The 109,632-nt window shown below is 63.6% G+C and carries 116 protein-coding genes and 1 pseudogene (1 of these 117 only partly in view); 53 read left to right on the top strand and 64 right to left on the bottom strand.

Translation table 11 applies throughout. From position 1 onward, the window contains the following. The 3 genes from NKJ76_RS22635 to NKJ76_RS22645 form a co-directional block, all read right to left on the bottom strand. The coding region (locus NKJ76_RS22635) for a transposase (RefSeq protein WP_352538403.1) at positions 1-499 on the bottom strand (499 nt) is incomplete at its 3' end. A gap of 209 nt (positions 500-708) precedes the next feature. After that, positions 709-1,056, bottom strand: a complete 348-nt coding sequence (locus tag NKJ76_RS22640; RefSeq protein ID WP_502895697.1) for a hypothetical protein — start codon at positions 1,054-1,056, stop codon at positions 709-711. A gap of 100 nt (positions 1,057-1,156) precedes the next feature. Next, on the bottom strand, positions 1,157-2,305 hold the full coding sequence (locus NKJ76_RS22645; RefSeq protein ID WP_352538404.1) for an amidohydrolase: 1,149 nt from the start codon (positions 2,303-2,305) through the stop codon (positions 1,157-1,159). 289 nt (positions 2,306-2,594) lie between these two features. Here NKJ76_RS22645 and NKJ76_RS22650 point away from each other — a divergent pair, with 289 nt between their 5' ends. The 3 genes from NKJ76_RS22650 to NKJ76_RS22660 all read left to right on the top strand — a co-directional run bounded on the left by NKJ76_RS22650 (position 2,595) and on the right by NKJ76_RS22660 (position 4,251). After that, complete coding sequence (locus tag NKJ76_RS22650; protein ID WP_352538405.1) at positions 2,595-3,590, top strand: GlxA family transcriptional regulator; 996 nt, start codon at positions 2,595-2,597, stop codon at positions 3,588-3,590. A 68-nt stretch (positions 3,591-3,658) separates the two neighbouring features. Continuing rightward, positions 3,659-3,940 (top strand): type II toxin-antitoxin system ParD family antitoxin, encoded by a 282-nt coding sequence (locus tag NKJ76_RS22655; RefSeq protein WP_023669694.1) that lies wholly within the window; start codon positions 3,659-3,661, stop codon positions 3,938-3,940. After that, positions 3,937-4,251: a type II toxin-antitoxin system RelE/ParE family toxin gene (locus NKJ76_RS22660; protein ID WP_352538406.1), complete on the top strand. Its 315-nt coding sequence runs from the start codon at positions 3,937-3,939 to the stop codon at positions 4,249-4,251. Before NKJ76_RS22655 ends, NKJ76_RS22660 begins: the two co-directional genes overlap by 4 nt. On the opposite strand, the gene NKJ76_RS22665 is transcribed toward NKJ76_RS22660, so the two are convergent. Genes NKJ76_RS22665 through eglC form a run of 3 tightly spaced genes read right to left on the bottom strand, consistent with a single transcriptional unit; the run spans position 4,238 to position 8,746 of the window. Next, positions 4,238-5,557, bottom strand: a complete 1,320-nt coding sequence (locus tag NKJ76_RS22665) for an HlyD family type I secretion periplasmic adaptor subunit (RefSeq protein ID WP_352499036.1) — start codon at positions 5,555-5,557, stop codon at positions 4,238-4,240. The genes NKJ76_RS22660 and NKJ76_RS22665 overlap by 14 nt on opposite strands. Positions 5,558-5,560: 3 nt before the next feature. After that, positions 5,561-7,321 carry a type I secretion system permease/ATPase gene (locus NKJ76_RS22670; protein WP_352538407.1) on the bottom strand — a complete coding sequence of 587 codons (1,761 nt, stop codon included), beginning with the start codon at positions 7,319-7,321 and terminating at the stop codon, positions 5,561-5,563. Beyond that, a complete protein-coding gene (gene eglC, locus NKJ76_RS22675; protein WP_033001007.1) occupies positions 7,322-8,746 on the bottom strand; it encodes an endo-1,3-1,4-beta-glycanase EglC in 1,425 nt (474 codons plus the stop codon). A 416-nt stretch (positions 8,747-9,162) separates the two neighbouring features. Here eglC and NKJ76_RS22680 point away from each other — a divergent pair, with 416 nt between their 5' ends. Then, positions 9,163-9,606 (top strand): SRPBCC family protein, encoded by a 444-nt coding sequence (locus NKJ76_RS22680; protein WP_023683102.1) that lies wholly within the window; start codon positions 9,163-9,165, stop codon positions 9,604-9,606. A 70-nt stretch (positions 9,607-9,676) separates the two neighbouring features. Here the strand turns inward: NKJ76_RS22680 and NKJ76_RS22685 are convergent, their stop codons facing one another. The 3 genes from NKJ76_RS22685 to NKJ76_RS22695 form a co-directional block, all read right to left on the bottom strand. Beyond that, positions 9,677-10,642 (bottom strand): hypothetical protein, encoded by a 966-nt coding sequence (locus NKJ76_RS22685; RefSeq protein WP_023683101.1) that lies wholly within the window; start codon positions 10,640-10,642, stop codon positions 9,677-9,679. A 128-nt stretch (positions 10,643-10,770) separates the two neighbouring features. After that, the gene (locus tag NKJ76_RS22690) at positions 10,771-12,273 is read right to left on the bottom strand and encodes a helicase HerA domain-containing protein (protein ID WP_023683100.1); all 1,503 of its coding nucleotides are present in this window, start codon (positions 12,271-12,273) and stop codon (positions 10,771-10,773) included. A 137-nt stretch (positions 12,274-12,410) separates the two neighbouring features. Then, positions 12,411-13,052 carry a glutathione S-transferase family protein gene (locus NKJ76_RS22695; RefSeq protein WP_023714111.1) on the bottom strand — a complete coding sequence of 214 codons (642 nt, stop codon included), beginning with the start codon at positions 13,050-13,052 and terminating at the stop codon, positions 12,411-12,413. Positions 13,053-13,198: 146 nt separating this feature from the next. Here NKJ76_RS22695 and NKJ76_RS22700 point away from each other — a divergent pair, with 146 nt between their 5' ends. Next, positions 13,199-13,429: a hypothetical protein gene (locus tag NKJ76_RS22700; protein ID WP_023669703.1), complete on the top strand. Its 231-nt coding sequence runs from the start codon at positions 13,199-13,201 to the stop codon at positions 13,427-13,429. 132 nt (positions 13,430-13,561) lie between these two features. Here the strand turns inward: NKJ76_RS22700 and NKJ76_RS22705 are convergent, their stop codons facing one another. Next, entirely contained in the window at positions 13,562-14,047 is a 486-nt protein-coding gene (locus NKJ76_RS22705; RefSeq protein WP_023710833.1) for a hypothetical protein, read from the bottom strand. A gap of 175 nt (positions 14,048-14,222) precedes the next feature. Here NKJ76_RS22705 and NKJ76_RS22710 point away from each other — a divergent pair, with 175 nt between their 5' ends. Both NKJ76_RS22710 and NKJ76_RS22715 read left to right on the top strand, forming a co-directional pair. Continuing rightward, positions 14,223-14,588: a RidA family protein gene (locus NKJ76_RS22710; protein WP_023683098.1), complete on the top strand. Its 366-nt coding sequence runs from the start codon at positions 14,223-14,225 to the stop codon at positions 14,586-14,588. A 103-nt stretch (positions 14,589-14,691) separates the two neighbouring features. Then, positions 14,692-15,918: an amidohydrolase/deacetylase family metallohydrolase gene (locus tag NKJ76_RS22715; protein WP_352538408.1), complete on the top strand. Its 1,227-nt coding sequence runs from the start codon at positions 14,692-14,694 to the stop codon at positions 15,916-15,918. A 154-nt stretch (positions 15,919-16,072) separates the two neighbouring features. Here NKJ76_RS22715 and NKJ76_RS22720 read toward each other — a convergent pair whose 3' ends face one another. Beyond that, a complete protein-coding gene (locus NKJ76_RS22720) occupies positions 16,073-17,863 on the bottom strand; it encodes a flavin-containing monooxygenase (protein WP_023704186.1) in 1,791 nt (596 codons plus the stop codon). A gap of 402 nt (positions 17,864-18,265) precedes the next feature. On the opposite strand from NKJ76_RS22720, the gene NKJ76_RS22725 reads away from it, so the two are divergent. The 6 genes from NKJ76_RS22725 to NKJ76_RS22750 all read left to right on the top strand — a co-directional run bounded on the left by NKJ76_RS22725 (position 18,266) and on the right by NKJ76_RS22750 (position 26,471). Further along, the gene (locus NKJ76_RS22725) at positions 18,266-18,355 is read left to right on the top strand and encodes a K(+)-transporting ATPase subunit F (RefSeq protein ID WP_023669708.1); all 90 of its coding nucleotides are present in this window, start codon (positions 18,266-18,268) and stop codon (positions 18,353-18,355) included. Positions 18,356-18,373: 18 nt separating this feature from the next. Further along, positions 18,374-20,077, top strand: coding sequence for a potassium-transporting ATPase subunit KdpA (kdpA, locus tag NKJ76_RS22730; protein WP_023699137.1), 1,704 nt, complete (start codon positions 18,374-18,376; stop codon positions 20,075-20,077). A gap of 232 nt (positions 20,078-20,309) precedes the next feature. Next, positions 20,310-22,403 (top strand): potassium-transporting ATPase subunit KdpB, encoded by a 2,094-nt coding sequence (gene kdpB, locus NKJ76_RS22735; protein ID WP_023686546.1) that lies wholly within the window; start codon positions 20,310-20,312, stop codon positions 22,401-22,403. A gap of 12 nt (positions 22,404-22,415) precedes the next feature. Further along, positions 22,416-22,982, top strand: a complete 567-nt coding sequence (gene kdpC / locus NKJ76_RS22740) for a potassium-transporting ATPase subunit KdpC (RefSeq protein WP_023686547.1) — start codon at positions 22,416-22,418, stop codon at positions 22,980-22,982. Positions 22,983-23,049: 67 nt separating this feature from the next. Next, on the top strand, positions 23,050-25,782 hold the full coding sequence (locus NKJ76_RS22745; protein ID WP_352538409.1) for a DUF4118 domain-containing protein: 2,733 nt from the start codon (positions 23,050-23,052) through the stop codon (positions 25,780-25,782). Further along, complete coding sequence (locus tag NKJ76_RS22750; RefSeq protein WP_023700081.1) at positions 25,779-26,471, top strand: response regulator transcription factor; 693 nt, start codon at positions 25,779-25,781, stop codon at positions 26,469-26,471. Before NKJ76_RS22745 ends, NKJ76_RS22750 begins: the two co-directional genes overlap by 4 nt. A 15-nt stretch (positions 26,472-26,486) precedes the next feature. On the opposite strand, the gene NKJ76_RS22755 is transcribed toward NKJ76_RS22750, so the two are convergent. Next, positions 26,487-27,077, bottom strand: coding sequence for an invasion associated locus B family protein (locus NKJ76_RS22755; RefSeq protein WP_023669715.1), 591 nt, complete (start codon positions 27,075-27,077; stop codon positions 26,487-26,489). A gap of 248 nt (positions 27,078-27,325) precedes the next feature. Here NKJ76_RS22755 and NKJ76_RS22760 point away from each other — a divergent pair, with 248 nt between their 5' ends. Both NKJ76_RS22760 and NKJ76_RS22765 read left to right on the top strand, forming a co-directional pair. Beyond that, entirely contained in the window at positions 27,326-27,598 is a 273-nt protein-coding gene (locus tag NKJ76_RS22760; protein ID WP_023669716.1) for a hypothetical protein, read from the top strand. 122 nt (positions 27,599-27,720) lie between these two features. After that, a complete protein-coding gene (locus tag NKJ76_RS22765) occupies positions 27,721-28,197 on the top strand; it encodes an NUDIX hydrolase (RefSeq protein ID WP_023669717.1) in 477 nt (158 codons plus the stop codon). Between the two features lie 7 nt (positions 28,198-28,204). On the opposite strand, the gene NKJ76_RS22770 is transcribed toward NKJ76_RS22765, so the two are convergent. The 5 genes from NKJ76_RS22770 to NKJ76_RS22790 form a co-directional block, all read right to left on the bottom strand. Next, entirely contained in the window at positions 28,205-29,071 is an 867-nt protein-coding gene (locus NKJ76_RS22770) for a citryl-CoA lyase (RefSeq protein WP_352538410.1), read from the bottom strand. After that, on the bottom strand, positions 29,068-30,246 hold the full coding sequence (locus NKJ76_RS22775; protein WP_031195530.1) for a CaiB/BaiF CoA transferase family protein: 1,179 nt from the start codon (positions 30,244-30,246) through the stop codon (positions 29,068-29,070). The genes NKJ76_RS22770 and NKJ76_RS22775 overlap by 4 nt, the downstream gene beginning before the upstream one ends. Before the next feature lie 15 nt (positions 30,247-30,261). After that, positions 30,262-31,785, bottom strand: coding sequence for a tripartite tricarboxylate transporter permease (locus NKJ76_RS22780; RefSeq protein WP_352538411.1), 1,524 nt, complete (start codon positions 31,783-31,785; stop codon positions 30,262-30,264). 4 nt (positions 31,786-31,789) lie between these two features. After that, the gene (locus NKJ76_RS22785; protein ID WP_023700086.1) at positions 31,790-32,326 is read right to left on the bottom strand and encodes a tripartite tricarboxylate transporter TctB family protein; all 537 of its coding nucleotides are present in this window, start codon (positions 32,324-32,326) and stop codon (positions 31,790-31,792) included. Positions 32,327-32,451: 125 nt separating this feature from the next. Further along, positions 32,452-33,429, bottom strand: coding sequence for a Bug family tripartite tricarboxylate transporter substrate binding protein (locus NKJ76_RS22790; protein ID WP_023686552.1), 978 nt, complete (start codon positions 33,427-33,429; stop codon positions 32,452-32,454). Between the two features lie 206 nt (positions 33,430-33,635). Between NKJ76_RS22790 and NKJ76_RS22795 the strand changes: the two genes are divergently transcribed. Continuing rightward, the gene (locus NKJ76_RS22795) at positions 33,636-34,409 is read left to right on the top strand and encodes an IclR family transcriptional regulator (RefSeq protein ID WP_023686553.1); all 774 of its coding nucleotides are present in this window, start codon (positions 33,636-33,638) and stop codon (positions 34,407-34,409) included. Here NKJ76_RS22795 and NKJ76_RS22800 read toward each other — a convergent pair. From NKJ76_RS22800 to NKJ76_RS22810, 3 genes are all read right to left on the bottom strand, one after another. After that, complete coding sequence (locus NKJ76_RS22800; protein ID WP_023735111.1) at positions 34,396-35,496, bottom strand: OmpA family protein; 1,101 nt, start codon at positions 35,494-35,496, stop codon at positions 34,396-34,398. The genes NKJ76_RS22795 and NKJ76_RS22800 overlap by 14 nt on opposite strands. A gap of 120 nt (positions 35,497-35,616) precedes the next feature. Continuing rightward, positions 35,617-36,156, bottom strand: a complete 540-nt coding sequence (locus NKJ76_RS22805) for a GNAT family N-acetyltransferase (RefSeq protein ID WP_023686555.1) — start codon at positions 36,154-36,156, stop codon at positions 35,617-35,619. 142 nt (positions 36,157-36,298) lie between these two features. Then, positions 36,299-36,529 (bottom strand): YdeI/OmpD-associated family protein, encoded by a 231-nt coding sequence (locus tag NKJ76_RS22810; protein WP_023683083.1) that lies wholly within the window; start codon positions 36,527-36,529, stop codon positions 36,299-36,301. A gap of 141 nt (positions 36,530-36,670) precedes the next feature. On the opposite strand from NKJ76_RS22810, the gene NKJ76_RS22815 reads away from it, so the two are divergent. From NKJ76_RS22815 to NKJ76_RS22830, 4 genes are all read left to right on the top strand, one after another. Beyond that, positions 36,671-37,126: a DUF2214 family protein gene (locus NKJ76_RS22815; protein ID WP_023704193.1), complete on the top strand. Its 456-nt coding sequence runs from the start codon at positions 36,671-36,673 to the stop codon at positions 37,124-37,126. A gap of 178 nt (positions 37,127-37,304) precedes the next feature. Next, complete coding sequence (locus NKJ76_RS22820) at positions 37,305-38,282, top strand: tripartite tricarboxylate transporter substrate-binding protein (protein WP_023704194.1); 978 nt, start codon at positions 37,305-37,307, stop codon at positions 38,280-38,282. 94 nt (positions 38,283-38,376) lie between these two features. Then, entirely contained in the window at positions 38,377-38,850 is a 474-nt protein-coding gene (locus tag NKJ76_RS22825) for a tripartite tricarboxylate transporter TctB family protein (protein WP_023686558.1), read from the top strand. Positions 38,851-38,859: 9 nt separating this feature from the next. Continuing rightward, a complete protein-coding gene (locus NKJ76_RS22830; RefSeq protein ID WP_023683079.1) occupies positions 38,860-40,368 on the top strand; it encodes a tripartite tricarboxylate transporter permease in 1,509 nt (502 codons plus the stop codon). Here NKJ76_RS22830 and nth read toward each other — a convergent pair. Further along, a complete protein-coding gene (gene nth, locus NKJ76_RS22835; RefSeq protein WP_023707573.1) occupies positions 40,328-41,161 on the bottom strand; it encodes an endonuclease III in 834 nt (277 codons plus the stop codon). The genes NKJ76_RS22830 and nth overlap by 41 nt on opposite strands. A gap of 22 nt (positions 41,162-41,183) precedes the next feature. On the opposite strand from nth, the gene NKJ76_RS22840 reads away from it, so the two are divergent. Beyond that, entirely contained in the window at positions 41,184-41,678 is a 495-nt protein-coding gene (locus tag NKJ76_RS22840; protein ID WP_023669732.1) for a DUF2244 domain-containing protein, read from the top strand. Between the two features lie 10 nt (positions 41,679-41,688). Here NKJ76_RS22840 and NKJ76_RS22845 read toward each other — a convergent pair whose 3' ends face one another. Next, on the bottom strand, positions 41,689-42,504 hold the full coding sequence (locus tag NKJ76_RS22845) for a class I SAM-dependent methyltransferase (RefSeq protein WP_352499025.1): 816 nt from the start codon (positions 42,502-42,504) through the stop codon (positions 41,689-41,691). Between the two features lie 115 nt (positions 42,505-42,619). Here NKJ76_RS22845 and NKJ76_RS22850 point away from each other — a divergent pair, with 115 nt between their 5' ends. The 6 genes from NKJ76_RS22850 to NKJ76_RS22875 all read left to right on the top strand — a co-directional run bounded on the left by NKJ76_RS22850 (position 42,620) and on the right by NKJ76_RS22875 (position 47,532). After that, positions 42,620-43,525 carry a methylated-DNA--[protein]-cysteine S-methyltransferase gene (locus tag NKJ76_RS22850; protein WP_023669734.1) on the top strand — a complete coding sequence of 302 codons (906 nt, stop codon included), beginning with the start codon at positions 42,620-42,622 and terminating at the stop codon, positions 43,523-43,525. A gap of 141 nt (positions 43,526-43,666) precedes the next feature. Further along, on the top strand, positions 43,667-44,575 hold the full coding sequence (locus NKJ76_RS22855; RefSeq protein ID WP_023726465.1) for a ribokinase: 909 nt from the start codon (positions 43,667-43,669) through the stop codon (positions 44,573-44,575). Next, on the top strand, positions 44,572-46,032 hold the full coding sequence (locus tag NKJ76_RS22860) for an amidase (protein ID WP_031251330.1): 1,461 nt from the start codon (positions 44,572-44,574) through the stop codon (positions 46,030-46,032). The genes NKJ76_RS22855 and NKJ76_RS22860 overlap by 4 nt, the downstream gene beginning before the upstream one ends. A 96-nt stretch (positions 46,033-46,128) precedes the next feature. Next, positions 46,129-46,743, top strand: coding sequence for a LysE family translocator (locus NKJ76_RS22865; RefSeq protein WP_023683073.1), 615 nt, complete (start codon positions 46,129-46,131; stop codon positions 46,741-46,743). A 100-nt stretch (positions 46,744-46,843) separates the two neighbouring features. Continuing rightward, the gene (locus NKJ76_RS22870) at positions 46,844-47,158 is read left to right on the top strand and encodes a hypothetical protein (protein ID WP_023714116.1); all 315 of its coding nucleotides are present in this window, start codon (positions 46,844-46,846) and stop codon (positions 47,156-47,158) included. Beyond that, positions 47,155-47,532 carry a hypothetical protein gene (locus tag NKJ76_RS22875; protein WP_023691959.1) on the top strand — a complete coding sequence of 126 codons (378 nt, stop codon included), beginning with the start codon at positions 47,155-47,157 and terminating at the stop codon, positions 47,530-47,532. The genes NKJ76_RS22870 and NKJ76_RS22875 overlap by 4 nt, the downstream gene beginning before the upstream one ends. Before the next feature lie 59 nt (positions 47,533-47,591). Here NKJ76_RS22875 and NKJ76_RS22880 read toward each other — a convergent pair whose 3' ends face one another. Further along, complete coding sequence (locus NKJ76_RS22880; protein WP_023691960.1) at positions 47,592-48,533, bottom strand: nucleoside hydrolase; 942 nt, start codon at positions 48,531-48,533, stop codon at positions 47,592-47,594. A gap of 144 nt (positions 48,534-48,677) precedes the next feature. On the opposite strand from NKJ76_RS22880, the gene NKJ76_RS22885 reads away from it, so the two are divergent. Then, positions 48,678-49,103, top strand: a complete 426-nt coding sequence (locus NKJ76_RS22885) for an Hsp20 family protein (RefSeq protein WP_023669741.1) — start codon at positions 48,678-48,680, stop codon at positions 49,101-49,103. Positions 49,104-49,167: 64 nt separating this feature from the next. After that, positions 49,168-49,425, top strand: coding sequence for a BQ00720 family protein (locus NKJ76_RS22890; RefSeq protein ID WP_023683072.1), 258 nt, complete (start codon positions 49,168-49,170; stop codon positions 49,423-49,425). A 70-nt stretch (positions 49,426-49,495) separates the two neighbouring features. Here the strand turns inward: NKJ76_RS22890 and ptsN are convergent, their stop codons facing one another. The 6 genes from ptsN to lptC all read right to left on the bottom strand — a co-directional run bounded on the left by ptsN (position 49,496) and on the right by lptC (position 54,890). Then, entirely contained in the window at positions 49,496-49,960 is a 465-nt protein-coding gene (gene ptsN / locus NKJ76_RS22895; RefSeq protein WP_023669743.1) for a PTS IIA-like nitrogen regulatory protein PtsN, read from the bottom strand. Positions 49,961-50,068: 108 nt separating this feature from the next. Next, positions 50,069-50,653 carry a ribosome hibernation-promoting factor, HPF/YfiA family gene (gene hpf, locus NKJ76_RS22900; RefSeq protein WP_352538412.1) on the bottom strand — a complete coding sequence of 195 codons (585 nt, stop codon included), beginning with the start codon at positions 50,651-50,653 and terminating at the stop codon, positions 50,069-50,071. Positions 50,654-51,050: 397 nt separating this feature from the next. Further along, positions 51,051-52,577 carry an RNA polymerase factor sigma-54 gene (gene rpoN, locus NKJ76_RS22905; RefSeq protein ID WP_023683070.1) on the bottom strand — a complete coding sequence of 509 codons (1,527 nt, stop codon included), beginning with the start codon at positions 52,575-52,577 and terminating at the stop codon, positions 51,051-51,053. A gap of 213 nt (positions 52,578-52,790) precedes the next feature. Next, positions 52,791-53,609, bottom strand: coding sequence for an LPS export ABC transporter ATP-binding protein (lptB, locus tag NKJ76_RS22910; protein WP_023831686.1), 819 nt, complete (start codon positions 53,607-53,609; stop codon positions 52,791-52,793). Then, positions 53,606-54,190, bottom strand: coding sequence for an LptA/OstA family protein (locus tag NKJ76_RS22915; RefSeq protein WP_023683069.1), 585 nt, complete (start codon positions 54,188-54,190; stop codon positions 53,606-53,608). The genes lptB and NKJ76_RS22915 overlap by 4 nt, the downstream gene beginning before the upstream one ends. Further along, the gene (lptC, locus tag NKJ76_RS22920; protein WP_023669748.1) at positions 54,177-54,890 is read right to left on the bottom strand and encodes an LPS export ABC transporter periplasmic protein LptC; all 714 of its coding nucleotides are present in this window, start codon (positions 54,888-54,890) and stop codon (positions 54,177-54,179) included. Before lptC ends, NKJ76_RS22915 begins: the two co-directional genes overlap by 14 nt. 295 nt (positions 54,891-55,185) lie before the next feature. Here lptC and sppA point away from each other — a divergent pair, with 295 nt between their 5' ends. The 4 genes from sppA to lhpI all read left to right on the top strand — a co-directional run bounded on the left by sppA (position 55,186) and on the right by lhpI (position 57,901). Next, positions 55,186-56,142, top strand: coding sequence for a signal peptide peptidase SppA (gene sppA / locus NKJ76_RS22925; protein WP_023820573.1), 957 nt, complete (start codon positions 55,186-55,188; stop codon positions 56,140-56,142). An 80-nt stretch (positions 56,143-56,222) separates the two neighbouring features. Then, positions 56,223-56,507 carry an integration host factor subunit beta gene (locus NKJ76_RS22930; RefSeq protein ID WP_006200394.1) on the top strand — a complete coding sequence of 95 codons (285 nt, stop codon included), beginning with the start codon at positions 56,223-56,225 and terminating at the stop codon, positions 56,505-56,507. 52 nt (positions 56,508-56,559) lie between these two features. Then, positions 56,560-56,904: a lipopolysaccharide assembly protein LapA domain-containing protein gene (locus NKJ76_RS22935; protein WP_023698203.1), complete on the top strand. Its 345-nt coding sequence runs from the start codon at positions 56,560-56,562 to the stop codon at positions 56,902-56,904. Positions 56,905-56,935: 31 nt separating this feature from the next. Beyond that, positions 56,936-57,901, top strand: a complete 966-nt coding sequence (gene lhpI, locus NKJ76_RS22940; RefSeq protein ID WP_023704205.1) for a bifunctional Delta(1)-pyrroline-2-carboxylate/Delta(1)-piperideine-2-carboxylate reductase — start codon at positions 56,936-56,938, stop codon at positions 57,899-57,901. Here lhpI and NKJ76_RS22945 read toward each other — a convergent pair. The 4 genes from NKJ76_RS22945 to NKJ76_RS22960 all read right to left on the bottom strand — a co-directional run bounded on the left by NKJ76_RS22945 (position 57,891) and on the right by NKJ76_RS22960 (position 60,056). Further along, positions 57,891-58,307 carry a VOC family protein gene (locus NKJ76_RS22945; protein WP_352538413.1) on the bottom strand — a complete coding sequence of 139 codons (417 nt, stop codon included), beginning with the start codon at positions 58,305-58,307 and terminating at the stop codon, positions 57,891-57,893. The two genes, lhpI and NKJ76_RS22945, sit on opposite strands and share 11 nt — an antisense overlap. A 120-nt stretch (positions 58,308-58,427) precedes the next feature. Further along, positions 58,428-58,859: an EVE domain-containing protein gene (locus NKJ76_RS22950; protein ID WP_023714121.1), complete on the bottom strand. Its 432-nt coding sequence runs from the start codon at positions 58,857-58,859 to the stop codon at positions 58,428-58,430. Beyond that, entirely contained in the window at positions 58,856-59,266 is a 411-nt protein-coding gene (locus tag NKJ76_RS22955; RefSeq protein WP_023740837.1) for a VOC family protein, read from the bottom strand. Before NKJ76_RS22955 ends, NKJ76_RS22950 begins: the two co-directional genes overlap by 4 nt. A 91-nt stretch (positions 59,267-59,357) precedes the next feature. Beyond that, positions 59,358-60,056 carry a helix-turn-helix transcriptional regulator gene (locus NKJ76_RS22960; protein WP_352538414.1) on the bottom strand — a complete coding sequence of 233 codons (699 nt, stop codon included), beginning with the start codon at positions 60,054-60,056 and terminating at the stop codon, positions 59,358-59,360. A 127-nt stretch (positions 60,057-60,183) separates the two neighbouring features. Here NKJ76_RS22960 and NKJ76_RS22965 point away from each other — a divergent pair, with 127 nt between their 5' ends. From NKJ76_RS22965 to olsB, 6 genes are all read left to right on the top strand, one after another. Beyond that, positions 60,184-61,266 (top strand): RsmD family RNA methyltransferase, encoded by a 1,083-nt coding sequence (locus tag NKJ76_RS22965; RefSeq protein WP_352538415.1) that lies wholly within the window; start codon positions 60,184-60,186, stop codon positions 61,264-61,266. Positions 61,267-61,300: 34 nt separating this feature from the next. Continuing rightward, positions 61,301-62,158: a TrmH family RNA methyltransferase gene (locus tag NKJ76_RS22970; RefSeq protein WP_352538416.1), complete on the top strand. Its 858-nt coding sequence runs from the start codon at positions 61,301-61,303 to the stop codon at positions 62,156-62,158. Further along, positions 62,155-62,643 (top strand): signal peptidase II, encoded by a 489-nt coding sequence (gene lspA / locus NKJ76_RS22975; protein ID WP_023669760.1) that lies wholly within the window; start codon positions 62,155-62,157, stop codon positions 62,641-62,643. Before NKJ76_RS22970 ends, lspA begins: the two co-directional genes overlap by 4 nt. A 105-nt stretch (positions 62,644-62,748) precedes the next feature. Beyond that, positions 62,749-63,738: an acrylyl-CoA reductase (NADPH) gene (gene acuI / locus NKJ76_RS22980; RefSeq protein ID WP_352538417.1), complete on the top strand. Its 990-nt coding sequence runs from the start codon at positions 62,749-62,751 to the stop codon at positions 63,736-63,738. A 142-nt stretch (positions 63,739-63,880) separates the two neighbouring features. Next, positions 63,881-66,169 (top strand): response regulator, encoded by a 2,289-nt coding sequence (locus tag NKJ76_RS22985; RefSeq protein ID WP_352538418.1) that lies wholly within the window; start codon positions 63,881-63,883, stop codon positions 66,167-66,169. A 276-nt stretch (positions 66,170-66,445) separates the two neighbouring features. Then, positions 66,446-67,321 carry a l-ornithine N(alpha)-acyltransferase gene (olsB, locus tag NKJ76_RS22990; protein WP_023683057.1) on the top strand — a complete coding sequence of 292 codons (876 nt, stop codon included), beginning with the start codon at positions 66,446-66,448 and terminating at the stop codon, positions 67,319-67,321. Positions 67,322-67,405: 84 nt separating this feature from the next. On the opposite strand, the gene NKJ76_RS22995 is transcribed toward olsB, so the two are convergent. Together NKJ76_RS22995 and grpE are read right to left on the bottom strand one after the other, a co-directional pair. Further along, on the bottom strand, positions 67,406-68,038 hold the full coding sequence (locus NKJ76_RS22995; protein WP_352538460.1) for a trimeric intracellular cation channel family protein: 633 nt from the start codon (positions 68,036-68,038) through the stop codon (positions 67,406-67,408). Positions 68,039-68,135: 97 nt separating this feature from the next. Then, positions 68,136-68,765, bottom strand: coding sequence for a nucleotide exchange factor GrpE (gene grpE, locus NKJ76_RS23000; protein WP_023691975.1), 630 nt, complete (start codon positions 68,763-68,765; stop codon positions 68,136-68,138). A gap of 259 nt (positions 68,766-69,024) precedes the next feature. Here grpE and NKJ76_RS23005 point away from each other — a divergent pair, with 259 nt between their 5' ends. Beyond that, a complete protein-coding gene (locus NKJ76_RS23005) occupies positions 69,025-69,225 on the top strand; it encodes a hypothetical protein (protein WP_352538419.1) in 201 nt (66 codons plus the stop codon). A gap of 84 nt (positions 69,226-69,309) precedes the next feature. After that, positions 69,310-70,332, top strand: coding sequence for a fatty acid desaturase (locus tag NKJ76_RS23010; RefSeq protein WP_023691976.1), 1,023 nt, complete (start codon positions 69,310-69,312; stop codon positions 70,330-70,332). Positions 70,333-70,648: 316 nt separating this feature from the next. Here the strand turns inward: NKJ76_RS23010 and NKJ76_RS23015 are convergent, their stop codons facing one another. From NKJ76_RS23015 to cysG, 5 genes are all read right to left on the bottom strand, one after another. Next, positions 70,649-71,182 carry a DUF934 domain-containing protein gene (locus tag NKJ76_RS23015; protein ID WP_352538420.1) on the bottom strand — a complete coding sequence of 178 codons (534 nt, stop codon included), beginning with the start codon at positions 71,180-71,182 and terminating at the stop codon, positions 70,649-70,651. A 117-nt stretch (positions 71,183-71,299) separates the two neighbouring features. Next, entirely contained in the window at positions 71,300-72,064 is a 765-nt protein-coding gene (locus NKJ76_RS23020) for a phosphoadenylyl-sulfate reductase (RefSeq protein ID WP_352538421.1), read from the bottom strand. Beyond that, on the bottom strand, positions 72,039-73,709 hold the full coding sequence (locus tag NKJ76_RS23025; RefSeq protein WP_023683051.1) for a nitrite/sulfite reductase: 1,671 nt from the start codon (positions 73,707-73,709) through the stop codon (positions 72,039-72,041). The genes NKJ76_RS23020 and NKJ76_RS23025 overlap by 26 nt, the downstream gene beginning before the upstream one ends. Positions 73,710-73,744: 35 nt before the next feature. Then, entirely contained in the window at positions 73,745-74,038 is a 294-nt protein-coding gene (locus NKJ76_RS23030; RefSeq protein ID WP_023691980.1) for a DUF2849 domain-containing protein, read from the bottom strand. After that, positions 74,035-75,486: a siroheme synthase CysG gene (gene cysG, locus NKJ76_RS23035; RefSeq protein ID WP_352538422.1), complete on the bottom strand. Its 1,452-nt coding sequence runs from the start codon at positions 75,484-75,486 to the stop codon at positions 74,035-74,037. Before cysG ends, NKJ76_RS23030 begins: the two co-directional genes overlap by 4 nt. Between cysG and NKJ76_RS23040 the strand changes: the two genes are divergently transcribed. From NKJ76_RS23040 to NKJ76_RS23050, 3 genes are all read left to right on the top strand, one after another. After that, positions 75,478-75,738 carry a hypothetical protein gene (locus NKJ76_RS23040; RefSeq protein ID WP_352538423.1) on the top strand — a complete coding sequence of 87 codons (261 nt, stop codon included), beginning with the start codon at positions 75,478-75,480 and terminating at the stop codon, positions 75,736-75,738. The genes cysG and NKJ76_RS23040 overlap by 9 nt on opposite strands. Before the next feature lie 165 nt (positions 75,739-75,903). Next, positions 75,904-76,356, top strand: a complete 453-nt coding sequence (locus NKJ76_RS23045; RefSeq protein ID WP_352538424.1) for a baeRF12 domain-containing protein — start codon at positions 75,904-75,906, stop codon at positions 76,354-76,356. Positions 76,357-76,540: 184 nt separating this feature from the next. Beyond that, positions 76,541-78,331: a cation:proton antiporter domain-containing protein gene (locus NKJ76_RS23050; RefSeq protein ID WP_352538425.1), complete on the top strand. Its 1,791-nt coding sequence runs from the start codon at positions 76,541-76,543 to the stop codon at positions 78,329-78,331. Positions 78,332-78,351: 20 nt separating this feature from the next. On the opposite strand, the gene NKJ76_RS23055 is transcribed toward NKJ76_RS23050, so the two are convergent. The 6 genes and pseudogenes from NKJ76_RS23055 to NKJ76_RS23080 all read right to left on the bottom strand — a co-directional run bounded on the left by NKJ76_RS23055 (position 78,352) and on the right by NKJ76_RS23080 (position 83,253). Continuing rightward, positions 78,352-79,113, bottom strand: a complete 762-nt coding sequence (locus NKJ76_RS23055) for an AraC family transcriptional regulator (protein ID WP_352538426.1) — start codon at positions 79,111-79,113, stop codon at positions 78,352-78,354. A 22-nt stretch (positions 79,114-79,135) separates the two neighbouring features. Beyond that, positions 79,136-79,444 (bottom strand): annotated as a pseudogene (locus tag NKJ76_RS23060) (FAA hydrolase family protein); the annotation flags it as partial. Further along, positions 79,438-80,313: a fumarylacetoacetate hydrolase family protein gene (locus tag NKJ76_RS23065; RefSeq protein WP_023735687.1), complete on the bottom strand. Its 876-nt coding sequence runs from the start codon at positions 80,311-80,313 to the stop codon at positions 79,438-79,440. The gene NKJ76_RS23065 and the pseudogene NKJ76_RS23060, both read right to left, overlap by 7 nt. Before the next feature lie 29 nt (positions 80,314-80,342). Continuing rightward, positions 80,343-81,323 carry a 3,4-dihydroxyphenylacetate 2,3-dioxygenase gene (hpaD, locus tag NKJ76_RS23070; protein ID WP_352538427.1) on the bottom strand — a complete coding sequence of 327 codons (981 nt, stop codon included), beginning with the start codon at positions 81,321-81,323 and terminating at the stop codon, positions 80,343-80,345. Positions 81,324-81,337: 14 nt separating this feature from the next. Beyond that, positions 81,338-82,855, bottom strand: a complete 1,518-nt coding sequence (hpaE, locus tag NKJ76_RS23075) for a 5-carboxymethyl-2-hydroxymuconate semialdehyde dehydrogenase (protein WP_352538428.1) — start codon at positions 82,853-82,855, stop codon at positions 81,338-81,340. Between the two features lie 11 nt (positions 82,856-82,866). Then, positions 82,867-83,253 carry a 5-carboxymethyl-2-hydroxymuconate Delta-isomerase gene (locus NKJ76_RS23080; protein WP_023695203.1) on the bottom strand — a complete coding sequence of 129 codons (387 nt, stop codon included), beginning with the start codon at positions 83,251-83,253 and terminating at the stop codon, positions 82,867-82,869. Positions 83,254-83,454: 201 nt separating this feature from the next. Here NKJ76_RS23080 and hpaR point away from each other — a divergent pair, with 201 nt between their 5' ends. Next, complete coding sequence (hpaR, locus tag NKJ76_RS23085) at positions 83,455-83,850, top strand: homoprotocatechuate degradation operon regulator HpaR (protein WP_023695202.1); 396 nt, start codon at positions 83,455-83,457, stop codon at positions 83,848-83,850. 10 nt (positions 83,851-83,860) lie between these two features. Here hpaR and NKJ76_RS23090 read toward each other — a convergent pair whose 3' ends face one another. Further along, complete coding sequence (locus NKJ76_RS23090; RefSeq protein WP_023699848.1) at positions 83,861-84,370, bottom strand: flavin reductase; 510 nt, start codon at positions 84,368-84,370, stop codon at positions 83,861-83,863. A 6-nt stretch (positions 84,371-84,376) separates the two neighbouring features. Then, on the bottom strand, positions 84,377-85,921 hold the full coding sequence (locus NKJ76_RS23095; RefSeq protein WP_023699849.1) for a 4-hydroxyphenylacetate 3-hydroxylase N-terminal domain-containing protein: 1,545 nt from the start codon (positions 85,919-85,921) through the stop codon (positions 84,377-84,379). Positions 85,922-86,013: 92 nt separating this feature from the next. On the opposite strand from NKJ76_RS23095, the gene NKJ76_RS23100 reads away from it, so the two are divergent. The 3 genes from NKJ76_RS23100 to NKJ76_RS23110 all read left to right on the top strand — a co-directional run bounded on the left by NKJ76_RS23100 (position 86,014) and on the right by NKJ76_RS23110 (position 88,149). Next, positions 86,014-86,883 carry a helix-turn-helix domain-containing protein gene (locus NKJ76_RS23100; protein ID WP_023699850.1) on the top strand — a complete coding sequence of 290 codons (870 nt, stop codon included), beginning with the start codon at positions 86,014-86,016 and terminating at the stop codon, positions 86,881-86,883. A 266-nt stretch (positions 86,884-87,149) separates the two neighbouring features. Then, a complete protein-coding gene (locus tag NKJ76_RS23105) occupies positions 87,150-87,896 on the top strand; it encodes an IclR family transcriptional regulator (protein WP_023667822.1) in 747 nt (248 codons plus the stop codon). A gap of 22 nt (positions 87,897-87,918) precedes the next feature. Further along, positions 87,919-88,149 carry a helix-turn-helix domain-containing protein gene (locus tag NKJ76_RS23110; RefSeq protein ID WP_023708113.1) on the top strand — a complete coding sequence of 77 codons (231 nt, stop codon included), beginning with the start codon at positions 87,919-87,921 and terminating at the stop codon, positions 88,147-88,149. An 86-nt stretch (positions 88,150-88,235) separates the two neighbouring features. On the opposite strand, the gene NKJ76_RS23115 is transcribed toward NKJ76_RS23110, so the two are convergent. After that, positions 88,236-88,961 (bottom strand): SDR family oxidoreductase, encoded by a 726-nt coding sequence (locus tag NKJ76_RS23115; protein WP_023682721.1) that lies wholly within the window; start codon positions 88,959-88,961, stop codon positions 88,236-88,238. 147 nt (positions 88,962-89,108) lie between these two features. Here NKJ76_RS23115 and NKJ76_RS23120 point away from each other — a divergent pair, with 147 nt between their 5' ends. Then, positions 89,109-90,005, top strand: coding sequence for an AraC family transcriptional regulator (locus NKJ76_RS23120; protein WP_023667819.1), 897 nt, complete (start codon positions 89,109-89,111; stop codon positions 90,003-90,005). A gap of 70 nt (positions 90,006-90,075) precedes the next feature. Here the strand turns inward: NKJ76_RS23120 and NKJ76_RS23125 are convergent, their stop codons facing one another. After that, positions 90,076-91,095 (bottom strand): NAD-dependent epimerase, encoded by a 1,020-nt coding sequence (locus NKJ76_RS23125; RefSeq protein ID WP_023667818.1) that lies wholly within the window; start codon positions 91,093-91,095, stop codon positions 90,076-90,078. A gap of 31 nt (positions 91,096-91,126) precedes the next feature. Continuing rightward, positions 91,127-92,407: a nucleotide sugar dehydrogenase gene (locus tag NKJ76_RS23130; protein ID WP_023686926.1), complete on the bottom strand. Its 1,281-nt coding sequence runs from the start codon at positions 92,405-92,407 to the stop codon at positions 91,127-91,129. A gap of 102 nt (positions 92,408-92,509) precedes the next feature. Between NKJ76_RS23130 and NKJ76_RS23135 the strand changes: the two genes are divergently transcribed. From NKJ76_RS23135 to NKJ76_RS23145, 3 genes are all read left to right on the top strand, one after another. Further along, the gene (locus tag NKJ76_RS23135) at positions 92,510-92,692 is read left to right on the top strand and encodes a hypothetical protein (protein WP_023667816.1); all 183 of its coding nucleotides are present in this window, start codon (positions 92,510-92,512) and stop codon (positions 92,690-92,692) included. A 179-nt stretch (positions 92,693-92,871) separates the two neighbouring features. Then, on the top strand, positions 92,872-93,849 hold the full coding sequence (locus tag NKJ76_RS23140) for a UDP-glucuronic acid decarboxylase family protein (protein WP_023667815.1): 978 nt from the start codon (positions 92,872-92,874) through the stop codon (positions 93,847-93,849). Positions 93,850-94,073: 224 nt separating this feature from the next. Continuing rightward, the gene (locus NKJ76_RS23145; RefSeq protein ID WP_352538429.1) at positions 94,074-96,035 is read left to right on the top strand and encodes a 3-hydroxyacyl-CoA dehydrogenase NAD-binding domain-containing protein; all 1,962 of its coding nucleotides are present in this window, start codon (positions 94,074-94,076) and stop codon (positions 96,033-96,035) included. A gap of 8 nt (positions 96,036-96,043) precedes the next feature. Here the strand turns inward: NKJ76_RS23145 and NKJ76_RS23150 are convergent, their stop codons facing one another. From NKJ76_RS23150 to NKJ76_RS23170, 5 genes are all read right to left on the bottom strand, one after another. Then, entirely contained in the window at positions 96,044-97,315 is a 1,272-nt protein-coding gene (locus tag NKJ76_RS23150; protein ID WP_023704717.1) for a cysteine desulfurase-like protein, read from the bottom strand. A gap of 45 nt (positions 97,316-97,360) precedes the next feature. Next, on the bottom strand, positions 97,361-98,035 hold the full coding sequence (locus tag NKJ76_RS23155; protein ID WP_023667812.1) for an amino acid ABC transporter permease: 675 nt from the start codon (positions 98,033-98,035) through the stop codon (positions 97,361-97,363). A 150-nt stretch (positions 98,036-98,185) separates the two neighbouring features. Next, positions 98,186-98,983 (bottom strand): ABC transporter substrate-binding protein, encoded by a 798-nt coding sequence (locus tag NKJ76_RS23160; RefSeq protein ID WP_023682726.1) that lies wholly within the window; start codon positions 98,981-98,983, stop codon positions 98,186-98,188. Between the two features lie 76 nt (positions 98,984-99,059). Then, entirely contained in the window at positions 99,060-100,259 is a 1,200-nt protein-coding gene (locus NKJ76_RS23165; protein ID WP_352538430.1) for a pyridoxal phosphate-dependent aminotransferase, read from the bottom strand. Between the two features lie 156 nt (positions 100,260-100,415). Next, on the bottom strand, positions 100,416-101,177 hold the full coding sequence (locus tag NKJ76_RS23170; protein ID WP_023749762.1) for an HpcH/HpaI aldolase family protein: 762 nt from the start codon (positions 101,175-101,177) through the stop codon (positions 100,416-100,418). A 123-nt stretch (positions 101,178-101,300) separates the two neighbouring features. Here NKJ76_RS23170 and NKJ76_RS23175 point away from each other — a divergent pair, with 123 nt between their 5' ends. Beyond that, positions 101,301-102,392, top strand: coding sequence for an LLM class flavin-dependent oxidoreductase (locus tag NKJ76_RS23175; protein WP_286439858.1), 1,092 nt, complete (start codon positions 101,301-101,303; stop codon positions 102,390-102,392). A 23-nt stretch (positions 102,393-102,415) separates the two neighbouring features. Here NKJ76_RS23175 and NKJ76_RS23180 read toward each other — a convergent pair whose 3' ends face one another. The 8 genes from NKJ76_RS23180 to NKJ76_RS23215 all read right to left on the bottom strand — a co-directional run. After that, positions 102,416-102,811 (bottom strand): RidA family protein, encoded by a 396-nt coding sequence (locus tag NKJ76_RS23180; protein WP_023667806.1) that lies wholly within the window; start codon positions 102,809-102,811, stop codon positions 102,416-102,418. A 55-nt stretch (positions 102,812-102,866) separates the two neighbouring features. After that, positions 102,867-104,015: an acyl-CoA dehydrogenase family protein gene (locus tag NKJ76_RS23185; protein ID WP_352538431.1), complete on the bottom strand. Its 1,149-nt coding sequence runs from the start codon at positions 104,013-104,015 to the stop codon at positions 102,867-102,869. Then, positions 104,015-104,827 carry an enoyl-CoA hydratase family protein gene (locus tag NKJ76_RS23190; RefSeq protein WP_023692288.1) on the bottom strand — a complete coding sequence of 271 codons (813 nt, stop codon included), beginning with the start codon at positions 104,825-104,827 and terminating at the stop codon, positions 104,015-104,017. Before NKJ76_RS23190 ends, NKJ76_RS23185 begins: the two co-directional genes overlap by 1 nt. Further along, on the bottom strand, positions 104,824-105,294 hold the full coding sequence (locus tag NKJ76_RS23195; RefSeq protein ID WP_023667803.1) for a MarR family winged helix-turn-helix transcriptional regulator: 471 nt from the start codon (positions 105,292-105,294) through the stop codon (positions 104,824-104,826). The genes NKJ76_RS23190 and NKJ76_RS23195 overlap by 4 nt, the downstream gene beginning before the upstream one ends. Then, positions 105,288-106,061 carry an SDR family NAD(P)-dependent oxidoreductase gene (locus NKJ76_RS23200; protein WP_352538432.1) on the bottom strand — a complete coding sequence of 258 codons (774 nt, stop codon included), beginning with the start codon at positions 106,059-106,061 and terminating at the stop codon, positions 105,288-105,290. The genes NKJ76_RS23195 and NKJ76_RS23200 overlap by 7 nt, the downstream gene beginning before the upstream one ends. After that, the gene (locus NKJ76_RS23205) at positions 106,058-108,352 is read right to left on the bottom strand and encodes a bifunctional salicylyl-CoA 5-hydroxylase/oxidoreductase (protein ID WP_352538433.1); all 2,295 of its coding nucleotides are present in this window, start codon (positions 108,350-108,352) and stop codon (positions 106,058-106,060) included. Before NKJ76_RS23205 ends, NKJ76_RS23200 begins: the two co-directional genes overlap by 4 nt. 141 nt (positions 108,353-108,493) lie before the next feature. Beyond that, complete coding sequence (locus NKJ76_RS23210) at positions 108,494-109,093, bottom strand: VOC family protein (protein ID WP_023699864.1); 600 nt, start codon at positions 109,091-109,093, stop codon at positions 108,494-108,496. Between the two features lie 77 nt (positions 109,094-109,170). Continuing rightward, positions 109,171-109,632: the 3' portion of an ATP-binding cassette domain-containing protein gene (locus tag NKJ76_RS23215; RefSeq protein ID WP_023699865.1), read on the bottom strand. 369 nt of this gene lie beyond the right edge of the window; only the last 462 of its 831 coding nucleotides appear in the window; its start codon lies off the right edge, out of view; the stop codon is at positions 109,171-109,173.

Below are 109,632 nucleotides of genomic sequence, written 5' to 3' on the forward strand. Positions count from 1 at the left end.
AGCGGGCATCGAGAATGAGGTAGGGGAATGGCTCCTGAAGCGGTCGTTCGGCAAACGCCTTCAGGCTCTCGTCCAAGCGCTTGTTGATGGCCGAGATCGACGAAGCCGAGAACGCATGACCGCACAGCTCTTCCGTGATCGCCTTGACCTTGCGGGTCGACACGCCCTGGACATACATCTCGGCCAGCGTCGCCACCAAGGCCCGCTCGGAACGCTGGTAGCGCTCGAACAGCTCGGTGGAGAAGTGACCCGCCCGGTCCTGTGGAACCCGCAGCTCAAGCTTGCCCACCCGGGTGACCAGGGTGCGGCCGTAGTAACCCGAGCGATACCCAAGGCGCTCAGGCGTGCGTTCGCCCTTCGAAGCACCCAGCGCCTCCTCCATCTCGGCCTCGAGAACCTCCTGCATTACCGCACGGATCACTTCGTGCAGCCCCTCCGGGTTCGAAAGCAGAATGTCTTTGACGGCAGCGCTGGTCGATTTACCTTCTGTCTTGGTCATGGTGGCGTTCCTTCCAGGGAATCGGTGACGTTGAACATCACCAGCCTGCCATGACCGCCCTCTCTCAGCGAATTTGCAGAACTCTCAGCACACTACCCGGAAATCAGCGCCAACCTAGTCTCCCTCCCCCTTGTTGGGAGGGATTGAGGGCGGGGGTATTCGTAGGGCGCAAGCCTCCGCTATGGTCCCTGTGCAAACCAATCCCAGCCCTACGGATATTTCCCCGGCTTTGGTGCGTAGATTTGCGGATCGAAGTCCAAATCCTTCGGCAGCGGCAGGCTCGAGCACTGCAGATGCATCTGGCGCGCCAACAGCCTTCGCTGCTGCTGCTCATGCTCCTTGATCGCCGCCACGAGACCCATGCTGTAGGGCCCCAGCACGACGCCGGCGGCCCATCCCGGATGCTCCTTCTCGCGCCGGTCGTAGTTCAAGGCATCCGTGCGGGCCTGCTGGCATTCCGGCGTCGCCCATTTCGGGTCTTGGGTCGAGAGCGAGGCTCCATACTGGACCGGAGACGATACGCACCCTGCCACTGTCGCAGTCAACGCGACGACCATTGCAATTCTCATCCGCAAGCCCCTCCTAATGTAGGACGCGACTACAAAACGATTCCAGCGGGAAAAAGGCAGCTTCAGGATGCGTATCTTGCATGGGCGCTCAGCCCAGCAGGTTGCGCGCCGTGCGCATGAAGATCTTCGAGCCGAGCGGGATCAGATCGTCGGGAAAATCATAGTCGGGATTGTGCAATGACGGGGTGCGCTCGCCCGCGCCGAGGAAGAACATCGCCGACTTCGCCTTGTGGCCGAAGATGCCGAAGTCTTCCGAGGCGCGCATCGGCAGGGCCTCTTCGCTGCGCGCGACACCTTCCTCGTCGAGTGCGCGGTTGAGATGCTCCACCGCATCCGGCGCATTGACGCTGGCGACGAAGATCTCGTGATAGTCGCAGCGCACGGAAAGGTGGTGCTCGCCCGCGATCCTGGCAGCCAGGGCTTCCGCAGCTGCGACCAGCTCCGCCATGCGCTCGTCGCGCCTTGTGCGCAGCGTCGCCCACACCTCCGCATGTCCGGGCGCGATGCCGAACACGGCCTCGCCCATGGTCGCATGGGTGACGGTCACCATGCTGAAATCGTCATCGGCGAAAGTGCCGCGCCCCAGTGCCGGAAGCGCCGGCATCAGCTGGCTGATCGCCGGCATCGGCGACACGCCGGTTTCGGGCATGGAGGAATGCGCGGTCTTGCCCTCCAGCACGATGCGGATGCCGCGCGAGGCGCAGTTGACGACGCCGGGCTTGAGCCGCACCTCGCCGAACGGCACGCCCGGCAGATTGTGCAGCGAGAAGGCGAAGTCCGGCGCGATCTCGCCAAAGCGTGGATCGGCGACGACGCCGGCCGCACCATTGCCGGTCTCCTCCGCCGGCTGGAACATCAAGACGACGCGGCCGCGGGCCGGCCGCTCACGCCCGAGCTGGCGGCCAAGTGCGGCCAGGATCGCGGTGTGGCCGTCATGGCCGCACATATGCGATTTTCCCGGCACCTGCGAGGCATGCTCGACGCCCGAAAGCTCCTCGATCGGCAGCGCATCGATCTCCGAGCGGAACAGCACCGTGGGTCCCGCCTGGCCGCTGTCATAGACCGCCGCCACGCCATGACCGCCGAGGCCGGTCAGCACCTTGTCCGGCGCTGTATCGGCGAGGAAGCTGACGACTTCCTTGGCGGTCTGTTCTTCCTCGTTGGAGATTTCCGGGTTTTGGTGCAGCTTGCGGCGCCATGCCGTCAGCTCGATGATATCGCGATTGGTCAGGGTCATGGCTTGGGCTCCGCTTTGGTGCTGCAGGTTACACAAACACGATAGGGTTTTTCTCACGCCGTGCCATACTGATCAATTCCACTGGTCCATCTGCCTGTCTTGTGTGAGCGTAGATGACGACATCCCATGACCACCACACAACCCAGAGAATTTCCAGCTCCGCACTGAGGCCGTCGATCTCATCTCCGACATCCGGTGGCTTCTCCTGAAAAGCGCCGCGTGCTCGCCTGTGCGACATCTTTCGCGATAATTGCTTCCATCCACCCGAAGGAACGGTTTCGGAGCAACAATGGCTAGGCGGTTTGCGTTTCTCTTGGTTCGCGACTTCACGCTGTCGCCGCTGTCGCTGTTCATCGACACGCTGCGGCTCGCCGGCGATGAAGGCGACCGCAGCCGCCGGATCGAGTTCGACTGGGAGATCGTCGGCGAGCGTGGCCTGCCGATCCGGGCGAGTTGCGGTGTCGAGTTGCTGCCGACCAAGGCGATCGGCAATCCGCAGGAGTTCGACAATGTCGTCGTGGTCGGTGGCCTGCTCGACACCAACCGCAGCCTCAGCTCCGAAAAGGAGGCCTTTCTGTTGCGGGCGGCCGAAAAGGGCGTGCCGCTGACGGCACTTTGCACCGGCAGCTTCGTGCTCGCGCGCTACGGTCTGCTCGATGGCTACAGTGCCGCCGTCAGCTGGTTTCACATCAAGGATTTCCGCAGCCAATTCCCTGATGTGAACGCCCATGCCGACAGCCTGTTTTCCGTCGATAGGGGCCGCTCGACCTGCGCCGGCGGCACGGGTGCGGCCGACCTTGCCGGCCATTTCGTGTCGCAGTTCATCGGCCGCAAGGCTGCGGAAAAAGCCGCCAAGATCCTCGTGCTCGACCGCATCCGCTCGAGCCTGGATGTGCAGCCCGTCGGCGATCTCTTTCCGGCCGCGTCGAGCCGAGCGGTGAAACGGGCGCTGCTTCTGATGGAAAGCAATCTCCAGGAGACGCTGTCGGTCGCCGAGATCGCGGGCCGGTTGCATTTATCCCGGCGCCAGCTTGAGCGGCTGTTCGGCGCCGAGCTCGGCATCGGCCCGATGGCCGCCTATCTTGCGCTGCGCGTACATCAGGCCAAGTCGCTGCTGGAGGGGAGCGACTTGGCAATCGGCGACATCGCCTACCGCTGCGGTTTTCCCAATGCCGGCCATTTCAGCCGTGTCTTCCGCCATCAGACCGGTATCACGCCGACCCATCTCAGGCATCCGAACCGAATGTCCGGTGTCTTTGCCAACGGCAAGGGGAGCGGTCCCTAAGCCTATATTGGGGCGTGCGATCTCGCCGTTGGTATGATAATATCATACCAACCTGATAGGAGGGATCCATGTCCGCCACCGAAAAACGCACCTTCAGCCTGCCGGCCGAGCAGGCTGCTTTCATCGACCAGCTCGTTCGGTCCGGCACATACGCGACCAGCAGTGAAGTGATCCGCGCCGGTCTTCGCGCATTGCAGGAACGCGACGCCGCCGTGGAACGCTGGCTGCGTGAGGAGGTCGCGCCGACCTATGATAGGTGGAAGGCAGACCCCTCCCAGGCCATCCCGGCCGACAAGTCTTTTGACAGCATCCGCGCACATCACGCAGCTCGCCTCAAGGGGAACGTGTGAAGCGCCGGCATGTTGTCCTTTTGCCGGAAGCCCAGACGGACCTGTTATGGATATACGATACGGTCGCTCACGCATCCGGCAACCTCACCGCCCTTCGCTACATCGAGCGGATCGAGCGATTTTGCCTGGGTCTCGACTATGCCTCGGAACGCGGAACCCTAAGGGATGATGTGCGGCTGGGGCTTCGCATCGTTGGCTTCGAGCGCCGCCTGACTGTGGCCTTCACCGTAGAAGGCGACCAGGTGGTGATTCTCAGGGTGTTCTACGGCGGCGTCAACTGGGAGGACGAGTTGGCGCCTATCGCTCCGTGAACGCCCGCGCGAACGAGTCCAGCATCGGCCGCGCCAGATATTCGAGGAAGGTTCGGTCGCCGGTGCTGATAAACGCCTCGACCGGCGTTCCCGGGTAAAGCTGCTCGGCTTTCACGCCCTGCGGCAGCGTGTCGGTGATCTTCAGCCTGGCGCGGAAATACGCCTCATGCGTGGTTTCATCGATCAGCCGGTCGGCGGAAATTTGCGTCACCGTAGCCGGGACCTCAGGGGTGAGGCGCGCGTTCAGGGCGGACAGCCTGAGCTTCGCCGGCTGGCCGACGCGAACCAGGTCCACGTCTTTCGGCCGCAGCTTCGCGTCGACGATGAGGCCCGACGCGGTCGGCAGGATCTCCATGATCTTCTGCCCCGGCGCAATCACGCTGCCTTTGGAGTTGTAGATCGAGGATACCACGATGCCGGCTGCCGGCGCCTTGATCGTCGTGCGCCCCAGCACCGCCTCGGCTGCGGTGATCTGTTCGCCGATGTCGGCCAGGCTGGTGCGAACCTCGTCGAGCTTGGTCAGCGCGTCCTCGACGCGCTGCGTGGTCGCGCGCTCGACCTGCGCCTGGGCTTCGACGATCTGCGTCTTGGTCGCTGCGATATCCGCCTCCAGCGCGCCGGCCTGGCCGACCAGATCGGCCTCGCTGCGCAGAAGCTGCGAATATTCGCTGCGGTTGGTGAGACCCTTGTCGAGCAGGCCGGTCTTGATGCCGAGTTCCTTCTTTACGATCTCGGCCTGTTGCTGAATGGCCAGTTTCTGCGCGTCTAGTCCCAGCGCCGACTCACGATGCATGGCGACGCGCTGCGCCAGGATCGACTGCTCGGACCGGAACCGGGCGAGCCGGGCCTCGAACTCCTTCTGTTGTTCGTGCACCAGATTGTCGAAATCGCTCTGGAACGGCGCGGGCGCTGCCTCGGCGATCGGCGCCAGCCTGTCCGATCCGTCGCGCTCGGCCTCCAGCCGCGCGGCACTTGCCCTGAGCGCGATCGACTGTCTGGTCAGCCGGTTGAGGTCGGCCTCGGCCGCCGTGCGGTCGAGGAGGACCAGCGGCTCGCCTTGTTGCACGCGGTCGCCTTCATACACCAGCAACTGCTCGATGATGCCGCCCTCGGGGTGCTGGATGAGGATGTTGCCGCCCGTCGCCGAGATCGTGCCGGAGGTGATCACCGCGCCGGAGAGCGGCGCGTTCGCCGCCCAATAGCCGAAGCAGCCGACGAAGAGCGCTATGGCCACGTAGCCGACGACGGCCATGCGGCGGAAGTCGGTGCGCGGTCGACCTTCGAAGGCGAGGCTCTGCTGCATCATCGTCTATGACCCGAAGCGGACGCTGTGCGGGCGCACGGTCGGCACGAACGAGCCTGTCACCACCGCGCTCCCGGCCTTGCCGGCCGCCGGTTGCCTCAGCACCTCGCTCGCAGGGCCGAAAGCTTCGACCATGCCGTTGCGCAGGACCATGACGCGGTCGCAGGCCGCGGCGATCGAAGGGCGATGCGTGATGACGACTGTCGTGACGCTTACACTTCGCGCGGCCGAAAGCATCCCTTCGAGCGCCGCCTCCCCACTGCCGTCGAGATGGGCGTTGGGCTCGTCCAGCACCAGCATGCGTGGCTTGCCGTAGAAGGCGCGCGCCAGCCCTATCCGCTGGCGCTCGCCGCCCGACAGCACGGTATGCGACGGGCCTATCATGGTCTGATAGCCGTCGCGCAGCGTGAGAATCAGCTCATGCGCCTCGGCGCGCCTGGCCGCTTCGACGATCGCGGCGTCATCGGCGTCGGGTGCGAAGCGGGCGACATTTTGCGCGATCGATCCCGGGAAAAGCTCCACCTCCTGCGCGAGATAGCCGATATGCCTGCCAAGCTGGGTTTCGTCCCAGCTCCTCAGGTCGGCGCCGTCGACCCTGACCGCGCCGCCGGTCGGCTGCAGCGCGCCCACAAGCAATTTCGCCAGCGTCGATTTGCCGGCCCCGCTCGGGCCGACGATCGCCACCGCTTCGCCGGCGCCGATGGCAAAATTCAACCGCTTGAGGATGGGCTCCGTGCCGAAAGCCGCAGTCGGCGCGATGAAGAACAGATCCTGCACCGAAATCGCGCCCAATGGATCGGGCAGTGCGAGCTTGCGCCCCTGCGCTGGTTGCGCCGCAAGGGCGGTGTCCAGCCGCTTCCAGCATCGCTTGGCGTCGACGATCTGCCGCCAGGATCCGATCAGCTGGTCGAGCGGCTGCAGCGCGCGCGACGACACCAGCGACGAAGCGAAGATCATGCCGGCGGTCATCTGCCCTTGTAGCACCAGCCACGCGCCGGCGCCGAGGATCGCCAGTTGCAGCATCATGCGCAGCGCCCGCGACGTCGCGCTGAAGATCGCATTGGCGCTTCCGGAACGGTCATGCAGGGTCAGCGCCTCAGCAACCTGCTGTCCCCAGACCGCGGCGGCATTTTGCACCATGCCCATGGCGCGCAGCGTGTCGGTGTTGCGGGCGAAGGCCTGCTCCGCCTGGCTGGCCACCGCCGAGCGTTCCGCCGACATGGCATCGTTCCTGCCGATGGCAAGCTGGTTGGCCACGACCAAGAGAAACAGCAGCACGGCGCCGGCGAGCGTCAGCCAGAACAGGACGGGATGGATGAAATAGAGCAAGGCCAGGAAGACGGGCGCAAACGGCAGGTCGAACAACACCGCCACGCCGCGCGACCTGATGAAGGCGCAAGTCGTGGCAAGGTCGTTCAGCGGCGACAGCCCGCTGCCGGCATGTCTGGCGCCAAGCGAGGCGGCGAATGTCCGCGCGCCCAGTTTCTGGTCGACGGTGGCCGCAACACGTTGCGCGTAGATGGCGCGGACCGCGTCCAGCAGGCCGAGGAAGGCGAGCGCGAGGACCGCCATGGCCGAGAGATAAAGCAGCGTCTCGACGCTGGAGGACGGCAACACCCGGTCATAGACCTGCAGCAGATAGAGCGGGATCACCAGGAGCAGGATGTTGATCAGCAACGAAAAGATGCCGATGTCGGCGATGCCACGCAGGAAGACCGGGCGCAGGCCGATGGCCGCATCGCTGATTGGCGCGCGGTCTCGCGACATCTAGACCGCGTGCTCGGCTGTCGTGCTCAGATGGCTCTGCTGCAAATCGTTCAGCGTATAGGCGTGGATATAGTCGATCTTCATTTGCGCGGGCGTCGCCAGATGGTCGGGCGGCGCGCCGGCTTGACCGCCGACCGCAAGGTCGACCAGCATATACATGGGCTTGTTCATATCGGACGGCGTCGCCGCTTCCGCGACCTGGACGCCATCATAGGTCCAGACCAGCTTGTCCGGCGTCCACAACAGGCCATAGGTGTGATAGCCGTCGGTGTTCGAGACATTCACCGTCGACCCGACCGTGGTGTGGGTTCCCGTCTCATTTGTGTGCGCGGTCATGAGAAGCGCATTTGGGTTCTGCCCATACATTTCGATCACGTCGAGTTCCGGGGGCCATGAACCGTCTTCGGGCAGAAGCCAGAAGGCCGGCCACGCGCCGGCGTTTTCCGGGAGATCGGCCCGCATTTCGAAATAGCCATAGGTCTGCGAGAAGGTGTCGTGCGTCGTCAGTATGCCGGAAGTGTATTCGTAATTGTTGATCAGCGGCTTGATGTCGTCGGGCGCATGCGCCGCGGTTATGGTGAGCACGCCGCTTGCGACGCTGAACGGATGGACCGAGCTGGTCGGCGCATAATTGGCGTCGATATACCATTGCAGCTCGCCGTTCTGGGGCTGCGAGCTGCCGTTCTGCGCCCCCCACCAGAAATTGGAATCCCAGATGCCGCTCTGGCCGTTCCACAGGCTCAGCGTGTTGAAATCGTCGTTGAACGACAGCGTCATGCCGGTCTTGTCGATCGGCAGCTCGAACTGGCCGGGCTGAAACTTGTCGATCGTGGTGTTGTGGAACACCAGCACCTCGCTCGAGCCGAGGTTCAGCTGCACGTTCGATCCCACCTGGACCATATTGGCGTGGACGGCCTCGAACGAGGTGAAGGCATACCCGTTGAGGCGCACCGTGTCGGTCGCGCCGAAATCGGAGATAAGGTCGCTGCCATTGCCCTTGGTGATGATGAAGGTGTCGGCGCCGGCGCCGCCGATCAGCACGTCATTGCCCTTGCCGCCGTCCAGCGTCTGGCTGCCAGCGCCGCCCGTTATGATGTTGTCCTGACCATTGCCGAAGGCATAGTGGCCGTCGCCGGTGACGACGAGGTTCTCGAAATTGGCGGGCAGCTTGTAGCTCATCCAGGTATCGATCGTGTCGACGCCCGCGCCGTAGTTCTCGACCGCTTTGTTGATCGTCGAATAGAGATGGTAATAGTCGTCGCCCGCGCCGCCATACATGGTGACCTTGACGTTGGTGTCGCCCCAGAAGGAATCGTTGCCCGAGGTGCCGTAGCGGTAAGGCGCGCCTCCAGTCGCCGAGAACCAATGGGTGGAAGCGCCGGTATAGGGAAGTGGAATGCCTTTGGCGTTGAGGACTGTGGTCATTCCGACACTCCTTGCGCGTGCTGCCTTGGTCGTTCGACAACCTTCGAGCGACCATTTCGGATCAACTCTTAAATTGATCCGTCGTTCCAGGGAATCATTCTATAGTACACCAAGGAGATCGTCGCCCATCATTTAATAGATAATGCCGAAGGCGTTAAGCTGATCCTAATACAACTTTATAGGAGAGACTTACAATTTTAATAAATTGTGAGATCCGCGCCGAAAGGTTAGGCAACCTGTCAATGATTCATGCAATTTGACGCGACACGACCGCCTGCCTGAGGCGGCGACTCGAAGTCGCGGGCGGATGGCTGCCGGCAAAGGGCTCAAGAAAATTTGACAGGCTATGTCGGACCGGGTGAGGTTCACCCGTCCTTGGGGCATAGAACAACGAAACCACAAAGGATACCGAAGAGATGCCAAGCACCGTACGTTTGCACCGCGTTCTGACGACCAGCCCGGAGAAGGTCTACCGCGCATTCACAGAAGCCGACGCGCTGGCGAAATGGCTTCCGCCGAACGGCTTCACTTGCACCGTGCACAGCTTCGACGCGAAAGTCGGTGGCGCCTTCAAGATGTCGTTCCGAAACTTCACGACGGGCGGCAGCCATTCCTTCGGCGGCGAATATCTCGAACTCGTTCCCGGCGAGCGCCTGCGCTACACCGACAGGTTCGACGACCCCAATTTGCCCGGCCAGATCGAAGTGACCGTGCTCCTGAAGAAAGTGTCGGTCGGCACGGAACTCGACATCACGCAGGCCGGCATTCCGGACGTTATTCCGGCCGAAGCCTGCTACCTCGGCTGGCAGGAGTCGCTGCGCAATCTGGCAAAGCTCGTCGAACCCGAGATCAATCAGTAGAGCCCATCGGATCGGCGGCGCCGCCCAGCCAGTCCGCGCCGCCGACAATGCCGAGCCGAGGACTCATCCCTCACGGCCCGGTGCAGATCGGCAACGGTTGTGGCGGCGGTGGCGGGTTGTCCTTGGCGTATTGCGCGATGATCGGCTCAAGGCTCTTTCGCGGCCAGAATTTCGGCTTGCCGATCTCCTTCAGGCAGGACGCATTCCAATAGGCGCCCGATTTACCAACGGCGGTGATGTCGCGCGATTCCGGGTAGATATAGAGCGTCGTCGGATTGCCCTTCACCATCGAAATGATCTGGTCGGCGTCGGACGGCGACCAGCTGGTGCAGCCATTGCTGCGGCCGCCGGCATAATCCACCAGCTTGCCGTATGGCACGAAGCCGTCATGGTCGGCATAGGAGCTGTTCGGGTTCTTGCGCAGGCACATGCCGCGCAACAGCCGCGCCGCGTGGCCACCGATCACCCGCTGCCTGGCATTCGCCGTCTCCCCCTCACCGTCGAACTGGATGAAGGTGCGCAGCAGCGCCTGGTCTTTTTTTGCGCCGATGCGGTAAAAACCCTTGAATGAGATCTTTGCCTCGCCGGTCATATAGGCGCCACCGGTCGTCAAGGACGAGTCCAGGGCATTGCCGAAGTTTTTCGCGCAGCGTTTGCCGTTGGAGAAATCGACCACGCCTTTCAAATTGCGGCCGCCGCCATGGCCCGACGAGATCGCCCTGAACGACTGCTTGGCCTCGCAAATGACGTAGTAGCGCCGCCCTAGCACGCCATTGCCGAGATCGCCGGGGCGAGTCGCATCCATGGCGAAATAGCAGCCATTGTGGACCGCGCCTTGCGCGACCTTCTTCAGGTAAAGCGCGCGCGCCCGCTCCAGCACCACTTGCGAAATCTCGCCGTCGTCATTGCCGACATGGGCCTGCAGCCAGGCCGGTATATCGGAGGACGCGGCAAAAGACCGGGCAGACATCGTCAAGGCGATGCCGGCGACGGCGAGGAGGCCAAAGACAAAGACAGCCAGAGATTTCAACCGCACCGGACAACCCTCCCGCCCGAACCGTTCTGCGATTCTCGGAAACCCATCATAAATCGTCGCGCGCCGATCGGCGAAACACATCTTGTTCAGAACCGCGCAAGCAAGTCAGGTAGCTGCCTGTTCGCCTTTCACAGCGCCAGGCTGCCCTGTTCCGCCTCCGCGGCATTGGGGTCGCCCGGCGCCGTCGCCCAGGCGAGCTCGACCAGCGTCACCGTGCGGCGGCCGGTGCCGTCGAGCTGGCAGACGATGAGGCCCTGCTCCTCGATATAGGTGAGCAGCCGCCGGGCGCGCCGCAGCGAATGCGAGCCGTAGGCGCGCGCGATCGCCGCGTCGCTCGGGCACGGCCAGCCCTCCTTGGCGGCGCGGGCGATCATCATGAACACGCCCTGCATGTCCTCGGGCAGCAGCGAGGCGCGCACGGAAACGTCCTGCCAGGCGTCATCGCCTGCCATGTCGGCGCCGAGCCCGGCGCGGGCACGCGTCAGCATGCGACGGAATTCTGAGAGGTCCGGCACCACCGAAGCGAGGCCTTCGATGCGGCAGCGGACGACGAACTCCTGATAAAGCACGCCGATGACGCGGAAACCCGCATCGGGCTGCGCCAGGATGGCGCGCAGGACACGGTCCACCCGCTCTCGCCGGTCGGCGATATCCTCGGCGCTTACCGCCGGTTCCGCAGGTTCCGGGCGGATCTCCATCGCCGCAGACTTCGCCGCCATCAGCTGGTCGAGCAAATCGGGCGACGCCATCCGGCGCGGCGCGCGCATCGTCTCGGGCGGCGGCGCTGCCAGGATGATGGCCCGTGCGTCCTCGAGCGCTGTTTCCGGCATTGCCATCAGCCGCGGCGTACCGTTGCGCGGGCTGGTCTCGGTCTGGCCGATGCGCACGCCGAGCGGGCGGCGCGACAGCGCCGGTCCCAGCGCCATGAAGTGCCCGCGCTCCAGATCGCGAAACGCCTCCGCCTGGCGCCGTTCCATGCCCAGAAGGTCGGCGGCGCGCGCCATGTCGATATCGAGGAAGGTACGGCCCATGAGGAAATTGGACGCCTCCGCCGCGACATTCTTGGCGAGCTTTGCCAGCCGCTGCGTGGCGATGATGCCGGCAAGGCCGCGCTTGCGGCCGCGGCACATCAAATTGGTCATGGCGCCGAGCGAGAGCTTTCGCGCCTCGTCGGACACTTCGCCGGCCACGGCGGGCGCGAACAGCTGCGCTTCGTCGACCACCACCAGCATCGGATACCAATGCTCGCGGGCAACCTCGAACAACCCGCCGAGAAAGGCAGCGGCGCGCCGCATCTGGTTCTCGGCATCGAGCCCTTCGAGATTGAGCACCGTGGAGACGCGGTGGATGCGCGCCCGCTCGCCGGCTGCTTGCAGGCCACGCTCCGTATGCTCCTCGGCATCGATGACCAGATGGCCGTAATGGTCGCCCAGCGAGACGAAATCGCCTTCCGGGTCGATGATGGTCTGCTGCACCCAGGGCGCGCTCTGCTCCAGGAGCCGGCGCAAAAGGTGCGATTTGCCGGAGCCGGAATTGCCCTGCACCAGAAGCCGGGTGGCCAGCAGCTCCTCAAGGTCGAGCGCCGCCGACGCACCCGCCGTCGTCTGTCCCATCTCGATGGCTACGGTCATGTCACGACTCTCCTTGCGGACAGGGCTTATCAACCCGGCCGCGAGCCGTCGAGCGCGCCATGGCAACTCGCCCGCTGTTCCACACCTATGCTGCCAAAGCGCCACACATCAGCCCATCTGCCCAAAGGGAAGGCACATCAAGCGGAGTTGACCGGCGGCAGAAGCGGCGCTTCCAGCCCGTCGAAGGGATCGCGCCAGGCATCGATGGCTTCGAGCCGGCGATACCAACCCAGAACAGAGGGATAGTCCACCAGCGGCAGGCCGGCTGCATCGTTGAACGGCAAAAACGTCGCCATGCGGAAATCGGCATAGGAAAGCGACTTGCCCACAAGCCATGGCCGCTTGGCGAGCTCCGCCTCGAGAATCGCTGCCGCGATGCGGAACTCCGCCAGCCCCTCCTCGACCTTGCCCTGGTCGACAGGCCCAATCCCGTAGCGCTGCTTGGTTCCGCGCTCGAAATGCACGGTGTCGCAGGCCCGCACGAAATTTTCCTTGCCCCAGCTCAGCCAGCGGATCATGTCGGGTTGGTCGCCGCCGCCGCGCCAGAAATCCGAACCCGCTTCGCGCGACAGAAGGCAGGCTATGGCGTCGGCTTCCCACAGGCTGCCGCCCGTCCATGCCAATATCGGCAGGGTAAGATTGGGATTGAGCTGACGAAACCGCTCAGCCTGTCCGGGCGCCATGGGTGCCGCGAACTCACACTCGACCTTGGCCTGCAGATGACGTGCCGTTGCTACCGCAAGGCGCGGATTGGGATTGCGGCTGAAGTACAGTTTCATGTCGTGTCCTGGACGCTGTGGGCTCGATCCTATCAAACACGCAAACGTGCCATCTCGGCAATCTGGTCGGACCACGATTCCGCTGGCACACGCCGTCGTTCGGCGTATTATTTCCTTCGGGAGAGGGTTCTTGGCAGGAGGAAGCCATGAACGTAGTGCCGAGCGTACCTGTCATCGACGTGACAACCCAGAACCTTGTTTCCTCTGCGCTTTCCAGATTCCGCGCCGGCGATACCGTCTCGACCAGGGCGGCGCTCGACGCCATCCGCCGCATGGATCCAACCTGTGTCGACAGCGACGACGATCTCGTCGAACTCGTCGTCATGGCGGCAATTGGTAAGACCATGGCGGTTGTGTTCGACCACCGCTCCCGCTAGCCCTGTTGGACGAACCTGTCCCGTTCAACTCGCTTGAGCTCGAGTGGGTTCGGTTGGCGAGCTTTTACAGCTGCAGCCCGGAAGCGGACGTCTTCGTGCGCGAAGGCCGGCAATAGCATCAGCGGGTAAACCTCAGTTCCCCAAGGGATGCGGCATGTAGCCGACGAAGCCGCCGATCTTCCAGTGGCCCGCCACCTTCCTGCAGAAATACAGCGTCTGCCATTTCAGCTTGTCGACGCTGCCATCGGCCTTGGCCACCGAGCCGTTGAACTTCTTGTGCAGCACGGCGCGGTCGCCATCGACATCGATGTCGCGCATGTTGGTGACGCGAAACAGCGCCTCGCGCAGCGGCTCGGCGAATCTGGTCGTCGCCGTCTCCTTGGCCTGGCGCAGCCATTCGTCGCGATAGACGGCAAGGCTCGGGAATTGCAGACGCCAAGCGTCGGCATCGCTGAGGAAATGCGCATGCATGCCGAAGAAGCTGTCGGCGAGGAAATCATCCTCGACCATCGACCAGTCCTGACCGATAAAGGCGTCGATGTCGCGCCGCACCAACATTTCCCAGAGCGCGTGGCGATCGGCATCGCCCTCTGGAAACGGGTTCTTGTCGAAGGTCATTGAAATCTCCTGTCGGGAAAATGCGACGCGCAAGATGCTGGCGAGCCTGCGATAAAGCAACACGCGTTTGGAAAAATGCTGCTTTCCAAAAAGCCCCCTATGAGGATCACCGGGACAGGCGTAGAGCGGTCGTCGAAAACGGGGCGCGGCCCGCCATTCTGAACAGGAGTTTCCTTTGCCCAAAGAGTGTTTTGGAACATCCCACGTGCCGCTGTCGCCGGCCGTGCGCGCCGGGGATTTCGTCTACATCTCAGGTCAGGTGCCGGTCGACGGCGACCGCATTGTGGTCAAGGGCGGCATTACCGAGCAGACCGAGCAAGTGCTGCAGAATGTGAAGGCAGCACTCGCGCTGGCCGGCTGCACCATGGACGATGTCGTCAAGACCACGGTCTGGCTCGAGGACGCGCGCGACTTCGGCGCCTTCAATGCCGTCTACGCCAAGCACTTCCCGAAAAATCCGCCGGCCCGCACCACGGTCGAATCGCGGCTGATGATCGACATCAAGATCGAGGTCGAAGCCGTCGCTTACCGGCCGGTTTGACCAGTCGGGGCATGATCCCGAAAAGTGGAAACCGGTTTTCTCGGACAAACGGAAACCGTTTTGTCCAAAGATCATGCCCCGAAACAAAGAGAGGCAGGCGCCGATGCAGTTCGATCTCCTGATCAAGGGCGGCCGCCTGATCGATCCGGCCTCGGGCCTGGACGCGCCGCGCGATGTCGCCGTTGCGGGCGGACGCATCGTGGCCATCGAGGCGGCGATCGATGCCGAGCACGCCACCAAGATAGTCGACGCTCGTGATTGCATCGTCACGCCCGGCCTCATCGATTTGCATAGCCATGTCTATTGGGGCGGCACCTCGCTTGGCGTCGATGCCGACCGGCTGGCGGCCAAGAGCGGCACCACCACCTTCATCGACGCCGGCAGCGCCGGCGCCGGCAATATTCTGGGCTTTCGCCGCCATGTCATCGAGCGCTCGAAGGTGCGCATCCTGGCCTATGTCAACATCTCCTTTGCCGGCATATTCGGCTTCTCGCAAAGCGTCTCTGTCGGCGAATGCAGCGATCTCAGGCTCTGCGAGCCACGCGAGACGGTGGCTGCGGTGCGCGAGCACGCCGATGTCGTCGTCGGCGTAAAAGTGCGCTCCGGTAAGCATGCCGGCGGCGCCAGCGGCATCGCGCCGGTCGATCTCGCGCTGGAAGCCGCCGACCAGGCCGGCCTGCCGCTGATGGCGCATATAGACGAGCCGCCGCCCGGCCGCTCCGAAGTGCTGCCGCGGCTGCGCAAGGGTGACATCCTCACGCACTGTTTTCGCCCGTTCCCCAACGCGCCGGTCTTCGCCTCCGGCGCGGTGCGGCCGGACATGCGGCTGGCCCGCGAACGCGGCGTCATCTTCGACATCGGCCACGGCATGGGATCGTTCGACTTCGCCGTGGCGAAAGCGATGCTGGCCGAGGGCCTCGCGCCCGACGTCATCTCCAGCGACGTGCATCTCTATTGCGTCGACGGTCCGGCCTTCGACATACTGGTCTGCATGTCGAAGCTAATGGCGCTGGGCATGCCGCTGGTCGAGGTGCTGCGCGCCGCCACGCAAAGGCCAGCCGAGGCGATCGCCAGGCCGGAGCTTGGGACGCTGAAAGTTGGCGGTGTCGGCGATGTCGCGGTGCTGAGACTGCGCCCCGGGCGCTTTACCTTCGTCGATGCGGTCGGTGCGGCGCTGATCGCGGATCAGCGGCTCACATCGGACGGCATCGTCGTGGGTGGTGTCTGGTGGCCGAACGAAGCCGCCGACCACAACGAGACCGAGCGCTTCGAGGCCCACACGCACCATACGCATGTCGAGGTCGCGGCACGGCATTTCGGGCGTGGATAATCTCCCTCCTTGAGGGGGAGATGGCCGGCAGGCCAGAGGGGGTCGGTTCGACCGGACGCAAGCTCCTCGCGGCAGCTGGAGGTCAGCGCTCCACGCGCGGCGACCCCCTCTGTCGCCTTCGGCGACATCTCCCCCTCGAGGGGGGAGGAGATCGCTAGCGCCCTGCGTTACTCACCGCCCCAAACACCGGCGTCGCAATCCCTTCCATCCGCGCCTTGATCTGCAGCGCCACATATTTCGAGTAAAACCGCGACAGCGCCAGATTGCCGCCGTGGAACCACAGCGCGTCCTGGGCCGTCGGCTTCCACATGTTGCGCAGCTCGCCTTGCCAAGGACCGGGATCGCCCTTGACGCCGGAGCCGAGGCCCCAGCATGGCCCTACCTTGTCGGCGACCTCGCGCGAGACGATGGCCGCCACGGTCTCGTTCATCGACTGGTAGCCGGTACAGGCGACGATCGCATCGACGGCCAGCTCGCTGCGGTCGTCGAACAGGATGCCGGTCGGCGTCAATGAACTGATGCCGACGCCGCTCTTCACTTTGATCTCGCCATTGATGATCAGTTCGCAGGCGCCGACATCGATGTAGTAGCCGGAGCCGGTGCGGTAGGCCTTCATCAACAGCCCGGTCTCGTCCTCGCCGAAATCGATGGCGAAGCCGGCGGCGCGTAGCTGGTCGTAGAAGTCTGCGTCGCGTGCCTTGATCACCTCGTAAAGATCCCGCTGGCCCTTGGGTACAAGCGCGAACGGCGTGGACGCGACGATCAGGTCGGCCTTGTCGGTGCTGATGCCGCGCGCCAAAGCCTTTTCCGAGAAGATCTCGAAGCCGACTTCCATCAGAGTGTCGGATTTCACCACTGTCGTCGGCGACCGCTGGATCATGGTGACGTCTGCGCCGCTCTCCCAGAGGTCGACGCTGACATCGTGCCCCGAGCTTGCCGCGCCGATGACAGCGACACGTCTGCCGCGGAATTTCTCGCCGCTTGCATACTGGCTGGAATGCAGGAGTTCGCCCTTGAAGGTCTCGGCGCCGGGCAGCGCGATCTGGCGTGGCGGGCCATAGGCGCCGGTGGCAAAGACAATGTGCTTCGGCTTCAGCGTGATCTGCCGGCCGACGCGGTCGACCACCACAGTCCACACCTTCTCGGCCTCGTCATAGCTGGCGCTGAGGCATTTGGTGGCGACCCAGTAGTTGAGCTCCATCACCCTGGTGTACATCTCCAGCCAGTCGCCCATCTTGTCCTTGGGCGTGAACACCGGCCAGTTCTCCGGGAACGGAATGTAGGGCAGATGGTCGTACCAGACCGGATCGTGGAGCACGAGCGAGCGATAACGGTTGCGCCAGGAATCGCCGGGGCGCGCATTTTTCTCGATGATGATGGTGGGCACACCGAGCTGCCTCAGCCGCGCGCCGAGCATGATGCCGCCCTGCCCGCCGCCGATCACCAGGCAATAGGGCTGCTCGGTGGCGCCGAGGTCGCGCGTCTCGCGCGCCCGCGCCTCCGCCCAGGTTTCGCGCTTCGGATCGGCCTTGTGACGGATACCAAGCGGCCGCGCCGGTCCCTTTTGTTCCTCGAACCCCTTGAGCTCACGCACCGCCGTGAACAAGGTCCGGCAGCGGCCGTCCGTAAGGCGCACAATCCCTTCGCCCCGCGCGACCGCCGTTTCGAACGTGAACCAGGCCTCGACGGTGCCCTCATCCGAGGTCGCCTCGCCGGACAGCGTCCAGTGTGAGGGCTTCGTTTCCGCCAGCGTCGCTTGCAGCATGTCGCGGATCTCATCGCGGCCTTCCATCGTGGTGATGTTCCAGGTGAAAGCCAGCAGATCGCGCCAGTAGCAATCCTCGACGAACAGGTTGGCGGCCGCCTCGGCGTCATCAGCTTCCAGCGCCCGTGCAAGCGCGCAAAGCCATGTCGCCGCCTGTTTCGATGGTGCCATGTCGAGCATCTGTTTTTCCCTCGTTTTGCGTTCCCATTGTTTCGAAAGACGGAGCCGCCGCAAGAGGGGTCGCGATATCATGGCGTCGGTTTCTAGCGGCCCGGAACGGAGCCATCTCCCGGAAATCTTTATAGGAATTTTATATCTTTCCTCCCGGCCCCGTCTCGAACCTTTATGGCGATCGGGTCCATATTCCATCTCGAGCAAAACGCTGCGGACGCCGTGACCCCAGAGTTACGGCGGGCCGTTCTCATGGAATTTCTGGCTCGCCAGTCGCTGGCGCCAAATACAAGCAGAAGCAAGGACCAACACAAATGGACATCGTCGTCATCGGGATCGAGGTTTTGTTCTTCGGTCTTTCCCTCGCCTACATCAAAGCTTGCGACGCTCTTTAAGCGGAAGGATCGCACCATGCTTGTCGATTACATCCTCGGTGGCGGCGTGACCTTGTTCCTGCTCGTCTACCTGACATACGCCCTCGTTCGCCCAGAACGCTTCTGAAGCAAGGCACGGAAACCCATGACACTCAACGGATGGATACAGATCCTGGTTTATTGCGGGATCGTCGTTTTGCTGGTGAAGCCGCTCGGCGGCTACATGTACCGCGTCTTCAATGGCGATCGCACCTTTCTCTCGCCCATACTCGGGCCCGTTGAGCGCGGCCTCTACCGCATTTCGGGAACCAGCGAGCGCGAGGAGCAGCACTGGACGACCTACGCGGCAGGAATCATCTTCTTCAGCCTTGCCAGCTTCCTGGTGCTGTACTTTCTGCAACGCCTGCAGGGCGTCCTGCCTTACAATCCGGCCGGGATGGCATCGGTCGAACCCAATCTCGCCTTCAACACTGCCGTCAGCTTCGTCACCAACACCAACTGGCAGAATTACGGCGGCGAAAGCACGTTGTCCTACCTCGTGCAGATGGCCGGCCTGACTGTTCAGAACTTCATGTCCGCCGCCGTCGGCATTGCCATTGCGGTGGCGCTGATCCGCGGCTTCGCCCGCGCCTCGGCCAAATCGATCGGCAATTTCTGGGTCGATATGACCCGCTGCACGCTCTACATCCTGCTGCCGCTCAGCATCGTGCTCACCCTTGTCTATGTCTGGCTCGGCATGCCGCAGACGCTCGGGCCTTATGTCGACGCCACCACGCTGGAGGGCGCCAAGCAGACGCTCGCCCTTGGGCCGGTCGCCTCGCAGGTCGCCATCAAGATGCTCGGCACCAATGGCGGCGGCTTCTTCAACGCCAATGCCGCGCATCCTTTCGAAAACCCCGACGCCATCTCCAACATGATCCAGATGGTGACGATCTTCGCGCTGGGTGCTGCACTCACCAACGTCTTCGGCCGCATGGTCGGCAACCAGCGCCAGGGCTGGGCGATCCTGGCCACGATGGGTGTGCTGTTCATCGCTGGCGTCGTTATCTGCTACTGGGCGGAAGCCGCGGGCAATCCGCTGGTCCATGCGTTGGGCGTCGACGGCGCCAACATGGAAGGCAAGGAGAGCCGCTTCGGCATTGCCGCTTCGGCACTATTCGCCGTCATCACCACGGCTGCGAGCTGCGGTGCGGTGAACGCCATGCATGACTCGTTCACAGCACTTGGCGGCCTGGTCCCGATGCTCAACATGCAGCTCGGCGAAGTCATCGTCGGCGGCGTCGGCGCCGGCTTCTACGGCATCGTCATGTTCATCGTCATCACCGTGTTCGTCGCCGGCCTGATGGTTGGCCGCACGCCCGAATATCTCGGCAAGAAGATCGAGGCCAAGGAGGTCAAGATGGCAATGCTCGCCATCCTCGCTCTGCCGTTGGTCATGCTGGTCTTCACGGCAATAGCGGTCGTGCTGCCAAGCGCCGTCGCCTCGATGGCCAATGGCGGTCCGCATGGCTTCTCCGAGGTTCTTTATGCCTACACTTCGGCGGCGGCCAACAACGGCTCGGCCTTTGGCGGCCTTTCCGGCAACACGCCCTGGTACAACATCACGCTCGGCATCTCCATGTGGGTGGGTCGCTTCTTCGTCATCATTCCAGCGCTTGCCATTGCCGGCTCGCTAGCGACGAAGAAGACGGTTCCGGCTTCCGCCGGCACCTTCCCGACCGACGGCCCGCTGTTCGTCGGCCTGCTCGTCGGCGTCATCCTGATCGTCGTCGGCCTGACCTTCTTCCCGGCACTGGCGATCGGACCGATCGTCGAGCACCTGGCTGCCATCAACGGCCAGACATTCTGAGGCTTGTCATGTCCTGGTTCTACCCAAAACGCATGAAGGCCCGGCCGCGAGCCGGCCCACGAGCCGGCAATGAGGGGGAGGAAACGCCCCCTCCCTTCCCCAGCGTATCTACCTTCCTCGGCCTCGCGGCAGTCATGATCGTGATCTGGCTGCTGGCCTATGGTCCGCCGCCCCTCTTTTCGGCATCCGATCGGTCGGTGCCGGCCAACAGTTCAGATACTGGAGCCACCAAATGAGCCAGTCCAAATCCGCGAGCATCATGGATGCCCGCATCCTGTGGCCGGCCATCGGCGGCGCCTTCAGGAAACTCGACCCCCGCACGCTGGTCAGGAACCCGGTGATGTTCGTCGTCGCCATCGTCTCGCTTCTTACCACGGTCCTGTTCGTCAAGGATCTCGCCACCGGCGGCGGCGATTTCGGCTTTACGCTGCAGATCATCATCTGGCTGTGGTTCACCGTGCTGTTCGCCAACTTCGCCGAGGCCGTCGCCGAAGGCCGCGGCAAGGCGCAGGCCGATTCGCTGCGCAAGGCGCGCACCGAAACCCAGGCCAAGCTGCTTGCCGGCGAAGACCGCTCCAGGTTCAAGCTGGTGCCCGGCACCAGCCTGAAGGTTGGCGACATCGTGCTGGTCGAAGCCGGCGACATCATCCCGTCCGACGGTGAAGTGATCGAAGGCGTGGCCTCGGTCAACGAGGCGGCAATCACCGGCGAGTCCGCACCCGTCATTCGCGAATCCGGCGGCGACCGTTCGGCGGTCACCGGCGGCACGCAGGTTCTGTCCGACTGGATTCGCGTGCGCATATCAGCCGCCTCCGGCCACACCTTCCTCGACCGCATGATCTCGCTGGTCGAGGGTGCCTCGCGCCAGAAGACGCCCAACGAGATCGCGCTCAACATCCTGCTCGTCGGCATGACGCTGATCTTCGTGCTGGCCACCGCCACGATCCCGAGCTTTGCCTCCTATTCCGGCGGCTATATCCCGGTGACGGTGCTGGTCGCGCTGTTCGTCACCTTGATCCCGACCACCATCGGCGCCCTGCTGTCGGCCATCGGCATTGCCGGCATGGACCGCCTGGTGCGCTTCAACGTGCTGGCCATGTCCGGCCGTGCCGTCGAAGCGGCGGGCGACGTCGATACGCTTTTGCTCGACAAGACCGGCACCATCACGCTCGGCAACCGCCAGGCCACCGAATTCCGCCCGGTCAAGGGCGCCACCGAACAGGAACTGGCCGATGCCGCGCAGCTCGCCTCGCTCGCCGACGAGACGCCTGAGGGACGCTCGATCGTCGTGCTGGCCAAGGAGAAATACGCCATCCGCGCCCGTGACATGGCAACCTTGCATGCCAGCTTCGTGCCCTTCACCGCGCAGACCCGGATGAGCGGCGTCGACATCGATGGCTCGTCGGTGCGCAAGGGCGCCGTCGATTCGGTTCTCGCCTATGTCAGCCAGTCGTCATCGGCCACTCACGGCACGCGCCCCGGCAGCGACACCGTCAAGGATCTCCAGGCGATCGCCGACGAGATCGCCAAGTCGGGCGGCACGCCGCTGGCCGTCGAGCGTGACGGCCGCCTGCTCGGCGTCGTCCACCTCAAGGACATCGTCAAGGGTGGTATCCGCGAGCGCTTTGCCGAACTGCGCAAAATGGGCATCCGCACCGTGATGATCACCGGCGACAATCCGATGACTGCGGCGGCGATCGCAGCCGAAGCCGGCGTCGACGATTTCCTCGCCCAGGCCACGCCCGAGGACAAGCTGAAGCTGATCCGCGACGAACAGGCCAAGGGCAAGCTGGTCGCCATGTGCGGTGACGGCACCAACGACGCGCCGGCCTTGGCGCAGGCCGATGTCGGCGTCGCCATGAACACCGGCACGGTTGCCGCCCGCGAGGCCGGCAACATGATCGACCTCGATAGTGACCCGACCAAGCTGATCGAGATCGTCGAGATCGGCAAGGCGCTGCTGATGACGCGCGGCTCGCTGACGACCTTCTCGATCGCCAACGACGTCGCCAAATACTTCGCCATCATCCCGGCCATGTTTGCCGTCTTCTACGTTGCGCCGGGACATACAATCGGCCCCCTGCAAGCGCTCAACATCATGCATCTGGCGACGCCGCAGAGCGCCATCCTGTCGGCCATCATCTTCAACGCGCTGATCATCATCGCTCTGATCCCGCTGTCGCTTAAAGGCGTCAAATACCGCGCCATCGGCGCCGGCGCGCTGCTCAGCCGCAACCTGCTGGTCTACGGCCTCGGCGGCATCATCGTTCCCTTCGTCGGCATCAAGGCGATCGACATGATCGTCACCGGCCTCGGCCTCGCTTAAGGAAATACGTCCATGCTCACTCAGATAAGACCCGCTGTTATCATGATCGTCTTTTTCACCGTTTTGACCGGCCTGATCTATCCCCTGGGCATGACCGGCATCGCCCAGGCGCTGTTTCCGCACCAGGCCAATGGCAGCTTGATCGAGAAAAACGGCACGGTCATCGGCTCCGAACTGATCGGCCAGGGCTTTGCCGACGACAAGTATTTCCATGGCCGCCCCTCGGCTGCCGGCGACGGATACAACGCCGCAGCGTCCAGCGGCTCCAATCTCGGTCCAACCAACCCCAAGCTGATCGACCGCATCAAGGCCGACGCCGAAAAGCTGAAGGCGGAGAACCCGAACCAGCCGGTGCCGATGGATCTGGTGACGACGTCCGGCAGCGGCCTCGACCCCGCCATCAGCCCGGACGCCGCCTATTTCCAGGTCGCTCGGGTGGCCAAGGCCAGGGGCTTCGACGAAGCCAAGGTCAAGGCGCTTGTCGACAGCCATGTCGAAGGCCGCGAACTCGGCTTCCTCGGCGAGCCGGTCGTCAATGTGCTGGCGCTCAACCTGGCACTGGACGATACCAAGCAGTGAGAGACAATCTCTGAAGCCAGGGGCCAGGGATCGACACGATCCTCGGCGCCGTTCATGATCGAGCCTGATGCCGGACGCCAGAAGCAACTATACCAGACCCTCTCCGGACGCGCTGCTCGAGCATGCGGAACGGGAAGAGCGCGGCCGCCTGCGGATATTTCTGGGTGCTGCACCCGGTGTCGGCAAGACCTACGAAATGCTGATGGCCGGCCGCGCCATGCTTGCCGACGGCATCGACGTGGTCATCGGCATCGTCGAAACCCACGGCCGCAAGGAAACCCTGGCGCTGGTCGAAGGCTACGAGGTCATCCCGCGCCAGAAGGTCGACTACAAGGACCGCGTGCTGAATGAGATGGACATCGACGCCATCCTCGCCCGCCGGCCGGCGCTGGTGCTCGTCGACGAACTCGCCCACACCAATGCGCCAGGCAGCCGCCACCCCAAGCGCTATCTCGACGTCCAGGAAATCCTGACGCGCGGCATCGATGTCTACACCACGCTCAACATCCAGCATGTCGAGAGCCTGAATGACGTGGTGGCGCAGATCACCCGGGTCAGGGTGCGCGAAACGGTCCCGGACTCCATCATCGACCAGGCCGATGACATCGAGATCATCGACCTCACGCCCGACGACCTGATCAAGCGGCTGAAAGAGGGCAAGGTCTATTTCCCCAACACTGCCCAGCGCGCAGTCGAAAACTATTTCTCGCCGGGCAATCTGACCGCGCTTCGGGAATTGGCGCTGCGCCGCACCGCCCAGCGCGTCGACGAGCAGTTGCTCAACCACATGCAGTCGCACGCGATTCCCGGCCCTTGGGCGGCGGGCGAAAGGGTGCTCGTCTGCGTCGATGCGCGTCCGGGCGGAGCGTCTCGTGTCCGCTATGCGCGCCGGCTGGCCGACCGGCTGCGCGCACCGTGGACGGCGCTGCATGTCGACACGCCGCGTTCGGCCGCCATGTCGGAGGAAGACAAGGACCAGCTGGCCACGCTCTTGCGCCTGGCCGAGCAGCTCGGCGCCGAGGTGACGACCATTCCGGGCCAGAACGTCGCCCAGGACATCGTCCGCCACGCCACGGCCAACAACTTCACCCATATCGTCGTCGGCAGGCCGACCCGCTCGCGCTGGCGCGAACTGATCGAGGGTTCGCTCACCTACGATCTGATCCGCAATGCCGGCGATATCAGCGTCCATGTCATTTCAGGAACGGAGCGCGACAACGAGGCCACGTCGAGGGTCAAGGCGGCGGCCGAGCAGACGCCATTTCAAATCTGGCCTTATCTTTTCTCGACCGTCTATGTCGCCGGCGCGCTTGCCGTCAGCGCCGTCCTCGATCAGTTCCTCGACGTTCGCAACCTTGCCAGCGTGCTGCTGCTGGCGGTGCTGACATCGGCAGTGACCTTTGGCCTGTGGCCGGCGCTGTACGCCTGTTTCCTCAGCGCCATTGCCTTCAACTTCTTCTTTCTCGAGCCGCGCTACACGATGACGATCCGCGATCCGGAGAGCATCGTTGCCTTCGCCGTCTTCCTCGTCGTTGCCGTCATCGCCAGCAATCTGACGGCGCGTGTGCAGCGTCAGGCAGCCGCCGCCCGTTCACGAGCCCGGGCCACCGAGGACATCTACCTCTTTTCAAAGAAGCTCGCCGGCGCCGGCACGCTCGACGACGTTTTGTGGGCCACAGCCTTCCAGATCGCCTCGATGCTGAAGCTGCGCGTGGTGCTGCTTTTGCCGGAAGAAGGCACGATCACCGTCAAGGCCGGTTATCCCCCCGATGACACGCTGGCCGAGGCCGACATCGCGGCTGCACGCTGGGCTTGGGAACACAACCGGGCTGCCGGCCGTGGCGCCGATACCCTGCCCGGGGCAAAACGCCTCTACCTCCCCTTGCGCACCGCACGCACGGCCGTCGGCGTCGTCGGCCTCGACAATGACAAGCAAGGCCCGCTGCTGACGCCCGAGCAACAGCGCCTGCTCGACGCGCTGGCCGACCAGGCGGCGGTTGCCATCGAGCGCATCCAGCTGGTCGCCGATGTCGATCGCGCCAGGCTGGCGGCCGAGGCCGACCGCTTGCGCTCGGCACTGCTGACGTCGATCTCGCATGATCTGAAGACGCCGCTGGCGGCCATCATGGGCGCGGCCGGCACGCTCAGGGAATTTGCGCCGGCACTGCCCGAGAACGATCGGGCCGAGCTGCTGACCACCGTGCTCGACGAGTCCGAACGGCTGAACCGCTTCATCGCCAATCTGCTCGACATGACCAAGATTGAATCGGGCGCCATGGAACCGAATTTCGCCCTGCACTATGTCGGCGATGTCGTTGGCTCGGCCTTGCAGCGGGCACGCAAGATCACTGCCGGGCACAAGACCGAGATCGATATTCCGCCCGACCTGCCGATGCTGAAGCTCGATCCGGTGCTGTTCGAGCAGGTGCTGTTCAATCTGTTCGACAATGCCGCGAAATACGCGCCACCGGGATCGACAATCCGGCTGCAGGGCTGGGCCGACAATGGCTCCGTCGTGCTGCAGATCATGGATGAGGGACCGGGCATTCCGCCCGCCGACCTGGAGCGCGTCTTCGACAGCTTTTACCGGGTGCGCAAGCGCGATCAGGTCCAGGCCGGCACCGGGCTCGGCCTGTCGATCTGCCGGGGCTTCATCGAGGCGATGGGCGGCACGATCATGGCGGCGAACCGCAGCGATCGCCAAGGCGCGGTCTTCACCATCCGCATGCCGAAGCCGGCACGATCGCCCGGCCTGGACGAACGGAACGCGGACGGGCAAAACTCTGGTGATCCGGCATGACAAATTCCAACGTCAGCATACTGGTCGTCGACGACGAGCCGCCGATCCGCAAACTGCTGCGCGTCGGCCTCGGCAGCCAGGGCTATGCGGTCAGCGAGGCGCCCAATGCCGGGGCCGCGATCGAACTCGTCGATGCACAAAAGCCGGATCTGATCCTGCTCGACCTCGGCCTGCCCGGCATGGGTGGCCTCGATCTCCTGCGGAAATGGCGCGGCGACGGCCTCGACGTGCCCGTGGTCATCCTGTCCAGCCGCACCGACGAAGCCGGCATCGTCGCGGCGCTCGAACTCGGCGCTGACGACTACATCACCAAGCCGTTCGGCATGAACGAACTGGTCGCCAGAATCCGCGTCGCGCTGCGCCACCGATTCCAGCAGCAGGGCGAAAAGCCGGTGTTTCAGACCGGCGATCTCTCGGTCGACCTGGTCAAGCGCATCGTCAAGGTCGAAGGCAAGGAGATAAAGCTCTCCCCCAAGGAATACGACATATTGCGTATTATGGTGCAGCATGCCGGCAAGGTGCTGACCCACCATTTCCTTCTGAAGCAGGTGTGGGGCGATTCGACCGACGTGCAGTATCTCAGGGTCTATGTCCGCCAGCTCCGGCAGAAGATCGAAAAATCACCCGACCAGCCGCGCTACATCACCACCGAGACCGGCGTGGGGTACCGGCTGCGCGAGGTTGAGTAGCCGCGCGTTCGCTGCTCAGTCCGCCGAGAGTTCCGCGGTCCGTGCCAGTGCGCCGCCGAAGCCGTTGAGCGGGATGGTGAAACTCACCGCTTGACCGGTGTCGGCCGCGAAGGCGTCGATCTTCAGCGTGGTGGCTGCCTTGAGCAGCGGCGTGACGCTGGCATCGAACGCCACCGGCACCAGGCAGCCGACGGCCTGGCAGGTGTTGAACGGCAGGCTGCCTTCCAGCTTCTGGTCGTCGATGGTCAGGCTGACGCCTTTGGCGAGCGCCAGGCCGAACGGCAGCGCCAGCGTTCCGGCGGCATCCTCGCCGCTCTTGCTCGACAGCTCGATGGCCAGCAGGCGCTGGTTGGACTGCTTGTTGAACTGCTGATGCGACAGGCTGCAAACCTTGGCCGTGCCGGTTACCTGGCAATTGACCGTCCAGTCGCCATGTGTCTCGGACAGCGCCGAGGCGCCGCCAGGCAATGTCGGGCCGGCAGCAGGGGCGGGCGCTGCGGCGGCAGGCGCCGCCTTGTCGGTCTTGGTTTGCGCCGCGACTGCCACCGGGCCAAGAATACAGATGCTGCCCAGTAGCGCCGCGAAATATACTTGCCTGCTTTTCATCAATATGCTCCCGATTGTGCCTCGAGTCAGCCGCGATTGAGGCCGAGATCCGCGCCCGATAGAGCGGTCAATCGATCTTTTCTGTCAAGTGCGGCCGGGCCGCTTCCTCAGGGATTTCGCCAACCCGTGGCAGATCGGCCCATGGCAGACCGGCCCATGGCAGATCGAGACGAACGCCCTATATAGAGAGGAGGTCATATCTGTACGGGAATGAACTGATGTCGACGCTTCGCCTATCGACAGTTCTCATGTCGGCAATGCTGGCGGCGGCAACGCTCGCCGGCATCATGCAATCTGCTGCGGCTCAGTCCGTCAATCCCAGCGCCAACCGGCTGATCCAGCAGAACCAGCTGCAGCAATTGCGCAACAGCCTGCAGCGGCAGCAGTTCCAGCAACAGCAGCAGCAATATCGCGAGCAGGACCGTCGGATCGTGCCGCAGCCGCGCCCCGAAGTGCCCGTCGTCCGGCAAGCTTGTCCGATTCAGATCGTCAACAACCAGATTGTGCGTGTTTGCCGTTGATATCGGTCGCTTGCGATTTACTTAGTCGACTTATTTACTAAAAATGCCTCATTGCCTCGCGGGCATATCAGGGGTTTGCAGGCGGCGTGCGGCGGTGCGCCCGCCGACCGGATTTTCAGCACATGGCGACGACCAAGAAAAAGGCGGTACGCAAGGCAAGGCGAGGCGAACGCATTCGCCAGGTCGCCGCCATTCCCTTTCGCCTGGACGTTTCAGGCAATTTCGAAGTGATGCTGGTGACGTCGCGAGCGACGAAGCGGTTCATCGTGCCCAAGGGCTGGCCCATGAAAGGCAAGAGCGGGCGCAAGGCCGCCACCATCGAGGCGCGCGAAGAAGCCGGCGTGCTCGGCAAGACCCGCAAGGCGCCGGCCGGCAGCTATTCCTATTGGAAACGGCTGGAGCACAATTTCGTGCGCGTCGACGTCGTCGTCTATCTGTTGGAGGTGTCCGAGGAACTGGCCAACTGGCAGGAGGCCAAGAGCCGCCAGCGGGCATGGCTCAAGCCGCAGGACGCGGCGTTGCTCATCGATGAGCCGGATCTCTCGACGCTGATGGCCAACCTGGCGCCGCCTCAGCCGGCAGTGCCGGACCCAGCCTGAACCAACCTCACTTGCCCTCGTCCCCTTTAGTGGGACCCTCATCCCCCTCAGCGGGAAATGGCCGCAGCGGCGTGCCCGTATAGGCCCACAGCCATTCGCGCGGCAGCGGACCCTTGTTGCGGTCGCTTTGCTGCGACTGCTCCCATGCATGCGCCAGGATGCCGACCGAGCGCGAGAGCACGAACAGGCCGCGCGTCAACGGCGGCGGAAAGCCGAGCTCGCCATAGATGACGGCGGTGGCGCCGTCGATGTTGAGCGGTATTTTCTTGCCCTTGCGCCGTGCCACCTCTGCTTCGACGGCCTCGGCGATGTCGGCGAAGCGTCCGCTGACGACGCCGCGCGCGGCAAAATCGCGCGTCACTTCGATCAGGCGCGGCGCGCGCGGATCGACCGGGTGGAAGCGATGGCCAAATCCCGGCACATAGCCTTTCTCCTCGGCGAAGAAACGGTCGAGCCGTGCGGCTACGGCTTGGTCCAGCGCAACACCCTGGTCAAGTGCCACGGCAATGTCGCCATAGAAGGACAGCGCCTGTTCGCCGGCGCCGCCATGCACGTCACCCAGCACGTTGACGGCAGACGCCATGGCGCTGTTGATGCCGACTCCGCAGGTGATGGCCATGCGCGCGATTGCGATCGACGGCGCCTGCGGCCCGTGGTCGACGGCCGCCCCCAGCGCAATGCCGAGCAGCGCCGCCTGCTCCTCGCTCGGCAATTCGCCGCGCAGCATCAGCCAGATCGTTGCCGGAAAGCTGACGCGGCCGATCAGCTCCTGGATTTCATAGCCGCGCAGCCGGATGATGCCGGGGCTCATCTCGATGATGCCGGTCTGCCACCACTCCTCGCCGCGCTCGCGGCCGGTTTTTCTCTCGCTCACGCGCTTCTCCTGGCGCGCGGCGGCAGGGTGGAAAAAACCTCGTCCATATGCTCACCCAGCACCGGTGGCGGCAGGACCGGCAAGGGTGCCGCGCCATCGACCATGAAGCCGCCGCGCACCACTGTCAGCGGCTGCTCCATGCCGGGCAGGCCCTGGAAACGCGTGGTCATGTCGCGCTCGACCACCTGGCGCTCGCCAAGCACCTGCGGGATCGTCAGCACCCGGCCCGCCGGAACGCCGGCGCGGTTGAACTTTTCTTCCCAGGCAGCCGCCGAGGCGCTCGCAAGCGCTGTCTCGATCAGCCCTTTCAAGGAGGCGCGGTTCTGCTTGCGCGTCTCGCGCTCGGCAAAGCGCGGATCGTCGGCCAGTTCCGGCTGGCCGATCAGCCGGCAAAGCGTGACGAACTGCTCCTGCTTGTTGGCGGCGATGTTGAGCAGGCCGTCGCCGGTGCGAAACGCGCCGGAGGGCGCAGCCGTCATGTTCTCATTGCCCATCGGCTGCGGCTCGACACCGGCGGTCAGATAGTTGGACACCGGCCAGCCCAGCGCCGACAGCGTGCATTCGAGCATCGAGACATCGAGAAACGCGCCCTCGCCCGAGGTCTTCTGCTTGACCAGCGCCGCGGCGATTGCGAAGGCCCCGACCAGCCCGCCCAGCGTGTCGGCGACGGGATAGCCGACCCGCAAGGGTGCTGTCTCCGGCGTGCCGGTGATGCTCATGATACCGGACAGCCCCTGGATGATCTGGTCGTAGGCCGGATTGTCGCGCATCGGCCCGCTCTGGCCGAAACCGGATATGGCGCAATAGACGAGACCGGGGCGGACCGCTTTCAGCACCTCATAGCCGAGACCCAGCCGCCCCATCACGCCCGGTCGAAAATTCTCGACCAGCGCGTCGGCCGAGGCGACGAGATCGAGGAAGCGTTCGCGGTCGGCTTCGCTTTTGAGATCCAGCACCACCGATCGCTTGCCGGCATTCTGCGCCAGGAACGACGCGCCCATGCCGGCTTTGTTGAGCGCCGGCGAGGCGCCGAGCTGGCGCGCCAGATCGCCGCCTTGCGGCGTCTCGACCTTGATGACATCGGCGCCGAGCAGCGCCAGCTGATAGGCACAATAAGGGCCCGCCAGCACATTGGTCAGGTCGAGGATGCGGATGCCGGCAAGCAGATCGGTCATGATGCTCCAGGTTGCTCAGGCATCGCCCGGCACATGCTCCGGTCCGCGCCGGCGCCGATGCTCGATGAAGGCCCAGATATGCGGACCGGCGAGCCCGATGAAGGCGAGGATCAGCAGCACCAGCGACAGCTTGTGTGTGTAGAACACCGACCAGTCGCCGTTCGAGATCGTCATCGCCCGGCGGAACTGCGTTTCGGCGAGCGGCCCCAGGATCATGCCGATGATGACCGGCGCTGTCGGGAAATCGAAGCGCCGCATCAGGAAGCCGGCGGCCCCCAGGAGATAGAGGATGACGAGGTCGATCGGCGATTGCGAGATGCCGTAGGTGCCGACGGTGGCGAACACCAGGATGCCGGCATAGAGCTGCGGCGCCGGGATTTTCAACAGCCGTACCCACAGCCCGATCAGCGGCAGGTTGAGGACGACCAGGATGACGTTGGCGATGAACAGGCTGGCGATCAGGCCCCAGACCAGATCGGCCTGCGTCGTCAACAGCAGCGGTCCCGGATTGATGCCGTAGCTCTGGAAGGCCGACAGCATGATTGCGGCGGTCGCCGAGGTCGGCAGGCCAAGGGTGAGCATCGGCACCAGCACGCCGGCGGCAGACGCATTGTTGGCGGCTTCCGGTCCGGCAACGCCCTCGATGGCGCCGACCGTGCCGAACTCCTCCTTGTGCTTCGACAGCTTCTTTTCGATGGCATAGGACAGGAAGGTCGGGATCTCGGCGCCGCCGGCAGGCATGGCGCCGATCGGGAAGCCGATGAAAGCGCCGCGCAGCCATGGCTTCCACGATCGTCCCCATTCGGCCGCTGTCATGTAGAGCGATCCCTTGAGCGGCACGATCTCGTCCTTGCCGGCATAGCGGCGCGAGGCCATGTAGAGCGTCTCGCCGACGGCAAACAGGCCGACCGCGGCAATGATGACATCGACGCCATCGAGCAGTTCGTTCATGCCGAAGGTGAAGCGCGGCTGTCCCGTCTGCAGGTCGACGCCGATCATGCCGATGACGAAGCCGATGAACAGGCTGGTGAGGCCGCGCACGGAGGACGAGCCGAGCACCGCCGAAACCGTGATGAAGGCGAGCACCATCAGCGAGAAATATTCGGCCGGACCAAAGGCCAGCGCGAACTTCACCACCACCGGCGCCAGGAAGGCGACGCCCATCGTGCCGATGGTGCCGGCGACGAAGGAGCCGATCGCCGAGGTCGCCAGTGCCGCGCCGCCGCGACCCGAGCGGGCCATCCTGTTGCCTTCCAGCGCGGTGACGATGGTGGCGCTTTCGCCCGGCGTGTTGAGCAGGATCGAGGTCGTCGAGCCGCCATACATGGCGCCGTAATAGATGCCGGCAAACAGGATGAAGGACGCCTCCGGCGCCACCTGATAGGTGATCGGCAGCAGCAGCGCGATGGTCAGCGCCGGTCCGAGACCGGGCAGCACGCCTATCGCGGTGCCGAGCGTGGTGCCGACCAGGCACCACAACAGGTTGATCGGCGAGAAAGCGACGGAAAATCCGTGGGCGAGATGGCCGAGCGTCTCCATGGCGTCAGCCCCTTACCGTGGCGATGATCGCGTCGATCACCGTGTTCAGCTGGTTTTCGATAAAGCCGGCGCCAATGTTGACGCCGAGCGCCCTGGCGAATCCGAAATAGGCGGCCAGCGCCAGGATAAGGCCGGTCAGCGCATCACGCAGCGTGTGCTTGCTGCCGAAGCCATAACAGACGAGCACGAACATGATGACCGAGGCGGCGGTGAAGCCGAGCGGCTGGATCAGCACCAGATTGGCGACCAGGCCGGCAACGACGATGCCCATCGCCTTCCAGTCGGTCGGCGTCTCCTTTTCTTCCTGCGGCTGCCAGCCGCCGCGCAGCGCGGCGACGATGAGCAGCAGCGAAAGCACGATCATGCCGGTCATGGTGATGTAGGGAAAGACGGTCGGCCCGACCTTGGAATAGAGCGGCGAAACCGGGATCGCCAGGGTCTGCCACGCCACGGCCGCGGCACAGGCGAGAAGCCCGATGCCGATCAACAATTCGGGCATGGCAAGGCGCGGGGGCGCCGGCTGCTGGTCGCTGGTGCTCATCGATGTCCTCCCGAGATGGCCGGCATCCTCCCGCCGGCCGCATCCGCAGTTTCACTCCCAGCGCATGATATGTCCATCTCGCAGGCTAATGTCGGAAGGGGCGGCCGTGGCCGCCCCTGAAGACATCAGGCGAGGCCGAGATCCTTGAGGATCGCGGTGATGCGGGCGGTGTCGTCGACGAGGAATTTCGCATAATCGTCGCCGGTCAGAAGGATGGGGGTCCAGTTGCGGTTCTTGCATTCGGCTGCCCAGGCATCGCTCTTGGCCATGGTCTCGATCATCGTGACCATCGCCGCCTTGTCGGCGTCGGAGACGCCTGGCGGTGCGAATACGCCGCGCCAGTTGAACAGTTCGACGTCGATGCCGGCTTCCTTCATCGTCGGTGCGTCGATGCCGTCCTGGCGCTTGTCGGCGGAGATCGCCAACAGCCGAAGCGCGCCCGCCTTGACCTGCTCGGAGAACTCGCCGAAGCCGGAAATGCCGGCCGCCACCTGGTTGCCGAGCAGCGCCGACAGCGCCTCGCCGCCGCCGGCGAAAGGCACATAGGAGAGGTTGGTTGCCGGAACGCCGACCGTCTTGGCGATCAGCCCGAACAGGATGTGGTCGGAGCCACCGGCCGAGCCGCCGGCCACCGGAACCTTGGTCGGATCCGCTTTGAGCGCGGCGACGAAATCGCCGGCCGTCTTGAACGGCGAATCCGCCGGCACCACCAGCGCCTCGAACTCGCCGGTGAGGCGAGCGATGGGCGTCACTTCGGAGAGGTTGTTGGCCGATTTGTTGGCGATGATGGCGCCGACCATGACCATGCCGGCCACCATCAGCGAATTGCCCTTGCCCTTCCATTGGCTGATGAACTGCGGCAGGCCGACCGTGCCGCCGGCGCCGCCGACATTGGTGATCTGCGAGCCGGAGATCAGTTTTTCACTGCGCAGCACCTGGTCGATGGTGCGCCCCGTCTGGTCCCAGCCGCCGCCGGGCGCGGCCGGCACGAAGATCTGGATCTGCGGTGCATCCTGAGCGAGGGCGGGCGTCAAATGCGTTGCAACGAATCCGGCAGCGCCTGCGGCCGCGGTGCTCATCAAAAATCTGCGTCTGTTCAGCATGGGATTCCTCCAAATCACGACACCTCCTCCGGTGCCTGCCAGAAACGTAGCCTGAAAACAGACCCGCTCGGCAAAAATTCATGCCGATTTCGGTACGTTCTGTCAACAGGAACGCTGTTCTACTAGACAGAACCATGGATGTGCGGCACAATCGCTTCGGCCGGCCTTTGTCCGAGCAGGTAAACTGGAATGAAACTGTTCGTGAGATGACCGAAGCGCGATCCCAGCCGTTGCCGGCCGATGGTGTTGCCGCGCTCGACCGCGCGATCGCCATTCTCGACGCGTTCGCGACCGCCGACCGCTCGCTCAGCCTGGCCGAGATCGCGGCGCGCACCGGGCTCTACAAAAGCACCATTTTGAGGCTAGCGAACTCATTGCTGCGTGGGCAGTTGCTGGAGCGGCTCGACGATGGCCGCTACCGCATCGGACCCGCCACCTTCCGGCTTGGCGCGCTTTACCAGCGCTCGGTCGTGGCGGTCGACATCTTGCTGCCGATCATGCGCGATCTTGCCGAACGCAGCTGGGAAAGCGTGGCGTTCTATGTCCGCTCGGGCGACGCCCGCACCTGTCTCTACCGCGTCGAATCCAAGCACCCGATCCGCTACACGATCCGGGAAGGCGACCTGCTGCCGTTGCTCACCGGCTCTGGCGGCCGCGTGCTGGCAGCGTTTTCAGGCCAGCCGGGCGAACCATACGAGACCATCCGCAACGCCTGCCACTATCTGTCGATCGGCGACCGCGACCCTGAGACGGCGGGCGTCTCGGTGCCGGTGTTCGGACCGGGCCGCGTTCTGCTCGGCGCCTTGACGCTCGCCGGCCCGTCGACACGCGTCGACACGGCGTTCCTGCGCCGCATGACACCGGACCTGCTGGAGGCCGCCGCTCGCGCCACCCGCGCCTTCGGCGAGGATGCCTCGATGCTGGAGCAGGCAGCGCGCCTAGCCGGCGCTGAAACCGTGATCGGCCTCAGTTCGCCTTGACCAGCACCACACGGCGGTTCTTGGCGCGGCCGGTTTCGCCGTCATTGCTGGCGACGGGCGCCATCATGCCGGCGCCGGCGGCGGTCAGCCGGCCGCCATCGATGCCGTATTTCGAGACCAGCGCCGCCTTCACCGACTGCGCCCGCCGCGACGACAGATCGATATTGTAGTCGAAGGCGCCCTGGTTGTCGGTATGACCGACGACGATCACCGCCATACCGGGCTCGTTGGTCAGAAGCGTCGAGATCTCCTTCAGCGTCGGTTCCGATTCCGGCTTGATGTCGGCCTTGTCGGTGTCGAAGAAGATGCCGTAGAGCGAGATGGAGCCGGTGGCCGACAGCGAATCCGCCATCTTGGCCGCTTCGACCACCACCATCTTCTTGTCGCGCGCCTTGGGCTCCAGCACCTGAACGACGGCGATGGTGCGGCCGTTGAGTTCCTTGCAGTAGAGGTCGTCGATCAGCGAATAGGCCTGAACAGTGACATAGGCGTCGCCGCCATCCTGCGGCACCTTGGCAGCGAAGAAGCGCTGGTCGTTGATACCGGTGGTTACCGCACAGGCGCCATTGGAAAAGGCCGCGTCCTTGACGTCGCTTTCATGGAAGAAATACATCATCAGGCTCATGTCGCCGCCGCCACCGCTCGACGACCGGTCGGCGGCGCCGCCGCACTCTTCCTTCTTGCATTCGAACAGGACTTCGCCGCCGGCGGCCGCGATCACATCCTGGTAGTTGCGCAGCACTTCGAGCGGGGAGCGCTCGGCCGGCAGCACATAGGCGATGCGGGTCAGCGCGCCTTCGACCTCAGCCTTCTTGTCCGGCGCGAACACACGGTTGTTCATCGTGTCACGGGCATCCGGATCGGCGCTCGGCTTCAGCGGCGACAGCGGCACTGTAAAATCGGTATAGGCGAATTTTTCGTAGGAGACGATGAACGACCCCTCGTAGCGCTTGGCCAGATGATTGTCGGCACCGCCCTCGATGTCGGCGGTCGGCACCGTCGCATCGGCGCCCGCCAGTTGCACGGCCGCCAGGAGCAGCAGCCCCGCCCAGAAAAGCTTCAGAAATATCGCATTGATCGCACGCATGGTCGGCTCCCCCAAAGAGCAATTCCAGGAAAAGTGTGAGCGGTTTTCCCACAGGAATTGCGTAGCTAGATTAGAATAGCCAACCCTGGCAGAACGTGGAAATTGCGTCGATGAAGCGCTTCACACCCGCCGTTCGAGCAGGATCGTCAGCCCGTCGTGATAGGTGGTTTCCAGGACCTTGGTGTAGCCGCACTTTGCCGCAACGTTCAACGAGCCGGTGTTTTCCGGATCGATGATGCAGACGGTTCTCGCGCCGGCAAAGGTTTCGTCGCCCCAGGCCAGGGCCCTTCTGACGACTTCGCTGGCAAGACCCTTGCCATGCGCTTGCGGCGCCAGCGCCCAGCCGGCTTCCGGAATGCCCTCGAGCGACGGCTCGATGTCGCGCTTCAGGTCGTGGAATCCGGCTTCGCCGATGAAGCGACCGCTGGCCTTGTCCTCGACCGCCCAGAAGCCGTAGCCGAGCAGCGACCACAGGCCGGCATGCCGCAGGAACCGCATCCAGCTTTCCTCCCGCGTCCGCGGCTTGCCGCCTATGAAACGGGTGGTGACGGGGTCGGCCCACATGACGGCATAGTCGTCGAAATCTTCGATCCGGTGCGCCCGCATGATGGTCCGTTCCGTTTCGAGAACCGGGACGCCGGCTGTTTTTGGACTGCCCATGAAACTCTGCCTCCGTTGACGGTCAGCGCTTAGCAAACCAGCGCGCCCGGACAAGGGCCAAGCCGGATCATCATTCAGCCAGGGAAGCTTCCGAACGGCCTGGCGCGACCAGACGGTCGAAGCGAACAGCGTCGGCTTACTTTCAGCCGTGCCAGACCATCTTCATGTAGAGCCCACCGCGCCGCAATTCGTCCAGCATCTGGTCGAGCCGCTTCTGCCTGGTGTCGCTGCGTTTGGCGCGGGCGACCCAGCCGAGATAATCGTTCTTCTGGTAGTCCGGCCGCGCCTCGTAGGCCGCTGTCAGTCCTTTTTCGGTCAGGGCGATGCGGATGTCGTCCGGCATCGGGTTCAGGGCGCGCTTCAGTCCGGTCATTTCAGAAAACCCCAGCTGTCAGGATGGCGACGCCGATGGTCCAACCCAGGTCCGCCTCTGGGAATTCTGCCGAACGATGCTACCTTTCGCAACCGGTCCGGCAAGGGCCGGTCTCGATACCGCCAATGGGAGGAGAACGCCATGGACACCACCGATCTCGTGCTTGCCATTTTCCATCATCTGCTGGTGTTGTCGCTGGCCGGCATCATCGGCGCCGAATTTGTCCTGATCCGCGGCGACCTCTCCGCCGCCACGCTCAAGCGGCTTGCCGGCATCGACCGCCATTATGGCATCATCGCCATGCTGATCATCATCATCGGCATCTGCCGCGTCATCTACGGCCTGAAGGGCTGGGAATTCTACGTCTACAACTGGGTGTTCTGGGCCAAGATGGCGGCATTCGGCATCGTTGGCCTGCTGTCGATCATCCCGACCATCCGCTTCATCTCCTGGAAGCGGCAAGCCAGTGCAAATCCCGGCTTTCAGGTGCCGGTGGCGGAACTCGCCTCGGTGAAGACCTATGTGCGCGCCGAAGCCTTCATCTTCCTGCTGATCCCGATCTTCGCGGCGGCGATGGCGCGCGGCTACGGTTATTGAAGCAACGCCAACACCAAACCCATCTCCGCCGGGCATACTCCGCACTGATCGCCATGGTTGCGCACGGCTGTATTTTGCAGTTTGCGTCAGGCGACAATCTGTTAGCTTGCCTTTGTTGCACCGTCGCTGCCTGACCTGCACAGCGATCGGAGATTGATATCCTGGGAGGAGAATTACGATGAGGAAAATTGTAGCCGCCCTGGCCGCCGCCGCGGCCGTCTCGCTTTATTCGTTCGCCGCCAGCGCACAGACCTATCCCGAGCGCACCATCACCGTCGTCGTGCCGTTTGCGGCCGGCGGTCCGACCGACACGGTTACGCGGCTCGTCGCCGAAGCCATGTCGAAGGATCTTGGCCAGCAGATCATCGTCGAAAATGTCGGCGGCGCCGGCGGCACGCTGGGCGCCGGCCGCGTCGCCAACGCCGACCCGGATGGCTACACGCTGCTCCTCCATCACATCGGCATGGCGACCAGCGCGACCCTCTACAGAAAACTCGCCTATGACACGCTGAACGCCTTCGAGTATGTCGGCCTCGTCACCGAGGTGCCGATGGCGATCGTCGCCCGCAAGGACCTGGAGCCGGCCGACCTGAAAGGGCTGGTCGAATACGCCAAGACCAACAAGGACACCATCACTGTAGCCAATGCCGGCATCGGCGCTGCCTCGCATCTGTGCGGCATGCTATTCATGAGCGCCATCGGCACGCCGCTGGTCACCGTACCCTACAAGGGCACCGGCCCGGCCATGACCGACCTTCTCGGCGGCCAGGTCGACATTATGTGCGACCAGACCACCAACACCACCAAGCAGATCCAGGGCGGCACGATCAAGGCCTATGCCGTCACCACGCCGGAACGCCTCGACGTGCTGAAGGACGTGCCGACGACCATCGAAGCCGGCCTGCCCGCGGTGCAGGTCAGCATCTGGCACGGCCTCTATGCGCCGAAGGGCACGCCGGCCGAGATCACCGGCCGACTGTCGAAATCGCTCCAGGTCGCGCTGAAGGACCCCAACGTCATCGCCCGCTTTGCCGAACTGGGCACCAAGCCGTCGTCCGAGTCCGACGCGACGCCGGCAGCGCTGAAGGCCAAGCTGGAAGGCGAGATCACGCGTTGGAAGCCGATCATCGAAGCCGCCGGCCAATACGCCGACTGAGGCTTGAACGGGGCGCTGCCGGCGCCCCGTTTTCGCTTCGACGTCCGTTTCACATTTGCAACGGCAGCCGTCGCAAGGGTCAGGGAGGACCGCCATGAAACCTTTCGCCATCGACAGGACAAACGGCCTGTGCGCCGCGCTGTTCATCTTTTTCGGCGCCTTTTTCGCGATACAATCGCTCGGCCTCGAAATCGGCACCGCCTTCCGCATGGGACCGGGCTATTTCCCGCTGGTGCTGGCGATCGTGCTGATCGTGCTTGGCGCCATCATCCTCGTCCAGGCGGTGCGCGTCGAGGGCGAGCCGATCGGCCCCATTGCGTGGCGCGGCATGCTGTTCATCCTGCCGGCGCCGATCTTTTTCGGCATGACCGTGCGCGGCCTCGGCTTCGTCCCGTCGATCTTCCTGACGGCGCTGATCGCCTCTTTTGCCAGCGCCCGCATGAAGCCGCTGACGGCACTTCTGCTGTCGGCCGGCCTGACGCTGTTTTCGGTGCTGGTCTTCAGCTACGCGCTCGGGCTGCCATTCCAGCGCTTCGGCCCCTGGTTGCCCCAATGGCTGGCATTGTGAGGCGCTGAGATGGACCTCCTCAGGAACCTCGAACTCGGCTTTTCGACGGCCACCACGCCGGCCAATCTGGGTTTTTGCCTCATCGGCGTTCTGCTCGGCACGCTGATCGGCGTCCTGCCCGGCATCGGCGCCACCGCAACCATCGCCATGCTGCTGCCGATCACCTTCCAGATCGGCGACCCGGTCTCGTCCCTCATCATGCTGGCCGGCATCTACTACGGCGCCCAGTATGGCGGTTCGACCACCGCCATTCTCATCAACATGCCCGGCGAATCCTCCTCGGCCGTGACCGCCATCGACGGCTACCAGATGGCCAGGAACGGTCGCGCCGGGGCGGCTCTGGCGATCGCCGCGATCGGCTCGTTCTTCGCCGGCACGGTGTCGACCTTTCTCGTCGCCGTCTTTGCCCCGCCGCTGACGGCAATAGCCCTGCAATTCGGCGCGGCCGAATATTTTTCGCTGATGATCGTCGGCCTCGTCTCGTCCATCGCGCTCGCCCACGGCTCGATCGTCAAGGCGCTGGCGATGGTCGTGCTCGGCCTGCTGCTCGGCATTGTCGGCACCGACATCTACACCGGCACGCCGCGCTTCACGCTCGGCATCCGCGAATATGCCGACGGGCTGAACTTCGTCGCGGTGGCGGTCGGCGTCTTCGGCGTTGCCGAGATCCTGCGCAATCTCGAAAACGAGCACGAGCGCTCGGTGATGATCAAAAAGGTCTCCGGCCTGATGCCGACCCGCGACGACTTCAAGGCGATGGCCGCGCCCATCGTGCGCGGCACGATCATCGGTTCGGCGCTCGGCATCCTGCCCGGCGGCGGCGCGGTGCTTGCGGCCTTTGCCTCCTACACGGTCGAAAAGCGCGTGTCGAAACACCCGGAGGAGTTCGGCAAGGGCGCCATTGCCGGCGTCGCCGGACCGGAATCGGCCAACAATGCCGGCGCCCAGACCTCCTTCATTCCGATGCTGACGCTGGGCATTCCGGCCAATCCGGTCATGGCGCTGATGATCGGCGCCATGATCATCCAGGGCATCGTGCCCGGCCCCAATGTCGCGATCGAGCAGCCGGCGCTGTTCTGGGGCATCATCGCCTCGATGTGGATCGGCAATCTGATGCTGATCGTGCTGAACCTGCCGCTGATCGGGCTGTGGGTGAAGCTGCTGACGATCCCCTATTATGTGCTCTTCCCGATCATCATGGCGTTCTGCTCGATCGGCGTTTACAGCGTCAACACCAACGCCTTCGATCTCTACGCGGTGGCATTCTTCGGCCTGCTCGGCTACATCCTGACCAAGCTGCGCTGCGAACCCGCCCCCCTGCTGCTCGGCTTCGTGCTCGGCCCGCTGCTCGAGGAAAACCTGCGCCGCGCCATGATCCTGTCGCGCGGCGACCCTTCGACCTTCGTGACGCGGCCGATCAGCGCCGGCCTGCTGCTCGTCGCACTGGCCGTGCTCGTCGTCGTCTTCCTGCCGTCGGTCAAGAAGAAGCGCGAAGAGGTGTTCGTGGAGGAAAGCTAGTTGTCGGGACGCCGGGCGCCGCGATTTCCACCAGCGGCGCCGGCACATCGGTCGTCTTCACCTCGGCCTTGCAGAGATCGGCAATGACGCAGGCCGGGCAATCGGGTTTGCGCGCCTTGCAGACATAGCGGCCATGCAGGATCAGCCAGTGATGCGCATGGCGCATATACTCATCCGGAATGATCCGCAGCAGCCCTTCCTCGACCTGCTCCGGGGTCTTGCCTGGCGCCAGGCCGAGGCGGTTGCCGATGCGGAAAATATGGGTGTCGACCGCCATCGTGTGCTGGCCGAATGCCATGTTGAGCACGACATTGGCGGTCTTGCGCCCGACCCCCGGCAGCTTGACCAACTCATCGCGCTCGCTGGGCACCTCGCCGCCGTAATCGCGTATCAGCGCCTCCGAGAGCGCCACGACATTCTTGGCCTTGTTGCGCCAGAGTCCGATGGTGCGGATGTACTCGCCGACCCTGGCTCCGCCCAGCGCCAGCATCTTTTCAGGTGTGTCGGCGACCTTGAACAACGCCCGCGTTGCCTTGTTGACGCCGGCATCGGTCGCCTGCGCCGACAGCACCACGGCCACCAGCAGCGTGAAGGCGTTGACGTGCTCGAGCTCGCCCTTCGGCTCGGGCCGCTGCACCGAAAACCGCCGGAAGATCTCATGCACCTCGGCGGCGCTGTAGAGCGAACGGAGCCGCGCCGGCCGCGGTCGCGGCTTGGCATTCGAGCCGTCGCGCCGCCCGGGCGGCAGTTCACTTTTGGATAGGGAAAGATTTTTGGACTTGGGGCTGGCCATATCCCTCCTATAATATCCTGGGATGAGCGACACAAACGCCTCGTTTCAGGCCGACGAGCCATTCTTCCAGGCGCTGCTGACACCGCACCGCTCGCTGGGCCGCACCGGCTTTGCCGTGCTGATGGGCGCGCTGCTGTTCGGCTGGGTGGTGACCGGGGCGTTTTTCCTGTCGCGCGGCGCTTGGCCGGTGTTCGGCTTCTTCGGCCTCGACGTCATCGCCGTCTACATCGCCTTCCGCGCCAACTATCGTGCCGCCCGTGCCCGCGAGGAAGTGTCGGTGTCGCGCACCAGCCTCGACATCCGCAAGACGGCGCCCTCGGGAAAGTCGGAAGCGCATCGCTTCAACCCGTTCTGGGCACGCTTTTCCGTCGCTCGCCATGCCGAGATCGGCATCACCAGGATGACGGTGGAAGCACAAGGACAGAATGTGCCGATCGGGTCATTCCTGGACCCTGACTCCCGCGAGAGTTTTGCCACTGCATTTTCACGTGCTCTGACAAAAGCCAGGACGCGTTAGAGCCGGCGCGTCAGAACCGGTAGCGTAAAATCCTGCCGACCTTGCGCAATGCGGGAATGTGTCTCCAGAGCCCGATGAACAGTTTTGCGGACCAGCTCATATGCGCTGTGCGTTCCGCGCTGTAGGCCGAGATATCGTCGACAAAGCGCAGCTTCGGAACGGCACGCTCCAGTACCTGCGGGTCGTCGATCGCCCAGTGAACCTCGGCGCCCGTCGCCCTGATGGTCGGATTGAGGCGCAGCATCTTCAGGCCGAAGTGGCTGTAGGCGTCGAACATCAGCTCGCCGCCGGCAAGATGCGCGACAAGGCGTGACAGCAGCCGTGGCCCCTCCTCTACCGGGAGATAAGGCGTCAACCCCTCCATCACCACGACGGCCGGACGATTGCGCGGCACTTCTGCCAGCCAGTCTGGGTCGGTTACCGAAGAGCCGACGAGGTGGTAGTGGTCCCGGGACGGGTAAAGCTTGCGCCGGAGCGCGATGACATCCGGAAAATCGACATCGAACCACTCCACGCCTTCGGGTGGATCGACACGGAAAATGCGCGTATCGAGCCCGCAGCCGAGATGCAGCACGATGGCGCCGGGATTTCTGGCGATGAAGTCTTGAACTCGCACGTCGTAGGTCTTGGCTCGAATCGCCAATCCGATGCCGAGATTGGTGTCCACCTTGAGGTGCGAGAAATCATAGTCGATCTTGCGCACGGCCTCGTCGGCGAAGCGATCCCCGAGCAGCGAATGCGGCAGCCGGCTTTCCAGCGCCTTGCCATAAAGCGTCATCAGCAAGGTCTCCCTTGCTCCGCTCAGATTCACCCTTTCGCCGGCCATCGGCATCTCCCGGGGCGCAATCCAGTATTTATCTGGGAACAGGCGGCAACAAGGCAAGTTTCGGGTGGTTGCAAGGGGCGGAAAGACCGATATTCGCGGTCAAGGAGATATTGCCATGAACGCCCAGATGACCATGAATACGCAGATGAAACCGACAGCGATCCTGCAGCACGACATCACCCCCGAGGGCAGCGACTACGAGGTCGTGCGCCGCGCCATCGAGAAGATCAGCCTCGACTATCGCGACCAGCCCTCGCTGGAAGCCCTGGCAGCCGATGTCGGCGAGACACCCACGGGCCTGCAAAAACTGTTCACCCGCTGGGCCGGCCTGTCGCCAAAAGCCTTCCTGCAGGCGGTCACCCTCGACCATGCCCGCAAACTGCTCGATTCCGGCATGCCGCTCCTCGAAACATCGTTCGAACTCGGCATGTCCGGCCCCGGCCGGCTGCACGATTTGTTCGTCACCCACGAGGCGATGTCGCCGGGCGACTACAAGACGCGCGGCGCCGGCCTGACCATCCGCTACGGCTACCACATCTCGCCCTTCGGCATCGCCCTGATCATGGTCACCGACCGTGGCCTTGCGGGGCTCGCCTTCAACGATCCGGGCGGCGAGCGGGCGGCTTTCGCCGACATGTCGGGCCGCTGGCCGAACGCCACCTATGTCGAGGACATGAGCGCCACCCAGCCCTATGCGGCGCGCATCTTCGATCCGACATTGTGGCGCGCCGACCAGCCGCTGCGCGTGGTGATGATCGGCTCCGACTTCCAGCTGCGCGTCTGGGACGCGCTGCTCAGGATCCCGATGGGCAAGGCCTGCACTTATTCTTCGATCGCCTCCAGGATCGGCGCGCCAAACGCCAGCCGGGCGGTGGGAGCGGCGGTCGGCGCCAACCCATTGTCCTTCGTCGTCCCTTGCCATCGGGCGCTGGGCAAGTCCGGCGCACTCACCGGCTACCACTGGGGCCTGACCCGCAAACGCGCCATCCTCGGTTGGGAAGCGGGCCAGACCGCGTCCTGAAGCTGCCCGCATCAAACAACACCGGCGAAATCCCCTCGCCGGTGTTGTTCTTTTTGCGAGCTCCCGGCGCAAAACATCCGCACGCTCTGGCAAGCCGCCGGCTTACAGGTTAGCTTCCCGCGCATTCCGCAGGAGGCTTTCTTGATCATCGTTGTCGGCTCGATCAACCTCGACCTTATCGCCAATGTCGACCGCCTGCCTTCGCCGGGCGAGACGGTCCGCGGCTCCGGCTTCGCCACCGCGCCCGGCGGCAAGGGCGCCAACCAAGCGCTGGCTGCGGCGCGCGCCGGCGCCAAGGTGCGCATGGTCGGCGCCGTCGGCAAGGACAATTTCGCAACCGAAGCCCTGGCTTTGCTCGTGGCCGGCAAGGTCGATCTCTCCGGCGTCGGCCAGAGCTTCGCCTCCACCGGCACGGCGCTGATCCTCGTCGGCGCCGATGGCGAGAATGTCATCGCCGTCGTGCCGGGCGCCAATGATTCGGTGCTGCCCGGCGATCTCGCCAAGGCTTTCCTTGCGAAGGGCGACGTCGTCCTGCTGCAGCACGAGATCCCGCTGCAGACCGTCGATGCAGCGCTTGACGCCGCACGCGCCGCCGGCGCCGTCACCGTGCTCAACACCGCGCCGTTCCGTAGCGAGGCGGCAGCGTTGCTCGGCAAGGCCGATTACGCCGTCGCCAACGAAACCGAATTCGACCTTTACGGCGAGGCGCTGTCGCTGAAAGGCCGCGACCGCCCGGCGCGCATGCGCGACTTCGCCGGCAAAACCGGCCGCACCATCGTCGTCACGCTCGGCGGCGACGGCGTGCTGGCGGCGACCCCGGAGGATTTCCTGACCGTGCCGGCGCTGAAAATCACGCCGGTCGACACGGTCGGGGCCGGCGATACTTTTTGCGGTTATCTCGCTGCCGGGCTGGCGTCCAACCTGCCGCTGGAGCAGGCTCTCACCCGCGCCGCAGCCGCCGGCTCACTCGCCTGCCTGAAGCCCGGCGCCCAGCCGGCCATCCCGCTGGCCGCGGATGTGGACACCGCCCTGCGCAACAACGCCGGATGACTGCCCTGCGCCCTACAACGAAGCACGCCGTGCCCCCCGCCGGCGACATCTGCCGGATGTCCGCTGTCGACCTGGCCGAGGCGATCCGGCTGCGCCGCCTGTCCGTGCGCGAGTTGGTCGCCGCATTCCTCGACCGCATCGACGCGGTAAACCCGCTGGTCAACGCCATCGTCTCGTTGCGCGAGCGCTCCGACATCCTGCGCGAGGCCGACGCGGCGGACGCGCATCTAGCGCAAGGCGGGCCGGCCGGCTCGCTGTTCGGCCTGCCGATGGCGATAAAAGACCTCGCCATGACGAGCGGCTTGAGGACCAGTTTCGGCTCGCCGATCTTCGCCGATTTCGTGCCGCAGGAGGATGATTTCTTCGTCGAGCGCATCCGCAAGGCCGGCGCCATCATCATCGGCAAGACCAATGTTCCCGAATTCGGGCTGGGATCCAACACCTACAACAACGTGTTCGGCCCGACGCTGAACGCCTTCGATCCGGCGCTCACCGCAGGCGGGTCGAGCGGCGGCGCTGCGGTCGCCCTTGCACTCGACATGGTTCCGGTCGCCGACGGCAGCGATTTCGGCGGCTCGCTGCGCAATCCGGCGGCGTGGAACAATGTCTATGGCTTCCGCCCGTCGCAGGGCCTTGTCCCCGGAGGGCCGGACCTGGAAGTCTTTCATGCTCAGATGGGCATAGACGGGCCGATGGGCCGCAGCATCAGCGACATGGCGCTGCTGCTCGATGTGCAGGCGGGCTACCATCCGCATGCGCCCTTGTCCTGGGAAAAGCCTGGTTCATTCCTCGAAGGGCTGGCAACGCCGGCAAGCGGCGGCCGCGTCGGCTGGCTCGGTGATCTCGGCGGTCACCTGCCGGTGGAGCCTGGCATCCTCGATCTGTGCGAGGCCGCACTCGGCCGCTTCGCGGAGGCATCCTTCCTGACCGAGCCCTTGCTGCCGGATTTCGATTTCGAGGCACTGTGGCAAGCCTTCGTGACGCTGCGGCAGGCGAGCAGCGGCTCGGCGCTGAAAGTCCATTATGACGACCCGCACAAGCGCGCCCTGCTGAAGCCGGAAGCCGTCTGGGAGGTGGAGAACGCCATGCGGCTGACGGCGCCGCAGATCCGCGCGGCCTCGGTCATCCGCACCTCCTGGCACCGGACGCTGCTGTCGCTGTTCGAGCACTTCGATCTCATCGCGCTGCCGACGGCGCAGGTGTTTCCTTTCGAAGTCGGCACGCATTGGCCAAGTGAGGTCGCCGGACGGACGATGGACAGCTACCATCGCTGGATGCAGGTTTCGGCCTTCGCCACGCTCGGCGGCTGTCCGGCGCTCAACGTGCCCGTCGGCTTCGACGACAAAGGCCGCCCCTTGGGCATGCAGCTGATCGGCCGGCCGCGCGGCGACCTCGCCGTGCTCAGGGCCGGAGCGGCCTATGAGGCGACCTTGCCTTGGCAGGCTGGGGCGTCCTGACGCGAGGGGCGGCCGGTCTGCGACCGGCTTGCACCAGCCCCGCCGCCATGCATTGATTGCAGCCAGCCGCCTAAGCGCATCCTCGAGGAAATCCCCATGTCGCTGGAACTCTACGCCGCCTATGTCCTTGCCTGCATCGTCATCATCCTGGTGCCCGGTCCGACTGTGACGCTGATCATCGCCAACAGCATCCGCCATGGCTACCGCGCCGGGCTTGCCAATGTCGCCGGCACGCAGGCCGGGCTTGCCATCATGATCGCCATCGTCGGCATCGGCCTCAACACGCTGATCGCGGGCATGGGCCACTGGTTCGAATGGGTGCGTCTGATCGGCGCCGCCTATCTGATCTGGATGGGCGTGCAGATGTTCCGCGCCAAGGGCACGCTGAACGGCGACGGCACGGCGAGAAAGCCGCGTGGCGGCTTCTTCCTGCAGGGTCTGCTGGTGGCGCTCAGCAACCCCAAGACCCTGGTGTTCTTCGGCGCCTTCTTCCCGCAATTTATCGCCCCGCAGGGCAATTACACGCTACAGATCGTCGTCATGGGCCTCACCGCGATGATCTTTGCCGCCGTCTCGGATTCCACCTATGCGCTCGCCGCCAGCCGCGCCGGACGCCTGCTCTCGGCCAGCCGCATCAAGCTGATGTCCAGGATCAGCGGCAGCTTTCTGGTCGGCGGCGGCCTGTGGCTGGCGTTTTCCAAGGCGAAGTGACGACCGCCAACGGTCGTTCCCAACGGAGCCGGTACGTGAAGCCTGATTGAAAGTCAGCTTTCGCGCCACCACATGAATCCGCGTTAGGGGATTCACGTCGATGTCATGGACTTACGCTGGCATAAAAAGGAACGCGCCCGGCGTGATTCTGACCGCCGCCCTGTTCGCGGTGATGGTTCCTTCGGCTCTCTACAAATGGACGAATGATGCGAGCGCTATCCGGTCAGTCGAGCCAATCGACGCAACAGTCAAAAGCGCCCATTCGGACCACGACCGCACCCTTTATCTGGTTGCTCTCGAAACCGGTTCGTCCATTCTTGTCGATGACGATCGTCCGCATCTGATCGGTGCGCCGGCAAAGTTGGAGCGCGTCACGCGTGATAATGGCTTCGTCTTCTACCGGTTTCCAGAATGACCCGCCTTGCACAAGCACGCTTGGCTCTCGCCTTGCCAATTCTGCGAGAAAACGTCTGGGGCATCGCTTTTGCTGCCGTGCTGCTTGGCGCGTGCATTTTTGCAATCATGAGGCCTGCCGCCGGACACAGCAGCCCGATCATCAGCCTGGGACGGGCGACAGGCACGGTTGTCAGTGTTCTCGATGCCTCGCCGAACCCAAAGGGCTGGATCAACGGTGGGTTTCGTTACCTGTATGGTATCCGTCTCAGCGAAAACGACCTGATTTTCGTATACGGCCATGCGGAAACACCACGAGCCATGGGTTCGCAAGTTCCGGTCGAGCAACAGCATAGGCAGGATGGCAGCGAAACCTATCGGCTGCTCGACGAGTAAGCAGCCGATATCGCCCAGAGGCGCTAGGCCCTGGGCGAACGATCTGCGTCAAGGCAGGCTTAAAGCCGCCCCAGCCTCTCCACCAGCAGCGCAAAAAAGGCGTCATGGTCGATGTCGCGCATCACCATGGCGTTCTTCGGCCGCTTGGTCACGCCCCACCAGTCGATGACGGTCATGCCCATGGTGAGCTCGGAGGTGGTTTCCACGGTGACGTTGCAGTTGCGGCCCTTGAACAGCTCCGGCTTCAACAGATAGGCGATGACGCACGGGTCGTGCAGCGGGCCGCCATCGGTGCCGTATTTCTCCTCGTCGAAGCGCTCGAAGAACTCCAGCATCTCGGCCGTCGCGGTGCCGACCCGGGTGCCGAGCTGGCGGATGGCCTGCGTGCGCTTGGCCGTGGTCAGCGCCTTGTGGGTGACGTCGAGCGGCATCATGACGATCGGAATGCCGGATTTGAACACCAGGTCGGCGGCTTGCGGATCGACATAGATGTTGAATTCTGCGGTCGGCGTGACATTGCCGCCTTCGAAGAAACCGCCGCCCATCAGTACGATTTCCTTGATGCGCGGCGCGATCTTCGGCTCACGGATCAGCGCCAGCGCGACATTGGTGAGCGGGCCGAGCGCGCACAGCGTGATCGTGCCGGCCTCTTCCTTCATCAGCGTCTCGACGATGAAGTCGACCGCATACTGGCCCTGCAGCTTCATCTTCGGATCGGGCAGTTGCGGGCCGTTGAGGCCGGTCTTGCCATGCACTTCCTCGGCGGTGACCAGCTCGCGCGCCAACGGGCGGATGGCGCCTGCATAGACCTTGATGTCGGGCCGGCCGGCCAGTTCGCAGATTTTCCTGGCGTTCTTTTCGGTCAATTTCAGCGGCACGTTGCCGGCAACAGCAGAGATGCCGACGATCTCCAGCTCGGCGCTGCCGAGCGCCAGCAATATGGCGACGGCATCGTCCTGGCCGGGATCCGTGTCGATGATGATCTTGCGGGTCTGGGGCATTTCATTTCCTTATGCGGGGGAGTCTTTTTGGCGGGGGTGTTCGGCGGCTTGAACTTGGCCGCGGCGCGGACCATATCAAGACCATCGGGAAAAATGCCATCCGGGTTTTTCCAGTTTATGTCGCTCCAAAGAGGACAGTGTAACATGAGCCGAATGACGCCCTTCTCCAGCCCGCTTCTCCTTGGTTTCGATGCCATGGAAAAGACCCTGGAACGACTGGCGAAATCCGGTGACAGTTATCCTCCCTACAACATCGAGCGCCTCAGCGGTGCTGACGGCAAGGCCGAAAGGCTGCGCATTACGCTGGCTGTCGCGGGTTTCGCCGAAAGCGATCTCGATGTCACCACGGAGGAAAACCAGTTGGTCGTGCGCGGCCGTCAAACCGACGACACCGAGCGCGAATTCCTCCACCGCGGCATCGCCGCGCGCCAGTTCCAGCGCTGTTTCGTGCTGGCCGACGGCATGCGGGTGATCGCAGCGGAACTGAAGAACGGCCTTTTGTCGATCGATCTCGATCGGCCGGATACCGAACGGCTGGTACGGAAAATAAATATATCGGTGAAAGACTGATCTTTACCGATGGCTCTCATGCGGGATGGCCTTGAGCGGCGTCCTCGCGCCAAGGAGGCTTGAAATGACCAGAACTGACGAAACCATCACCATGACCAGCGGCGAATTCGCCCATCTCGGCGAAGGCTCGGTCGCTTATCTCCGCAAGGTCTCGAGCGACGAGCTGCTCGGGCGCTTCCCCAACCTCGGCGAAATAGCGCCTGGTATGGTCCTGTGGGCCCTGTTTGCCGCCAACGGCCAGCCGATCCTGCTTTCGGATGCGAAAGACCGGGCTTTGGCCGGCGCCATGGAAAACGACCTGACCACTGTCGCCATTCACTAAGGCGACTGCTGGCGGTTGAAATGGAGAGGGCCGCCTTCGGCGGCCCCTGGAAGACTTAATCCGAAGAACTTCAGGCGGCGTGCGAGGCCTGCGTGTCCGAAAGCAGTGCGTGGATGGCGACCGCGTCGCGCGTGCCTCTGATCTTGGCCACCGTGTCGGCGTCGCGCAAAACCCTGGCGATGCGCGACAGTGCCTTGAGGTGATCGGCGCCGGCGCCTTCCGGGGCCAGCAGCAAAAACACCAGATCAACCGGCTGGTCATCCAAGGCCTCGAAATCGACCGGCGTCTCCAGCCGGGCAAAGACGCCGGCGATGCGCTTCACCCCGGCGAGCTTGCCGTGCGGAATGGCGATGCCGTTGCCGACGCCGGTGGAGCCCAGCCGTTCGCGCTGCAGGATGGTGTCGAACACTTCGCGCTCCGGAATGCCGGAAATCGCCGCCGCTCTCTCGGACAGCAACTGCAGAAGCTGCTTTTTGGAGTTCGCCTTCAACGCCGGCAAGATCGCCGGAACGTTGAGAAGATCGCTCAGATCCATATTTGAAATCCCTTATTCGCCTGCCGTCGCCAGTCCTCGCCCCTCGCGCGGCTGGCTATTATCCCTGTGCGACCATTGCCGTCACCTGTGCGACCATTGTCGTTGTCGTCACGCCTGTGCGACTTTGGTCGTCGACGGGTCGATCCAGCCGATATTTCCGTCCGGCCGCCGATAGACGATGTTGAGGTGGTCGTTTCCGGCGTTGCGGAATACGAAAACCGGGCTGTCCTTGGTGTCGAGTTCGATAACCGCCGACGCCACCGACATGGTCTGCAGCGTCATGGTTGATTCGGCGACGATGGCCGGGGCGTAGTCCTCCGGAATGTCCTCATCGTCATCGGTCAGCGGCGCCATTACCGTATAGGCGATGTCGGTGATTTCGCCATTTCCATTGCCTGAATTGTGCGATTTCAGACGGCGTTTGTAGCGCCGCAGCCTGGTTTCGAGGCGGTCCGCGGCCGCCTCGAAGGCAAGTGTCGCATCCTGGGAATCGCCGGTTGCCTGCAGCGAAGCGCCGGAATCCAGCCTGATCATGCAATCGGCCGAGTAACGCGACCCCGATTTGATGACCGTGACGTGCCCTGAAAAACCGCGATCGAAATATTTTCCAATCGCCTCGCCGACACGATCGGTAATGCGCGTACGCAACGCATCGCCGATATCCATGTGTTTACCCGATATGCGCAATTTCATCTGAAAACTGACCTTCCTTGCTCAGGCTTCAAACTGGCCAGAGTTTATACTCGTGATCCGTGCGCACAAGCTTTGCGGCGTCAACTCGCGCCGATTTTAGATCCGAACTTTCCGGTTGATCACAATCCGCCTTCTTGGCCGTCCCGTGGCCTTCATCGTGACGGACCATCCGCATGCGGGCCGCGAGCCCGTCTCATGCGGGCGGGCTTCTAGACACTTCATTGCAGCTTGTCAATTAATGCATGTCGCCCAGAAGTGCGCTGCGGTTCTGGGACAACGACATGCATCAAAACAAAGACTTAAAGCGCGTCGTATGAATCCGTTTCAGCGCGATGCGCTTTAAGGTCGGAAAGTTGTGGAATCCAGCCATAGCAAAAGCCTTGCCGGGCAAGCAGACCTAGCGCCCCGCGCTCGCCAGAGCGCGCTTTTCACGCCGCCGCTGCACCGACGAGGGAATATTCATACCCTCCCGGTACTTGGCCACCGTGCGCCGGGCAATATCGACGCCGCTTTCCTTCAACATATCGACGATTGCGTCATCGGACAGCACATCGGCGGGCTTTTCCTCGTCGATCAGCTGCTTGATGCGGTCGCGCACCGCTTCCGAGGAATGCGCATCACCGCCGCCCGACGCCGCGATCGAAGCCGTGAAGAAATAACGCAGCTCGAACACGCCACGCGGCGTCAGCATGTATTTGTTGGCCGTCACCCGGCTGACGGTCGATTCATGCATGCCGATGGCATCGGCCACCGTGCGCAGGTTGAGCGGCCTGAGCTGGCGCACGCCATGGACGAGAAAAGCGTCCTGCTGGCGCACGATTTCCGACGCCACTTTCAGGATCGTCTTTGCCCGCTGGTCGAGACTGCGCGTCAGCCAGTTGGCATTCTGCAGGCATTCGGCCAGGAAATCCTTCTCCGCCTGATTCTTCGCATGCGGCGAGACCTGGGCGAAATAGATGTGATCGACAAGCACGCGCGGCAGCGTCTCGGCATTGAGCTCGACCGTCCAGCTACCGTCATTGGCGGCGCGGACTTCGACATCGGCGACGATGGCGTCGCTGGCGCCGCCCGAAAACGCCATGCCCGGGCGCGGGTCGAGCGCGCGGATTTCAGCCAGCATGTCGAGGAGATCCTCCTCGTCGACCCCGCAAAGCCGCTTCAGCGTCTGGAAATCGCGCCGCGCCAGGAGTTCTAGGTTGCCGATCAGCGTCTTCATCGCCGGATCGAGACGATCGCGCATGGCAAGCTGCAGCGACAGGCATTCGGCAAGGTCGCGCGCAAACAGGCCGACCGGCTCGAATGTGTGGCAGGCTGCCAGCACATTGGCCACCATCGCCTGATCGGCGCCGAGCCGTTTGGCGATCTCGGCGGGATCGGCGCGCAGATAGCCGGCCTCGTCCAGGCCGTCGGCCAGTTCGGCTGCGATCAGCCTTGCGGCCGGATCGGCAAAGGCAAGCGCGATCTGCTCGCCAACATGCTGGCGCAGCGTGATCGCCGCGGCTGCCATGTCGCCGACATCGAAGCCTTCGGAAGAACCGGACGAACTATTGCCGGTGGCCGACTTCCACTGCGCCGTCAGGTCCGGGCCGAGCCGCTCGCTGGTGCCGGGATCGTCGGGGAACAGATTTTCCAGCGAGCTGTCGAGCTTGTCGGAGATCGCTTCGGCGCTCCACGCCGTCTCGTTTTCGAACCAGTCGCCATCGGCGGCAGGCTCAGGAGCGGCATCGCCCTTCTGCACCTGGTCGCTTGCGGCGTCATCCTGGGGCTCGGCGCGCTCCAGCAGCGGATTGCGCTCGATCTCGTCGTCGATGAAGTGGTCGAGCTCGACATGGGTGAGCTGCAACAGCCTGATCGACTGCATCAGCTGCGGCGTCATCACCAGCGACTGGGATTGTCGTAGCTGTAGTTTCGCCGCCAACGCCATGGTTCGGTTTCAAACGCCCTTCTGCACCCGGAAGCCTACACATCAGAAGCTGCCGGAAAATGAATTTTTCCGACCTTCCATAGAAACTGGCCCGGCTTTTGCTTGTCAAGGCGAACGATGGCAAAAGGCCCTACCGAAGCATTATCTCACGCAAAATCGGAGAAAAAAGCCCGGCGGGGCGGCAAAAATCACGTCAGGAAACAAATTTCACGCTCAGAGCGTGAAACCTTCGCCGAGGTAGAGCCGGCGCACATCGGAGTTCGCCACCACCTCGTCGGCACGGCCATGAGTCAGCACCTGGCCGGCATGGATGATGTAGGCGCGGTCGATGAGGCCGAGCGTTTCGCGCACATTGTGGTCGGTAATCAGCACGCCGATGCCGCGCGCCGTTAGATGACGAACCAGCTGCTGGATGTCGGCGACGGCAATCGGGTCGATGCCGGCGAACGGCTCGTCGAGCAGCATGTAGGCCGGGCGCGTCGCCAAAGCGCGGGCGATCTCAAGACGCCGCCGCTCGCCACCCGACAGCGACATGGACGGCGACTTGCGCAGATGGCTGATGTGAAATTCCTCGAGCAGTTCGTCGAGATTGCGCTCGCGCACCTTGCGGTCCTTCTCAACCACTTCGAGCACGGCGCGGATGTTCTGCTCGACATTCAGGCCGCGGAAGATCGAGGCTTCCTGCGGCAAATAGCCGATGCCGAGGCGGGCGCGGCGGTACATCGGCATCGAGGTGACGTCGAAACCGTCGATCTCGATCGTGCCCTCATCGACCGGCACCAAGCCGGTGACCATGTAGAAACAGGTGGTCTTGCCGGCGCCGTTCGGCCCGAGCAGCCCGACAGCCTCGCCGGCGCGCACGCCGATGGTGACACCGCTGACCACCTTGCGGCCCTTGTAGCTCTTGGTCAGACCCTTGGCGATCAGGGTCCCCTTGAACTTCGCGGAATCGACGGTGACTGTGGCCGGTGCAGCAAGTTTACTGGCCGCCCGTCCCGGAAGGCGGGTCAGCAGCGAAGATACGCCAGTCATTCGGGCTTCGGGGCCTCGGATTTCGGCGGCGGCGTCATCGACATGATGACGCGCCCGCCGCAGCCATCGACCTGAGCCAGGCCGCTTTTCATCTGCACGGTGAGCTTGCAGCCCTTGAGGACGTTGGGTCCTTGGGACAAGACGACCTCCTTGCCCGACAGAACAAGCACCTGCGTCTTCATGTCGAACGTGGCGTTGTCGCCGGTGGCGATCTGGTCATTCGACTTGATGTAGACTTTGTTCTTGACCACCAGATGGTCGATATTGGCCGAACCGGTCATCGCCGAAGCGCCGGCGGCAGCACCTTTGGCGGCGTTGGGGTCCTTGACGTAGTAGACCTCCATGCTGCCGGCCTTGAGCAGCGTTGGCCCTTGCGTGACGGTGACGTTGCCGCTGAACAGCGCCATGCTGTCGGCTTGGCGGACCTCAAGTTTGTCGCTCTCGATCTGGATCGGCTGGTCGCCCGACAGTTTGAGCCCGGACTGGCTGCTGGCGCTGGACTGAGCCCAGGACGGCGCCATACCCAGCAACAGCAAGGCCGAAGCTGCGGCGACAAGCCGTGCCGAATTACTGGGACGCATTCGTTTCTCCGCTCTTTGCCTCTGCCGCCTTCATAGTGGCCGGATCGATGTGAACGCTTACCTTGTTCTCGAAAACGATGACCTTGCCATTGTCTTCGACCGACATTGAACCCGCGGTGATCCGCGAGCCGTTACGGCTGACATCGACCGCATCACCTGTCTTCATAGAGCCTTTGCCCATATCGAGGAAGACCGATTTGAAGATGGCAGCGACGCCGTCGGTGGTGGTGACGGTAACGTCGCTGGTCATGTCCATCGTGTTGGCGTTTCTGTTGTAGATCCCGCGCTTGGCGTCGACGGTCGCCACATTGTCGGCCGTCAGCGGCAATTTGGCATGGATGCCTTCGAGTTCGATGATGTCCTGCTTGCCGACATCCTGGATGGCGCGCAAGGCCGTCAGCGAATAGGGCAGCTTGTCCTTGGTGAAGCCGTTGAGCTTCGGATTGGCCATCACCAGCTTGCCATCCGCGAAAGCGGTGCCGTCTGCCTGTATCGAAATGTTGATCGGCGCCGCCAGATAGGAATAGACCGGAAACGCAACCGCGATCCCGGCGGCAAGCACCGGCACGGCAAACTTAAGCACGCGCACGCGGCGCGAGTGGCGCTGGGCGCGGTCGAAGGCGTCGCCGCGCGTGCCCGCTGGCGCCGTGGGCGCCAAGGCCGCATCGGCATTGGTCGGTTCGTTCGATCGCGCAAGCATGACTGACTTCTAATAAACCCTTGTCCGCCAAAACACCTGCTATAGGTGGGTTGCCGGCCCCCGCAAGCAAGCACAAGCGGAGGAAAACCGCAAAAATGTGACGGCCGCTGTTTTACAGACGGAACTCAGGCGACACAATTTCGTCACTTCATAGCAGAAACGAACGCGCCGCGTCATTTTTTCCTGAAATGCCTCCGTCGTGAAGGTCGCTTCGTCGCAGGCCCTTGAGGAAGAGGTAGCCGGGCGCGGACGCTTGCTTTAAAAGCATCGCTTCCCACCGACTGTGAGGCAGACCATGGCACTGAGAGCCGACGACCTGATCGACCGCCGCCGCTTGCGGCGCAAGCTGACCTTCTGGCGCGGCGCCGCCATTGCCGTCGTGGCCCTTGGGGTGATTGCGCTTGCAAGCTGGTTCTATGGCGGCGACCTCGGCGGTTCTTCCGTCGACCACATCGCCAAGGTCAGGATCGAAGGCACAATCACCGAGGACGAGGAACTGATCAAGCGGCTGGAAACCATCCGCACGTCCTCGCAGGTCAAGGGCGTCATCCTGGCGATCGATTCGCCCGGCGGCACCACGGTCGGCGGCGAATCGATCTACGAGGAGGTGCGCAAGCTTGCCGCCGACAAGCCGGTGGTGGCCGAGGTCGGCACGCTGGCCGCATCGGCCGGCTACATGATCGCCAGTGCCAGCGACCATATCGTTGCCCGCAAGACGTCGATCGTCGGCTCGATCGGTGTGCTCATCCAGTATCCCGATGTCAGCGGTCTGATGGACAAGGTCGGCATCAAGCTCGAGGAAGTGAAATCTTCGCCGCTGAAGGCATCGCCCTCGCCCTTCAAGCCGACCAATGAAGACGAGCGAGCCATGGTCCGCAAGCTCATCCTCGACAGCTATGACTGGTTCGTCGGCATCGTCGCCGAGCGCCGCAAAATGACCCGCGATCAGGCACTGGCCCTTGCCGACGGCTCGATCTTCACCGGCCGCCAAGGCCTTGCCAACGGTCTGATCGACGCTGTCGGCGGCGAGAGCGTGGCGATCGACTGGCTGGCGACCAAGGGTGTCGACGCCAAGCTCAAGGTGGTGGAATGGAAGGACACCGAGCGGCGTGGCGGCTTCCTGTTCTCGAAAGCAATAGCGCGCAGCGTCGGCAGCGCGCTCGGCCTGTCGGAGGCCGGCAGCGACGTGCTTCACGAAATTGGCGCGGATCGCTTGTTTCTTGACGGTCTCGTTTCCGTCTGGCACCCTTGATCTGCCGGTTGGGGCGAGTAAAAAAGCAAATAAAATCATCCTGATAATTTGACCGCAGCGCTTTCACGGGGACCTTTCTGATGATCAAATCCGAGCTTGTGCAGATCATTGCCACGCGCAACCCGCATCTTTTCCTGCGCGACGTCGAAAACATCGTGGGAGCGATCTTCGACGAGATCACCGATGCCCTGGCGGAAGGCAATCGGGTCGAGTTGCGTGGCTTCGGCGCTTTTTCGGTGAAGAATCGCCCTGCCCGCACCGGCCGCAACCCGCGCACCGGCGAATCCGTCGAGGTCGAGGAGAAGTGGGTGCCGTTCTTCAAGACCGGAAAGGAATTGCGTGAAAGGCTGAATGGCGGCAAGTAGGCGCGGACCACGCGCCGACCTTATCAAGGCCTGCCTTCTCCAGGGAATCTCTATGTTGAACCGCTTCATACTTATCGTGGTCTTCGTGCCGCTCGCCGTCATCCTGATTGCGCTGGCCGTCGCCAACCGCGAGCTGGTCGCCTTCACGCTCGACCCGTTCAACCCCGGCAATCCGAAACTGACGCTGACCTTGCCGCTGTTCATCTTCCTGTTCGTGGCGCTCGCCATCGGCATGGTCGTCGGCAGCCTGGCGACCTGGGTCAAGCAGGGCCGCTACCGCAAGCTGGCGCGCCAGCGCGGCGTCGAGGCCGAGAATTTGCGCCAGGCGGTCAGCCGGGTACCCGCCGCACCGCAAGGCTCGGGCCAGGGGCCGGCGCTGCCGAAGCCAACGGCCTGAAGCCGGCGCTTTTATCTTCGCGGAGTTTTGCATGCTGACCATTTCGGCCGACGCTGTCGACCAGGCGCTGACCTTTCCCGGGCTGGTCGAGACATTGCGCGCGGCCTTCCGCGAGGGTGCTGTGCAACCCGTCCGCCATCATCACGGGGTCGAGCGGCCCGACGGTGCCACATCCACGCTGCTTTTGATGCCGGCGTGGACCGACTTCCATGCGGCCGGCACGTCGGTCGGGGGTCATATCGGCGTCAAGATCGTCACCGTATCGCCCGACAACAACGCCATCGGCAAACCGGCGGTAATGGGGCTCTACCTCCTGCTCAACGGCGCCACCGGCGAGCCCGAAGCGCTGATCGACGGCCAACGGCTGACACAGTGGCGCACCGCTTGCGCCTCGGCGGTGGCGGCCTCCTATCTCGCCCGCGAGGACGCATCGCGGCTTCTGGTGGTCGGCGCCGGCGCGCTGTCGCCGTTCCTCGCCAAGGCGCACTCCGCGGTGCGGCCGATCAAGACCATCCGCATCTGGAACCGCACGCCCGCCAATGCCGAAAAGGTCGCGGCTGATTTGCGCGCGGACGGTTTCAGCGCCGAGGCCGCAAGCGATCTCGACGCCGAACTCGCCGAGGCCGACATCGTCTCATCGGCGACGATCACGACGACGCCGCTGGTCAAGGGTGCGCTGCTCAAGCCGGGCGCGCATGTCGATCTGGTCGGCGGCTTCACGCCGACCATGCGCGAAAGCGACGACGACGCGATCGCGCGCGCCAGCGTCTATGTCGACACCCGCGCCGGCGCCACCAAGGAAGCCGGCGACATCGTCCAGCCGCTCGCCTCCGGCGTGCTGAAGCCGGAAGCCATCGTCGCCGATCTGCATGAGCTGGCGCGCGGGGAAAAACAGGGCCGGCAGAGCCCCACTGAGGTCACGCTGTTCAAGTCGGTCGGCGCCGCGCTTGAGGACCTTGCCGCCGGCATTGCCGTCTACAACGCGCTCAAGCAGTAGCGTCTGCGCCGGTTCTGCGATCGAACTTCCTGATCGCTTCCGCGCTGACCGGGGTGAAGAAGTTCACCAGATTGCCATCGGGATCGCGCAGCAGCAGCGACCGGTTACCCCATGGCATCGTCGTCGGCGTCTGTACGAAATCGCCGATAATTTTCGCCAGCCTGCTGTACTCAGCATCAACATCGGCGACGCGAAACTCGATGATCGCTGAGCGATTGGAGGCCGGCTGCGCCACATCAGTTCCGAACAGGGCCAGCGTGCGGGTGCTGCCGATCGCCAGTGTGCAGGACGGCGTTGCCAGTTCGGCGAAATCGTCTGTGAACCAGGTTGCGGTAAGCCCGGTGTCGTAGAATGCCACCAAGGGCTTGATCTGATCGGTAATGATGCGGATCGAGACGAAGTCCATCTTATTCTCCTGGGGCAAGCGCGACGCTATCTGAAGACAATCGCTTGTCGCACAAGGCTGCTGACAACTTGGTGTCAGCAGCCTTGTCACGGTGCCTTGCCGATCCGGCGGCTGGATGCTTCAGCCTGCCTTCATGGCAGCGCCCATCGCCTCGGCGATCAGCGCGAAATCATGCGCCGTAATTTCGAACAGGCCAAAGCGCAGTTGATAACCCCAGTTCGATTTGCCCGCGGTGAAGTCGAGCTGCTCGAGCAGCGGCTTGATCGGCGCCTCCTCGGCCTTGGCCCATTCGACATCCCTGCGGAACGGCGTGAAGCCACCGCCCATGTCGCCCTGGTAAGGCTCGCCTTCGCGCACGGTGCCGATTGCCGTGAAAGCCTGCAGGCCGTCCTTCTCGCGCAGAATTGTGGTCGGCGAGTAGTAGATGATGCCGTCGCCGGGCTTGATGCGGCGCAAAGGTGCCGCCTTGCCGTGGTTGACCTGCATGAAGCCGGCCTCGCGGCCGCGCCGGACATGTTCGGCGGAAGCGACCGCGATCCAGTGGGCACTCATTTCTGTTCTCCATTGGCCTGTTCCCCATTGGCCTGTTCTCCGTCGTTCAGCCAGTAGACGCGCAGCCGGTGCTCGTCGGGATCGAGCGCAACGAAGGTGCGGCCGAAGTCCATGTCGGTCGGCGTCTGCAGAATGGTCAAGCCGCGTCCTGCCCAGTCCGTGTAAGCGGCGTCCACCGCATCAGGCCGGTCCAACGCGAAGACGAGCTCCGCACCGCCGCCCGCGGCTGCGGCCGCCGGCTCCACGGTGTGGCGCGACCACAGGCCGAGCTTGAAGCCATTGTCGAGCACGAACAGCACGAAGGTCGGCGACGTCTCCACCGGCTGGCGTCCCAGCAGCGCACCGTAGAAGGCGCCGCTCCGCTCCGGGCTGTCGACATAAAGGATGACGAAATTGGGGGTGTTCATGTCTGCTCTCCAGGGTTTCGATTGGAGGAGCATAGGTGACCCCACTGTCAGATTCTGGCAGCAGCGGCTTGCGAGGGCGTGGAAAGGAGCATTAAGCGCCAGGCTGGCGCTTCGGTGCGTCCAGCGTCGCGCGCCATTCCTTCAGAAGAGCCTGTCGACGACGCGGATAACGGAGATCCGTGGTGTTGAGCCGAGACATCCGGTCGGCGCGAAAATGTCTGAAATCCTGCCGCGTCTCGCACCAGGCCACCACCACCCGCACCTTGTCGAAAAAGCCGAGCGCGAATGGCCAGATCAAGCGCTCGGAGGCGGCGCCGCCGGCGTCGCGGTAAAGAAAGCCGAGTTTTCTCTCGTTGCGGATCGCCTGGCGCACCAGGCCAAGGTCGATGCTTTCGACAGCATCGCCGTGCGGCCCGACCAAAAGCGCGGTCGCATCGAGGTCCTCGCGCAGATCATCCGGCAGCACAGCGGCAATCTTGGCCAGCGCGTCGGTGGCGGCGGCCGACAGCCGCTTGTCCGGTTGTCTGGCAACCCAACGCGATCCCAGAACGATGGCCTCGATCTCCTCGTCAGTGAACATCAGCGGCGGCAGCATGAAGCCGGGTTTCAGCACATAGCCCAGCCCAGCCTCGCCCTCGATCGGCGCGCCTTGCCCCTGCAGCGTGGCAATGTCGCGGTAGAGCGTTCGGATCGAAACGTCCATCTCGCCGGCAAGCGTGCGACCGCTCACCGGCCGGCGATGCCGGCGCAGGATCTGGATCAAGTCGAGCAGGCGTTCGGAACGGGACATGATTCCAGATTTGCCTGTTTCCTCAGCGAGGTCCACCACCTCAGACATTCGCACGCTGGACCATTTTGTTTGCGCAGCCGGTGACCCTATGTCAAAAGCGGCCTGCCGCCTCCGGAGACGCTCCTGCTTGAAGTCCTTTCGCGACAAACGCCGCGACAACCGTCCGCCCGCAAAGGGCAGGACCGAACAGGCGCGGCCGCAGCCGGGCACCGTACCAGTCCGACCCGAAGCCAGACAGCAACGCCACGAAACAAAACCGGACGACCGGTCTGATCCGAAGCCAGCCCCCCGTATCCTGGCGCGTCGCGAAGGCATCCTGCCCACTGAGTGCCTGCCGGTGATCCTCGAAGTGGCGGCCAATCAGGATTATGCACTGCTCGACAGCGGCGCCGGCGAAAAGCTCGAACAATACGGCCCCTACCGCATCGTGCGGCCCGAGGGACAGGCGATCTGGCAAAAGGCCTTGCCCGCCAGGGACTGGGACCGAGCCGACGCCATCTTCACCGGCGACACCGACGAGGAAGGCATCGGCCGCTGGCGGTTCCCGAAGGTACCGCTGGGCGAGACTTGGCCGATGAAGCATGACGGCATCGACTATCTCGGCCGCTTCACCTCGTTTCGCCATGTCGGCGTCTTCCCCGAGCAGGCTTCGCACTGGGACCATATGGCCAGCCTGATCGCGGCGGCCAAGCGCCCGGTCAAGGTGCTGAACCTGTTCGGCTATACCGGGCTCGCGTCTCTCGTAGCCGCCCGTGCCGGCGCCGAGGTCACCCATGTCGATGCCTCCAAGAAGGCGGTCGGCTGGGCGCGCGAAAACCAAGAAATGGCCGGTCTCGGCAGCAAGCCGATCCGCTGGATCGTTGACGATGCAGTGAAATTCGCCGAGCGCGAAGAGCGCCGCGGCAGCCGCTACGACATCATCCTGTTCGACCCGCCTGCCTATGGCCGCGGACCCAAGGGCGAGGTCTGGCAGTTGTTCGAGGACCTGCCCGGCCTGACCGACCTTTGCCGCGCGATCCTGACGCCGAAACCGGTCGCCATAGTGCTGACCGCCTATTCCATCCGCGCCTCCTTCTTCGCCATCCATGCCTTGATGCGCGACACCTTTGCCGGCATGGGCGGCACGGTTGAATCAGGCGAACTGATCATCCGCGAGCAGTCCGCCGGGCGGGCGCTGTCGACATCGCTGTTTTCGCGCTGGGTGGCCTGAATGCCCCGGAGACCTGAATGCCCGGGAGTCCCGAATGAATGAGCGGCACGCCGGCGCGCCCGGGCAGGTCAAGGAAGTCACCAGCCTTGCCAATCCGCTGATCAAGGACATCAAGGCGCTCGCCCAGAAGAAATTCCGCGACCAGCAGAACGCCTTCATGGCCGAAGGGCTGAAGCTGGTCATCGACGCCCTCGACCTCGGCTGGTCGATCAGGACGCTGGTTTTCGCCAAGGCCGGACGCGGCAATGCGGCGGTCGAAAAGGTGGCGGCGCGCACGGTTGCCGCCGGCGGCACCGTGCTCGAAGTGTCCGAAAAAGTGCTGGTCGCCATCACCCGCCGTGACAATCCGCAAATGGTGGTCGGCGTCTTCCGGCAAAAACTGCTGCCGCTAAGAGACATCCGCGCTCACGACGGCGACGTCTGGGTGGCGCTCGACCGGGTGCGCGATCCCGGCAATCTCGGCACCGTCATCCGCACCGTCGATGCCGTCGGCGCCAAGGGCGTTATCCTGGTCGGCGAGACTACCGATCCTTTTTCTGTCGAGACCGTGCGCGCCACCATGGGCTCGATCTTCGCCGTGCCGGTGACCAAGGCGACGCCGGAAGCATTTCTGGCTTGGCGAAACAGCTTCTCGGGCCTGGTGGTCGGCACCCATCTGAAGGGTGCGGTCGACTACCGCTCGGTCGATTTCTCCCGAGGACCGGTGCTCTTGATGATGGGCAATGAGCAGCAGGGCCTGCCCGACAATCTGGCGGAAAGCTGCGACCGGCTGCTGCGGATTCCGCAGGCCGGCCGCGCCGATTCACTCAATTTGGCGGTCGCCACCGGAATCATGCTGTTCGAGATCCGGCGCGGCGCGCTGAAACTTACCCCCGAGGACGCCACATCGTGAAATCATGGTCTCCCTATGCGCTGCTGGTGGTGGTGGCAATCGCGCTCGACCAGTGGATAAAGCATCTGATCGAGACCGGCCTCGTCTTCCAGGAAAAGCTCGACCTGGTGCCATTCCTGGCGCTGTTTCGCACCTACAATACCGGCATCGCCTTCTCGATGTTCTCGTCCTTCGGCGACACCGGCCTGGTCGTCATCGCGGTCGTGGTCGTTGCCTTCGTGCTTTATCTGGCGACGCGCACGCCCTCCGGCCATGTGCTGGCCCGCATCGGCTTTGCCCTGATCATCGGCGGCGCGATCGGCAATCTGATCGACCGCGCCGTCTACGGCCACGTCATCGACTATATATTGTTCCACACGCCGGTATGGTCCTTCGCCGTCTTCAACCTTGCCGATGCCTTCATTTCGGTCGGCGCGGCGCTGGTCGTCTTCGACGAGTTCATCGGCTGGCGGCGCGAGGCCAAGCCGCAAGGCCCAGAAGCCTGACGGCCCGACTCTTTTGACCAATTGACCTCGCCGGACGGTCGCCGCACAGTTCGGCCAGAGCCAGCCAATGCCGACCGCCAGCCTTTGCGAAGCCGAGGAGAAGAGATGCCTGAAACCTTCAAAGCCATCCTCGTTTCGCGCGACGCCGAAAAGAAGCAATCGGTCGAGATCGTCGATTTCAGCGAAGCCGATCTGATGGAAGGCGACGTAACCGTCGCGGTCGAGGCGACGACGGTCAACTACAAGGACGGGCTGGCCATCACTGGGAAAGCGCCAGTGATCCGCCGCTGGCCGCTGGTGCCGGGCATCGATTTCGCCGGAACCGTCCTCTCCTCATCGCATGCCGACTGGCGCAAGGGCGACAAGGTCATCCTCAATGGCTGGGGCGTCGGCGAGACGCATTTCGGCGCCTATGCCGGGCGCGCGCGCGTCAACGGCGACTGGCTGGTGCCGTTGCCCGACGGCATCAGCGCGCACGATGCGATGGCGGTCGGCACCGCCGGCTATACGGCCATGCTCAGCGTCATGGCGCTGGAGCGGCACGGCATCCTGCCCGATCGCGGCCCGGTGGTGGTGACGGGTGCAGCCGGCGGCGTTGGGTCGGTCGCGGTCTCGATCCTGTCCAGCCTTGGCTATCACGTCATCGCCTCGACCGGCCGCAACGCCGAAAGCTCCTATCTGATCGACCTCGGTGCCGCCGAAGTGATTTCGCGCGAGGAACTCTCCCAGCCGGCCAAGCCGCTGGCCAAGGAGCGCTGGGCCGGCGGCATCGATGCCGTCGGCAGCCACACGCTGGCCAATGTGCTGTCGATGACCGCCTATGGCGGCGCGGTCGCCGCCTGCGGCCTGGCGGGTGGCATGGATCTGCCGTCGAGCGTCGCCCCGTTCATCCTGCGCGGCGTCTCGCTGCTCGGCATCGATTCAGTGATGGCGCCAAAGGCTGTGCGGCTGGAAGCCTGGCGCCGCATCGGCAGCGATCTTGATCTCAAGAAGCTCGCCGGCCTGTCGACGACCATCGGCTTCGACGGCATCATCACCGCCGCCCATGACATCGTCGAGGGCAAGATCAGGGGCCGCGTGGTTGTCGATATGTGAGGCTCCCGAAGCATGATCCCGAAAGGGAATCAGGTTTCGGAAAAGATCAGGCGATGCGGAAAACCGCCAAAAATGCATGACCGCTAAAATTCGAACGATCCGCCGCGCTTTTCCATAATCTCTATCTGGCAAGGATTTCCGCATGATCGCGGAGTCCGCCAGGAAAGAGAAGAGCCGTGCCGAAAGCGTCGACGGGCCGAGTCCGGCGACGGCGAAGCGGCAGCGTGTTGCGCCGCCGCCTCTGGCGCCGGATTTGCCGCGCCCCACGTCCGAGGGCCTGCCGTTCCTGACGGTGGTCGCCAGTGTCGTGCTGGCGGGCCTCTCCCACCTCACCGGTGCGCCGATCTTCATCACCCTCGGCCTGCTGGCGACAGGCCTTGCCGGCGTCGCCATGCACCTGCGCAGCCGGCGCACCGTCCGCCGCGCGGCGGCCTTGCTCGACGAAACCGCGGCCCGTAGCCGCGCCGAAATCGAGACGCTGGCCGACCGTATGTGGGAGATGCAGGAGAGCGAGGTACGTTTTCGCGGGCTGATCGATGCGCTCGGCGATCTCGTCGTCCACCGCGACCGCGATGGCCACATCGTCTACGCCAACAAGGTTTTCGCCAGCCTCGTCGGAACCGACCAACGCGACCTTGCCGGCAGGACCCTCGCCGAACACGGCATTGATGTCGGCATCGTCCCCGACGCCGCCTTTTCGGATCACGAATGCCTGAGTTCCACCGACGTCTCCATCCGCACGCCGAACGGTCCGCGCTGGTTCTCGTGGATCGAACTGTCGGTGCGCGACAAGGATAGCGGCGCCGTCTCGCACCGGGCGATTGCCCGTGACATCACCGCCCGCAAGCGCGCGGAATCCTCGTTGATCACCGCGCGTGAGCGCGCCGAATATGCCAGCCAGGCCAAGTCGCGCTTCCTCGCCACCGTCAGCCATGAGATCCGCACGCCGATGAACGGCATCATGGGCATGGCCAAGCTTCTGGCTGACACCAATCTGTCGCCCGAGCAGCGCACCTATGTCGGCGCTGTCTCGACCTCGGCCAGCGCCCTTTTGGCGCTCATCGAGGATTTGCTCGACTATTCCAAGATAGAGGCCGGCCGTTTCGACCCGGAGCCGCAGCCGACATCGCTGCGCGAAATCGCCGACAACATCATCGAACTGATGGCGGCGAAAGCCTTCGCCAAGAACATCGGCCTCGGCTGTCATGTCGAGCCCGACGTGCCACAGATGATCATGGCCGATCCGGGAAGAGTCAGGCAGGTGCTGCTCAACCTGATCGGCAATGCGATCAAGTTCACCGACACCGGCGGCGTGCTGGTTTCGGTTGCACGGGCCCGCACCGAGATCAGCGACCGCATCTGCTTCACCGTCGCCGACACCGGCCCTGGCCTGCGCGAAGACGATATGGAGCGCATCTTCGAGGAATTCGAACAGTCCGACGGCACCTCGACCCGCACCCATGGCGGCGCCGGCCTCGGTCTTGCTATCTCAAGGCGGCTGGTGACCGCCATGGGCGGCGCCATTTCGGTGTCGAGCCGGCTTGGCGAGGGATCGGAATTCGTCTTCGAGATCCCCGCCGCAGGAGCAACCGAAGCACCGCAGAACCGGCAGAACATCCTGGCCGGCCGGCGCGCCGTGATCGTGTCGAAGAACGCCGTCGAGGCCGACGCCATCGCCCGCACCATCCGCGCCCATGGCGGCGCCGTCGACGTCGCCGCAACCGCTTCCCAGGCGACGCCCTTCGCCGAACATTGCGATGTGCTGTTGATCGACGCGGCCCTGGAGGACGGCGACGGCAGACTGCTCAAGCGCCTGCGCCAGAGTGGCTTTGCCGATTGCGAGGCGATCACGCTGATCGCGCCGACCGACCGCGGCATGCTTGGCGAATTCCGCACCAGCGGCTACGCGACCTTCCTGGCGAGGCCGGTGCGCGGCGAAACCCTGCTGCGCGTGCTGCTGACCAGTCATGCCCCTGCCTTGCCGCCGCCCAAGTCGGAAAAGACCGGTGCGTCCTCGCTTCGTGCCCATGGCGGGCGCCAGCAAGGTTTGTCGGTGCTGATCGCCGAAGACAACGACATCAACGCCATGCTTGCCCGCGCCACGCTTTTGAAGGCGGGACATCGCGTGAAAGTGGTCGGCAATGGCAAGGCCGCGGTCGAGGCGGTGACCGAAGCCGGGCTGAAAAATCGCTTCGATGTGGTGCTGATGGATTTGCACATGCCGGTCATGGACGGGCTGGACGCGATCGCCGCCATCCGCCGCCACGAGGAGGAAATGGCTGTGCCGCCGGTTCCGATCATGGTGCTTTCGGCCGACAGCCAGGAAAAGACCCGCCACACCGTGCTCGCCCATGGCGCCAGCGGCTTCGTCACCAAGCCGCTCGATCCCGACGCGCTGGTCCATGCCGTCGAGGGCCAGGTGGCCGCCTGAATTCATGTCGCTCAAAAGTGGCCCCGGTTTTGAGAAGACGACATGCACAAAACAAAGACTTGAAGCGCGTCGCGTGAATCGTCCCAGCGCGACGCGCTTCAAGGCGACGCTGGCGCAATCCTCGCGTCACGTAGGTAGCCGAATGAGGGTTTTCGCCAGCCGACGAAGTATTGCCCGTCGCGCCGTATCACGGTACTGTCACAATCCTGTTGCACCTACACCGTATCCCCGTGCCAAGAGGGATGGCTCGAAGGAGAATCACTCGTGCATACAGTTATGCCGGAATGTGACACTCGGCCCAGCGCAGGCGGCGCTTTGCTCGCCGCGCGGAACGCCGATGCCGTCGCAACAGGCGCACCGCTGGGCCGTATCGGCAATCTCGAAGTGCGGCTTGCCCGCAATGAGGCCGAGATCGCCGCCGCGCAGGAAGTGCGCTACCGGGTGTTTTATGACGAGCTTGGCGCCAGGAAGGACCTGTTCCAGGCGCAGGACCGGCGCGACGCCGACCGCTTCGACCCGCTGTGCGACCATCTGCTGGTGCTTGACACCTCGATCTCCGGCCCCGAGCATCGCCGCATCGTCGGCACTTACCGCCTGCTGCGGCAAGAGATTGCGGCGACCGCCGGCGGCTTCTATTCCGAAGGCGAGTTCGAACTGACCAAGCTGATCGCCCGCCATCCCGGCCAGCGCTTCCTTGAGCTCGGCCGCTCCTGCGTGCTGCCGGAATACCGCTCGAAGCGCACCATTGAGGCGCTGTGGCAAGGCATCTGGGCCTACATCAACCACTATGAGATCGGCGTGATGACCGGTTGTGCCTCGTTCCCTGGCACGGTGCCGGCTGCGCATGCCGAGGCGCTCACCTACCTTGCCCATCACTGCCGGACCAACTCCGCCTGGGATGTGCGGGCGGTCTCCGGCCGCTATTGCTCGATGGATCTGATGCCGATCGAGGCGGTCAACGCCAAGGCGGCGATCGCGGCCATGCCGCCGCTGGTCAAGGGCTATCTGCGCGTCGGCGCCCGCATCGGCGACGGCTGCGTCATCGACCGTGAGTTCTCCACCGTCGATGTGTTCGTGGTGATGCCGGTCAAGGAAATCGGCGCCCGCTACGTCAACTATTATGGCGGGGAAGCGCAGCGCTTTGCGGCGTGAGGCAGTAGGCAGTAGGCAGTAGGCAGTAGTGAAGGCTGCCGGGATTCCTGACTACTGACTACTCCCTACTCACTAATCCCCTCCCTATGGAATATCCTCCGGTCGCCGTCCCGGGCGGCTCTTGTAGGATGGAAACGTCCAACCGAATTTCAGCGCGCCGCCGCGCACCAGGAAAGCCGCGGCGAAGCCGGCGACATCCGAGGCGAGCGGCGGCAGGCCGGCGAGATCGCCAAGTGTGTAGAGGCCGGCGCCCGCGAGTGCGGCGGTGACGTAGATTTCGGGCCTGAGCAGCACCGATGGCTCGCCGGCCAGCAGATCGCGCAGGATGCCGCCGAACGTAGCGGTCAGCACGCCCATAACAACGGAGACGACCGGCGAGCCGGTGATGGCCAGCCCCTTGGCCGCGCCCCTTACCGAAAAGGCCGCCAATCCGATGGCGTCGAGCCAAAGCAGCCATTTCCAGCGGGATTCGACGCGGTGAGCGATGAAGAAGACCAGCACCGCAACCGCCGCGCAAACCAGCACATAGCCGGAGTTGGCGACCCAAAAGACGGGCAGGTTGAGGATGACGTCGCGAAGCGTGCCGCCGCCAATGCCGGTGACGCTGGCCAGAAACAGGAAGCCGATAATGTCGAGCTGCTTGCGCGAAGCCGCCAACGCCCCGGTCGCGGCCAAGACGGCGACTCCGGCATAGTCGAGGAGGTCGATGGGCGTCAGGGACATGAGGTAGTAGGGATTGGGCAGTAGGGATTAGGGAAAGTATGAATAACACGAAGCCGCGCGATTGATACGCCTGCCTATCCCTATTCCCTACTCACGCATCCTTCTCGGCCTGCTCGTTCACCGGCCCCGGCTCGACCGGCGCTTCGGTGGCCGCGATCTTGGGGCCGCCCTTGGCGACCCCGACCATGGCCGGCCGCAGCACGCGCTCGCCGATCGAATAGCCCGGCTGCACGACCTGGACGACGGTGTTGGCCGGCACATCGGGATTGGGCACTTCGAACATCGCCTGGTGGAAATTCGGGTCGAACTTCTCACCTTCCGGTTCGAGCTTCTTCACCCCATGCCGTTCCAGCGTCGACAGCATGGCGCGCTCGGTGATCTCGACGCCGTCGATCAGCGCCTTGAAGCCGGCATCTCCGGCCGCTTTCGCCTCGGCGGGGATAGCATCGAGTGCGCGGCGCAGATTGTCCGACACCGACAGCATGTCGCGGGCGAAATTGGCCACCGCATAGGCGCGCGCATCATGCACGTCGCGGGCGGTGCGGCGGCGCAGATTCTCCATCTCGGCCGCGACCCGCAGCGCGCGGTCCTTCAGCTCCTCGTTTTCCTTCAGCAGCCGCACCAGCGCTTCATAGTCGCCGTCGATGCCGCCTTGCGTGCGCTCGGCCTCGGCCGTTTCGATATCCTCGGGCGCGCGTTCGTCTTTTGTCTGGTCGCTCATCGCCATTTCCCGTCATTCGAATGGTTTGGATTTGCGCCCGATATCGAGGTTTGGCGGCCAAAAATCAAGGGGCAAGCCCAGGAGGACGCCCAACAGCAGGCAATGTTGCGGGCTGCCCGTCGGACTTGGTGCGGGACGCAAAGACGTTCAAAATTAATTCAAACTTTACCGTAACGGCAGCCTTTGCTTGCCAACACCCCGCTATGGGGAACCATTCAAAGCTTGGAGGAGTTTTGAAACCGACACAGGATTTGAGACAATGGACCGCAATACTGCCAACAGAAGCGAAGAGCTCGCCGCCGACATCAGGCGCCAGTTCGGCACCGAGGCGACGACGCGCTTCTTGCGCACCTTGCCGGCCTTCCGCACCGAGGCCGACATTCCCGCCCGTTTCCGGGACCTGCTCGACCGGCTGGACGGCATAGAAGCCAGCATGGCCGGCGGCCGACGCCGTCAATAGCGATGCAATCGCGCGACAATTACGCGCAGTAATTTTGCGTGAGCTTTTCCTTGCGGCAGCGGGACGCCCCGCCTATGCTTCCTGATGAACATGATTTCCCCCGAGACGGCCGCCAACAGCAAGCGCGCCTGGTTGAAGATCCTGGCGCGCTACAAGAAGCCCGACCGGCGACGCAGCACTCTTGAACTCGCCATCACCCTCATTCCTTTCGTTACGCTGTGGGCGTTGTCTTCGGCAGCCTATTCCTATGGCCACTGGTGGGGCTTGATCCTGATCCTTCCGGCCGCCGGTTTTCTGGTGCGGATCTTCATGATCCAGCACGATTGCGGCCACGGCTCCTTCTTCGCCAACCGCACTGCCGACGACTGGATCGGCCGCGCGCTCGGCGTGCTGACGCTGACCCCTTACGATTGCTGGCGGCGCGCGCACGCCACCCATCACGCCAGCGCCGGCAATCTTGACGAGCGCGGCATGGGCGATATCAGGACGTTGACGGTTGCTGAATACCGGCAGCTGTCTTGGCGGGGACGCCTTGCCTATCGTCTCTACCGCCATCCCCTGGTGATGTTCGGCCTCGGGCCGATCTGGCTGTTCATCTTCGAGCAGAGGCTGCCCGTCGGCATGATGCGCGGCGGCCTGACGCCCTGGGTGTCGTCGATGACCACCAATCTCGGCATCGCGGTCGCGGCAGCGCTGCTTATCTGGCTGGTCGGCCCCGGCGCTTTCCTGATCGTCCATTTGCCGATCGTGATCCTGGCCGGATCGGCCGGCATCTGGCTGTTCTACGTCCAGCACCAGTTCGAGGAGACGGAATGGGCGAAGGACGAAGAGTGGGAATTCCAGCGTGCCGCCCTGCACGGCTCGTCCTATTACGATTTGCCGCCGGTGCTGAACTGGTTCACCGGCAATATCGGCGTCCATCACGTGCACCATCTCTCGGCCAAGGTGCCGGGGTACCGGCTGCAGGAAGTGCTGCGCGACTATCCGGAATTGCGCGGCATCGGCCGCGTCACGCTTCTCGACAGCCTGCGCTGCGTCAAGCTGGCGCTATGGGACGAGAATCGCCGCAAGCTGATCTCGTTTCGCGAAGCGCGGGCCTTGGCCTGAAAGCAATCCCAGCAAAGTGTGATGCGGTTTTCCCGGGCTTTCGCTTGGGAATTCCGTAAGACAAAGAAATAATCCGCCGCATCAAAGGCGCGGCGGCATCTCCCAAAAACCGGCTCAGGCAGCCTTGCGTTCGTCGCGCATTACCCTGCAGCCCTGATCATGTCAGCCGCCTTTCGGCGATCATGATGGTCGGTGCATTGGTGTTGCCGCCGATGAGCGCCGATTCCTCCCTCGCCCCCGGCGGATATTTCCGTCCGGACAGCCAAGAGAAGGCCCGATCATAGTCTTTGTAAAGACAAGGGGGATTGCCGCTGCGTCAGCTGTTGCGAACGCGCCGCCAGGAGTATTTCGGCCCCTTCGGCTCCGACGCTTCGGTCGGCTGATAGTAAAGGCCCAGCCCGCCTATGCGGCCTTCTTCGAGGCGCTTCAGCAGAACCGGGTTGGAGATTTCGAACTCGTCGAAGCCGAGGCGCAGCATATGCGGCAGCTGGTCGACGAGCACCTGGCCAGTGGCGCGGACCGCGCCCTCGAAATGGTAGCGGCTGCGCAGCAATTCGCCCTTGGAAAACGAGCGGCCGTCGCTGAAGGCCGGGAAGGCCAGCGCCACCAGCGACAGCTGGTCGAGCAGATCCACAATCTTCTCCAGCTGGTCGCCCGGCAGCAATGCGACGCCCAGCCGCTCCTTGGCCGAGCGCCGCACTTCGGCATCGAGGCCGAGAAATGCCTGCAACGGCAGGATGAAGCGGCCATTGCCCGTCAGTGCATCCGCACTTTCGGCATGTGTCCACTCGTCTTCGCGAAAACCCGTCGGGGTCCAGAGGCGGGTCTCCGCTGTGGTCTGTTCAGTCATAGAAAATTCCTAAAGCCCTAAAAATCGAAAGTCCGCGAAAGCCGGTCCACACGAAACCGGCGGCCTCCGAGCGGAAGCCGCCGTTGCAGGCCAGCCTCACCTGAATATCACCATAGCTTAAAGGGATGCGTCGGTCAGCGACACTTCCAGTCCCGACAGATGGATGCCGCACTCGGTCTTGGCATGACCGGCCCAGCGTCCGCTTCGCGCATCCTCGCCCGGCTGCACCGGCTGCGTGCATGGGAAGCAGCCGATCGACAGATACCCGTACGCAACCAGCGGATTTTCGCGCAGCGCATGCGCGCGCATGTAGTCAGCCTGGTCGGATGTCGTCCAGTGCGCCAGCGGATTGACGCGTACGCGCGGGCCGACCGCCTCGAACACCGGCAGCGCGGCTCGCGTCGCCGCCTGGAAGCGCTTGCGGCCGGTCAGCCAGGCCCGGAAGGGGGCGACGCCGCGCGCCAGCGGCTCGACCTTGCGCACGGCGCAGCAGGCATCGGTGTTGCTCTGGTGCAGATTGCCGGTCGGATCGACCCGCTCGAGCGCCGCGTCTTCGGGCTTGATCACCCTGATGTTGGTCAGCCCGAAATCGGCGACCAGCGCATCGCGATAGCCCAGCGTCTCTTCGAAATGCTTGCCGGTGTCCAGGAAAATGACCGGCAGCGTGCGGTCGACCTTGGCGATCATATGCAGCAGGACGGCGGAATCCGCGCCGAAGGACGACACGGCGGCGATCTCGTCATGAAACAATTCGCTCGCCGCGCGTTCGATGATGTCGAGCGGGCTCAGATGTCCATACAGCGCGTCGAAGCCCGCCGCTTTGGCGGCGATGCTGTCGTCGACGTCGACGATGCGGTCAAGCGGCCTTGGTTTCGCCAGCATAGAGCGCCTCCTTGAACGGCGCGGGACCGACACGGCGGTAGGCGTCGATAAAACGTTCACTGGGACCGAGCCGAAGGCCGAGATAGGTGTCGACGATCTGCTCGATGGCGTCCGTGATCTCTTCCGAAGAGAAGCCGCGGCCGATGATTTCGCCAACCGAGGTGTTCTCGTCGGCCGATCCGCCAAGCGTCACCTGGTAGAGTTCGGAGCCTTTCTTCTCGACGCCGAGGATACCGATATGGCCGACATGGTGATGTCCGCAGGCATTGATGCAGCCGGAAATCTTCAGCTTCAATTCGCCGATCTCGCGCTGCCGCTCCAGCGAGGCGAAGCGAAGCGAAATCTCCTGCGCGATCGGGATCGAGCGCGCTGTCGCCAGCGCGCAATAATCGAGGCCAGGGCACGCGATAATATCGCTGATCAGGTTGGAATTGGCCGTCGCCAGACCAATATCGACCAGCGCATCATAGACAGCCTTGAGATCGGCGCGCGCCACATGCGGCAGGATCAGGTTCTGCTCATGGCTGACGCGCAGTTCGTCGAACGCGTATTTCTCGGCGATGTCGGCGACCGCTTCCATCTGGCTGTCGGTGGCATCGCCCGGCACCTCGCCGATACCTTTCAGCGAAATCGTCACCGCGGCATAGTCGGGATGGCGATGGGTCACGACATTCTGGTCGAGCCAATCCGAGAAGCTTTTGGAATCGAGCCGCGCCAGCTTGATCGCCGCGTCGCCTTCCGGCCGGGCGGTCAGTGCCGGCGGCGCGAAATAGGCGTCGATGGCACGGATGTCGGCTTCCGGCAGCTTCAGCTCGGCGTCCTTCAGCTCCTGCCATTCGGCCTCGACCTGGCGGGTGATTTCCTCGACGCCGGTCTCGTGGACGAGGATCTTGATGCGCGCCTTGTACTTGTTGTCGCGGCGGCCATAGAGGTTGTACACGCGCAGGATCGCCGTGCAGTAGGACAGCAGGTCGGCTTCCGGCAGGAAGTCGCGGATCTTGCGCGCCACCATCGGCGTGCGGCCCTGGCCGCCACCGACATAGACGGCAAAGCCGAGCTCGCCGGCGGCGTTCTTCTTCAGATGCAGACCGATATCATGCGTCTGGATGGCGGCGCGGTCGCGCTCGGCCCCGGTCACCGCGATCTTGAACTTGCGCGGCAGGAACGAGAATTCCGGATGCACAGACGACCATTGCCGCAGGATCTCGGCATAGGGGCGCGGATCGGCGACCTCGTCGGCGGCGGCGCCGGCAAAATGGTCGGCGGTGACGTTGCGGATGCAATTGCCGCTGGTCTGGATGGCATGCATCTCGACGCTGGCGAGATCGGCCAGGATCGCCGGAATGTCGGACAGCGCCGGCCAGTTGAACTGGATGTTCTGGCGCGTGGTGAAGTGGCCGTAGCCCTTGTCGTATTTGCGCGCGATGTGGCCGAGCATGCGCAGTTGCGCGCTGTTCAGCGTGCCATAGGGCACCGCGATGCGCAGCATGTAGGCGTGCAGCTGCAGGTAGACGCCGTTCATCAGCCGCAGCGGCCGGAACTGATCCTCGGTGATCTCGCCGGACAGCCGGCGTTCGACCTGGTCGCTGAACTCGGCGACGCGGGCCTGGACAAAATCGTGGTCGAACTCATCGTAGCGGTACATGTTTCGTCTTTCAGGGCGCGTCCGCCCGTATTTTGTTACGCTGCCCGCGCAGCCTGCTTGCCCAGATCTTCCCGGATGGTCGGGCCGGCGGCGCGGATCTTTTCGCGCAGCCGCACCGGCACGACGATGCCATTGACGACTTCAGCGTCGATCAGATTGACGTCGACAACCTGATTGTTGGCGTTGGCCTTGGCGCCGATTGCTTCCAGCCTGTCCTCTGCCGCTTGGTCATGGGCGAGGTCGGCATGGTCGACCGTCTCGGCCCAGCCACCATCGGCGTACCAGACGGCGATGCCGTCGGAGAGGCGGTTTGCGGTCAGTATCTTCATGGCTCGACCTCTGCGTCGGCCGCGTTGGCGGCGCTCTCATGACTATGTGCCGCGAGCGGCTCGGAACGTTCAAAGTTGGCGCCGGCAACCGCGTCGCCGATGATGGTCATCACCGGACCGGCCAGATCGGCGCGCGCTTCCAGCGACGGCAAATCGGCCAGCGTGCCGTGGAAACGGCGGCGGTTCTGCAAGCTGGCATTCTCGACCACGGCAACCGCCGTGTCCGGCGACAGGCCGGCCTCGATCAGCCGTCCGGCGACTTCGGCGGCGACCGAACGGCCCATATAGACGGCGACGGTGGCGCCGGAAATGGCGAGCTTGGCCCAATCCGGCAGCGAATTGCCCTTCAGATCATGGCCGGTGGTGAACACCATCGACGAGGAGACGCCGCGCAGCGTCAGCGGCAGCTCGAAATCGGCGGCGGCGGCAAAGGCGGCGGTGACGCCGGGGACGACATCATAGGCGATGCCGGCATCGCGCAGTGCGGCCATCTCCTCGCCGGCGCGGCCGAACACCAGCGGGTCGCCCGACTTCAGCCGCACGACGCGCTTGCCCTGCCTGCCAAGCTCGACCAGCAGCGCATTGATCTCGGCCTGGCTCTTGGTGTGGCATCCCTTGCGTTTTCCGACCGGCAGCCGCTCGGCGTCGCGGCGGCCCATGGCGACGATCGCCTCCGGCACCAACGCGTCATAGACGATGACGTCGGCTTCCATCAAAAGCCGATGCGCGCGCAGCGTCAGAAGATCCTCAGCACCTGGCCCGGCGCCGACCAGGGCGATATGGCCCGAAGCCGGAGCCTTCGACAGCAACAGATCGGCGGCGGCGTCATGCGCCTGCGAAAGCTCGCCGGCTTCGACGGCGCGCGCCGGTGCACCCTGGAAAAAACTGCTCCAGAACTGTCGGCGGGCGTTGCCTTTCGGCAGCAGCTTTTCGGCGGCACCCCGGAACGAGGCGGCAAGCGCTGCCAGTGGCCCGAGCGACGGCGACAGCATGCGGTCGATGCGGCTGCGCAGCATCTGCGCCAGCACCGGACCCGCGCCTTCCGTGCCGATGGCGATGGCGACAGGGGCGCGGTTGACCAGCGCCGGGGTGAAGAAATCGCACAGCTCCGGCCGGTCGACGGCATTGACCGGAATGCCAAGGCGGCGCGCATCGTCGGCGACGCGGCGGTCGAGCCTCTCGTCGCCGCTGGCGGCAAACACCAAGACCGCGCCTTCGAGATGCGCGGCGTCGTAGGGGGCGTCGATACGGATGGCGCCGGTCGCGGCGATGAAGCTCAGCAATTCGGCGTCGGCAACATCGGCAATGATGCGAAGCACAGCACTCGACTGATCAAGTAGCCGCGCCTTGGCCAACGCTTCGACGCCGCCGCCGACTATGGCCACGGCTTCGCCTTCGACCCGCATGAAGACCGGGAACGCGGTGAGCTTGGGATTGGCGTGCGGCATGACGAACAGATTCCGGAACAATTCGGCAGTTTAGGCGCGGACGCGAAAAAGCTGAAGGAACCCACTCGCGCATCCCCTGACGGGAGGCAATCGGTTTTCCGCAAGCCAAAGGGCCAAGAGAAAAATATTCCACATCCGCATATCAGGCGGATTCAAGCTGCTGCCGCAGGCTTTGTTCTGCGGCTCTTTTATCCGGGAGCCGGCCAAGCTGCAAAATTATTTTTTCTAAATTCTACCAATCTAGTAGATTAAAGCCGTCACCTCGGACATTGCTCCGATAGACGATAGATCGGGCTCGATATGGCTGCGTGCGATCTCGGCGAACGAAGTGGAACGTTCCCGCTTCGCCACGCGTTCTGCCCCTGCCGTAACAGACAATCGTCGGCTGGATTTGAACCTTCAAACAGGAGCCCGCAAATGAGCAAGATCAACCTGAAACATGGCCTTCTCGTCATGGTGGCCGATGGCGAGAAAGCGCTGTTCCTGAAGAACGAGGGCGACAATCTCTATCCGAACCTGCAGCTCTTCCAGGAGATGAAACAGGACAATCCGGCAACGCGCGAACAAGGCAGCGACAGTCCCGGCCGCTACAATGACGGCCCCTCCGTGCATCGCAGCGCGGTTGAGGAAACCGACTGGCACCGGCAGGGCAAGGAACGCTTTGCCGAAGAGATCGCGGACCGGCTCTACAAGCTCGCCCATCACGGCATCTTCGACGACATCGTGCTGGTCGCGCCACCGCTGGTGCTCGGCACCATGCGCAAGAAACTGCACAAGGAAGTCACCGACAAGGTGCAGGCGGAGATCCCAAAGACACTGACCAACCGCCCGCTGATCGACATCGAGGCCATGCTGCAGCAGGCAGTCTGACGCTATCTCATAGATCATTCGCGCGCGCAGCGTTTTCGCTGCGCGCGCCTTTCGTTTTTCGGCGCCTCTGGCCACCAATTTACGTCTCGCGGGTTGCGTCGCCCGCACCCCCTCCACCATATTGCAAAGGCGGCGGCTGCGGGCGGCGCACACCCGACATTTCCCGAAAGGCGCTCCATAGACAATGCCGCATGACACGCCCCTTATCGCCACCATCGTCGCCGGTCTGGGGCTGGCATTCATCTTCGGGGCGCTCGCCAACCGTTTTCGCATCCCGCCGCTGGTCGGCTATCTCGTCGCCGGCGTGCTGGTCGGACCGAACACGCCGGGTTTCGTCGCCGATGCCGGCCTTGCCAATGAGTTGGCCGAAATCGGCGTCATCCTGCTCATGTTCGGCGTCGGCCTGCATTTCTCGCTGAAGGACCTTCTCTCCGTCCGCGGCATCGCCGTACCCGGCGCCATCGTCCAGATCGGCTTTGCCACCGCGCTGGGCGCCGGCCTTGCCTGGATGCTCGGCTGGTCGATGGGCGCCGGCCTGGTCTTCGGCCTGGCGCTTTCCGTCGCGTCCACAGTGGTGCTGTTGCGCGCGTTGCAGGAGCGACGGCTGATCGAGACCGAGCGCGGCCGCATCGCCGTCGGCTGGCTGATCGTCGAGGACCTCGCCATGGTGCTGGCGCTGGTGCTTTTGCCGGCGTTGGCCGGCGTGCTCGGCGGCCAGCCGCAGGTCGATGACCATGCGAGCCTTTTGTCGCTGCCGGCCAGCTACGGCATCTGGGGCGTCGTCGGCCTCACGCTCGCCAAGGTCGCCGCCTTCGTCATCGTCATGCTGGTGGTCGGCCGCCGGGTCATTCCGTGGATCCTGCATTACGTCGCCCATACCGGCTCGCGCGAACTGTTCCGGCTGGCGGTGCTGGCGATCGCGCTCGGCGTCGCATTCGGCGCCGCCAAACTGTTCGGCGTCTCGCTGGCGCTCGGTGCCTTCTTCGCCGGCATGATCATGAGCGAATCCGAGCTCAGCCACCGCGCGGCGGAGGAATCACTGCCGCTGCGCGACGCCTTCTCGGTGCTGTTCTTCGTCTCGGTCGGCATGCTGTTCGATCCGTTCAGCCTGATGAGCAATGGCTGGCCGATCCTGGCGACGCTGGCCATCATCGTCATCGGCAAGTCGCTGGCCGCCTTCGTTATCGTCATCGCCTTCCGCTATCCGCTGGGAACCGCCTTGATGATCTCGGCCAGCCTCGCGCAGATCGGCGAATTCTCCTTCATCCTGGCCGAGCTCGGCGTCGGGCTGAAGCTGTTGCCCGAACAGGGACGCGACCTGATCCTGGCAGGCGCCATCCTGTCGATCCTGGTCAATCCGCTGATGTTCCTCGCCCTCGACTGGATGAAGCCATGGCTGGACGCGCGCGCCGCCAAGGCAGCACCACCGGAAGAGGCCAAGCCGGTCGGCCCGGCGACGCAGCCCGGACAAGTGGCCTCGGTGGCCGCCGCGGCAAAAGAGAATGGCCCACCGCCACGCACAACGCTTTCGGGCCACACCATCCTGATCGGCTACGGCCGCGTCGGCAGCCTGGTCGGCGCGGCGCTGAAACAGGCATCGCTGCCCTTCCTGGTCATCGAGGACGCCGACAAGACGCTGGCGAGGCTCAGAGACGACGGCGTCGAAATCGTCTCCGGCAATGCGGCCAATGGGGGCGTGTTTGCCGCCGCCAATCCGCAGGGAGCCAAACGCTTGATCCTTGCCATCCCCAACGCGTTCGAGGCCGGGCAGATCGTGCTCAGGGCACGCGCCGCGAATCCCGGCATCAACGTCATAGCGAGGGCCCATTCCGATGCCGAGGTCGAGCATCTCAAAGGCCTCGGCGCCGACACCGTCATCATGGGCGAACGCGAGATCGCCCGCGGCATCGTGCAAGAAGTGCTGGAGCAAAAGCCGATGCCGCGCCCCGAAGCCATTGAGCCCTCCCCGGCCTGAGCTTGCCACAGGCGCATCGATCATCCAACGAAGGCGGAGCCGCCATTGTGCGCGACGCTGGCGAGATACTTTGCCGGCGGCTTGCCAAGCGCCTTCTTGAACATGGTGATGAAGGCGGTGACGGAGCCATAGCCAAGATCGCCTGAAACCTGCTGCACGCTGGCACCCGAGGCCAGCTCCCTTATGGCGACGATCAGATGCAATTGCTGGCGCCAGCGGCCGAAGCTCAGTCCGGTCTGCTTCACCACAAGACGGGCGAGACTGCTTTCTGAGAGCGCGACGCGACTGGCCCACTCTGCAAGCGTGCTGCGGTCGGCAGGGTCTTGCGCCAACGCATCGGCGATCCGCCGCAAGCGCGGCTCGGCGGAGATCGGCAGATGCAGCTGCTGGACCGGCATGCGCGGCAGTTCGGAGAGCAGGATCGTGGTCAAGAGCCCGTCCCTCGCCTCATCCTCCTCCACGCGATCGGCCAGCTCGACGATCAGTTCACGCAGCAGCGGCGAGATCGACAGCGTGCAGCACCGGTCCGGCAGATCGGCGGCTCCCGGCTCGATATAGACGAAGAAAATCCGCGCATTGGCGGTGGCGATGTTGCTGTGTTCCATACTGCTGGGGATCCACACACCGCAATGCGGCGGCACCATCCACAGACCGCTGGGCACCCGGCATGTGACGCCACCGCCGAGCGCGAAGACGAGCTGGCCCTTGCGGTGCCAATGGGTCGCCACTTCCGCCCTGGTCTCGGTAACCTCGACGCGCACGGCAATCGCAGGTGCCTGCACATCATCGACATCGAAATCGACCAGGCTGGATGAAGCGGCCGACGGGTATCGTCGCGCCGTCGTTGAAGAACATGTCGTCGAACAGCACGCCCGAATCCGGCGTGTCGATGGCGAGCGCATATTGCATCGCCTTCGATGTCAGGCCGATCTTCCAGCCCTTCGGGGTCAGCCCGGAATCGGTCTTGCGTTTCACCAGCGCTGCCTGGACGCGATAGGCATCCTCCATCGTCGCGTCGGGAAAATCGAGGCTGAGCAGACGGATCTGGCCGCGCGAACGCTCGGCTTCGAACAGCCTTGCCGCGGCATCTTCAACTTGCTCGGGGGTCACGATGCTGCCTCGTCGACGACGCCGTTGCGGAGCACGCCGATGCCGTCGGCTTCGACTTCGATCACGTCGCCCGGCTTCAGCCAGATCGGCGGGTCGAAGCGGGCGCCGGCGCCGGTCGGCGTACCGGTGACGATGATATCGCCTGGCACCAGCGTGGTGAAGGTGGAGACATAGGCGATGATCTTGCGGAACGAGAAGATCATCCGGCTGGTGCGGTCCTGCTGGCGCAATTCGCCATTGACGCGGGTGGTCAGCGCGATGTCGGCAATCTGCGCCTCGTCGGTGAACGGCACCAGCCACGGACCGAGCGAGCCGGTGCGGTCGAAATTCTTGCCCTGCGTGACGTTGAACTTGGCGTGCCGTACCCAATCGCGAATGGTGCCTTCGTTGCACAGGGATAGTGCCGCGATATGGTCAAGCGCATCCCTCTCGGCGATGCGTCGTCCACCCTTGCCGATGACGATGACGATCTCGCCCTCATAGTCCAGCTGCGGCGATTCCGGCGGCCGCACCAGCGGCGCGTCGTGGCCGACGAAGGAGCGGGGGAAGCGGATGAACAGCGACGGGTTGGAAGGCGCGGCCTGGCCGTCCTTGTACTCTTCGTTGCGGTCCGGGTAGTTGACGCCAACGCAGATGATCTTTTCCGGCGACGGCACAGGGATTTCATAAGCGATGGCGCCGACTGGAAAATCGACGGCGTAGGCTTCGGCCTCTTCCGCCAGCCGCCGTAGCACGCCGGCCTCGATCACTTCGCGCAGCGTCGGCCACTGGCTGTGCCGCGCCGACAGGTCGACGACGCCCTTATCTGTGACCACGCCATAGCGCGTCTTGCCGCCGACGGTGAAGGTGGCGAGCCGCCCATGTGCAGTCATCCCCGTCTCCGTCAGGTTCGCGTCTGTGGTCACGGTGCGATGATCGGCGACGCCGTCAAATCCGGTTGGCGTGCGGCCGCGCCGGCAAAGGTGCTGCCCTCCTCGAACCAGCTTTTCGGCGCGGGCGCGCCCCACAGCGTCTGGCGCTGCGGGTCCTTGAGGTCCCACTTGATCGGCTCCAGATCCGGATCCACCGTCTGGTAGTCCGAGCAGTAGATCTCGATGCGGTGGTTGTCGGGATCGCGAACATAGAGGAAGAAGGCGTTGGAAATGCCATGCCGGCCGGGGCCGCGCTCGATATTTGCGAGGTAACCCGTCGTCGCCATCAGGTCGAGCAGGTCGATGATGTTGAGCGGTGTCGGCACCCAGAAGGCGACGTGATGCAGGCGCGGACCCACACCGTTGGTGAAGGCGATGTCGTGGACGCCGCCCTTGCGGTGCGTCCAGGCCGCCCACAGCTTTCCGCTACTGGCATCCTCGGTGTATTCGGTGACGCGGAAGCCAAGCTCGTTGTAGAAGGCGACGGACTCGTCGACATTGGGCGAGAAGCAGTTGAAGTGGTCGATGCGCAGCGGCTTCACGCCCTTGTAGAGCGCATATTTCTGATGAATCGGCGGCAGCCTTTCCATTTGGGCAAAGAACTCGACCGGAATGCCGTGCGGGTCGCGGGTGCGGAAGGTGCGCGACTGGTACGGTCGCTCGACCCACTCGACCGGCAGGCCTTTTGCCTTGAAGAAGTGCTCGGCCTTGTCGAGATCCTCATCCGAGAAAACCTTGAAGCCGAGATCGCGTGCTTCGGCGCTGCCGGCCCTCTTCAGCACGATGCAGTGGTGTCCGCGCTCTTCCAGGGCCCTTAGATAGATGGCGTCCGATGTCTCGTCGGTAACCTGCAGGCCGAGCGTGTCGACATAGAAGGCGCGGGATTTCGCAAGGTCGGTGACCGCCAGTTCGACATGGCTGAGGCGCACGATGTTGAAGGCGGGATAGAGGTTTGGTTTGGGCAGTGGCATGCGATGTCCTCCGGTCAGCCGCCGAGTTTCTGGATCGTGTGCGCTGAAGTGGCGAAGGCGATGTTCTTCGTCTCCATGTAGAAATCGAAGGAATGGTCGCCGCCGTCGCGGCCGATGCCGGAATTCTTGACGCCGCCGAACGGCGTCGGCAAATGCCGCACATTCTCCGAATTGACCCAGATCATGCCGGCGTCCAGCGCATCGGTGAAGCGGAAGGCGCGGGTAACATCCGACGTCCAGAGATAGCCGGTCAGGCCGTATTGGGTGTCGTTGGCCAGCGCCAGCGCTTCGGCCTCGTCCTTGAAGGAAATGGCAGTCAGCACCGGCCCGAAAATCTCTTCCTGGGCAATGCGCATCCTGTTGGTGGCGCCGGTAAACAGCGTCGGGCTGACATAGCAGCCACCGCCCGGACCGGCGAACTTGCCGCCGCCGGCGGCTACCACCGCGCCTTCCGATTTGCCGATCTCGATATAGGAAAGCACCTTTTCCTCGTGCACCGGATGGATCAGCGGACCAACCACCGTTTTGGGATCGAGCGGATGGCCAACCTTGATGCGCTTTGCCTTCTCCGCAACCAGATCCGTGAATGTGTCGTAGACCGAGGCTTCGACCAGAAGCCGCGACGATGAGGTGCAGCGTTCGCCGTTGAGCGAGTAGATCATGAACACGGCCGCATCCGCCGCACGTTCGAGATCGGCGTCGGCGAAGACGATCACCGGGTTCTTCCCGCCCAGTTCGAAATGCACGCGCTTCAGCGTATCGGCGCCCTGTTTCATGATCATCGAGCCGGTGCGGCTCTCACCGACAAAACCGATCGCCTTGATGTCAGGGTGCTCGGTCAGCGCCTTGCCGGCGTGCTCGCCGAGGCCGTTGACCAGGTTCCACACGCCTTTCGGCAGGCCGGCCTCCTCGGCGATCTCGACCAGCAGGCGAGCGGTCAGCGGCGAAAATTCGGCCGGCTTGTGGACGACGGTGCAGCCTGCCGCCAGCGCCGGCGCGATCTTCCATGTCGACAGCATGAACGGCGTGTTCCACGGCGTGATGATGCCGACCGGGCCGATCGGCACGCGCGTGGTGATGTTGACCTGGCCTGTCGTGCGCAGCGTCTCGCCGTCGCGCGCTTCCGGCGCGCGGTCGGCGAAGAAGCGGAAATTCTCGGCGCCGCGCAGCGCGGCCTTGGCCATGAATTTCAGCGCCTGGCCGGTGTCCATGCACTCGACGAAGGCGATCTCCTCGGCGCGCGCTTCGATCGCATCGGCTATCTTGTGCAGCAGCTTCTTGCGCCCGTCGCCCGACATGGCGGCCCAGGCCGGGAACGCCGCCTTTGCCGCCTTGGCGGCGCGGTCGATATCGGCGGCGCTGCCACGCGCGACCTTGGCCAGCGGCTTGAGATCGACCGGCGACATGGCCTCGAAGGTCGAGCCATCCACCGCCGGCACCGCTTCGCCGCCGATCTGGTTCAGCACGCCGTCGCGCTTGAAACGGGCCAGATAGGCCTCGGCCTTTTTCAGATTGCCTTCGAGGTCGGACATATCAGCTTCCGTCACTTGCCGCGCAGTCGCGGGTGGATTGCATTTTTCTTCCAGCTCAGGACCGGATCGATTTCCCTGATCTCCAGGGAAAGAGCGAAATGCGGGGTCTCGAACAGGGGGGCGAGGTATTCGCTCACGGCGGAGAAGACCGCCTCCCCGGTTCGTCTCTTGTCCTCGGCACTGCGGCCGGTTCCAATGCGAAACGACATGTCGAGAAAGGCGTTTTCCGGTAAGCTGTCGGCGATCGCATAGGCCTCCGCGCGGAAGGCCCGCACCCGCACCGCGCCGGTTTCAAACAGCCCGGTGCCGAGCACGGTGCGCAACACCAGCGCGCACAATTCGCTCATGTCGACCTTGGCATCGAGGTTGGCCGAATACTCGATGGAAAAGTGAGGCACCGCGTCTCGTTCCCCGGATTGTTCCACTGTTGTAGTTAACGCGTTAATTACATGCAGCATCACTGAAGTCAAGCCTTGCATCCAAGTTGAGGCGACGATACGGGATGGAAAGGTCAGGTTTTGGCGTGCGGTCCCGCCGACCGCCCGCATCATTGGGGACGCTGCTTCTTGCTGCCTGAAAACACCCGTCGTTCTCTGCCGATGGCGCTGCTCCATGCCCGCGAAGTGGTGATGGCGCGGTTTCGCCCTATGCTGGCGGCGCATGACGTGACCGAACAGCAATGGCGTGTGCTGCGCGTTCTGAGCGAGGCCGGCCCTGTCGAGGCGACGGAACTTGCCGATCGCGCTTCGGTGCTGCCGCCCAGCCTGACACGCATCATCAAGACGCTCGAGGGCCGAAAATTCATCACCCGCAACAAGGCGGAAGGCGATGGCCGCCGTGTCGTGCTGACGATCGCCCCGGCGGGTTCCGCCCTGATCGATGCCTTGTCGCCGGAACGCCTCGTCATCTACCGCGACATCGAACAGCGCTTCGGACATGAGAGGCTCGAGCAATTGCTCGATCTGCTGGAGAGCCTGATCGCCGGCGAGAACTGACTGCTCCCGCTCAGCCGCCAAAACTGCCAAGCCGCGTCGGCTGCGTGTAATTGCGGTCGACATAAAGCAGCGCCGAACCGCCGCTGCCGTGCCTGACATCGATGACGCGGCCGATCATGACATTGTGCGTGCCGACGATGTGCACATCCTCGATCTGGCAATCGAAATTGACGATCGCGTCCGACAGCGCCGGCGTCCCCGAGGTCAGCGTTTGCCAGCGCGCCGCCGAATAGCGCGCCTCCATGTCCCTGGTCGCCCCGGCGAACTTGCCGGCCAGGTGCATATGGTCATGCGTCAGCACGTTGACGCAGAAGCGCCGGTTGGCGAGAAACATGGCCGCCTGCGTCGAGCGGCCGTTCATGCACACCAGCAGTGTCGGAGGTTCGTCCGACACACTGCACATGGCGGTGGCGGTGAAGCCGCCGCGCCCGGCCGGGCCATCTGTCGTGACGATGTTGACCGGCGCGCAGACCCTTGCCATGGCGTCGCGGAAATCGGCCTTCGAAATCTGCGTGGCCATCTGACATCACCCCGCCGATGAAGCGAGCGGATTGAGCCAGGTATCTCCCGTCCAGCCATTCTCGTCATAGTCGGCCATGCAGGTATCGACCAGTTCTTCCATGGCCTTCAGCCGGCCGCCGCGTTCGGCGCCCTTCAGCACCTGCAGCCGCACCTCTTCCGGCGCACCGGCATAGTTGAGTTCGTAGAGCGCGTGGCGGCCGCCGAACTCGGTGCCGGTCGCGTCCCACAACAGTTTCATGATCTTGATGCGCTCGACATGGCCCATGTCGTTGGAACCGCGCACATACTGCGCGAGGTATTTGTCGATCTCGGGATTGTTGAAGTCGCGCACCGATGACGGCAGGTAGATCAAGCCGGAGGCGATCACCCGGCGCACCGTGTCGATGACGCGCGGATAGGCTTCCGACATGAAAGTCCGGTAGGCAAGGGCTGCTTCCAGGTTGGGCAGGACAGCGCCATTCGCCCAGGGGATCGGATTGTAGGCCATGGCGTTGGAAAAGCTCCAGAACATGTGCCTGAGCGCGATGACCTCGCCCAGCGCCGCCTGGTTGCCGCGGAAGGCATCGCCGCCGGTGGCGCGCAGCGCCTTTGCCAGCAGGCCGGCGAGGAAGTCGAGCTTGACGGCAAAGCGTGTGCAGCCCTGGAAGCAATAGCCATGCATGAAGCCCGAAGCCGGATGGAAGGACAGGATTTTCTGCGCCTCGCGCAGCACCAGCACGTCCTCCCAGGGGATGAAGACATTGTCGAGCACCAGGATGGCATCGTTCTCGTCGAAGCGCGACGACAACGGATAGTCGAACGGAGCCGCCGCCGTGTTGGCCGTCTGCTCATAGGAGGCGCGGCAGAACATCTTTACCCCCGGCGCATTCATCGGCACGATGAACATGACCGACAGCAACGGATCTTCGGTGACCGTCGCCGAACTCTGCGCCAGGAAATTGTAGTGGGTCAGCGCCGAGGACGTCGCCACCACCTTGGCGCCGGAGACATAGATGCCGGCGTCGGTCTCCTTGGTGATGTGGACGAAGACATCCTTCACCTGTTCGGCCGGCTTGTGGCGGTCGATCGGCGGGTTGACGATGGCGTGGTTCATGAACAGCACGGCTTCCTGCGCACGCTTGTGCCAGGCGAGCGCATTGTCCTTGAACGGGCCGTACCAGTCGGCATTGGCGCCGAGCGTGTTCATCAGTGCCGCCTTGTAATCGGGCGTGCGGCCCATCCAGCCATAGGACATGCGTGACCACTCGGCGATCGCGGTCTGCTGGGCCGCGAGTTCGCCGGAGGATTTGGCGACGCGGAAATATTTGTGGGTGTAGCCGCCCGAACCGGTATCGGTAGGCGAGGTCAGCGTGCCCTGCCGCTTGGGATCGTGCAGCGCATCATAGAGGCGCGCCAGCGACCGCGCCGAATTGCGCATCGCCGGATGGGTGGTGACATCGGCGATGCGCTCGCCGTTGATGTAGACCTCGCGGCCGTCGCGCAAGCTCTCCAGATACTCGGCCCCGGTGAACGGGCGCCCATTGTCGGCACGAAAGTCTTCCGATCGCATGATGTTCCTCCACTTATGGCATCAACTCTAGCGCTCCTGGCAAGGATCGGTTAGGACGTAACGGCAAAACCGATTGGACTTTTTCCGGCGCCATGAGCCTCAATTCCATTCCTGATTTCTTTGTCTATGGCGAGCCGGTGCGGCCGCTTGATGTCGGCTTCCTGCATGTCGAGACGGTGCTTGCGCGCAGCAACATTCATCTCGGCCAGGTTGCCGCGCACAAGCATCCGCAAATGGGCCAGATCACCTACTGGACCAGCGGCTCCGGCACCTACCGCATCGAAGACCAATCCTGGGACTTTTCGGCACCGGCCGTCAGCTTCGTGCCGAGCACCATCGTGCATGGCTTCTCGATCGGGCCCGGCACCGACGCCATCGTCGTTTCGGTCGCCGATGATGCGCTTGCGGCAATAGCCGCTCACAGCCTGCTGCCATTGGACCGGCCGGTCTTTGCCGATAGCCTTCCTCAGCACGTCGCGTGGAAAAGGCTGGCGGCGGTGCTGGAGATGATCGCCGCCGAATATGCCGAGGCGCAGGCCGGCAGTGACAAGACCCTGCCGGCGCTGATCGCCGTCGCGCTCTCGCACATCGCGCGCCTTGGTCCCGAGGTGAAGGATGCCACCGGTTCTTCCGATGCTGCATTGGCGCGCGGCTTGCGCCGTCTGGTCGATGCGCATTTCCGCGACAACTGGCCCGTCGACCGCTACGTCGGGGCGCTGGCCACGACACCGCATCTTCTCGACAAGGCCGCCCATACGGTGCTTGGCAGCGGCGTCAAGCGGCTCATGGGCGAGCGACGGTTGCTGGAGGCCAAGCGGTTGCTGCTGTTCACCGTGCGCACCGTCGAGGACATCGCCTACGAAATCGGCTTCGAAGATCCGGCCTATTTCTCACGCTTCTTTCGGGAGCGGGTTGGCCAGGCGCCCGCCGCCTGGCGCCGCGCGCAGCTGGGGCAGAGTTGAAGCTTCCGCGCCGGCCAGGATCAGGCGTTTGGGCCGACACGCCGGCCAGGCACGGCGCCGCCGAGTTGATCCACCTGTTGATAGGTGTTGCCGCGCAGCATCACCCCGCACGGCGCGGCGCATCGAGATTGATGTCGCCGCGAAACTTGCTGGTGTTTTTTGTCGCTTCCAAACGGTTCGTTATTTGAACCACCAATTTACGTGCTATGAGCGGACTGCAAGGTGGATTGGCTTCCGTCCCATGCGAAGTATCTTGAGGATGCACGATGAGCACAGTCGGCAAAGCGATATCGCTGTTGGAGCAGTTCACGCTCGGCGAACCGGAGATCGGCCTGTCCGAGCTCGCCCGCAAAACCGGCCTCGACAAGGCAACGGCGCGGCGCCTGCTGATGGCGCTGGCCGACCACCGCCTGATCGAACAAGAGCCGGCAAGCCGCCGCTACCGGCTCGGCGCCGGCCTGTCGCGGCTGGCCCGCTTTCGCGACGCGCATTTTCCCTTCGTGCGCGTGGCAGCACCTGTGGTTCGCGAGCTGGCGCTGGAAACCGGCGAGACGGTGCATCTGTCGGAATTCAGCGCCGGCGCACTGCTGACGGTCCATGTCGAGCTCTCGGCAAAGGCCAACCGGGTCAATGTCGATGTCGGCCAGGTGCTGCCCTTGCACGGCACCGCCTCCGGCATCGCCTTTCTCGCCGCTTCGCCTCGGGAAGCGGCCGAGGCCTATGTCGACAAGCCGTTGCCGACCTTCACGCCACACACGGTGACGCAGCCCGAAAGGCTGATGAAGGCGATCCGGCTTGCCGCCAAGCGCGGCTATTCCTCGAGCTCCCAAGGCTATGAAGAAGGCGTGCACAGCATAGCCGCGGCAATCCTCGGCTCCGATGGGCGTCCTCTCGGTGCGCTCGCGGTGGCCTCGCCTGTGTCACGCGCCGATGACAGCATGGCAGCCAGCCAGGGCGAAGCGGTGATCCAGGCGGCGCGGCTGATTTCAGCGCGCCTGGCCGGCGAAGCCTGACATCTCTACCGTCGCAGGGGAGATGATTAGCGGGTTAAGTTCCCAGCGGCGCACCGGCCTTGCCGCGAGACCGGAACGCTTCGTCTGGGACAGGCGGCTGGAGCGCAGCAAGGAAGAATTGTTGTCGCCCGCCCGCGCGTCGCCCACGATCTCGGAAATCGCCTTTGCCTGCGGGTTCAATTCGAGTGCGCATTTTTCGCGCGCGTTCGAGAGCCGGTACGATGTGGCCCGCGGGAGTTGCGCCAGAGGCTGAGGGCGGTGGTGCATTAAGGGGTGGGCCGTTTGCCGGATCTTGGAGAGCGCCGTAGCTCGCCGAAAGCCGGCATCCGGCAGCAAGTTCTACATATTGGCAGCGGTTGGCCGCACGATCACTTCGTTGACGTCGACGCCATCGGGTTGATCAAGCGCAAAACGGATCGCCCGTGCAATGGCGTCCGGTGTGAGCGACTTCTGCCGCCATTCTTTCAGAGCCGTGGCGACCTGAGGATCGCTGATATCGTCGCCCAGTTCGGTTGCGGTCACTCCGGGGGAGATGATCGTGGCGCGGATGTCGTCATGCTCCTGCCGCAGCCCCTCCGTGATTGCCCAGACGGCATATTTCGTGCCGCAATAGACCGCCGCGGTGGGCAGCACGATATGCGCGCCGACCGAGGCGACATTGACTATATGCCCATTCTTCTGGGCGACGAAGCGCGGCAGCACCGCGGCGATCCCGTTCAGCACGCCGCCGATGTTGACATTGATCATGCGAGACCACTCATCGCGCTTCAGCGCGGCAAGCGGCGACAGCGGCATGACGCCGGCATTGTTGACCAGCACATCGATCTGCCCGAATTCGGCATGAGCGGCATCGGCAAAGGCGTCGAAATTCGCCGCGTCAGTCACGTCGAGTTCGCGCCACGCGACGCCTTTGCCTATTTCTGCGGCCAGCGCCTTGAGCCGCTCGGTGCGGCGGGCCCCGATGAACAGTCTGGCGCCGGCACCGGCAAGTTCCCGAACCGTCGCTTCGCCGATGCCGCTGGAGGCGCCGGTGATGAGTACAACCTTGTCTTTAAGTCCCGTCATGATCGTTCCTTTTTCGCTGCGGTGACGGGGAGATAGATGGCGCGAACCGGCAAAGGCCGGTAGCGTGATCGTCCAAAGAGTTTGCACGATCCTCCAAATGAACTCGAAATGCCTTGCAACATTTCGCGCCATGAAGATTTATGCGGCATGGAGAAAATCAATGAACTCGCCGAGCTGATCACCCGCTTTGCGCCGAAATCTGGCATGGCCGGCACTGCGGTGCCGCGGCTGTCGCTCATTCGCGCCAACCAGCCCAGTGCACCCGTGCCTGCGGTCTACGAGGCGTCGCTTTGCATAATCGCCCAAGGATCGAAGCGCGTCTCGCTGGCCGACCAGAGCGTGGTCTATGACGCATCGAGCTACCTGCTCGTCTCGGTCGACCTGCCGCTGGTCGGGCATGTGTTGGAGGCGAGCCCGGCGGCGCCCTACCTCTGTTGCAAGATAGATTTTGATTCCACCGCGCTGGCCGAACTGCTTGTGAAAGAAGGACGTGCATCCCCCAGCAGGGATCTGCCGGTGTTAGCTGCCTATCCAAGTGACCCCGACCTGATTGATGCCGCCTGTCGGCTTGTCAGGCTGCTCGATCGCCCCGAGAGCGTCACCGTGCTGGCGCCGCTGATCGAACGCGAAATCCTTTACCGGCTCCTCACCGGACCGCACGGTGACACGCTTCGCCAGATGGCGTCGGTGGACAGCCACCTGAACCAGGTCAGCCGCGCCATCGCCACGATCCGCAATCATTTCCAGGCACAACTGCGCATCGAAGAGATTGCGGCGGCATCAGGCATGAGCGCGTCGTCCCTTCATGCCCATTTCAAGGCGATTACGCGCATGACCCCGCTCGAATACCAGAAGCAGCTGCGCCTGCAGGAGGCGCGAAGGATTATGCTTGCCGGCGGCGCAAACGCAGGCACGGCCGGGTTCGCGGTGGGCTATGACAGCCCTTCGCAGTTCAGCCGAGAATATCGTCGCCTGTTCGGTGCGCCGCCCCGGAAAGATATTGACCGCCTTCAGGCAACACCCAGTTCGGCTGCGGCTTATTGAGTTTTCCGAGCGGCATGCGCCAGCCATGGCTGGTCAGGAGCCAGCCGCCTCCAGGTGGCGAAGCGTCCGATCATGCTCGGTAGAACTCCCGGTACCATTCGACAAAGCGCGGAACCCCTATTTCGATCGGGATTTTGGGCTTGAAGCCGGTCGCCTCCTCGAGCGAGCTGACATTGGCGAAAGTTGCCGGAACGTCGCCTGGCTGAAGTGGCCTGAGGTTGCGGTTTGCCTTGCGTCCCAGCGCGTCTTCGAGCACCTCGATCAATCGGTTCAGTTGAACGGGCGAATTGCCGCCGATGTTGTGAATCCTGAACGGGGCGTTGCTGGTCGCTGGGTCTGGCGCGACACTTTTCCACTCAGGATTGGGTGTCGCGGGTTGCTGCATGACGCGGATAATACCTTCGACAATGTCGTCGATATAGGTGAAATCCCGCTGCATGTTGCCATAGTTGAAGACCTCGATCGGCTCGCCGGCGAGGATAGCCTTGGCGAAGATGAACAGCGCCATGTCCGGCCGCCCCCACGGACCATAGACGGTGAAAAAACGCAGCCCGGTGGTCGGCAGTCCAAACAGATGGCTGTATGTGTGCGCCATCAGCTCGTTCGCCTTCTTGCTTGCGGCGTAAAGGCTGAGCGGATGGTCCGCCGGATCGTGCACGGAAAACGGCATGCGGGTGCTGCCGCCATAAATCGAACTCGACGATGCATAGACCAGATGGCCGACGGACGCCTGCCGGCATCCTTCCAGGATGTTGACAAAGCCGCTGAGGTTGCTTTCCACATAGGCGTGCGGATTGCTGATCGAATAGCGTACGCCGGCTTGCGCCGCGAGATTGACGACAACCTCCGGCGCGGCCGAAAGGAAGAGCTCCGAAATACGGTCCCGCTCCGTGAGATCGGCATGCTCGAAACAAAAATTCGAAAACGCTTTCAGCCGCTCGAGACGAGCCTGCTTCAGGCTGACGTCATAATACTCGTTCATGGAGTCGAGGCCGATAACCTGGCCTCCTTCGGCAAGCAGCCTCAGGCAAAGATGAAACCCTATGAACCCGGCTGCGCCGGTGATCAGTATCGGCCTGCTTGATGTCACTGCATATCCTAGCGTTAATTTCAGGCGAGCTTTACAAGCTCCAGTATTTTATGTTGTCGGGAACTTCATTGGGCTTGATGGCCGACTTGACATCGAACAGTGTCCCCCCCGGCCTGATCATTTGAAAAAGACGCGCTCTTTCGTTGGTGAGATATTGCCTGTGAGGCACCGCCAGAACAAGCGCCTGCAAATCGTTTATCTCATCGAGCGGCAGGATTGTTTCGCCGTGATCACGCCGAGCGGTTTCGACATCGGCAAGGGGATCATGGACTTTGGGGACAATTCCGAACTGCCTTAGTTCCTTGACCATGTCGAAAACGCGGCTGTTGCGCAAATCCGGCACGTCCTCCTTGAATGTCAGCCCGAGAATGCCGACAGAAGCCCCTTTGACGGGCGTGTCAGAACCAATCAGCCGTTTGACAACCTGCTGGGCGACGAAGGCCCCCATGCCGTCATTGATGCGACGTCCGGCGAGGATGATCTGCGGATGGTAACCTTCGGCCTCGGCCTTGGCGGTCAAATAATATGGATCGACGCTGATGCAGTGGCCGCCGACGAACCCCGGTTTGAAGGGAAGGAAGTTCCATTTCGTCGACGCAGCATCAAGAACATCCTGCGTCCGGATATCGAGCCGCTCGAAGATCATTGCCAGTTCGTTCATCAGCGCGATGTTCAGATCGCGCTGGGTGTTCTCGATAACCTTCGCTGCCTCGGCCACCTTGATCGACGGGGCGCGGTAGACGCCGGCATCGATGATACGGCCATAAACGTTCGCGACGCGCTCCAGCGTCTCGTTATTCTCGCCGGAGACGACTTTGACGATCTTTTGCAGCGAGTGTTCCCGATCGCCGGGGTTGGCGCGTTCGGGCGAATAGCCGAGGGCAAAGTCGCGGGGATGTCGCAGGCCGGAAACCTGCTCGATGATCGGCCCACAGAAATCTTCGGTCACACCTGGATAGACTGTCGACTCAAAAACGACGACGGCGCCTTTGCTCACCGCCTCGCCGACGAGTTCGGACGCCAGTTTCAAAGAAGCTAGATCGGGAGCGCGATTTGCGTCGATAGGGGTTGGCACGGCGACGATGAAGAAAGTAGCGCCTTTCAACATCTCCCGGTCGGTGGTCAGCCCTATCGAGGTCTCCTTGAGCGCCGTTGCGTCAACTTCCCCCGTACGATCGACGCCGCCACGCAATTCCCCGATCCGACGCTCGCTGATGTCAAAAGCTATGGTGCCGGGGAAAACCTTCCCAAAGGCAATGGCTACCGGCAGGCCGACATAACCCAGGCCGATAACTGCAATGCGTTCGGACATCCGTGGGGTTCCTCGAGCCACCTGTTGAGCCGACGTGCTTGTATGGCAGGCTGTTGGCCAATTCAACGATGCTCTATCGCGAAGAGGAATGTCTCACGAAAAATGGTCGTTGCCATTTTCATGTTGCCATCCGCCGATGCCATCGATGTTGTGGATAAAATCCAGCAGGACCGGGTTTCGAGCCACTCTCTGCTGCGGATTGGGGTGAACCGTCAGGTTCTGCCGGCCATCTACGCAGCGGCGGCCCTGACGACAGGGCTGATATTCTCTGCTGCCAATCCATAGGCCACTAACGGCCTCAATCGTGCCTTCTGATCAAACCAAATGCCGGGATCGGAATTCGCATCGGCACCGAGCGGATCTGCGAAATTTCAGTTTGGTCCTTGTGCATTGGCTGCGGACACGTCGTATCCTGCGTGTGGCGACCGATATCTGGTCGATCAGCATTTGCCTGGGAGCAGAAATTGGCCAGACTCTATGACAGCCGCAGACGCATTCTCGTTACCGGGGGCGCAGGGTTTATCGGCTCGCATCTTATTGACCGCCTGTTGGAACGAGGCGACGAAATCTTGTGTGTCGACAACCTTTTCACCGGATCAAAGCGCAATATCGACCATTTGGCCAAGCATCCCCGCTTCGAATTCATGCGCCATGACGTGACCTTTCCGCTCTACGTCGAAGTCGATGAGATTTACAACCTGGCGTGTCCGGCCTCGCCTGTTCACTACCAGTACGACCCGGTTCAGACGATCAAGACCGCCGTGCACGGCGCCATCAATGTTCTTGGATTGGCAAAGCGGCTGAAATGCAAAGTCTTTCAGGCCTCCACCAGTGAGGTCTATGGTGACGCGTCTGTGCATCCGCAGCCCGAGAGTTACTGGGGCAATGTAAACCCGATCGGGCCGCGCTCATGCTACGATGAAGGCAAACGCTGCGCCGAAACGCTGTTCTTCGACTATCACCGACAACATGGCTTGTGGGTCAAGGTCGCGCGGATTTTCAATACGTTCGGGCCGCGCATGCACCCGGCAGACGGCAGGGTTGTCTCAAATTTCATCGTGCAGGCGCTTCGTGGTGAACCGATAACCATTTTCGGCGACGGCTCACAGACAAGGTCGTTTTGCTACGTCGACGACCTGGTGAGCGGCATGCTGCGCCTCATGGATACGGGGCCGGAGGTGACCGGTCCAGTAAACATCGGCAATCCAAGGGAAGTAACGATCAGGCGCTTGGCCGAACTGACGACGCAGATGACCGGATCAGGTTCGGATATAATTTACCGCGATCTTCCGCAAGACGATCCGCGGCACCGCCAGCCCGATATCACCCTTGCCAAAAGGCTTGTCGGCTGGGAGCCGACGGTGACTTTAGAAGCCGGGCTGCAACAGACGATCGACTATTTCAAAGCCCTGCTGCCGAAGGTTTCCACAAACTCGCCTTGACCCGGCACCGCAGTGCAACCGTCAAGTCTGACCGATCACCGTCGTGGTAGCGACGCCTTTTGCAGTCGACTCCGGTAGGCTTGAAGTTTTTCGAATTCTAATTATTTTAAGCTTGAAATTATTTTGAAGATCCATGGCGCTTCATCCGTCCGAGCCGGGACACCGGCATTTGGCGGAGAGCAGAAGGAGGAGGAAGATTTGCCGTTGTTCCGGAATAAAACTCCATGAACACAGCACGATTTTCCGAGAGTGTCACAGGCAAGATCGTCGATGGCGTTCTCATCGTCACGATCGAAAATCCGCCGGTCAACGCGCTGTCCCTCCATGTCAGGGCCGGACTGATGGCTGCGCTTGGGCGTGCGGCGTCGGATGAAGTGTCTGCCGTGGTGCTGACCGCCATTGGGCGCACCTTCATCGGTGGCGCCGATATCAAGGAATTCGGCAAGCCCGCTATCGGGCCCACACTGCCTGACGTGATCGAAGCGATGGAGAGCTTCGCCAAACCGATCGTCGCGGCAGTAGGCGGCGCGGCGCTCGGCGGCGGCTGCGAGATTGCGCTGGCCTGCCACTACCGGGTGGCCAGCAAGGCGGCCAGCTTCGGCCTGCCCGAGGTCAAGCTCGGGTTAGTGCCCGGGGCCGGCGGAACCCAACGCCTGCCCCGCCTCATCGGCACGGTCGCCGCAATTGACCTGATCGGCACGGGTCGGCCCGCAAATGCCGACGAAGCTCTCGCTCTCGGTCTGATCGATACCATTGCGGACGATCTTCCCGAAGGCGCGCTCGATGTCGCCCGCCGTCTCGTTGGCCAACCGCTGCGGCGCACGGGTGCGCTTTCCGTCCCGCGCTCGCAACCTGAGGCCGACGCGGCAGCCGCAAGAAAGGTGCTTTCCCGCAGCCGTGGACAGATCGCGCCTGCAGAGGCCGTGAGACTGGTCCGGGCCGCGTCCACGGCCAGACTTGAGGACGGTCTTGTGCACGAACGCGCGACCTTCCTGCGCCTCCGGGATTCTCGCGAAGCGGCAGCGTTGCGCCACGTCTTCTTTGCCGAGAGGCAAGCCAGCAAAGTCGACAGGCTGGAGGGTATCACGCCTCGCAAGGTCGAGACCGTCGGTATCGTCGGAACCGGCCTGATGGGTGCAGGCATCGCGGTCTCGGCCTTGAATGCCGGCTATCGCGTAATCGGCATCGAGCAGAACGACGACGCCGCGGCAAAAGGATACGCGCGGATCGCCGGCCTTCTCGACAAGTCGGTCCAATCCGGCCGACTCACCGATCATGCCCGCAGGGAGGCGCTGAGCCGGTTTGAAGCGGCCAGTGACGCCGGCAGGCTGGTGCAGGCCGATCTGGTCATCGAGGCAGTGTTCGACGATCTCGCGGTAAAAACCGAACTCTTCCGGAAGCTTGATCGTATCGTCCGCCCCGACGCCATACTGGCGACCAACACCAGCTACCTCAACCCCGACGAGATCGCCTCGGCAACCGCCCGGCCCGAACGGATCGCCGGCCTGCATTTTTTCTCCCCGGCCAACGTCATGCGGCTAACCGAAGTGGTGGATTGCGCGGCGACGGCGCCCGATGTGCTCGCCTCGGCTATCGCGTTCGTCAGGAAGCTCGGCAAGCTGCCTGTCGTGTGCGGCGTTACCGAGGGTTTCATCGGCAACCGCCTCTATTCCGCCTACCGCCGCGAGGCGGAGTTCATGGTGGAGGATGGCGCAGCACCCGATGAGGTGGATGCCGCGCTGGAGGCCTGGGGCTTCCCGATGGGGATCTTCGCGGTCAACGACATGGCTGGGCTGGAGATAGCCTGGGCGCGGCGCAAGCGACAGGCGGCGATGCGCGATCCGCAAGCACGTTATGTCGAGATCGCCGACCGGCTGTGCGAGGCCGGCCGCTTCGGCCGCAAGACCGGGCGCGGCTGGTACGATTATTCGGACGGCGAACGCAGGAGCGACCCGCAAGTAACGGCGCTGATCGAGGCCGTGCGAGCGGCCAAGGACATCGTGCCGCGCCGCTTTTCGCCCGATGAGATCGTCACGCGCTTGCTGGCGGCAATGGCCGAAGAGGGCAAGGCCTTGCTTGCCGAAGGCATCGCGGCGCGTGCCTCCGACATCGATCTGGTGATGATCAACGGCTATGGCTTCCCGGCCCACAAGGGCGGGCCGATGTTCCACGCCGGAGACATCTGACGGACAAGCTACGACAGCTTGGCTACGACGGCGCGCAACGCCTGGCCGAAACGCCTGACCTCGTCGACCGTGTTGTAATGGACCAGCGAGGCGCGGATGGCGCCGCTGTCCATCGACAGGTTGAGACGCTTCATCAACCGGGGCGCATACATATGGCCGTCGCGGATGCCGATCTGCATCTCAGCCATTTCCTCGACGATCCGCTGCGGCGACAGCTTGCCGATGTTGAAGCAGAAGGTCGGCACGCGCTCCTTGATGCGGGTCTCTTCCGAAACCCCGTAAATGGTCGCGCCGCAAGCTTTGAGCACCGCGAGCATCTCACGCGCCAGGAGCACTTCGTAGTCGCGGATAGCGCCCATGCCGGCAACGATGTTGTCGCGCCGCGAGCGGTTGTTGGAGGGCGCCAGATTGCGGCCGATCAGTTCCAGGTACTGCACCGCGGCATCCATGCCTGAGACGTTCTCGTAGATGAAGGTGCCGGCCTCGACCTTGTAAGGGGGCTCGTCGGGGATGAAATCCTCGCGGAAGGTCGGCAGCCGCTTCAGCGTTTCGAAGCGGCCCCACAGAAAGCCCATATGCGGCGAGAAATTCTTGTAGCCGGAGCAGACGAGATAGTCGCAGTCCCAGGCCTGCACGTCGATCAGCCCGTGCGGTCCGTAATGCACGCAGTCAAGGAACACTTCGGCGCCAGCCGCATGCGCGATCGCGGCCACCGAAGCGACGTCGACGATCGAGCCGATCGAATGCGCGGTCACCGTGCAGGCGACGAGACGGGTGCGATCGGAAACCAGCGGCTTGAGGTCGTCGACATGCAGGTTGCCGTCCTCGCGCATGCGCCACCATTTGAACTTGGCTCCGGCGGGCTCCAGCGCCAGCCACGTGGCGATGTTGGCGTCGTGGTCCATATCGGTGATGACGATCTCGTCGCGCTCTGTGTCCTTGGCCAGCATCTGGCCGATGCCGAGGCTGACCAGGCGAATGAACGAGGTGGCGTTCATGCCGAAGCAGATTTCCGACGGACTGTAGGCGTTGATCAGCAAGGCCACGCTCTCGCGCGCATTGGCGACCGTTTGGTCGACCGCGACGCTGCGGCCGTAACGTCCGCCGCGCTGCACATTGTGCGAGACCAGGTGGTTGGTCACCGCGTCGAGCACGCTCTGCGGGATCTGCGCGCCGGCGGCGTTGTCCATGAAGATGAAATCACCGGCGCGCTGCAAGGCCGGAAACATGGCGCGGATGGTGTCGACCGGAAAGCCGCCGGCGGCTTGGTAATTGCTCAACTGTATCTCCTGCGAATGGCTTGGGAAGCGGGACGGTTGATGAGGTCAGCGCGTCTTCTCGGTCTTGAAGCGGTCTTCGAGCAGGCTGACGAGGCGGACCATCGGCCAGAGGAAGATGAGATAGACCAAAGCGGCGCCGATCAGCGGCGAGGGATTGGCATAGAGCGACTGCGCGTTGGTCGCTTCCTTCAACAGTTCAGGCAGCGCAACGGTGGAAGCGAGCGACGTGTCCTTGAACATCGAGACGCAATTGCTGGTCATCGGCGGGATGACGACGCGGATCGCCTGCGGCAGCACCACCTTGCGCAAGGTCAAAAGGAAAGGCAGGCCGAGCGCCTGTGCTGCCTCGAATTGGCCTTTCGGAATGCTCTCAATGCCGGAGCGGAACACTTCTGCTGAATAGGCCGACATGATGATGGCGAACGCCGTCACGGCGGAGGCCCAGGACGACAGACGGATGCCGAGGAAGGGCAGCGCATAATAGATCAGGATCAGCACCACCAGCACCGGCAGGGCGCGGAAGATGTCGGTGTAGCCGACCGCCAGCCAGCGCAGCGGCTTCGGCGCATAGAGCCGCAACAGGCTGATCCCCAGGCCGATGGGAATGCCGATGCCGATACTCAAAATGCCGAGCAGCAGCGTGTTCAGGAAGCCACGCAACAGCGCCGGCAGGCTGGACATGATCACGTCAGGATTGAAGAAGGTGTCGATTAGCGACATGGGAGCGTTCCCGAACCCCAGAGCAAAGGATGCTCAAGTTAAAACCAATCGACCTTGCCTCCCATGAGGCTATCCGTGCGGCAGCAGGCGCCGGAGCGTGAAATGAATCGTGCCGGCCCGGGAGCCGGCACGATTTAAGTGCATTGCCGGTCAGGCCTTGGGCAGCGGCATTTCCTTGACCGTCGAGGAATCGGCTGGCGCGTCGCTGCCGAACCACTTCTTGTGGATCGCGGCCAGCGTTCCGTCCTTCTTCATCGCGGTCAGCGCGTCGTTCAGCTTGCCGAGCAGCGGATGGTCCTTGCTCATCATCAGGCCGTACTGTTCGCCGGTCTTGATGCGCTGCTTGACCTTCAGGTCCTTCATCTTGGTGAAGGAGTATTCCATGCCCGGAATATCGCTGACGGCGGCGTCCACGCGGCCCGCGCTGAGGTCGAGCAGAAGATTCTGCTGCGTGTCATAGCCCTTCACGTCGCTGTAGCCGTCAGCCTCCTGATGCGCCTTGACCCAGGTCTCGCCGGTCGAGCCTGAAAGCACGCCGACGATCTTGCCCTTGAGGTCGGCCTCGGTGTTAACAGCGCTATCGGTCTTCGTCGCAATGCCCATGTCGGAGTCATAATAGGGCTGGGTGAAGGACAGCGTTTTCAGTCGCTCCGGCGTGATGGTGATCGAGGAGATCGCGACATCGATGCGGTTGGAACTGACAGCCGCGAACAGCGCCTGGAAGCCGAGGTCGGCAATGTCGGTGGTCATGCCGGCACGCTTGGCCGCTTCGTTGACGATGTCGACTTCAAAGCCCTCGAAAGTGCCGCTCTCGTTCTTGTATTCGAAGGGCGGATTGGTCGGGTAGGCGCCGACATTGAGCACATCGGCGGCAAAGGCGGTGGCCGGGCCGGCAGCGATGCCGATCGTGGCGGCGAGAAGAAGCAGGTTGCGACGAGTGAAGCTCATTTTGTGTTCCCTCTGGTTGTGATCGGGCGGGTTTGCTCCCGCACGGTTTGTTGCCGTCCCACCTCCCAGCGGGGCGTCAATTCATGGCGGCGACCATGCGCTCGAGCGCGGTCGCTATCTGGTCGCGTTCACGGCACACGCACATCCGCAGGAAGGCCGCTGCCGAATTTTCAAAGAGGTGGCCGGGAGCCAGCCCGACGCGCGCCGTTTCTAGTATCCTGGCGCAGGCCTGCCGGGCGTCGCTTTCGCCGTCCATGGCAAAGAAGGCATACATGCCTCCGCGCGGTTTCGTCGGCAGGATGATGCCGGGAATCTGTGCCAGCCTGTCATAGGCAAGGTCGAGGCCGGTTTTGATCCGCTGCCTGATCTCCTCGACCAGCGGCTCGCCTTGGCGGATGGCGGCGACAGCGCCTGCCTGGATAGGCGCGGCGGTGCCGCTGTTGATGTACTGCGTCATGGCGCCAAGCTGGTCGGCCACCCCCGACGGATGCGTCAGCCAGCCGATGCGCCAGCCGGTCATCGCCCACGCCTTCGAAAAACTGTTGACCGACAGCACCCGGTCGCCATCCTCGGCGATCTGCAGGATGGAAGGAGCAACATTGCCGTCGAAATAGAGCCGGCCATAGACCTCGTCGGAGATGATCCAGATGCCGGTGCGCCGGCTGAAGTCGAGCAGCGCCTGCATCTCCTCGCGCGACGCGGTCCAGCCGGTCGGGTTGGACGGCGTCGACAGGAAGATCGCGCGTGTGCGCGCATCGCAAGTGGCGAACAGCCGGTCGAGATCGAGATGCCAGTCGCCCTTGAAGTCGAGCGAAAACGGCCTTGGCTCGCCGCCGATCAGATGGATGGCGTTGTGGATGTTGGGCCATTGCGGCGCGACATAGACGACGTTGCTGCCGGTATCGACCAGCAGTTCCAGCGCCAGGTACAGCGCCTGCATACCGCCGGGCGTGACGGTGGTGCGCGCAATCGGGATAGACCGGCCGTGGATGCGCGTCTGATACTCGGCCAGGGCTTCGTTCAGTGGCCCCTGGCCACGCATGTTGGGGACGTAGAACGTCTGGCCTTCATCGAAGGCGGCCTTCGCGGCATCGCGGATGAAGGCCGGCGTCACCATGTCGCCTTCGCCGTACCAGAGCGCGATCACGTCGCCCAGTTCTCGGGCGCGCACGGCAAGGTTGGCGATGTTTTCAGTGTGCAGGTCACGGATCTGGGCGCGCACGCCGTCGAACGCATAGCGCGCGCTGGACGATGACTGGGGCAGTATGAACGACAAGGACTGAAACCCCTCCCACCCGGAGCACCACGACGGACTGCCCGGCAAGCCCCACCGGCACGACAGTCGCCATCCACTTTGGATGCTATCCAATGTGCGGCGCTTTTCAAGGAAAAAGTTTTAAGCTTAAAAAGTTTTTACCTGATCCCGCCCGTCTCACCCCAGCTCGGCGCGCGCAGCGGTGCAGTTGGCCGCGGCGCCGGCGCCAAGAAACATCGTGTCGCTGGCCAGCACGAAGAAGCTCGCGCCGATAGCGGCCCACTGGCTGATCGTCTGTGGGCTGGCGCAAAATATGCCCGATGTCCTGCCATGCGCGACGGTCTCGCGGATGATCCTTGTGATCGCCTCATTGAGCTTGTCCACGCCTTTCGGCCCGATCGCATCGATCGACACGGAGAGATCGCCGGGGCCGACGAAGACCACATCGATGCCGTCTATGGCCGCGATCGCCTCGATGTTGGCCAGCCCCTCCGATGTCTCGACCTGGACCGCGACGACCACCCTGTCATTGGCCGCGGCCAGATATTCGGGGATGCGATAGCCATAGCCGGCCGCGCGGCCAGGCCCGACGCCGCGTTCGCCCAGCGGCGGATAGCGCGAGGCTTTCACCGCCGCCTCGGCCTGAGCAGCGGTCGAGACGCGCGGCACGAGCACGCCTTGTGCGCCGCTGTCGAGCGCCGCCTGGATAGCTTCCGGCGCATGGCCGGGAACACGCACCATGGCCGGCACGCGGTGCACGTCGGCCGCGCGCACCATGGTTTCGATCGTGCCCCGCGCGATCTGAGCATGTTCCCAGTCGACGCAGAGGAAGTCGAGGCCGGCGAGCGCCATCACTTCGACGGCGACGGGATGCGGAATGGCGGCGAAAGAGCCGACGAGATTGGTCTTGCCGATGCACTTCTGACGGAACGCGCTCATCTCCATCCCCGTTTCGCCTAGCCCAAAATCCTATCCGCAATCGGCGGCGAGGCGAAGCTATTTCAGGCTTGAAATATTTTTGCGCGGGCCTAGCGTGTCGGTCTCCCGCCACGAGTTCCCATGATGATCAAAACGCATCCCCTGCACGGCCCGAACAAACTGAAGCTGGGCGTCTTCTCGACCAATGCCGATGGCGGTCTGGCCATCACCGATGTGCCGGAACGCTGGACGGCAAGCTGGCAGGACAATCTGACGGCGGCGCAGATCGCCGACCGCGCCGGGCTGGAATTTATGCTGCCGATCGCGCGCTGGCGTGGCTTTGGCGGCCGCAACAAGGTGCGCGAATGGTCGTTCGAGACCTTCACCTGGGCAGCAGCGCTGGCGGTGGCCACCGAGCAGATCGGCCTGTTCATGACCGTGCATGTGCCGCTGGTGCATCCGCTCTATGCCGCCAAGGCGCTGGCAACTGTCGACCATATCAGCCAGGGCCGCGCCGGCTTGAACATCGTCTGCGGCTGGAACCCGAAGGAATTCGGCATGTTCGGCACGCCTTTGGTCGAGAAGGGCTACGACCAGGCCGCCGAATGGATCGAAATCCTGGAAAAGCTCTACGCCTCGGACCAGCCTCTGGACTATGAAGGCACCTACTATCGCCTCAAGGAGGCGGTGAGCCGGCCGGCGAGCCTGCAGGTTCCACGCCCGGTGACCATGAACGCTGCTTTCGGTGGCCCGGGCCGGGATTTCGCCGCCGCCCGATGCGATTATCTGTTCACGACCTTTTCGGAAATGAGCGATGCCGGCAAGCATGTCGCCGACATCAGCGAGCGGGCCGACAAGGTTGGCCGCAACGTCGGCGTCTACACGGTGGCGCATGTCGTCTGCCGTCCAACCATGGAAGAGGCGCAGGCCTACTACACGCGCTATGCCGTCGATCTGGTCGACCACGATGCGGTCGATGCTCATATGGCAGGCAAGAAGGAGTTCTCGCAGTCGCATGACCCGCATGCCTATGACCGCTACCGGCAGCGTTTCGCCGGCGGCGCCGGCACCTACCCGCTGGTTGGAACGCCGGAGACGATTGCCGCCGAGATGGCGGCAATAGCCGGGCATGGCTACCAGGGCATCGCGCTGTCGTTCGTCAACTACACCCAGGAACTGCCCTATTTCTGCGACCACGTATTTCCGCTGCTGAAGCGGGCGGGGCTGCGCTGCTGATCAATCCGGGAATAACGAATTCGTTAATCCGGAATGACGGCGGTTGCCTGAATTTCGATCTTGGCGCGATCTTCCACTAGCGCCACCACCTGCATGGCGGCCATCGCTGGAAAATGCCGGCCGATCACCTCGCGATAGGCCTCGCCTATACCCTTGAGATTGCCAAGATATTCGGCCTTGTCGGTGAAATACCAGGTCATCGCGGTGATGTGCCGTGGCTCCGCGCCGGCTTCCGCCAGCACGGCGACGATGTTTTGCAGCGTCTGCCGCACCTGGCCGGCGAAATCGTCGGTCTCGAACTGGCACTGCCCGTTCCAGCCGACCTGTCCGCCCACGAAGACGAGCCTGCCGCGCGCAGCAATGCCGTTGGCGTAGCCGACCGGTTTCGCCCAGCCCTCCGGCTGCAGGATCTCGTGCATTTTCAAGCCTCCCCGGTATTCTTAAAACCAAATCTCAAAATCAAATACGTCGCTGTCAGGCCGCGCCCATCACCTGCCGTGCGATCACCACCTTCTGCACATCGGATGCGCCCTCGTAGATACGTAGCGCGCGGATCTCGCGATAGAGGCTCTCGACGATATGGCCCTTGCGGACGCCGTCCCCCCCATGCAGCTGCACAGCCTTGTCGATCACCTCTTGCGCCTTGTCGGTGGCGAACAGCTTGGCCATCGCCGCCTCGCGGGTTACACGCGCCGCGCCCATGTCCTTGGTCCAGCCAGCGCGGTAGACCAGCAGCGCCGCGGCATCGACGTCCAGCGCCATGTCGGCGATATGGCCTTGTACCATCTGCAGCTCTGCCATCGGAGCGCCGAAAAGTTTGCGCTCGGCCACCCTGCTGATGCTTTCGTCCAGCGCCCGGCGGGCAAAGCCGAGTGCCGCCGCGCCGACCGTCGATCGGAACACGTCAAGCACCGACATGGCGATGCGGAAGCCGTCTCCCGGTTTGCCGATCAGCGCCAAAGCCGGCACCCGGACCTGATCGAAGGAAAGCCGCGCCAGCGGATGCGGCGCGATCACTTCAAGGCGCTCGGCAATGCCAAGCCCCTTGGTATCAGCAGGTACGAGAAAGGCGGAAAGTCCCTTGGCACCCGGTGCCTCGGCGGTGCGGGCAAAGACGACGTAGAGATCGGCAATGCCGCCATTGGAAATCCAGGTCTTCTCGCCGCTGAGGATATAGAAGTCGCCATCGCGGCTCGCCATCATTTCGGTGTTGGCGACATCCGACCCGGAGCGTGGCTCCGAAAGCGCGAAGGCGGAAATCGTCTTGCCGGCCCTGGTCTTTGCCAGCCATTGCTGCTGGTCGGGCGTGCCGAACAGGCTGAGCGCGCCGGTGCCGAGCCCCTGCATGGCGAAGGCAAAGTCGGCCAGCCCGTCATGGCGCGCCAGCGTCTCGCGCGTGATGCACAAGGTGCGGACATCGAGCGGTCCCGGATTGTCGGTATCGAGCGCCGTCGGCTTCAGCCAGCCGTCGCGGCCAAGCTTGGCCACCAGTTCGCGGCAGGCGGCATCGACGTCATGGTGATCGACGGGCAGGTTCCTGGCGCACCAGGCATCAAGGCGTTCGGCGAGTTCGCGATGCCGGTCTTCGAAAAACGGCCAGCTGAGGAAACTCTTGTCAGCCATCAATTGCCCTCGAACACCGGTTTCTCCTTGGCTAGGAAGGCCTTGTAGGCGCGCTCGAAGTCCCGCGTCTGCATGCAGATCGCCTGCGCCTGCGCTTCCGCTTCGATCGCCTGGTCGAGGCCCATCGACCATTCCTGGTTGAGCTGCGTCTTGGTGATGCCGTGCGCGAAGGTCGGACCCGAGACGATGCGCGCCGCCATCTCGAGCGCGTCGGCCTCGAGCACTGCGGCATCGGCCAGCCTGTTGTAGAAGCCCCAGCGCTCGCCTTCCGCTGCCGTCATCGTGCGGCCGGTGTAGAGCAATTCGGCGGCACGGCCCTGGCCGATGATGCGCGGCAGGATCGCGCAGGCGCCCATGTCGCAGCCGGCAAGGCCGACGCGGGTGAACAGGAAAGCGGTCTTGGCCTCCGGCGTGGCGATGCGGATGTCGGCGCTCATGGCGATGATGGCGCCGGCGCCGACCGCGACACCGTCGACCGCCGCGATGATCGGCTTGCCGCAGTTGAGCATCGCCTTGACGAAATCGCCGGTCATGCGGGTGAAGGCGAGCAATTCCTTCATGTCCATCTTGACCAATGGGCCGATAATGTCGTGGACATCGCCGCCCGAGCAGAAATTGCCGCCATTGGGCAGGAACACCACGGCGTCGACGTCGTCGGCATAGACGAGATCGCGGAACGTGTCGCGCAGTTCCGCATAGCTGGCGAAGGTCAGCGGATTCTTGCGCTCCGGCCGGTCGAGCCGCACCCTGGCGATCCTGCCTTCGACTTCCCAAAGGAAGTGCTTCGGCTTGAGGCCGGCCATCGAACTCATTCGCGTCCCTCCCAGTTGCTGCGGAACGAGGTCAGCATGCCGGTCAGCCGGCGCGCATCCTCCTCGCTGACCTTGGCCAGCAATTCTCCGATCCAACCCTCATGCGCCGCGGCCATTGCGGCAAAAGATTTGGAACCCTCGTCGGTCAGTCGCACCATGGATGTGCGGCGATCGCCATTGCGGCGCGCGCGCGCGACCACCCCTTCCGAAACCAGCCGGTCGACAATGCCGGTGACATTGCCGTTGGATACCAGCAGGAAGCGCGACAGATCGCTCATCAGCATGCCTTCCGGCGCGCGGTAGAGGGCGGCCATGACGTCGAAACGCGGCAGTGTCGTATCGAATTCCTTCTTCAGGCGCTCGCGCAGCTCGGCCTCGATCGTGCGCGAGGCGCGCAGCAGCCTGATCCAGAGACGCAGCCGGTCCTTGCCGGGTCCCGACGGCGCGGGCAATGGGCCGGCTACCATGTTTCGCCTCCTGAGATCGAAATCGCTTGTCCGGTAATCGACGCAGCCGCATCGCCACACAGCCAGAGCACCGCCGCGGCAACTTCCTGCGGCTGGATGAAACGGCCTTGCGGGTTGGTCGAGGCAAGGCTCGCCCGCGCCTGCTCGACTGAGCGGCCGGTCTTTTCGACGACGCGCTGAATGGAGTCCTCCAGCATGTCGGTCTCTACGAAGCCTGGGCAAACGGCGTTGACGGTCACGCCGGATTTCGCCGTCTCGGCCGCCAGTGCCCGCATCAGCCCGACCACCCCATGCTTGGCCGCCGCGTAGGGCGCGACATAGGCGTAGCCTTTCAGCCCTGCGGTCGAGGCAACGAAGACGATCCGGCCCGCCTTGCGCGCGCACATGCCGGCCAGCGCCGGCTTCACCGTCAGGAAGGCGCCGGTCAAATTGACGTCGAGCGTGCGCTGCCAGTCGGCAAGCGAGGTCTTGTGCGCCGGCGTGCTGCCGGCCATGCCGGCATTGGCGACGACGATGTCGAACGGGCCGCGCACGGCTTCCGCTTGCGCGTAGAGCGAAATCATCGCCGCCTCATTTGTAACATCGGCTGACATGGCGTGGATGCGGTCGTTCTCTCCAGCCACCTTGGCAAGCTCGGCCTCGCGCCGCCCGCATATGGTCACCTCGATACCGGCTTCGGCCAGCACGAGCGCGATGGCCCGGCCGACGCCGGAACCGCCGCCGGTGACCAAAGCATGCTTGCCGGGGATCGCCGAGGCCGTCGTCATACTTTCAGCCCCGCCGCCGCATCGCGCTCGGCCAGCCGGTAGATCTGGTCGCGTCCGGGCAGATAGGGATCCGGCCATTTGACACCACGATCACCGAGCGTCACGGCGGCATGCAGCGTCCAGTAGGGATCGGCGAGATGCGGCCGTGCCAGGGCAACCAGGTCGGCGCGGCCGGCCATCAGGATCGAATTGACATGATCCGGCTCGTAGATGTTGCCGACCGCCATCGTCGCCATGCCGACCTCGTTGCGGATGCGGTCCGAGAACGGCGTCTGGAACATTCGGCCATAGACAGGCTTGGCGGCAATCGAGGTCTGACCTGCCGAGACGTCGCATATGTCGACGCCGGCTTCGTGCAGCATTCGCGCGATCTCCACCGCATCGGCCGGCGTCACACCCTCCATGCCGACCCAATCATTGGCCGAAATGCGCACCGAAATCGGCTTTCGCGCCGGCCAGGCGGCGCGCACCGCATGGAAGATTTCCAGGGGATAGCGCATGCGATTTTCCAGCGAACCGCCATACTCATCCGTGCGCTGGTTGGTGACCGGCGTGATGAAGGACGACAGCAAATAGCCATGCGCGGCGTGGATCTCCAGCATGTCGAAGCCGCAACGATCGGCCATTTCGGTGGAGGCCACGAATTGGTCGCGCACCAAATCCATATCGGCGCGGTCCATGGCTTTCGGCACCTGGTTTTGCGGCGACCATGCAATCGCCGAGGCTGCCATGACCGGCCAATTGCCCGAGGAGAGCGGCACGTCGGTGCCCTCCCAGCCGACACGGGTCGAGCCCTTGGCCCCGGAGTGCCCGATCTGGGCGCAGATTTTAGCCTCGGTCTCGGTGTGGACGAAATCGACCAGCCGCTTCCACGCCACCTCATGTTCGGACGCATAGAAGCCGGGACAACCGGGCGTGATGCGTCCTTCCGGGCTGACGCAGGTCATCTCGATATAGACAAGCCCGGCGCCGCCCTTGGCACGCTCGGCATAGTGGGAGAAATGCCAGTCGGTCGGGCAGCCATCGACTGCCTTGTATTGCGCCATCGGCGAAACAACGATGCGGTTGTTGAGCTGCATGTCGCGCAGCTTGAACGGCGCGAACATCGGCGCCCGGCGCTGCCTGTTGCCGCCTGCCCCCGCCTGGCGCTGGAACCATTCCTCGGCGCTTTCAAGCCATTTGGCATCGCGCAGCCGCAAATTCTCGTGGCTGATGCGCTGCGAGCGGGTCAGCAGCGAATAATTGAACTGCACCGGATCGAGGCCGAGATAGCGCTCGACCTCCTCGAACCACTCCAGCGAATTGCGCGCCGCCGACTGCAGCTTCAGCACCTCGGTGCGGCGCGCATCCTCATACTTGCGGAAGGCGGCGTCGAGGTCCGGTTCGGTTTTGACATATTCGGCCAGCGCCACCGCGCTTTCCAATGCGAGCTTGGTGCCGGAGCCGATCGAGAAATGTGCCGAGGCCGCAGCGTCGCCCATCAGCGCCAGGTTCTTGTAAGACCAGCGTTCGCACAGCACGCGCGGAAAATTGATCCAGGCCGAACCTCTGATGTGATTGGCATTGGTCATCAGCGCGTGGCCGCCGAGATGTTTCTCAAAGATGCGCTCGCAGACGGCGATGGATTCCTGCTGCGACATGGCGCCGAAGCCGAAGGCAGCCCAGGTCTGTTCGCTGCACTCGACAATGAAGGTCGCTGTCTCGCTGTCGAATTGATAGGCGTGCGCCCACACCCAGCCATGCTCGGTCTTCTCGAAGATGAAGGTGAAGGCGTCGTCGAATTTCTGGTTGGTGCCGAGCCAGACGAATTTGCATTTGCGGGTGTCGATGTCGGGCTTGAAGACTTCGACGAAGGTGTTGCGCGCCCTTGAGTTCAGCCCATCGGCGGCGACGACCAGATCATGCGTCTCCATATAGGGCTGAGGGTCGGCGATATCGCTCTCGAACATCAGCCTCACGCCAAGTTCGCGCGCGCGTCGCTGCAGCAGGACCAGAAGCCGCTTGCGGCCGATGCCACAGAAACCGTGGCCCGACGAGACCGTGCGCACGCCGTCATGGATGACGGCGATGTCGTCCCAATAGGCGAAATGCTTCTTGATCCAGACAGCGCTGACCGGGTCGTTTTTGGCAAGGTTGTCGAGTGTTTCGGCCGACAGCACGACGCCCCAGCCGAACGTATCGTCGGCGCGATTGCGCTCGAACACCGTGATCTCGTGGGCGGCGTCCCGCAGCTTCATTGAAATGGCAAAGTAGAGGCCGGCTGGTCCGCCACCGAGAACCGCAACCTTCATCCGTGCGATCTCCTCTTCGCTTGCTGCATATCAAGTATCGCGCCGGAGATAAAATATTTCAAGCTTAAAGTTTCATGTTGGAACGATTGCTGGGCACGGGTGGCGCGCCTGCGGGCTGGCCCCGCAAGCGCGCTCTGGAAATCACTTGTCCGGGTTCTTCGGGCTCCACAGCACAGTCTCGGCACCCTTCTCATAGGCCATCCCATCGGGATAGCTGATCGCCTCCAGTTGCAATCCCCATGGCGCCTGGAAATAGAGGATGGTCTGGCCGGCCGCCGGACCTTCCTTGACCGGCAGCGGACCCATCCGCGTCTTCACCCCCTTGCCGTCGAGATAGGCTTTCGCCGCGGCGACATCATCGACATACATGGCAATGTGGAAGCCGCCGATATCGCTGTTCTTCGGAGTCAAATCCTTCTGGTCAGGCGCGGTGTACTTGAACAGCTCGATGTTCGATCCATAACCGCAACGCACCATGGTGACCTGCTCGATGACAGCCTTCGGATCGACGCCCAGAAGATCCTGCATGAAGGTGCCCTTGTCATCGGCGAACGGACCGAACGACATCGCCTTCTTGCAGCCGACGACTTCGGTGAAGAAGTCGACTGCCTGCTTCATGTCGGGCACCGTGATGCCGGTGTGGTCGTGGCCGCGCATGCCGGGGATCGCATCGGCCGAAGCCGTTCCCATCGAGCAGAACAGGATCGCGGCAAGCATCGTGCCGCGGGCTGCGTAATTCATATTACCCTCCGTTCGCGGGCTGATTTTGCCCTCATGCACGTCCGAAGCCCGCTGTTCGGCGTGGTGGGTGAACAGTCCTATGCCGGCGCTTTCGTTGCTGGCCGCAACCAGTCCGCGTCGATCTCAGGCAGTGGGATGGCGGCAAGCAGGTCGCGCGTGTAGGTCTCCCTGGGATTGTCGAACAGCGCATCGGTGGCGCTCGCCTCGACGATCCTGCCCTCGCGCATGACGATCACCTGTTGGCAGAGCCGCCGGATGACCGACAGGTCGTGGCTGATGAAGGCGACCGTCAGCCCCATCTCCGCGGCCAGTCTCTCCAAAAGGGTGAGGATCTGCGCCTGCGTCGATACGTCGAGGCCGGAGACGATCTCGTCGGCCAGCACGAATTTCGGCGAAAGCGCCAACGCGCGCGCAATTCCGACGCGCTGGCGCTGCCCGCCCGACAGTTCATGACGATAGCGACTAGCGAAGCTTTGCGGCAGGCCGACGCGATGCAATGCCTCGGCGACGCGTTCCCTAAGCCTGTCGCCAAGCCCATT

It is taken from the genome of Mesorhizobium sp. M0029 (assembly GCF_040323735.1).
GTDB lineage: Bacteria > Pseudomonadota > Alphaproteobacteria > Rhizobiales > Rhizobiaceae > Mesorhizobium.

What these genes read in the sequence shown, in the direction of transcription:
- NKJ76_RS22640 (WP_502895697.1), bottom strand. Translation starts at nt 1,056, where the DNA reads ATGGTCGTCGCGTTGACTGCGACAGTGGCAGGGTGCGTATCGTCTCCG.
- NKJ76_RS22645 (WP_352538404.1), bottom strand. Translation starts at nt 2,305, where the DNA reads ATGACCCTGACCAATCGCGATATCATCGAGCTGACGGCATGGCGCCGC.
- NKJ76_RS22650 (WP_352538405.1), top strand. Translation starts at nt 2,595, where the DNA reads ATGGCTAGGCGGTTTGCGTTTCTCTTGGTTCGCGACTTCACGCTGTCG.
- NKJ76_RS22655 (WP_023669694.1), top strand. Translation starts at nt 3,659, where the DNA reads ATGTCCGCCACCGAAAAACGCACCTTCAGCCTGCCGGCCGAGCAGGCT.
- NKJ76_RS22665 (WP_352499036.1), bottom strand. Translation starts at nt 5,557, where the DNA reads ATGATGCAGCAGAGCCTCGCCTTCGAAGGTCGACCGCGCACCGACTTC.
- NKJ76_RS22670 (WP_352538407.1), bottom strand. Translation starts at nt 7,321, where the DNA reads ATGTCGCGAGACCGCGCGCCAATCAGCGATGCGGCCATCGGCCTGCGC.
- eglC (WP_033001007.1), bottom strand. Translation starts at nt 8,746, where the DNA reads ATGACCACAGTCCTCAACGCCAAAGGCATTCCACTTCCCTATACCGGC.
- NKJ76_RS22680 (WP_023683102.1), top strand. Translation starts at nt 9,163, where the DNA reads ATGCCAAGCACCGTACGTTTGCACCGCGTTCTGACGACCAGCCCGGAG.
- NKJ76_RS22690 (WP_023683100.1), bottom strand. Translation starts at nt 12,273, where the DNA reads ATGACCGTAGCCATCGAGATGGGACAGACGACGGCGGGTGCGTCGGCG.
- NKJ76_RS22695 (WP_023714111.1), bottom strand. Translation starts at nt 13,052, where the DNA reads ATGAAACTGTACTTCAGCCGCAATCCCAATCCGCGCCTTGCGGTAGCA.
- NKJ76_RS22700 (WP_023669703.1), top strand. Translation starts at nt 13,199, where the DNA reads ATGAACGTAGTGCCGAGCGTACCTGTCATCGACGTGACAACCCAGAAC.
- NKJ76_RS22705 (WP_023710833.1), bottom strand. Translation starts at nt 14,047, where the DNA reads ATGACCTTCGACAAGAACCCGTTTCCAGAGGGCGATGCCGATCGCCAC.
- NKJ76_RS22715 (WP_352538408.1), top strand. Translation starts at nt 14,692, where the DNA reads ATGCAGTTCGATCTCCTGATCAAGGGCGGCCGCCTGATCGATCCGGCC.
- NKJ76_RS22720 (WP_023704186.1), bottom strand. Translation starts at nt 17,863, where the DNA reads ATGCTCGACATGGCACCATCGAAACAGGCGGCGACATGGCTTTGCGCG.
- NKJ76_RS22725 (WP_023669708.1), top strand. Translation starts at nt 18,266, where the DNA reads ATGCTTGTCGATTACATCCTCGGTGGCGGCGTGACCTTGTTCCTGCTC.
- kdpA (WP_023699137.1), top strand. Translation starts at nt 18,374, where the DNA reads ATGACACTCAACGGATGGATACAGATCCTGGTTTATTGCGGGATCGTC.
- kdpB (WP_023686546.1), top strand. Translation starts at nt 20,310, where the DNA reads ATGAGCCAGTCCAAATCCGCGAGCATCATGGATGCCCGCATCCTGTGG.
- kdpC (WP_023686547.1), top strand. Translation starts at nt 22,416, where the DNA reads ATGCTCACTCAGATAAGACCCGCTGTTATCATGATCGTCTTTTTCACC.
- NKJ76_RS22745 (WP_352538409.1), top strand. Translation starts at nt 23,050, where the DNA reads ATGCCGGACGCCAGAAGCAACTATACCAGACCCTCTCCGGACGCGCTG.
- NKJ76_RS22750 (WP_023700081.1), top strand. Translation starts at nt 25,779, where the DNA reads ATGACAAATTCCAACGTCAGCATACTGGTCGTCGACGACGAGCCGCCG.
- NKJ76_RS22755 (WP_023669715.1), bottom strand. Translation starts at nt 27,077, where the DNA reads ATGAAAAGCAGGCAAGTATATTTCGCGGCGCTACTGGGCAGCATCTGT.
- NKJ76_RS22760 (WP_023669716.1), top strand. Translation starts at nt 27,326, where the DNA reads ATGTCGGCAATGCTGGCGGCGGCAACGCTCGCCGGCATCATGCAATCT.
- NKJ76_RS22765 (WP_023669717.1), top strand. Translation starts at nt 27,721, where the DNA reads ATGGCGACGACCAAGAAAAAGGCGGTACGCAAGGCAAGGCGAGGCGAA.
- NKJ76_RS22775 (WP_031195530.1), bottom strand. Translation starts at nt 30,246, where the DNA reads ATGACCGATCTGCTTGCCGGCATCCGCATCCTCGACCTGACCAATGTG.
- NKJ76_RS22780 (WP_352538411.1), bottom strand. Translation starts at nt 31,785, where the DNA reads ATGGAGACGCTCGGCCATCTCGCCCACGGATTTTCCGTCGCTTTCTCG.
- NKJ76_RS22785 (WP_023700086.1), bottom strand. Translation starts at nt 32,326, where the DNA reads ATGAGCACCAGCGACCAGCAGCCGGCGCCCCCGCGCCTTGCCATGCCC.
- NKJ76_RS22790 (WP_023686552.1), bottom strand. Translation starts at nt 33,429, where the DNA reads ATGCTGAACAGACGCAGATTTTTGATGAGCACCGCGGCCGCAGGCGCT.
- NKJ76_RS22795 (WP_023686553.1), top strand. Translation starts at nt 33,636, where the DNA reads ATGACCGAAGCGCGATCCCAGCCGTTGCCGGCCGATGGTGTTGCCGCG.
- NKJ76_RS22800 (WP_023735111.1), bottom strand. Translation starts at nt 35,496, where the DNA reads ATGCGTGCGATCAATGCGATATTTCTGAAGCTTTTCTGGGCGGGGCTG.
- NKJ76_RS22805 (WP_023686555.1), bottom strand. Translation starts at nt 36,156, where the DNA reads ATGGGCAGTCCAAAAACAGCCGGCGTCCCGGTTCTCGAAACGGAACGG.
- NKJ76_RS22810 (WP_023683083.1), bottom strand. Translation starts at nt 36,529, where the DNA reads ATGACCGGACTGAAGCGCGCCCTGAACCCGATGCCGGACGACATCCGC.
- NKJ76_RS22815 (WP_023704193.1), top strand. Translation starts at nt 36,671, where the DNA reads ATGGACACCACCGATCTCGTGCTTGCCATTTTCCATCATCTGCTGGTG.
- NKJ76_RS22820 (WP_023704194.1), top strand. Translation starts at nt 37,305, where the DNA reads ATGAGGAAAATTGTAGCCGCCCTGGCCGCCGCCGCGGCCGTCTCGCTT.
- NKJ76_RS22825 (WP_023686558.1), top strand. Translation starts at nt 38,377, where the DNA reads ATGAAACCTTTCGCCATCGACAGGACAAACGGCCTGTGCGCCGCGCTG.
- NKJ76_RS22830 (WP_023683079.1), top strand. Translation starts at nt 38,860, where the DNA reads ATGGACCTCCTCAGGAACCTCGAACTCGGCTTTTCGACGGCCACCACG.
- nth (WP_023707573.1), bottom strand. Translation starts at nt 41,161, where the DNA reads ATGGCCAGCCCCAAGTCCAAAAATCTTTCCCTATCCAAAAGTGAACTG.
- NKJ76_RS22840 (WP_023669732.1), top strand. Translation starts at nt 41,184, where the DNA reads ATGAGCGACACAAACGCCTCGTTTCAGGCCGACGAGCCATTCTTCCAG.
- NKJ76_RS22845 (WP_352499025.1), bottom strand. Translation starts at nt 42,504, where the DNA reads ATGGCCGGCGAAAGGGTGAATCTGAGCGGAGCAAGGGAGACCTTGCTG.
- NKJ76_RS22850 (WP_023669734.1), top strand. Translation starts at nt 42,620, where the DNA reads ATGAACGCCCAGATGACCATGAATACGCAGATGAAACCGACAGCGATC.
- NKJ76_RS22860 (WP_031251330.1), top strand. Translation starts at nt 44,572, where the DNA reads ATGACTGCCCTGCGCCCTACAACGAAGCACGCCGTGCCCCCCGCCGGC.
- NKJ76_RS22865 (WP_023683073.1), top strand. Translation starts at nt 46,129, where the DNA reads ATGTCGCTGGAACTCTACGCCGCCTATGTCCTTGCCTGCATCGTCATC.
- NKJ76_RS22870 (WP_023714116.1), top strand. Translation starts at nt 46,844, where the DNA reads ATGTCATGGACTTACGCTGGCATAAAAAGGAACGCGCCCGGCGTGATT.
- NKJ76_RS22875 (WP_023691959.1), top strand. Translation starts at nt 47,155, where the DNA reads ATGACCCGCCTTGCACAAGCACGCTTGGCTCTCGCCTTGCCAATTCTG.
- NKJ76_RS22880 (WP_023691960.1), bottom strand. Translation starts at nt 48,533, where the DNA reads ATGCCCCAGACCCGCAAGATCATCATCGACACGGATCCCGGCCAGGAC.
- NKJ76_RS22885 (WP_023669741.1), top strand. Translation starts at nt 48,678, where the DNA reads ATGAGCCGAATGACGCCCTTCTCCAGCCCGCTTCTCCTTGGTTTCGAT.
- NKJ76_RS22890 (WP_023683072.1), top strand. Translation starts at nt 49,168, where the DNA reads ATGACCAGAACTGACGAAACCATCACCATGACCAGCGGCGAATTCGCC.
- ptsN (WP_023669743.1), bottom strand. Translation starts at nt 49,960, where the DNA reads ATGGATCTGAGCGATCTTCTCAACGTTCCGGCGATCTTGCCGGCGTTG.
- hpf (WP_352538412.1), bottom strand. Translation starts at nt 50,653, where the DNA reads ATGAAATTGCGCATATCGGGTAAACACATGGATATCGGCGATGCGTTG.
- rpoN (WP_023683070.1), bottom strand. Translation starts at nt 52,577, where the DNA reads ATGGCGTTGGCGGCGAAACTACAGCTACGACAATCCCAGTCGCTGGTG.
- lptB (WP_023831686.1), bottom strand. Translation starts at nt 53,609, where the DNA reads ATGACTGGCGTATCTTCGCTGCTGACCCGCCTTCCGGGACGGGCGGCC.
- NKJ76_RS22915 (WP_023683069.1), bottom strand. Translation starts at nt 54,190, where the DNA reads ATGCGTCCCAGTAATTCGGCACGGCTTGTCGCCGCAGCTTCGGCCTTG.
- lptC (WP_023669748.1), bottom strand. Translation starts at nt 54,890, where the DNA reads ATGCTTGCGCGATCGAACGAACCGACCAATGCCGATGCGGCCTTGGCG.
- sppA (WP_023820573.1), top strand. Translation starts at nt 55,186, where the DNA reads ATGGCACTGAGAGCCGACGACCTGATCGACCGCCGCCGCTTGCGGCGC.
- NKJ76_RS22930 (WP_006200394.1), top strand. Translation starts at nt 56,223, where the DNA reads ATGATCAAATCCGAGCTTGTGCAGATCATTGCCACGCGCAACCCGCAT.
- NKJ76_RS22935 (WP_023698203.1), top strand. Translation starts at nt 56,560, where the DNA reads ATGTTGAACCGCTTCATACTTATCGTGGTCTTCGTGCCGCTCGCCGTC.
- lhpI (WP_023704205.1), top strand. Translation starts at nt 56,936, where the DNA reads ATGCTGACCATTTCGGCCGACGCTGTCGACCAGGCGCTGACCTTTCCC.
- NKJ76_RS22945 (WP_352538413.1), bottom strand. Translation starts at nt 58,307, where the DNA reads ATGGACTTCGTCTCGATCCGCATCATTACCGATCAGATCAAGCCCTTG.
- NKJ76_RS22950 (WP_023714121.1), bottom strand. Translation starts at nt 58,859, where the DNA reads ATGAGTGCCCACTGGATCGCGGTCGCTTCCGCCGAACATGTCCGGCGC.
- NKJ76_RS22955 (WP_023740837.1), bottom strand. Translation starts at nt 59,266, where the DNA reads ATGAACACCCCCAATTTCGTCATCCTTTATGTCGACAGCCCGGAGCGG.
- NKJ76_RS22960 (WP_352538414.1), bottom strand. Translation starts at nt 60,056, where the DNA reads ATGTCCCGTTCCGAACGCCTGCTCGACTTGATCCAGATCCTGCGCCGG.
- NKJ76_RS22970 (WP_352538416.1), top strand. Translation starts at nt 61,301, where the DNA reads ATGAATGAGCGGCACGCCGGCGCGCCCGGGCAGGTCAAGGAAGTCACC.
- acuI (WP_352538417.1), top strand. Translation starts at nt 62,749, where the DNA reads ATGCCTGAAACCTTCAAAGCCATCCTCGTTTCGCGCGACGCCGAAAAG.
- NKJ76_RS22985 (WP_352538418.1), top strand. Translation starts at nt 63,881, where the DNA reads ATGATCGCGGAGTCCGCCAGGAAAGAGAAGAGCCGTGCCGAAAGCGTC.
- olsB (WP_023683057.1), top strand. Translation starts at nt 66,446, where the DNA reads ATGCCGGAATGTGACACTCGGCCCAGCGCAGGCGGCGCTTTGCTCGCC.
- grpE (WP_023691975.1), bottom strand. Translation starts at nt 68,765, where the DNA reads ATGAGCGACCAGACAAAAGACGAACGCGCGCCCGAGGATATCGAAACG.
- NKJ76_RS23005 (WP_352538419.1), top strand. Translation starts at nt 69,025, where the DNA reads ATGGACCGCAATACTGCCAACAGAAGCGAAGAGCTCGCCGCCGACATC.
- NKJ76_RS23010 (WP_023691976.1), top strand. Translation starts at nt 69,310, where the DNA reads ATGAACATGATTTCCCCCGAGACGGCCGCCAACAGCAAGCGCGCCTGG.
- NKJ76_RS23015 (WP_352538420.1), bottom strand. Translation starts at nt 71,182, where the DNA reads ATGACTGAACAGACCACAGCGGAGACCCGCCTCTGGACCCCGACGGGT.
- NKJ76_RS23020 (WP_352538421.1), bottom strand. Translation starts at nt 72,064, where the DNA reads ATGCTGGCGAAACCAAGGCCGCTTGACCGCATCGTCGACGTCGACGAC.
- NKJ76_RS23025 (WP_023683051.1), bottom strand. Translation starts at nt 73,709, where the DNA reads ATGTACCGCTACGATGAGTTCGACCACGATTTTGTCCAGGCCCGCGTC.
- NKJ76_RS23030 (WP_023691980.1), bottom strand. Translation starts at nt 74,038, where the DNA reads ATGAAGATACTGACCGCAAACCGCCTCTCCGACGGCATCGCCGTCTGG.
- cysG (WP_352538422.1), bottom strand. Translation starts at nt 75,486, where the DNA reads ATGCCGCACGCCAATCCCAAGCTCACCGCGTTCCCGGTCTTCATGCGG.
- NKJ76_RS23045 (WP_352538424.1), top strand. Translation starts at nt 75,904, where the DNA reads ATGAGCAAGATCAACCTGAAACATGGCCTTCTCGTCATGGTGGCCGAT.
- NKJ76_RS23050 (WP_352538425.1), top strand. Translation starts at nt 76,541, where the DNA reads ATGCCGCATGACACGCCCCTTATCGCCACCATCGTCGCCGGTCTGGGG.
- NKJ76_RS23065 (WP_023735687.1), bottom strand. Translation starts at nt 80,313, where the DNA reads ATGACTGCACATGGGCGGCTCGCCACCTTCACCGTCGGCGGCAAGACG.
- hpaD (WP_352538427.1), bottom strand. Translation starts at nt 81,323, where the DNA reads ATGCCACTGCCCAAACCAAACCTCTATCCCGCCTTCAACATCGTGCGC.
- hpaE (WP_352538428.1), bottom strand. Translation starts at nt 82,855, where the DNA reads ATGTCCGACCTCGAAGGCAATCTGAAAAAGGCCGAGGCCTATCTGGCC.
- hpaR (WP_023695202.1), top strand. Translation starts at nt 83,455, where the DNA reads ATGGCGCTGCTCCATGCCCGCGAAGTGGTGATGGCGCGGTTTCGCCCT.
- NKJ76_RS23090 (WP_023699848.1), bottom strand. Translation starts at nt 84,370, where the DNA reads ATGGCCACGCAGATTTCGAAGGCCGATTTCCGCGACGCCATGGCAAGG.
- NKJ76_RS23095 (WP_023699849.1), bottom strand. Translation starts at nt 85,921, where the DNA reads ATGCGATCGGAAGACTTTCGTGCCGACAATGGGCGCCCGTTCACCGGG.
- NKJ76_RS23100 (WP_023699850.1), top strand. Translation starts at nt 86,014, where the DNA reads ATGAGCCTCAATTCCATTCCTGATTTCTTTGTCTATGGCGAGCCGGTG.
- NKJ76_RS23105 (WP_023667822.1), top strand. Translation starts at nt 87,150, where the DNA reads ATGAGCACAGTCGGCAAAGCGATATCGCTGTTGGAGCAGTTCACGCTC.
- NKJ76_RS23110 (WP_023708113.1), top strand. Translation starts at nt 87,919, where the DNA reads ATGATTAGCGGGTTAAGTTCCCAGCGGCGCACCGGCCTTGCCGCGAGA.
- NKJ76_RS23115 (WP_023682721.1), bottom strand. Translation starts at nt 88,961, where the DNA reads ATGACGGGACTTAAAGACAAGGTTGTACTCATCACCGGCGCCTCCAGC.
- NKJ76_RS23120 (WP_023667819.1), top strand. Translation starts at nt 89,109, where the DNA reads ATGGAGAAAATCAATGAACTCGCCGAGCTGATCACCCGCTTTGCGCCG.
- NKJ76_RS23130 (WP_023686926.1), bottom strand. Translation starts at nt 92,407, where the DNA reads ATGTCCGAACGCATTGCAGTTATCGGCCTGGGTTATGTCGGCCTGCCG.
- NKJ76_RS23135 (WP_023667816.1), top strand. Translation starts at nt 92,510, where the DNA reads ATGGTCGTTGCCATTTTCATGTTGCCATCCGCCGATGCCATCGATGTT.
- NKJ76_RS23145 (WP_352538429.1), top strand. Translation starts at nt 94,074, where the DNA reads ATGAACACAGCACGATTTTCCGAGAGTGTCACAGGCAAGATCGTCGAT.
- NKJ76_RS23155 (WP_023667812.1), bottom strand. Translation starts at nt 98,035, where the DNA reads ATGTCGCTAATCGACACCTTCTTCAATCCTGACGTGATCATGTCCAGC.
- NKJ76_RS23160 (WP_023682726.1), bottom strand. Translation starts at nt 98,983, where the DNA reads ATGAGCTTCACTCGTCGCAACCTGCTTCTTCTCGCCGCCACGATCGGC.
- NKJ76_RS23170 (WP_023749762.1), bottom strand. Translation starts at nt 101,177, where the DNA reads ATGAGCGCGTTCCGTCAGAAGTGCATCGGCAAGACCAATCTCGTCGGC.
- NKJ76_RS23175 (WP_286439858.1), top strand. Translation starts at nt 101,301, where the DNA reads ATGATCAAAACGCATCCCCTGCACGGCCCGAACAAACTGAAGCTGGGC.
- NKJ76_RS23180 (WP_023667806.1), bottom strand. Translation starts at nt 102,811, where the DNA reads ATGCACGAGATCCTGCAGCCGGAGGGCTGGGCGAAACCGGTCGGCTAC.
- NKJ76_RS23185 (WP_352538431.1), bottom strand. Translation starts at nt 104,015, where the DNA reads ATGGCTGACAAGAGTTTCCTCAGCTGGCCGTTTTTCGAAGACCGGCAT.
- NKJ76_RS23190 (WP_023692288.1), bottom strand. Translation starts at nt 104,827, where the DNA reads ATGAGTTCGATGGCCGGCCTCAAGCCGAAGCACTTCCTTTGGGAAGTC.
- NKJ76_RS23195 (WP_023667803.1), bottom strand. Translation starts at nt 105,294, where the DNA reads ATGGTAGCCGGCCCATTGCCCGCGCCGTCGGGACCCGGCAAGGACCGG.
- NKJ76_RS23200 (WP_352538432.1), bottom strand. Translation starts at nt 106,061, where the DNA reads ATGACGACGGCCTCGGCGATCCCCGGCAAGCATGCTTTGGTCACCGGC.
- NKJ76_RS23205 (WP_352538433.1), bottom strand. Translation starts at nt 108,352, where the DNA reads ATGAAGGTTGCGGTTCTCGGTGGCGGACCAGCCGGCCTCTACTTTGCC.
- NKJ76_RS23210 (WP_023699864.1), bottom strand. Translation starts at nt 109,093, where the DNA reads ATGAATTACGCAGCCCGCGGCACGATGCTTGCCGCGATCCTGTTCTGC.